The organism is Rhizobium sp. NXC24 (assembly GCF_002944315.1).
GTDB lineage: Bacteria > Pseudomonadota > Alphaproteobacteria > Rhizobiales > Rhizobiaceae > Rhizobium.
In genome coordinates this window covers 1,856,202-1,971,544 of record NZ_CP024311.1, presented here as the reverse complement: position 1 = coordinate 1,971,544, position 115,343 = coordinate 1,856,202, and the positions used below count along the sequence as shown (strand labels likewise).

At 59.8% G+C, this 115,343-nt stretch carries 103 protein-coding genes, 1 tRNA gene and 2 pseudogenes (2 of these 106 cut by a window edge); 43 read left to right on the top strand and 63 right to left on the bottom strand.

Annotation, left to right across the window (positions count from 1 at the left end; translation table 11 throughout):
* The 4 genes from NXC24_RS09690 to NXC24_RS09675 form a co-directional block, all read left to right on the top strand.
* A protein-coding gene (locus tag NXC24_RS09690; RefSeq protein ID WP_104823082.1) for a septal ring lytic transglycosylase RlpA family protein crosses the window boundary here: on the top strand, positions 1 to 648 show its 3' portion. It extends 531 nt beyond the left edge of the window; 648 of the gene's 1,179 nt are visible here — the last part of the coding sequence; the start codon falls outside the window, past its left edge; its stop codon occupies positions 646 to 648.
* Positions 649 to 719: 71 nt separating this feature from the next.
* On the top strand, positions 720 to 1,934 hold the full coding sequence (locus NXC24_RS09685; RefSeq protein WP_104823081.1) for a D-alanyl-D-alanine carboxypeptidase family protein: 1,215 nt from the start codon (positions 720 to 722) through the stop codon (positions 1,932 to 1,934).
* 153 nt (positions 1,935 to 2,087) lie between these two features.
* Complete coding sequence (gene tmk, locus NXC24_RS09680) at positions 2,088 to 2,771, top strand: dTMP kinase (protein WP_104823080.1); 684 nt, start codon at positions 2,088 to 2,090, stop codon at positions 2,769 to 2,771.
* A complete protein-coding gene (locus tag NXC24_RS09675; protein WP_104823079.1) occupies positions 2,768 to 3,805 on the top strand; it encodes a DNA polymerase III subunit delta' in 1,038 nt (345 codons plus the stop codon). Before tmk ends, NXC24_RS09675 begins: the two co-directional genes overlap by 4 nt.
* Here NXC24_RS09675 and NXC24_RS09670 read toward each other — a convergent pair.
* Positions 3,802 to 4,602 carry a sulfite exporter TauE/SafE family protein gene (locus NXC24_RS09670; RefSeq protein ID WP_104825094.1) on the bottom strand — a complete coding sequence of 267 codons (801 nt, stop codon included), beginning with the start codon at positions 4,600 to 4,602 and terminating at the stop codon, positions 3,802 to 3,804. The two genes, NXC24_RS09675 and NXC24_RS09670, sit on opposite strands and share 4 nt — an antisense overlap.
* 248 nt (positions 4,603 to 4,850) lie before the next feature.
* On the opposite strand from NXC24_RS09670, the gene metG reads away from it, so the two are divergent.
* From metG to NXC24_RS09640, 5 genes are all read left to right on the top strand, one after another.
* A complete protein-coding gene (gene metG, locus NXC24_RS09665) occupies positions 4,851 to 6,404 on the top strand; it encodes a methionine--tRNA ligase (RefSeq protein ID WP_104823078.1) in 1,554 nt (517 codons plus the stop codon).
* A gap of 15 nt (positions 6,405 to 6,419) precedes the next feature.
* The gene (locus NXC24_RS09660) at positions 6,420 to 7,202 is read left to right on the top strand and encodes a TatD family hydrolase (protein ID WP_104823077.1); all 783 of its coding nucleotides are present in this window, start codon (positions 6,420 to 6,422) and stop codon (positions 7,200 to 7,202) included.
* Between the two features lie 4 nt (positions 7,203 to 7,206).
* Positions 7,207 to 8,034, top strand: a complete 828-nt coding sequence (locus NXC24_RS09655) for an MBL fold metallo-hydrolase (protein WP_104823076.1) — start codon at positions 7,207 to 7,209, stop codon at positions 8,032 to 8,034.
* The gene (locus NXC24_RS09650) at positions 8,031 to 8,522 is read left to right on the top strand and encodes a YbaK/EbsC family protein (protein ID WP_104823075.1); all 492 of its coding nucleotides are present in this window, start codon (positions 8,031 to 8,033) and stop codon (positions 8,520 to 8,522) included. Before NXC24_RS09655 ends, NXC24_RS09650 begins: the two co-directional genes overlap by 4 nt.
* Before the next feature lie 208 nt (positions 8,523 to 8,730).
* Positions 8,731 to 10,152 carry an ISNCY family transposase gene (locus NXC24_RS09640; protein WP_104823073.1) on the top strand — a complete coding sequence of 474 codons (1,422 nt, stop codon included), beginning with the start codon at positions 8,731 to 8,733 and terminating at the stop codon, positions 10,150 to 10,152.
* 6 nt (positions 10,153 to 10,158) lie between these two features.
* Here NXC24_RS09640 and NXC24_RS09635 read toward each other — a convergent pair whose 3' ends face one another.
* The 3 genes from NXC24_RS09635 to NXC24_RS09625 all read right to left on the bottom strand — a co-directional run bounded on the left by NXC24_RS09635 (position 10,159) and on the right by NXC24_RS09625 (position 13,135).
* On the bottom strand, positions 10,159 to 10,896 hold the full coding sequence (locus NXC24_RS09635; protein WP_104823072.1) for a hypothetical protein: 738 nt from the start codon (positions 10,894 to 10,896) through the stop codon (positions 10,159 to 10,161).
* A gap of 330 nt (positions 10,897 to 11,226) precedes the next feature.
* The gene (locus tag NXC24_RS09630; protein ID WP_104823071.1) at positions 11,227 to 12,303 is read right to left on the bottom strand and encodes a D-alanine--D-alanine ligase family protein; all 1,077 of its coding nucleotides are present in this window, start codon (positions 12,301 to 12,303) and stop codon (positions 11,227 to 11,229) included.
* A 175-nt stretch (positions 12,304 to 12,478) separates the two neighbouring features.
* Positions 12,479 to 13,135 (bottom strand): dihydrofolate reductase family protein, encoded by a 657-nt coding sequence (locus NXC24_RS09625; protein ID WP_104823070.1) that lies wholly within the window; start codon positions 13,133 to 13,135, stop codon positions 12,479 to 12,481.
* A gap of 294 nt (positions 13,136 to 13,429) precedes the next feature.
* On the opposite strand from NXC24_RS09625, the gene NXC24_RS09620 reads away from it, so the two are divergent.
* The 6 genes and pseudogenes from NXC24_RS09620 (at position 13,430) to NXC24_RS09595 (ending at position 20,127) form a co-directional block, all read left to right on the top strand.
* Complete coding sequence (locus NXC24_RS09620; protein ID WP_104823069.1) at positions 13,430 to 15,304, top strand: ABC transporter ATP-binding protein; 1,875 nt, start codon at positions 13,430 to 13,432, stop codon at positions 15,302 to 15,304.
* Between the two features lie 2 nt (positions 15,305 to 15,306).
* Entirely contained in the window at positions 15,307 to 17,208 is a 1,902-nt protein-coding gene (locus NXC24_RS09615) for an ABC transporter ATP-binding protein (RefSeq protein ID WP_104823068.1), read from the top strand.
* A 39-nt stretch (positions 17,209 to 17,247) separates the two neighbouring features.
* Positions 17,248 to 17,712, top strand: a complete 465-nt coding sequence (locus tag NXC24_RS09610) for a hypothetical protein (protein ID WP_104823067.1) — start codon at positions 17,248 to 17,250, stop codon at positions 17,710 to 17,712.
* A 78-nt stretch (positions 17,713 to 17,790) separates the two neighbouring features.
* Positions 17,791 to 18,297 (top strand): helix-turn-helix domain-containing protein, encoded by a 507-nt coding sequence (locus NXC24_RS09605; RefSeq protein ID WP_104825093.1) that lies wholly within the window; start codon positions 17,791 to 17,793, stop codon positions 18,295 to 18,297.
* Between the two features lie 21 nt (positions 18,298 to 18,318).
* Positions 18,319 to 19,584 carry a beta-ketoacyl-ACP synthase II gene (fabF, locus tag NXC24_RS09600; RefSeq protein WP_104823066.1) on the top strand — a complete coding sequence of 422 codons (1,266 nt, stop codon included), beginning with the start codon at positions 18,319 to 18,321 and terminating at the stop codon, positions 19,582 to 19,584.
* A gap of 118 nt (positions 19,585 to 19,702) precedes the next feature.
* A pseudogene (locus tag NXC24_RS09595) lies at positions 19,703 to 20,127 on the top strand (DUF4864 domain-containing protein).
* A gap of 21 nt (positions 20,128 to 20,148) precedes the next feature.
* On the opposite strand, the gene NXC24_RS09590 reads toward NXC24_RS09595, so the two are convergent.
* From NXC24_RS09590 to coaD, 7 genes are all read right to left on the bottom strand, one after another.
* Complete coding sequence (locus NXC24_RS09590) at positions 20,149 to 20,919, bottom strand: cell wall hydrolase (protein ID WP_104823065.1); 771 nt, start codon at positions 20,917 to 20,919, stop codon at positions 20,149 to 20,151.
* A 231-nt stretch (positions 20,920 to 21,150) separates the two neighbouring features.
* Positions 21,151 to 21,591, bottom strand: a complete 441-nt coding sequence (locus NXC24_RS09585) for a VOC family protein (RefSeq protein WP_104823064.1) — start codon at positions 21,589 to 21,591, stop codon at positions 21,151 to 21,153.
* Positions 21,592 to 21,836: 245 nt separating this feature from the next.
* Positions 21,837 to 22,967 carry a tRNA guanosine(34) transglycosylase Tgt gene (gene tgt, locus NXC24_RS09580; protein ID WP_104823063.1) on the bottom strand — a complete coding sequence of 377 codons (1,131 nt, stop codon included), beginning with the start codon at positions 22,965 to 22,967 and terminating at the stop codon, positions 21,837 to 21,839.
* A 6-nt stretch (positions 22,968 to 22,973) separates the two neighbouring features.
* A complete protein-coding gene (queA, locus tag NXC24_RS09575; RefSeq protein ID WP_104823062.1) occupies positions 22,974 to 24,059 on the bottom strand; it encodes a tRNA preQ1(34) S-adenosylmethionine ribosyltransferase-isomerase QueA in 1,086 nt (361 codons plus the stop codon).
* 73 nt (positions 24,060 to 24,132) lie between these two features.
* The gene (locus tag NXC24_RS09570) at positions 24,133 to 24,642 is read right to left on the bottom strand and encodes a peptidylprolyl isomerase (protein WP_104823061.1); all 510 of its coding nucleotides are present in this window, start codon (positions 24,640 to 24,642) and stop codon (positions 24,133 to 24,135) included.
* A 27-nt stretch (positions 24,643 to 24,669) separates the two neighbouring features.
* Positions 24,670 to 25,242 (bottom strand): peptidylprolyl isomerase, encoded by a 573-nt coding sequence (locus tag NXC24_RS09565; RefSeq protein ID WP_104823060.1) that lies wholly within the window; start codon positions 25,240 to 25,242, stop codon positions 24,670 to 24,672.
* A gap of 35 nt (positions 25,243 to 25,277) precedes the next feature.
* Positions 25,278 to 25,781: a pantetheine-phosphate adenylyltransferase gene (gene coaD, locus NXC24_RS09560; protein ID WP_199773545.1), complete on the bottom strand. Its 504-nt coding sequence runs from the start codon at positions 25,779 to 25,781 to the stop codon at positions 25,278 to 25,280.
* Here coaD and NXC24_RS35675 point away from each other — a divergent pair.
* From NXC24_RS35675 to NXC24_RS09545, 3 genes and pseudogenes are all read left to right on the top strand, one after another.
* On the top strand, positions 25,731 to 26,198 hold the full coding sequence (locus NXC24_RS35675) for a hypothetical protein (protein ID WP_245464005.1): 468 nt from the start codon (positions 25,731 to 25,733) through the stop codon (positions 26,196 to 26,198). The two genes, coaD and NXC24_RS35675, sit on opposite strands and share 51 nt — an antisense overlap.
* The gene (locus NXC24_RS09550) at positions 26,185 to 26,451 is read left to right on the top strand and encodes a hypothetical protein (protein WP_104823059.1); all 267 of its coding nucleotides are present in this window, start codon (positions 26,185 to 26,187) and stop codon (positions 26,449 to 26,451) included. Before NXC24_RS35675 ends, NXC24_RS09550 begins: the two co-directional genes overlap by 14 nt.
* Positions 26,452 to 26,817: 366 nt before the next feature.
* Positions 26,818 to 27,003, top strand: a pseudogene (locus NXC24_RS09545) (hypothetical protein); the annotation flags it as partial.
* Positions 27,004 to 27,119: 116 nt separating this feature from the next.
* Here the strand turns inward: NXC24_RS09545 and gyrA are convergent.
* Positions 27,120 to 29,924 (bottom strand): DNA gyrase subunit A, encoded by a 2,805-nt coding sequence (gene gyrA, locus NXC24_RS09540; protein WP_104823058.1) that lies wholly within the window; start codon positions 29,922 to 29,924, stop codon positions 27,120 to 27,122.
* A gap of 225 nt (positions 29,925 to 30,149) precedes the next feature.
* On the opposite strand from gyrA, the gene NXC24_RS09535 reads away from it, so the two are divergent.
* Positions 30,150 to 30,782: a MarC family protein gene (locus NXC24_RS09535; protein ID WP_104823057.1), complete on the top strand. Its 633-nt coding sequence runs from the start codon at positions 30,150 to 30,152 to the stop codon at positions 30,780 to 30,782.
* Between the two features lie 75 nt (positions 30,783 to 30,857).
* Here the strand turns inward: NXC24_RS09535 and NXC24_RS09530 are convergent, their stop codons facing one another.
* Positions 30,858 to 31,418, bottom strand: a complete 561-nt coding sequence (locus tag NXC24_RS09530; protein ID WP_104823056.1) for a single-stranded DNA-binding protein — start codon at positions 31,416 to 31,418, stop codon at positions 30,858 to 30,860.
* Positions 31,419 to 31,720: 302 nt separating this feature from the next.
* On the opposite strand from NXC24_RS09530, the gene uvrA reads away from it, so the two are divergent.
* Positions 31,721 to 34,642: an excinuclease ABC subunit UvrA gene (gene uvrA / locus NXC24_RS09525; protein WP_104823055.1), complete on the top strand. Its 2,922-nt coding sequence runs from the start codon at positions 31,721 to 31,723 to the stop codon at positions 34,640 to 34,642.
* A 133-nt stretch (positions 34,643 to 34,775) separates the two neighbouring features.
* The gene (locus NXC24_RS09520) at positions 34,776 to 35,582 is read left to right on the top strand and encodes a DUF72 domain-containing protein (protein ID WP_104823054.1); all 807 of its coding nucleotides are present in this window, start codon (positions 34,776 to 34,778) and stop codon (positions 35,580 to 35,582) included.
* Between the two features lie 6 nt (positions 35,583 to 35,588).
* Here the strand turns inward: NXC24_RS09520 and NXC24_RS09515 are convergent, their stop codons facing one another.
* On the bottom strand, positions 35,589 to 37,064 hold the full coding sequence (locus NXC24_RS09515) for an NAD(P)H-hydrate dehydratase (protein ID WP_104825090.1): 1,476 nt from the start codon (positions 37,062 to 37,064) through the stop codon (positions 35,589 to 35,591).
* Between the two features lie 350 nt (positions 37,065 to 37,414).
* On the opposite strand from NXC24_RS09515, the gene NXC24_RS09510 reads away from it, so the two are divergent.
* The 3 genes from NXC24_RS09510 to hspQ all read left to right on the top strand — a co-directional run bounded on the left by NXC24_RS09510 (position 37,415) and on the right by hspQ (position 39,786).
* Positions 37,415 to 37,753 carry a P-II family nitrogen regulator gene (locus tag NXC24_RS09510; RefSeq protein WP_003539626.1) on the top strand — a complete coding sequence of 113 codons (339 nt, stop codon included), beginning with the start codon at positions 37,415 to 37,417 and terminating at the stop codon, positions 37,751 to 37,753.
* Positions 37,754 to 37,812: 59 nt separating this feature from the next.
* Positions 37,813 to 39,222, top strand: a complete 1,410-nt coding sequence (glnA, locus tag NXC24_RS09505; RefSeq protein WP_104823053.1) for a type I glutamate--ammonia ligase — start codon at positions 37,813 to 37,815, stop codon at positions 39,220 to 39,222.
* A gap of 234 nt (positions 39,223 to 39,456) precedes the next feature.
* Entirely contained in the window at positions 39,457 to 39,786 is a 330-nt protein-coding gene (hspQ, locus tag NXC24_RS09500) for a heat shock protein HspQ (protein ID WP_104823052.1), read from the top strand.
* A 135-nt stretch (positions 39,787 to 39,921) separates the two neighbouring features.
* On the opposite strand, the gene NXC24_RS09495 is transcribed toward hspQ, so the two are convergent.
* A complete protein-coding gene (locus NXC24_RS09495; RefSeq protein WP_104823051.1) occupies positions 39,922 to 40,581 on the bottom strand; it encodes an invasion associated locus B family protein in 660 nt (219 codons plus the stop codon).
* Between the two features lie 266 nt (positions 40,582 to 40,847).
* On the opposite strand from NXC24_RS09495, the gene NXC24_RS09490 reads away from it, so the two are divergent.
* From NXC24_RS09490 to NXC24_RS09475, 4 genes are all read left to right on the top strand, one after another.
* The gene (locus NXC24_RS09490) at positions 40,848 to 42,659 is read left to right on the top strand and encodes an extracellular solute-binding protein (RefSeq protein WP_104823050.1); all 1,812 of its coding nucleotides are present in this window, start codon (positions 40,848 to 40,850) and stop codon (positions 42,657 to 42,659) included.
* A 112-nt stretch (positions 42,660 to 42,771) separates the two neighbouring features.
* Positions 42,772 to 43,443 (top strand): DsbA family oxidoreductase, encoded by a 672-nt coding sequence (locus tag NXC24_RS09485; protein ID WP_104823049.1) that lies wholly within the window; start codon positions 42,772 to 42,774, stop codon positions 43,441 to 43,443.
* Positions 43,444 to 43,583: 140 nt separating this feature from the next.
* Complete coding sequence (gene ubiA / locus NXC24_RS09480; protein WP_104823048.1) at positions 43,584 to 44,498, top strand: 4-hydroxybenzoate octaprenyltransferase; 915 nt, start codon at positions 43,584 to 43,586, stop codon at positions 44,496 to 44,498.
* 150 nt (positions 44,499 to 44,648) lie between these two features.
* A complete protein-coding gene (locus NXC24_RS09475; protein WP_104823047.1) occupies positions 44,649 to 45,446 on the top strand; it encodes a class I SAM-dependent methyltransferase in 798 nt (265 codons plus the stop codon).
* Between the two features lie 12 nt (positions 45,447 to 45,458).
* Here NXC24_RS09475 and mfd read toward each other — a convergent pair whose 3' ends face one another.
* Positions 45,459 to 48,959 (bottom strand): transcription-repair coupling factor, encoded by a 3,501-nt coding sequence (gene mfd / locus NXC24_RS09470; protein WP_104823046.1) that lies wholly within the window; start codon positions 48,957 to 48,959, stop codon positions 45,459 to 45,461.
* Positions 48,956 to 49,270 (bottom strand): succinate dehydrogenase assembly factor 2, encoded by a 315-nt coding sequence (locus tag NXC24_RS09465; protein ID WP_104823045.1) that lies wholly within the window; start codon positions 49,268 to 49,270, stop codon positions 48,956 to 48,958. The genes mfd and NXC24_RS09465 overlap by 4 nt, the downstream gene beginning before the upstream one ends.
* Positions 49,271 to 49,442: 172 nt before the next feature.
* On the opposite strand from NXC24_RS09465, the gene recG reads away from it, so the two are divergent.
* Positions 49,443 to 51,548, top strand: coding sequence for an ATP-dependent DNA helicase RecG (gene recG, locus NXC24_RS09460; RefSeq protein WP_104823044.1), 2,106 nt, complete (start codon positions 49,443 to 49,445; stop codon positions 51,546 to 51,548).
* 43 nt (positions 51,549 to 51,591) lie between these two features.
* Here recG and NXC24_RS09455 read toward each other — a convergent pair whose 3' ends face one another.
* The 15 genes from NXC24_RS09455 to pcsA all read right to left on the bottom strand — a co-directional run bounded on the left by NXC24_RS09455 (position 51,592) and on the right by pcsA (position 69,746).
* Positions 51,592 to 53,070: an esterase-like activity of phytase family protein gene (locus NXC24_RS09455; protein WP_104825089.1), complete on the bottom strand. Its 1,479-nt coding sequence runs from the start codon at positions 53,068 to 53,070 to the stop codon at positions 51,592 to 51,594.
* Positions 53,071 to 53,317: 247 nt separating this feature from the next.
* Positions 53,318 to 54,022 carry a DUF502 domain-containing protein gene (locus NXC24_RS09450; RefSeq protein ID WP_104823043.1) on the bottom strand — a complete coding sequence of 235 codons (705 nt, stop codon included), beginning with the start codon at positions 54,020 to 54,022 and terminating at the stop codon, positions 53,318 to 53,320.
* A 176-nt stretch (positions 54,023 to 54,198) separates the two neighbouring features.
* Entirely contained in the window at positions 54,199 to 56,025 is a 1,827-nt protein-coding gene (gene glmS / locus NXC24_RS09445) for a glutamine--fructose-6-phosphate transaminase (isomerizing) (RefSeq protein ID WP_104823042.1), read from the bottom strand.
* Between the two features lie 219 nt (positions 56,026 to 56,244).
* Positions 56,245 to 57,606, bottom strand: coding sequence for a bifunctional UDP-N-acetylglucosamine diphosphorylase/glucosamine-1-phosphate N-acetyltransferase GlmU (gene glmU / locus NXC24_RS09440; protein WP_104823041.1), 1,362 nt, complete (start codon positions 57,604 to 57,606; stop codon positions 56,245 to 56,247).
* A 102-nt stretch (positions 57,607 to 57,708) separates the two neighbouring features.
* Complete coding sequence (locus tag NXC24_RS09435; protein ID WP_104823040.1) at positions 57,709 to 58,455, bottom strand: FadR/GntR family transcriptional regulator; 747 nt, start codon at positions 58,453 to 58,455, stop codon at positions 57,709 to 57,711.
* Between the two features lie 15 nt (positions 58,456 to 58,470).
* Positions 58,471 to 59,439 carry a galactofuranose ABC transporter, permease protein YjfF gene (gene yjfF, locus NXC24_RS09430; protein ID WP_104823039.1) on the bottom strand — a complete coding sequence of 323 codons (969 nt, stop codon included), beginning with the start codon at positions 59,437 to 59,439 and terminating at the stop codon, positions 58,471 to 58,473.
* Entirely contained in the window at positions 59,436 to 60,464 is a 1,029-nt protein-coding gene (locus NXC24_RS09425) for an ABC transporter permease (RefSeq protein WP_104823038.1), read from the bottom strand. Before NXC24_RS09425 ends, yjfF begins: the two co-directional genes overlap by 4 nt.
* On the bottom strand, positions 60,461 to 61,984 hold the full coding sequence (ytfR, locus tag NXC24_RS09420; protein ID WP_104823037.1) for a galactofuranose ABC transporter, ATP-binding protein YtfR: 1,524 nt from the start codon (positions 61,982 to 61,984) through the stop codon (positions 60,461 to 60,463). Before ytfR ends, NXC24_RS09425 begins: the two co-directional genes overlap by 4 nt.
* 189 nt (positions 61,985 to 62,173) lie before the next feature.
* A complete protein-coding gene (ytfQ, locus tag NXC24_RS09415; RefSeq protein WP_104823036.1) occupies positions 62,174 to 63,136 on the bottom strand; it encodes a galactofuranose ABC transporter, galactofuranose-binding protein YtfQ in 963 nt (320 codons plus the stop codon).
* 149 nt (positions 63,137 to 63,285) lie between these two features.
* Positions 63,286 to 64,362, bottom strand: coding sequence for a BMP family ABC transporter substrate-binding protein (locus NXC24_RS09410; RefSeq protein ID WP_104823035.1), 1,077 nt, complete (start codon positions 64,360 to 64,362; stop codon positions 63,286 to 63,288).
* A gap of 49 nt (positions 64,363 to 64,411) precedes the next feature.
* The gene (locus tag NXC24_RS09405; protein WP_104823034.1) at positions 64,412 to 65,332 is read right to left on the bottom strand and encodes an ABC transporter permease; all 921 of its coding nucleotides are present in this window, start codon (positions 65,330 to 65,332) and stop codon (positions 64,412 to 64,414) included.
* 2 nt (positions 65,333 to 65,334) lie between these two features.
* Positions 65,335 to 66,420: an ABC transporter permease gene (locus NXC24_RS09400; RefSeq protein WP_104823033.1), complete on the bottom strand. Its 1,086-nt coding sequence runs from the start codon at positions 66,418 to 66,420 to the stop codon at positions 65,335 to 65,337.
* Complete coding sequence (locus NXC24_RS09395) at positions 66,410 to 67,984, bottom strand: ABC transporter ATP-binding protein (RefSeq protein WP_104823032.1); 1,575 nt, start codon at positions 67,982 to 67,984, stop codon at positions 66,410 to 66,412. Before NXC24_RS09395 ends, NXC24_RS09400 begins: the two co-directional genes overlap by 11 nt.
* Positions 67,985 to 68,024: 40 nt before the next feature.
* Positions 68,025 to 69,008 (bottom strand): quinone oxidoreductase, encoded by a 984-nt coding sequence (locus NXC24_RS09390; RefSeq protein ID WP_104823031.1) that lies wholly within the window; start codon positions 69,006 to 69,008, stop codon positions 68,025 to 68,027.
* Between the two features lie 12 nt (positions 69,009 to 69,020).
* Positions 69,021 to 69,746 carry a phosphatidylcholine synthase gene (gene pcsA / locus NXC24_RS09385; RefSeq protein WP_104823030.1) on the bottom strand — a complete coding sequence of 242 codons (726 nt, stop codon included), beginning with the start codon at positions 69,744 to 69,746 and terminating at the stop codon, positions 69,021 to 69,023.
* Positions 69,747 to 69,959: 213 nt separating this feature from the next.
* Between pcsA and NXC24_RS09380 the strand changes: the two genes are divergently transcribed.
* Positions 69,960 to 71,162, top strand: a complete 1,203-nt coding sequence (locus tag NXC24_RS09380; protein ID WP_104823029.1) for a UbiH/UbiF family hydroxylase — start codon at positions 69,960 to 69,962, stop codon at positions 71,160 to 71,162.
* Here the strand turns inward: NXC24_RS09380 and NXC24_RS09375 are convergent.
* A complete protein-coding gene (locus NXC24_RS09375) occupies positions 71,139 to 72,101 on the bottom strand; it encodes an AEC family transporter (protein ID WP_104823028.1) in 963 nt (320 codons plus the stop codon). The two genes, NXC24_RS09380 and NXC24_RS09375, sit on opposite strands and share 24 nt — an antisense overlap.
* 46 nt (positions 72,102 to 72,147) lie before the next feature.
* Complete coding sequence (locus tag NXC24_RS09370; RefSeq protein ID WP_104823027.1) at positions 72,148 to 72,900, bottom strand: cytochrome c biogenesis CcdA family protein; 753 nt, start codon at positions 72,898 to 72,900, stop codon at positions 72,148 to 72,150.
* 285 nt (positions 72,901 to 73,185) lie between these two features.
* On the opposite strand from NXC24_RS09370, the gene NXC24_RS09365 reads away from it, so the two are divergent.
* On the top strand, positions 73,186 to 73,419 hold the full coding sequence (locus tag NXC24_RS09365; RefSeq protein WP_104823026.1) for a helix-turn-helix domain-containing protein: 234 nt from the start codon (positions 73,186 to 73,188) through the stop codon (positions 73,417 to 73,419).
* Positions 73,420 to 73,513: 94 nt separating this feature from the next.
* Here NXC24_RS09365 and NXC24_RS09360 read toward each other — a convergent pair.
* Positions 73,514 to 73,589, bottom strand: a tRNA-Lys gene (locus tag NXC24_RS09360).
* Positions 73,590 to 74,051: 462 nt separating this feature from the next.
* Between NXC24_RS09360 and NXC24_RS35065 the strand changes: the two genes are divergently transcribed.
* The 4 genes from NXC24_RS35065 (at position 74,052) to NXC24_RS09335 (ending at position 75,931) form a co-directional block, all read left to right on the top strand.
* Complete coding sequence (locus tag NXC24_RS35065; RefSeq protein ID WP_158704449.1) at positions 74,052 to 74,258, top strand: hypothetical protein; 207 nt, start codon at positions 74,052 to 74,054, stop codon at positions 74,256 to 74,258.
* A 136-nt stretch (positions 74,259 to 74,394) separates the two neighbouring features.
* Positions 74,395 to 74,652 (top strand): GlsB/YeaQ/YmgE family stress response membrane protein, encoded by a 258-nt coding sequence (locus NXC24_RS09345; RefSeq protein WP_104823023.1) that lies wholly within the window; start codon positions 74,395 to 74,397, stop codon positions 74,650 to 74,652.
* 172 nt (positions 74,653 to 74,824) lie between these two features.
* Entirely contained in the window at positions 74,825 to 75,031 is a 207-nt protein-coding gene (locus tag NXC24_RS09340; RefSeq protein WP_104823022.1) for a hypothetical protein, read from the top strand.
* A gap of 285 nt (positions 75,032 to 75,316) precedes the next feature.
* On the top strand, positions 75,317 to 75,931 hold the full coding sequence (locus tag NXC24_RS09335; RefSeq protein ID WP_104823021.1) for a GntR family transcriptional regulator: 615 nt from the start codon (positions 75,317 to 75,319) through the stop codon (positions 75,929 to 75,931).
* A gap of 127 nt (positions 75,932 to 76,058) precedes the next feature.
* On the opposite strand, the gene NXC24_RS09330 is transcribed toward NXC24_RS09335, so the two are convergent.
* From NXC24_RS09330 to cysG, 5 genes are all read right to left on the bottom strand, one after another.
* Complete coding sequence (locus NXC24_RS09330; protein WP_104823020.1) at positions 76,059 to 76,871, bottom strand: ferredoxin--NADP reductase; 813 nt, start codon at positions 76,869 to 76,871, stop codon at positions 76,059 to 76,061.
* A gap of 230 nt (positions 76,872 to 77,101) precedes the next feature.
* Positions 77,102 to 77,614, bottom strand: a complete 513-nt coding sequence (locus NXC24_RS09325; protein WP_104823019.1) for a DUF934 domain-containing protein — start codon at positions 77,612 to 77,614, stop codon at positions 77,102 to 77,104.
* 10 nt (positions 77,615 to 77,624) lie between these two features.
* A complete protein-coding gene (locus NXC24_RS09320; protein ID WP_104823018.1) occupies positions 77,625 to 79,298 on the bottom strand; it encodes a nitrite/sulfite reductase in 1,674 nt (557 codons plus the stop codon).
* A gap of 7 nt (positions 79,299 to 79,305) precedes the next feature.
* On the bottom strand, positions 79,306 to 79,620 hold the full coding sequence (locus NXC24_RS09315; RefSeq protein WP_104823017.1) for a DUF2849 domain-containing protein: 315 nt from the start codon (positions 79,618 to 79,620) through the stop codon (positions 79,306 to 79,308).
* Positions 79,621 to 79,623: 3 nt separating this feature from the next.
* Positions 79,624 to 81,060, bottom strand: coding sequence for a siroheme synthase CysG (gene cysG / locus NXC24_RS09310; RefSeq protein WP_104823016.1), 1,437 nt, complete (start codon positions 81,058 to 81,060; stop codon positions 79,624 to 79,626).
* A gap of 294 nt (positions 81,061 to 81,354) precedes the next feature.
* Between cysG and NXC24_RS09305 the strand changes: the two genes are divergently transcribed.
* Both NXC24_RS09305 and mazG read left to right on the top strand, forming a co-directional pair.
* Positions 81,355 to 81,942, top strand: a complete 588-nt coding sequence (locus tag NXC24_RS09305; RefSeq protein WP_104823015.1) for a nucleoside deaminase — start codon at positions 81,355 to 81,357, stop codon at positions 81,940 to 81,942.
* 25 nt (positions 81,943 to 81,967) lie between these two features.
* Positions 81,968 to 82,804 (top strand): nucleoside triphosphate pyrophosphohydrolase, encoded by an 837-nt coding sequence (gene mazG / locus NXC24_RS09300; protein ID WP_104823014.1) that lies wholly within the window; start codon positions 81,968 to 81,970, stop codon positions 82,802 to 82,804.
* Positions 82,805 to 82,910: 106 nt separating this feature from the next.
* On the opposite strand, the gene hflX is transcribed toward mazG, so the two are convergent.
* The 8 genes from hflX to dusB all read right to left on the bottom strand — a co-directional run bounded on the left by hflX (position 82,911) and on the right by dusB (position 93,155).
* Positions 82,911 to 84,275 carry a GTPase HflX gene (gene hflX / locus NXC24_RS09295; protein WP_199773572.1) on the bottom strand — a complete coding sequence of 455 codons (1,365 nt, stop codon included), beginning with the start codon at positions 84,273 to 84,275 and terminating at the stop codon, positions 82,911 to 82,913.
* Positions 84,276 to 84,323: 48 nt separating this feature from the next.
* The gene (gene hfq, locus NXC24_RS09290) at positions 84,324 to 84,566 is read right to left on the bottom strand and encodes an RNA chaperone Hfq (protein ID WP_007693481.1); all 243 of its coding nucleotides are present in this window, start codon (positions 84,564 to 84,566) and stop codon (positions 84,324 to 84,326) included.
* A gap of 108 nt (positions 84,567 to 84,674) precedes the next feature.
* Positions 84,675 to 85,538 (bottom strand): D-amino-acid transaminase, encoded by an 864-nt coding sequence (locus NXC24_RS09285; protein ID WP_104823012.1) that lies wholly within the window; start codon positions 85,536 to 85,538, stop codon positions 84,675 to 84,677.
* A 74-nt stretch (positions 85,539 to 85,612) separates the two neighbouring features.
* Positions 85,613 to 86,977: a sigma-54 dependent transcriptional regulator gene (locus NXC24_RS09280; RefSeq protein ID WP_104823011.1), complete on the bottom strand. Its 1,365-nt coding sequence runs from the start codon at positions 86,975 to 86,977 to the stop codon at positions 85,613 to 85,615.
* Positions 86,967 to 89,240, bottom strand: coding sequence for a PAS domain-containing sensor histidine kinase (locus NXC24_RS09275; protein WP_104823010.1), 2,274 nt, complete (start codon positions 89,238 to 89,240; stop codon positions 86,967 to 86,969). Before NXC24_RS09275 ends, NXC24_RS09280 begins: the two co-directional genes overlap by 11 nt.
* Before the next feature lie 287 nt (positions 89,241 to 89,527).
* Positions 89,528 to 90,979: a nitrogen regulation protein NR(I) gene (gene ntrC, locus NXC24_RS09270; RefSeq protein WP_104823009.1), complete on the bottom strand. Its 1,452-nt coding sequence runs from the start codon at positions 90,977 to 90,979 to the stop codon at positions 89,528 to 89,530.
* Positions 90,976 to 92,130: a nitrogen regulation protein NR(II) gene (locus NXC24_RS09265; RefSeq protein WP_104823008.1), complete on the bottom strand. Its 1,155-nt coding sequence runs from the start codon at positions 92,128 to 92,130 to the stop codon at positions 90,976 to 90,978. Before NXC24_RS09265 ends, ntrC begins: the two co-directional genes overlap by 4 nt.
* Entirely contained in the window at positions 92,127 to 93,155 is a 1,029-nt protein-coding gene (gene dusB / locus NXC24_RS09260) for a tRNA dihydrouridine synthase DusB (RefSeq protein WP_104823007.1), read from the bottom strand. The genes NXC24_RS09265 and dusB overlap by 4 nt, the downstream gene beginning before the upstream one ends.
* Positions 93,156 to 93,375: 220 nt before the next feature.
* Here dusB and NXC24_RS09255 point away from each other — a divergent pair, with 220 nt between their 5' ends.
* Both NXC24_RS09255 and NXC24_RS09250 read left to right on the top strand, forming a co-directional pair.
* Positions 93,376 to 94,596: a bifunctional 2-C-methyl-D-erythritol 4-phosphate cytidylyltransferase/2-C-methyl-D-erythritol 2,4-cyclodiphosphate synthase gene (locus NXC24_RS09255; RefSeq protein WP_104823006.1), complete on the top strand. Its 1,221-nt coding sequence runs from the start codon at positions 93,376 to 93,378 to the stop codon at positions 94,594 to 94,596.
* The gene (locus NXC24_RS09250; RefSeq protein WP_104823005.1) at positions 94,593 to 95,090 is read left to right on the top strand and encodes a CinA family protein; all 498 of its coding nucleotides are present in this window, start codon (positions 94,593 to 94,595) and stop codon (positions 95,088 to 95,090) included. Before NXC24_RS09255 ends, NXC24_RS09250 begins: the two co-directional genes overlap by 4 nt.
* Before the next feature lie 15 nt (positions 95,091 to 95,105).
* Here NXC24_RS09250 and NXC24_RS09245 read toward each other — a convergent pair whose 3' ends face one another.
* The 14 genes from NXC24_RS09245 to NXC24_RS09180 form a co-directional block, all read right to left on the bottom strand.
* Positions 95,106 to 95,552, bottom strand: a complete 447-nt coding sequence (locus NXC24_RS09245) for a type II toxin-antitoxin system RatA family toxin (protein WP_104825088.1) — start codon at positions 95,550 to 95,552, stop codon at positions 95,106 to 95,108.
* Positions 95,553 to 95,561: 9 nt separating this feature from the next.
* A complete protein-coding gene (locus tag NXC24_RS09240; protein WP_199773571.1) occupies positions 95,562 to 96,146 on the bottom strand; it encodes an AAA family ATPase in 585 nt (194 codons plus the stop codon).
* A gap of 161 nt (positions 96,147 to 96,307) precedes the next feature.
* Positions 96,308 to 97,279 (bottom strand): lipoyl synthase, encoded by a 972-nt coding sequence (gene lipA, locus NXC24_RS09235; RefSeq protein WP_104823004.1) that lies wholly within the window; start codon positions 97,277 to 97,279, stop codon positions 96,308 to 96,310.
* Positions 97,280 to 97,315: 36 nt separating this feature from the next.
* Positions 97,316 to 97,564 carry a GlsB/YeaQ/YmgE family stress response membrane protein gene (locus NXC24_RS09230; protein WP_104823003.1) on the bottom strand — a complete coding sequence of 83 codons (249 nt, stop codon included), beginning with the start codon at positions 97,562 to 97,564 and terminating at the stop codon, positions 97,316 to 97,318.
* Between the two features lie 13 nt (positions 97,565 to 97,577).
* Positions 97,578 to 97,832, bottom strand: coding sequence for a GlsB/YeaQ/YmgE family stress response membrane protein (locus NXC24_RS09225; RefSeq protein WP_104823002.1), 255 nt, complete (start codon positions 97,830 to 97,832; stop codon positions 97,578 to 97,580).
* A 55-nt stretch (positions 97,833 to 97,887) separates the two neighbouring features.
* A complete protein-coding gene (lpdA, locus tag NXC24_RS09220; RefSeq protein WP_104823001.1) occupies positions 97,888 to 99,333 on the bottom strand; it encodes a dihydrolipoyl dehydrogenase in 1,446 nt (481 codons plus the stop codon).
* Between the two features lie 108 nt (positions 99,334 to 99,441).
* Positions 99,442 to 100,083: an SGNH/GDSL hydrolase family protein gene (locus tag NXC24_RS09215; RefSeq protein WP_104823000.1), complete on the bottom strand. Its 642-nt coding sequence runs from the start codon at positions 100,081 to 100,083 to the stop codon at positions 99,442 to 99,444.
* Positions 100,084 to 100,108: 25 nt separating this feature from the next.
* Positions 100,109 to 101,455, bottom strand: a complete 1,347-nt coding sequence (locus NXC24_RS09210) for a pyruvate dehydrogenase complex dihydrolipoamide acetyltransferase (RefSeq protein ID WP_104822999.1) — start codon at positions 101,453 to 101,455, stop codon at positions 100,109 to 100,111.
* A gap of 15 nt (positions 101,456 to 101,470) precedes the next feature.
* Complete coding sequence (locus tag NXC24_RS09205) at positions 101,471 to 102,841, bottom strand: pyruvate dehydrogenase complex E1 component subunit beta (protein WP_104822998.1); 1,371 nt, start codon at positions 102,839 to 102,841, stop codon at positions 101,471 to 101,473.
* Positions 102,842 to 102,859: 18 nt separating this feature from the next.
* The gene (gene pdhA / locus NXC24_RS09200) at positions 102,860 to 103,903 is read right to left on the bottom strand and encodes a pyruvate dehydrogenase (acetyl-transferring) E1 component subunit alpha (RefSeq protein WP_104822997.1); all 1,044 of its coding nucleotides are present in this window, start codon (positions 103,901 to 103,903) and stop codon (positions 102,860 to 102,862) included.
* 157 nt (positions 103,904 to 104,060) lie between these two features.
* Positions 104,061 to 104,372 (bottom strand): septum formation initiator family protein, encoded by a 312-nt coding sequence (locus NXC24_RS09195; RefSeq protein ID WP_104822996.1) that lies wholly within the window; start codon positions 104,370 to 104,372, stop codon positions 104,061 to 104,063.
* A gap of 274 nt (positions 104,373 to 104,646) precedes the next feature.
* Positions 104,647 to 105,921: a phosphopyruvate hydratase gene (eno, locus tag NXC24_RS09190; protein ID WP_104822995.1), complete on the bottom strand. Its 1,275-nt coding sequence runs from the start codon at positions 105,919 to 105,921 to the stop codon at positions 104,647 to 104,649.
* Positions 105,922 to 106,070: 149 nt separating this feature from the next.
* A complete protein-coding gene (gene kdsA, locus NXC24_RS09185) occupies positions 106,071 to 106,910 on the bottom strand; it encodes a 3-deoxy-8-phosphooctulonate synthase (RefSeq protein ID WP_104822994.1) in 840 nt (279 codons plus the stop codon).
* Positions 106,907 to 107,794 (bottom strand): VOC family protein, encoded by an 888-nt coding sequence (locus NXC24_RS09180; protein WP_104822993.1) that lies wholly within the window; start codon positions 107,792 to 107,794, stop codon positions 106,907 to 106,909. The genes kdsA and NXC24_RS09180 overlap by 4 nt, the downstream gene beginning before the upstream one ends.
* A 538-nt stretch (positions 107,795 to 108,332) precedes the next feature.
* Between NXC24_RS09180 and NXC24_RS09175 the strand changes: the two genes are divergently transcribed.
* From NXC24_RS09175 to lexA, 3 genes are all read left to right on the top strand, one after another.
* On the top strand, positions 108,333 to 110,366 hold the full coding sequence (locus NXC24_RS09175) for a mechanosensitive ion channel family protein (RefSeq protein WP_104822992.1): 2,034 nt from the start codon (positions 108,333 to 108,335) through the stop codon (positions 110,364 to 110,366).
* A 105-nt stretch (positions 110,367 to 110,471) separates the two neighbouring features.
* Positions 110,472 to 110,963, top strand: a complete 492-nt coding sequence (locus tag NXC24_RS09170; RefSeq protein WP_104822991.1) for a DUF2721 domain-containing protein — start codon at positions 110,472 to 110,474, stop codon at positions 110,961 to 110,963.
* 393 nt (positions 110,964 to 111,356) lie between these two features.
* Positions 111,357 to 112,079 (top strand): transcriptional repressor LexA, encoded by a 723-nt coding sequence (gene lexA / locus NXC24_RS09165; protein WP_104825086.1) that lies wholly within the window; start codon positions 111,357 to 111,359, stop codon positions 112,077 to 112,079.
* Here lexA and NXC24_RS09160 read toward each other — a convergent pair.
* Positions 112,060 to 114,519 (bottom strand): ComEC/Rec2 family competence protein, encoded by a 2,460-nt coding sequence (locus tag NXC24_RS09160; RefSeq protein ID WP_104822990.1) that lies wholly within the window; start codon positions 114,517 to 114,519, stop codon positions 112,060 to 112,062. The genes lexA and NXC24_RS09160 overlap by 20 nt on opposite strands.
* 280 nt (positions 114,520 to 114,799) lie before the next feature.
* Between NXC24_RS09160 and gltA the strand changes: the two genes are divergently transcribed.
* Positions 114,800 to 115,343, top strand: partial view of a citrate synthase gene (gene gltA, locus NXC24_RS09155; protein WP_104822989.1) — the beginning only. 746 nt of this gene lie beyond the right edge of the window; 544 of the gene's 1,290 nt are visible here — the first part of the coding sequence; it begins with the start codon at positions 114,800 to 114,802; the stop codon falls past the right edge of the window.

The following is a 115,343-nucleotide window of genomic DNA, read 5'->3' as shown; positions in this document are numbered from 1 at the left end:
GGCACCGGCGACGTGCGCGTGCAATATGTCGGCCGCGCCCGCATGGACGGCCACGACGATCCCTATCTGATGGCCTCCTACATTCCGAAGGGCTCGCGCCTGCCGAGCATCAATCCCGGCGGCCAGATCGCAACGGGCGTAATGGTCGCTTCGAATGGCCGCATTACCGCCGACCAACTGCCGGATTCGGACAATATCCGCCAGCCCAGCCGCCAGCAGCGCAGCTTCAACACCGCGAGTGCTGCGCCGGCGCTTGCGCCGATCCCGCAGCAATCGCCTTATTCGGCAACCGCCTTTGCCGGCTCCACGCCGACAGCGTCCTATAGTGGCAACAAGCGCAACAATCCGCCGCCGATGACCTGGAACGGCGGCGCCATGCCGTCGGTCGATCCTGCCGAGCCAACGCTGGTCGTATTGCCTACTATTGGCCCCATTCCCTACGAGCGTCCGGATTTCGCACCGGGCATGGCGAGCCTTGATGCGCCGTCGCTCGCCTCCACGGTCGCTGCCTACCAGGAAGCACCGGTCAAGACAGTCTACGTCAATCTCGCTTTCGACGCTGTCATGGTGCGCAATGACGGGCTGACGCAGGAGTCGATCCTCTCCGCCTATCACCGTCAGCATCAAGCTCAAACGCAAGTCGAATAATCGGCGTCATTGCCTGAATCTTCACCCCTGGGCTAATATGATTTCGGGGTCGAACGGATTGGGGAGCCGGCATGTTGAGACGCCTGTTTTTCGCGTTTTCCTTCTTCCTTATCGGAATTGAGTGCCTGCCGGCCGTCGCCCAACAGGCGCCGGCGCCGGCTTTCGACACCAAGGCCGCGCAGGCCTTCATGATCGAAGCCTCCACCGGCACGATCCTGCTTGCCAAGGATGAGAATCAACCGATTTCCCCGGCCTCGCTTGCGAAGCTAATGACCATGGATGTCGTCTTCGATGCAGTCGGGCGAGGGGAGATTTCGCTTGATACGGAATATCCCGTTTCCGAAAACGCCTGGCGCAAGGGCGGTGCACCGTCGCGTGCATCGACCATGTTCGCCGCCCTGAAATCGCGCGTGCGCGTCGGCGATCTGATCCAGGGCGTCGCCGTGCAGCAGGCCAATGACGGCTGCATGATCCTTGCCGAAGGCATGTCCGTGAATGAAAAGGAATTCGCCCGGCGCATGACGGCGCATGCGCGCGAGATCGGCATGCCGAGAGCGGTCTTTACCAATTCGACCGGCCTTCCGGACCCTGACGACCCCAATGACGGCAGCAAGATTTCGGTGCACGAGCTGGTGACGCTGGCACAGGACCTGCAGGAGAAACACGCCGATCTCTACAAATATTTCGGCCAGGCGGATTTTACCTGGAACAAGATCTACCAGCGCAACCGCAATCCGCTGCTCCCCCTGAACATCGGCGTCGACGGCCTCGGCACCGGCTTTACCGAGGGCGAGGGCTATTCGATCGTCGCCTCCATCCAGCGCGGCGGCCGACGGCTGTTCCTGGCGCTCGGCGGCTTGAAAACGGACAAGGAACGCACCGAGGAAACCCGCCGCGTGCTGGAATGGGGCCTCAGCAACTTCAAGAGCCAGCGCATCTTTGCCGATGGCGAGGTGATCGGCGACGCCAGCGTCTATGGCGGCGCGGAGTCGACGGTCGGCCTCATCGCCAAGGTACCGGTCGATGTCTATGTGCCGCTCAACAATCCCGACCGCCTGTCGGCCCGCATCGTCTATCGGTGGCCGCTGACGGCACCGGTCGCCGTCGGCTACGAAGCGGGAACGCTCCGCGTCTTTTCCGGCGCACGGCTGTTGCGCGAATTGCCCCTCTATACAAAGGATGCCGTCGCCCAGGGAACGCTCAGCAGCCGCGCTTTCGATGCTTTCATGGAGCTGACGGAATCGCTGCTGTTCTCCTGGCTTTGGGACACCCCGACGTCGACTTGATTGTTTCCCGCCTCGTGAATTCCCTTGTTTACAGCCTATATAGAATGTCAGGCTCAGATGCTTTGCGTGGTTTCACGAGCGCGCATCTTGAGTTAAACAGGGCACACGTCACGCTACGGCAAAAATGCGGAAAACAAGTGCAGGACATGATCATTGGCTGATGCAACCGGATTGTTCGTGAGCTTTGAAGGCGGGGAAGGGGCCGGTAAATCGACCCAGATTCGCCGCCTGGCGGAACGGTTGCGCGGGCTCGGTCATGACGTCCTGGTGACGCGCGAACCGGGCGGCTCGCCGGGGGCGGAGGCCGTACGCCATGTGCTGCTTTCGGGCGCGGCGGAAATGTTCGGCACGCGCATGGAGGCGATCCTGTTCGCCGCGGCACGCAACGATCATGTCGAAGAGGTCATCCGCCCGGCGCTTGCGCGCGGCACGATCGTGCTTTGCGACCGCTTCATGGATTCCTCGCGCGTTTATCAGGGCATAACAGGAAATCTCGAACCTGATTTCATCGAGGCGCTGCAGCGTGTCGCGGTCAACGGCGTGGTGCCGGACTGTACGCTGATCCTTGATATTCCCGCCAAAATCGGCCTGGAGCGGGCCCGCAAGCGTGCTTCGGCCAGTGCCGCACCGGATCGCTTCGAAAAAGAAGAAATGCAGACGCATGAGAAGCGTCGGGAAGCCTTTCTCGATATTGCCGCGCGCGATCCGGGCCGTTGTCACGTCATCGATGCGCAGCGCTCCGAAGATGCCATTGCCAATGAAATTGCCAGCATAGTCGAAGAACGGCTGACATCGGCAGACGATATGCCGTCCATCAGACCGGAAGTGGCGCAATGAGCGAAGATCGGCCAGGGGTTCTCGATGGTGCGATTCCGCCCCAGGATAACACCCGTCTCTTCGGCCACGAGGAGGCGGAAGCCTTCCTGTCGCAATCCTATCGCTCGGGCAAAGGTCACCATGCCGTCCTGATCGAGGGGCCAGAAGGCATCGGCAAGGCAACGCTTGCCTTTCGTTTTGCCAATCATGTTCTGTCTCATCCCGACCCCGCCATGGCGCCGGAAATGATCGGCGACCCCGATCCGGCTTCCGCCATCAGTCGGCAGATTTCCGGCGGTGCCTCGCACAATCTCTTGCATCTTGCCCGTCCCGTCGACGACAAGACCGGAAAGGTAAAGTCTGCGATCACTGTCGATGAGGTGCGCCGCGCCGGCAAGTTCTTCTCACAGACCTCCGGCACGGGCAATTGGCGTATCGTCATCATCGATCCGGCCGATGATCTCAATCGAAGCGCTGCCAATGCCATATTGAAGATCCTCGAGGAGCCACCGAAGCGGGCACTGTTCCTCGTGCTGTCGCACGCGCCGGGCAAGCTGCTGCCGACCATCCGCTCGCGCTGCCTGCCACTGAGGCTGACGCCGCTGAGCGACGATGCTCTAGGGAACGCGCTTGCGCATCTTGGTATCAGCCTGTCGCCGGGGCAGGGTGCGGACCTGCTTGCCGCGGCCAAGGGGAGCGTCGGCGAGGCTCTGAAACTGCTGAACTATGGCGGTGGCGAAATCGTTGCGGCCTACGAGCAGGTCATCTCAACGGATGGGCCTGCGGCGCGCCGGGCAATGCATCGCCTCGCCGATGCCTTGTCGGCGAAGGAAAGCGACACGATCTTCGGATTCTTCGTGTCCCATATCGGCGACGACATCATGGCGCGGGCGAGGGCGGCGGCGCTGGAGGGACGCCTCACTGTGGCCGAAAGACTCGCTCGCCTCTATTCTGACGTCACCGAGCGGCTCACCGTATCGCAGGCCTACAATCTCGATCGCAAGCAGACGATCATCACGATTCTCGGCGAGCTCAAGCAGCAGCTTTCCATTTAGGGAAAGAGTAATTTCCAGGCGACGATCATCAAGGTGACGGCAAGCACCGTCCTGATTATCCGTTCGTGCAAACGCGGCGCCAGCAGGCTGCCGGCAACGATGCCGGGAACCGAGCCGAGCAGCAGTGCAAACAGCATCGTCCAGTTAATCTCGCCGATGAACCAGTAACCCATGCCGCCGATCAATGTCAGCGGTACGGCATGGACGATATCCGAGCCGACGATCTCGCGCACATCGAGATGCGGATAGAGCACCAGCAGCACGGTGACGCCGAGCGCGCCGGCGCCGACGGAGGTCATGGTGACGAGGGTGCCGAGCACAAAGCCAAGGACGAGCGTCAGCAGCGCGATGCTACGCGGCGAAAGCGTCCCGCGCTCGCCTCGCCATTTCCGGATGGCGCTCAGCACCTGGCCGCGAAAGATCAGCATCAACGACGTCAGAAACAGGAGACAGCCCAGGGACACCGTGATCGTATGGGCAACCGCCGGACTCTCGCGATTGACGCCCGCCATGATCCACAGCATCGCAAGCGCGGCGGGCACACTTCCGGAGGCGAGCAAGCCCACCACTTTCCAGTTCACCCGCCCGTGCATGCCATGAACCGCGGTGCCCGCGGTCTTGGTGATCGCGGCATAAAGGAGGTCCGTGCCAACGGCGGTGGCCGGATGCACACCGAACAACAGAACCAGCAATGGCGTCATCAACGACCCGCCACCGACGCCGGTGATACCCACCAGCATGCCGACGAAGAAACCGGAAAAGGAATAAAGGGGTTGAAACGCGGCCGGAAAAATCAAAGCCACGGCCCCTTCAAGCCGTTGGACAGGCTATTAAAAATGGAAATAGTATTCACGGCGGTCCCTGTCCTGCGCTTTTGTTTTCTGAAGGGGTAAAGCCGGGGCTGGATCGAGTCAAGCGAGGACGTCCACGGAACGTGGAATGCTGCGAGCGCGAAACTTGGTGTTTCACTCCCAGCAAACATGCGCTAAAGCGAGCGAGTGCAAGAATAACAATGACGAAACCGTAAACCGGACCATTGCCTGATATGACCGACAAGACCCCGTTCTACATCACCACTGCGATCGCTTACCCCAACGGCAAGCCGCATATCGGCCATGCCTATGAGCTGATTGCCACCGACGCCATGGCGCGCTTCCAGCGGCTGGACGGGCTCGATGTCTTTTTCCTGACCGGCACGGACGAACACGGCCAGAAGATGCAGCAGACGGCGCGCGCCGAAGGCCTGACGGCACAGCAGCTAGCCGACCGCAATTCGGACGAGTTCCAGGCCATGGGCAAGCTGCTCAATGCCTCGAATGACGACTTCATCCGCACGACGCAGGCCCGCCATCACGAGACCTCGCAGAACATCTGGAACCTGATGGCCGATGCCGGCGACATCTACAAGGATTCCTATGCCGGCTGGTATTCGGTGCGCGACGAGGCCTATTACCAGGAAAATGAGACCGAGCTTCGCGCCGATGGCGTCCGTTACGGGCCTCAGGGCACGCCGGTAGAATGGGTGCAGGAGGAGAGCTACTTCTTCAAGCTCTCGGAATACCAAGACCGACTGCTGAAGCACTACGAGGAGAACCCCGATTTCATCGGTCCGGCCGAGCGCCGCAACGAGGTGATCTCTTTCGTCAAATCAGGCCTCAAGGACCTGTCGATTTCACGCACGACGTTCGACTGGGGCATCAAGGTGCCGAACGATCCCGCCCATGTCATGTATGTCTGGGTCGATGCACTGACGAACTACATCACGGCGACCGGCTATATCGAGGACCGGAACAATCCGCGGGCGAAATACTGGCCGGCCGATGTGCACATCATCGGCAAGGACATCATCCGCTTTCACGCCGTCTACTGGCCGGCTTTCCTGATGTCGGCCAAGCTGCCGCTGCCGAAGCGCGTCTATGCCCATGGCTTCCTGCTCAACAAGGGCGAGAAGATGTCGAAGTCGCTCGGCAACGTCGTCGATCCGGTCAATCTGGTGAACCATTTCGGCCTCGACCAGGTGCGCTATTTCTTCCTGCGCGAAGTCTCCTTCGGCCAGGACGGCAGCTACAGCGAAGAGGCGATCGGCACCCGCATCAACTCCGATCTTGCCAACGGCATCGGCAATCTCGCCAGCCGGTCGCTCTCGATGATCGTCAAGAATTGCGACGGCAAGATCCCAGAATGCGGAGAGCTGACCGACGTGGACAAGGCGCTGCTGGCGCAGGCCGATGCGCTGCTGGCCTCCACGCGCGAGGACATGGGCAAGCAGCTCATCCACCGCGCGCTGGCTTCGATCATCGCCGTCGTCTCCGAAAGCGACCGCTATTTCGCCGGCCAAGAGCCTTGGGCACTGAAGAAGACCGATCCGGCTCGCATGGCGACCGTGCTCTACGTTACCGCCGATGTCGTCCGCCAGATCGGCATTCTCTTGCAGCCCTTCATGCCGGAGTCTTCTGCCAAGCTGCTGGATCTGATCGCTATTCCCGCCGACAAGCGCGATTTCGCGGCGCTCGGCGAGGCCGGCCGCCTTATCCCCGGAACGCCCTTGGAAGCGCCCAAGCCCGTCTTCCCGCGCTATGTGGCGCCGGAAGTCGAATAAGGTTTTTCTACTGCCATGTTGATCGATACGCATTGCCATCTGGATTTTGCCGACTTCGCGGAGGAACGCGACGCGATCGTCGCGCGCGCCCATGAGGTTGGCGTCAAGCAGATGGTCACCATCTCGACCAAGGTCAGAAAGCTCGATGGATTGCTTGCGATAACAGAGCGCTATCCCTCGGTTTTCTGCTCGGTCGGCACGCATCCGAACAGCGCCGACCAGGAACTGGATATCCAGACGGAAGACCTTGTGCGGCTGGCAAACCAGCACGAGAAGATCGTCGCGATCGGCGAGGCGGGTCTCGATTATTTCTACGATACCGTCAAGCCGGAAGATCAGAAGACCGGCTTCCTGCGCCACATCGCGGCCGCACGCGAAACGAAGCTGCCGCTGGTCATTCACAGCCGCAGCGCCGATGAGGACATGGCCGCGATCCTGACCGAGGAAACAGGGAAGGGGGCCTTCCCCTTCATCCTGCATTGCTTCTCCTCCGGCCCGGCCCTCGCCCGCACCGGCGTCGAGCTTGGCGGCTATATTTCCTTCTCCGGTATTCTGACCTTCCCGAAATCGGAAGAGCTGCGCGAGATCGCCAAAACGATCCCGCATGACCGGCTGCTGGTCGAGACGGATGCGCCATACCTTGCGCCGAAGCGCTGGCGCGGCAAACGCAATGAGCCATCCTACGTCGTCAACACAGCCGAGGTGCTGGCGGATACGATCGGCGTCAGCATGGACGAGATCGCAGAGATCACCACCCAGAATGCGTTCCGCTGCTTCTCCCGCATGACGAGGGTCTGACGGCGTGACACACCGGCGGCGCTTCACCATATTGGGCTGCTCGTCGTCGCCGGGGGTGCCGCGCATTACCGGCGATTGGGGCGCCTGCGACCCGAAGAATCCGAAAAACCGGCGCACGCGTGCTGCCTTCATGATCGAGCAGATCGCGCCGGATGGCGGCATCACCACCGTCGTCGTCGATACCGGCCCGGATTTTCGCGAGCAGATGATCCGCGCTGGCGTCGGCTCTGTCGATGCGGTGCTCTATACGCACGCCCATGCCGACCATATTCACGGCATCGACGACCTGCGTGGTTTCTTCCACAATTCGCATGAGCGCATTCCGATCTATGCCGATCAGCCGACCATGGACCGCATCCGCGAGGGCTTCGGCTATTGTCTGGAGACGCCGCCAGGCAGTAACTATCCGCCGATCGTCCGGCCGATCATCATCGAAAGCCTGGACAAGAGTTTCACGGTCGAAGGGCCGGGCGGTCCGATCAGCTTCTGGCCGCACAGGCAGCAGCACGGCGACATCCACTCGCTTGGCTTTCGCATCGGCAGCCTTGCTTATTGCAGCGATATCAGCGACTTCCCAGCGGAATCTGTCGAGAGAGTTCAAGATCTCGACGTCCTGATCATCGATGCGCTGCAATACCGGCCGCATCCAAGCCATCTCTCGCTGGAACAATCGCTCGCCTGGATCGAACGGCTGCAGCCACGCCGCGCGATCCTGACGCATATGCACACACCACTCGACTACGCGACCGTGCTTGCGGAAACACCTGAGAATGTCGAGCCGGCTTACGACCAGATGCGGATCGAACTCGATGTGGAGGATGATGATCTATGAGCGAGGACAGCAAAAAGCTTTCAAGTCTGGAACGCGTCGAACAGGCGGCCCGCGATCTCGGCCTCGACATCGTCATCAAGCGCATGGAGCAATCGACCCGCACAGCCGAAGAAGCGGCCAAGGCGGCCGGCTGCGCCGTCGGCCAGATCGTCAAATCGCTGGTCTTCGTCAATGCGGAGACCCACGGCCTGACGCTGCTCCTTGTTTCCGGCGCCCACAATGCCGATACGGCATATATCGCGACCACTTGCGGGCTGCGCCTCAAGCGCGCCGACATCGACCGCGTCCGCGACGAAACCGGCTTCGCCATCGGCGGCGTCGGCCCGATCGGCCATCGTGTGAAGCTGCCGGTTTTCATCGACGAAAGCCTGTTGGGCTACGACCAGGTTTGGTGCGCAGCAGGACGGCCAGACAGCATCTTTGCTTGCGATCCCAAAACCTTGGCCGAGAAGACCGGAGCCCAGATCATCCGCGTAAAGGCGGCTTGAGGCGAGTTCAGCTCACTCGCCTGATATCGATTTTTGTTCCATAATCTATCTTATCTGACTTTCGTTTGTAGCGGCTATTTAGTAATGCGACAGTTGGGCCAGTTAGAGATGCGACAGTCTCGCCTCTCGACGTTCTGGTCAATGCCAAGGTTGGGAGCAAGGATGACGACCTTCAGCCTGGTCGAGACCATGAGCGGTCGGAGTCGTCATGTCCTGTTTGATCACTATGTCGCAGAAAGAGTTGCATCGCCTCGAAGTCATCCAGAAGATCCGTGACGAACGCCTGAGCGTTGTCCAGGCTGCCGAACTGCTCGACCTCAGTCGAAGTCAGGTGCATCGGCTGCTGCAGGCTTATGACCTGGATGGTCCAGCCGGGCTCGTTTCGAAGAAGCGATCTCAACCGAGCAACCGGCGTCACAGCGAGGAATTTCGCAATGCGGCGCTGGATCTGATCCGCGAACGCTATCTGGATTTCGGCCCGACGCTGGCGCGTGAGAAGCTGATCGAGCTGCACCGGATCTCTGTCGCCAAGGAGACGCTGCGGCAATGGATGACCGAGGCTGGTATCTGGGTCTCACGCAGAGAACGCAAGAAACGGGTTTTCCAGCCACGCGGTCGACGTGATTGCTTTGGCGAACTGGTGCAGATCGATGGCTCGCATCACTGGTGGTTCGAGAACCGTGGGCCCAAATGTGCCCTGCTCGTCTATATCGATGACGCGACCGGCAAGCTGCTACATCTACGGTTTGCCGGATCGGAGAACACATTCGACTATCTGCACGCGACCAAGGCCTATCTGCAGCAATGGGGCAAACCGCTGGCCTTCTACAGCGACAAGCACGGCGTCTTTCGTTCGACCCATGCGTCGGAGAAGGACCGGACGAGCGGCCTGACACAATTCGGCCGGGCGCTCTATGAGCTGAACATCGACATCATCTGTGCCAACACCCCGCAGGCCAAGGGCCGGGTGGAACGTGCCAACCAGACATTGCAGGATCGGCTGGTCAAGGAGATGCGGCTTCGCGGCATTGACACGATCGAGGAAGCCAACGCCTATGCACCTGAGTTCATTACGGATTTCAACGCGCGTTTCGGCAAACAGCCGCGCAATCCGAAGGACATGCACCGGCCGTTGGCCGATCACGAGAACCTTGATGGCGCCATGTGCCGCAAGGAAGTTCGCACGCTGTCGCAGGCTTTGACGCTGCGCTACGACAAGGTGCTGTTCATTCTCGATCCGACCGACGTTTCCAGACCCTTGGCCGGCCAAAAGGTGATTGTCTGCGATTATCCGGACGGTCGTCTCGAGATCATGCACGAGAGTTTTGCCCTACCCTACAGAACCTTTGACAAGCTGCGGTCGGTCCATCGGCCGGAAGTCGTCGAGAACAAGCGTCTGGACGACATGCTGTCGATCGTCGCCGAGATGCAGGCTGGACGAGAACAGCAACGGAGCAAGAGCGGCCCTCGCCGCACCGGGCAGACGGATCATATGTTCGGCATTCGGGACGGCAGCACGGCGAACGGCTATCAGAAGCGTGGCCGCAAGCCGAGGACAGATTACATGAACGATCCCGCGGTGATTGCCCGGCGAGAGAAAGCGTTATTGAGGCAACCAGCGGCGGAATAAAGATCGTCAGTGCACGCCGATGTCGCTTTGCGTATCTGATTCCAGCTGCAGGCAGGCGGACCAAAGCGGCGTCTTATGGAAGGCTCCGTCTTGAAGAAGCGTGAGCCCTTCTCGTGCCTCATAAAGCAGGCCCAGCCAGCACAGGCGCCGCAGGACACCATATTGGAGATCGGATTTGAGCTCCCAGGCTTCCAGGGTCATTTCGGTGTCGGACAGAGGTGCCATGTCTGGATAGAGGATTTTTACAACGTCCAATGGCGTGCAGCCCTCTCTCGCCTTGATATTGAGAAGATTGAGGAACATGCGCCACCAACCTAACCGAGCTTGGACCTCTTCTTTGCGCTCGGTGGCGTGGACATAGGAATAGAGATAATCCGTGGCGACGAGATCGAAGAAGGCCTGCGGGTTCATCAGGAACTCGCGGCCACGTCTGGTTGGCAGCAGCACATCCTTTTTCCGGCGAAGAAGCTTCAGATGGCGGGTCATGTCCCGCACGACCCAGAGCGGCGGCATGTCGTTTTCGTTCAGCACTTTGTTCATGCTGTAGAGGTCTTCGGCCGTGAAGTCGGGCCAGAGGAAGTTCACAGCGGCCCAATGCACGAATTTGCGGTTCATGGCGCCGGTCGCCGTCAATCCTATGCCACCCTCACCGTCAGCATAGGCAACGGACAGAAGCATGCCGCGAAGAAGAGGTGACAGCGCGGCGACATCGACGTCACCTTGCAGGTTGATTTCCGGAAGCATCGTGCGGCTTCGATCCCTATCCGCCCCATGCGGTGTAGAGGAGTATCAGCCGACGACAGAACAATTGCTACTGAGAAAGCTAAAGTCGAAGGGGAGCGTTATCACCCGCCCCCGCTCCGCCCTTTCAACCCGGCCCAGCCGGTCGGATCGGGGGCTACCGGCAGAACCAGTGGCGCATTTCTAACTGGCTGAACACGTCGCTCCTCTAATCAGCTTTGACATCGTTTGTAGCTGGGAACGTTCCAGTTCGAACTGCAACAACGTTCTTCCCTCCTTAGCTTGCCGCCGCCGCAGAAATTCAGAAATTTCGCAGCGGCGCCGCACTATGACTTATCGCGCGGCGCGTGCCAGCCCGTGCGCCACAAGCCGGTCGATGGTCTCCGCATAGCTGATGCCGCTCGCCGCCATGGCTTTGGAATACATGCTGATATCGGTGAAACCGGGAATCGTGTTGATCTCGTTGACGAGAAACTGCATGTCCGCGGTCACGAAGAAATCGACGCGCGCCATGCCATCGCAGCCAACCGCCCGGAAGGCATTGCCTGCCGTCTCGCGGAGCCGGCGCTCGATCTCCTCCGGCAGCTCAGCCGGCACTTTCAAAGCCGCGCCGTTCTCGTCGATATATTTTGCGTCGTAGCTATAAAAACCATGACTTTCTGCCGGCACGATTTCGCCAGGACGCGAAACGAAGAGATTGCCTGCCGTATCCTCCAGCACGCTGCATTCGATCTCGCGGCCTCGGATGAACTCCTCCGCAAGCAGCTTGCGGTCATGCTTGAAGCCTTCCGCGAGCGCTGCTTCATATTCACTGGCCGTCATAACCTTGCTGACGCCGACCGACGATCCCTGACGCGCCGGCTTGATGAACACGGGCAGTCCGAGCATGCGTTCGAGATCGGCGAAGGAAGGCGCGCCGGTCTCGTGAATGGTGACTCCTCGCGCCGTAGCCAGACCTGCTTGGTTCAGCAGCCGCTTGGCGATGTCCTTGTCCAGCGCAACCGCCGAACCGAGGATACCGCATCCGACAAGCGGCACCCGGGCGACTTCGGCAAGCCCCTGGGACGAGCCATCCTCGCCATGCGGCCCATGCAGGACGGGAAACAGGATATCGATCTTCGGCAGGTCGCGGGGGCTATAGCCAGCCGGAATCGCGATCATCCGTCCGCGCCCACCGGGCACAAGACAGACTTCTGTCCCGCTCTCCGGCGTCGACAGTTTGCCGTCCTCGAAAGAGCTCAGGAGCCACTTTCCCTCGCGGGTGACGAAGATGGGCACGGCATCGTATTTGGCCGGCTGCAGGGCACGCATGACATTCGTCGCAGACAGCACCGAGACGTCGTGCTCGGCGGAACGCCCACCAAAAAGCACGGCGATGCGCAGTTTCGAGGATGCCGCGGCGTCTGTCATAAATGTTCTCCGGAATGGTTCGGGTTGCGAGGTCGGGAGCCAATCGCAACGCCACGATTGGCGAAAATGCGGTGGCGAGCTGCATCCTCATCTCCGATGTTTCCGGCTGAAGTACGGCAAAGTCCGCCATGCCCGACGGACGCGGGTATGGCGGGATGGTGCTATCATCTGCAGGCTATTCCAAGCTCTGACGGCGCCGGATCTCGGCCTCAGACGGGGCCTGCTGGGCAAAGGAACCGGTCTTGACGTCACCGGCTGGCTCGTAAGTCGCCATGATGACGCCGCTCGGGAAGGATTGCGAGCGGATGAGTTTCAGCGCGGCCGGAACCGTTCCCTCGGCGAACAGCTTTTTGCCCTTGCCAAGCAGCACAGGGAAGGTCAGCACCGTATATTCGTCGATCAATCCGTGACGAAGCAGGGTCTGAATAAGGTTGCCGCTCCCCTGGATCAGGAGATCCGGCCCCTCGCCTTTCTTAAGCTCGGTCAGCGCTGCCGTAACGTCAGTTCCGAGCGATTGGCTGTTGTTCCAATCAAGCCTGATATCGCCGCGGGTCGCAACATATTTGGTGACCTTGTTGAACAACACGCCGATAGAGTCATCTTCGCCGGCATAGGGCCAATAAGCAGCAAAGATATCGTAGGTCTTGCGGCCAAGCAGCAGGTCGAAGGGCTTGCCGAATATCTGGCCCAGGGCTGAACCCGTCGCTTCGTCGAAATAGGGAAACGTCCAGCCACCGAACCGAAATCCGCCGGTCGGATCCTCCTCCGGAGCGCCCGGCGCCTGCATGACCCCGTCGAGGCTGATGAATGTGGCTGCGATGATCCTGCGCATGATGTCCTCCTTGAGTTTGGGTTTGTCGATCCGAGGACGTTTCTCTCCAGGTGAAACCGACAGACGCTTGAAATTTTTGTCCGAAGCTTTTCAGGTCCGAGCTCGAATTGCGCCGCGCGACACAGTCGAATACCGCCCATCGCCGAACACGCAATCTAACGCCCAGGTGGCACTTGTGACCATTTGACTCTTGAATGACGGTCCGGAATCGGCGACATTCGTCCTACCAATATTCCCTTTGCGATCCGAACCCGATTTCGGGCCCGCCTCGTTCAAAAATGCCTGGATAAGAGCGTGAGCAGCGATTCATCAAGAAGCGCGGCGAAGCCATTGGCTTCGTTGGCGCATGTCAATGCGGCTGGTTGGGGTCGGGGTCTCTCCACCATCGTGCGGATCACGCATATGACGCTGCGCCATCCCTGGCAGACCGGCTTGGCGATCGGCGCAACATTCGTTGCGGCGACGCTGCAGCTCTCGATCCCGCGCCTGCTCGGCCGCGCGGTCGATCAAACACAAACGGTGGTTGCCGGCGGCGCGGCCGGCCAGCTCGCGGAAAATGCATTGTTGACGACCGCCCTACTCCTGCTGATCGTCAGCATCCTGCGCGGCCTTTTCACGATGGTGCAGAACTATTTCAGCGAAGCCGTCGGACACCACATGGGCTACGAGCTGCGGCTCGCCTGCTATGAAAAGATCCAGCAGCTCTCCTTCAGCTTCCACGACAATGTGCATTCCGGCGATCTGATTACCGTCGGCCTGCTCGATCTCGAAGGCGTGCGCATGTATTTTTCGACGGCGCTGGTGCGCATGGTGCTACTCACCATGCTGATCGGCGTCGGCGCCTACATGCTGCTGTCGACCGATGTCCTGCTCGGGCTCCTGGCGCTGAGCTTCGTGCCCTTCGTTGCCTGGCGTTCCTCCGTGACACAGCTCAGATTGCGTTCGACTTGGCTCGAACTGCAGGAACGGCTATCGGTGCTGACCCGCGTGATGGAGGAAAACCTCGGCGGCATTCGTGTCGTGCGCGCCTTCGCGGCGCAGGCCCACGAACTGATGAAGTTCGATAGGGCCTCGCACAATGCGCTCACCCTTGCTCACAAACGCGTCGGTATCCGCGTCGTCAATACCAGCGCCATGAACTTCTCCTTTTTCGCCGCCATGGGCCTCGTGCTCTGGGTTGGCGGCACCAAGGTGATTGCGGGCGAGATCAGTGTCGGCACCCTCGCCTCGTTCCTGACCTTCATGACCATTCTGCAGATGCCGGTGCGCCAGCTCGGCCTGATGGTCAACGCGTTTGCCCGCGCATCGACCTGCGGCTCGCGGCTGTTCGCCCTGCTCGACCTCGACATCGCCATCAAAGATGCGCCGGACGCCAAGCCGCTTGCCGTTACGGACGGCGTTCTGCGCTTCGAAAGTGTCGGCTTCACCTATCCCGGCTCGGAAAACCGCCCCATCCTCAGGAATGTCAGCTTCGAGGCGAAGCGCGGCGAAACGATCGGCATTGTCGGCCCGCCCGGCAGCGGCAAATCCACCATCGCGCATCTGATCCCGCGCTTCTATGACGTCACATCCGGACGGATCACGATCGACGGCCAGGATATCCGCAAGGCGACGTTGCAGTCGCTGCGCCAGTCGGTGGCCGTCGTGCAGCAGGATTCCTTCCTGTTCACGACCAGCATCGAAAATAATATCGCCTACGGCGATCCCTGGGCGAAGGAACAGCGCATCGAGCGCGCCGCCGAATCCGCCCAACTGCACAACTATATTCTCGGCCTGCCGGCCGGCTATACCACCGTCGTCGGCGAACGCGGCGTGTCGCTTTCCGGCGGCCAGCGCCAGCGTTTGACGATCGCCCGCACGTTGATGCTGAAGCTAGCGGTGATGGTGTTCGATGATTCGACCGCTGCCATTGACGCCGCAACCGAGCAACGCATCCGCAGCGCCATGAAGCGGTTTGCCCGCGATCGGGTGACCCTCGTTGTCGCCCATCGCCTGAGTTCGCTGATGCATGCCGACCAGATCCTGTTTGTCGAAGACGGTGAGATCGTCGAGCGTGGAACCCACGAGCAGCTCCTTGCTGCCGGTGGGCGGTACAAGGCGCTGTACGACCTGCAGGTCCGCCCGGACAGCGATGTCTCCAGGGTCGTAGCGGCGAAAAGGGAGGCCTGACGATGTCGGAAACCATTGAAACCGAACGCAACGACGTGCGCGAAGACGGGCGCCGCCCTCCCCGCGCTGTGGTCGGCTCCCATCGCGTCGAGGAAGAGATTTTCGGCAAGGTCTTCGACGGCAAGATCATCCGCCGCATCTGGGCGTTCGTCAGCCCCTACCGCCGCCAGATCTACATTTCCGTCGGAGCCGTGCTTCTCTTCACCGGGTCGCAGATCGTCATCCCGCTCGTCATCCGCTATGCGATCGATCACGCGATGGCGCCTGGCGCGACCAACTATTCGGCGCTCTGGCTGGCCCTGGCGATCTTCACGGCGGCGATTCTCGTCAATTATGCTGCCAGCTATGTGCAGGAGACCTTTGTCGGCCAGGTCGCGGAGGAAGTGCTCTTCGATATCCGCCGGGCGATGTTTGCGCATCTGCAGCGGGTATCACTCTCCTTCATGGACAAGACCGAAGTCGGCCGGTTGATGTCGCGCCTGCAGGGCGACGTCAACTCCATGCAGGAATTCCTTGAAACATCGGTGCTTTCCGTCGGCGATATTGCCCTGCTCTTCGGCATCGTCATCGTCATTCTCTCGCTCGATTTCCGGCTTGGCCTGCTGACGCTATCGGTCATGCCGATCCTTTTCGTTGTCCGCCTATTCTGGCTTCCGAAGGCACGCGTCGCCTTCATGAACGCGCATGAGACAAACTCCGTCACCAATGGCGCCTTGGCCGAGGCGATCCATGGAGTGCGCGCCGTTCAGGGCATGCACCGGCAGAGCGTCAATTTCGGTCTCTTCGACGATAAGGCATATACCAACCTCAAGGCACATCTGACCGCCGCGAGATACGCACAGATCATGGTGCCGATCGTCGATACGCTGACGGGCATGGCGATGGCCATCGTCATCATCGTGGGCGGTTCGATGGTGCTGAACCACAGGCTCGACGTTGGCGTCATGGTCGCCTTCCTGTTCTACATTCAGCGCTTCTTCGACCCTATCCGCTCGCTCACCATGCAATATTCCGTCATGCAGCGCGCCATGGCCTCCGGCCAGCGGCTGACGGACGTGCTCGACGTGCCCGTCGATATCAAGGATGCGCCGGACGCCAAGGTGCTGTCGGCGGATATGGACGGCTCGGTCGAATTCCGGGACGTCGTCTTCGGTTATGATCCGAAGCATCCGGTGTTGAAGAATGTCAGCTTCAAGGTCAATCCCGGCGAGACTGTAGCTCTGATCGGCCCGACCGGCTCCGGCAAATCGAGCTCCATGGCCTTGATCCATCGTTTCTACGAGGTGCAGCAGGGTCAGGTGCTCGTCGGCGGCCATGATGTGCGCTCCCTCACCCAGGATTCGCTCGGCCGACAGATCGCAATGGTGCTGCAGGAGCCATTCCTGTTCACCGGCACCGTGCTGGAGAACATACGCTACAACAAGGCTGAAGCGACGCGCGAAGAGATCGTCGAGGCCGCAAAGGCGGTGGGTGCGCATGAGTTCATCATGCGGCTTGCCGATGGCTACGATACCGTTCTCGGTGAACGTGGCAGCGGCTTGTCGCTCGGCCAGCGCCAGCTTGTCAGCTTTGCCCGCGCCCTTGTCGCCGACGCGAAGATACTCGTGCTCGACGAGGCAACCGCGAACATCGACAGCTATACCGAAATGCTGATCCAGAAGGCGCTGGTGAAGCTGCTCGAGGGACGCACCGGCCTTGTGATCGCTCACCGCCTCGCCACCATCCGCGAGGCCGATCGCATCATCGTCCTGCAGAACGGCCAATTGATCGAGAGCGGCAATCACCATCAGCTCATGGCCAATGGCAAGCTCTATTCGAAGCTTTATAACCTCAATTATGCGTCCTTCGACGATATTCCGGAGGAGGAAGTGAGTGCTTCGGTGCCAGTGGAATCGCGCACCTAGCAGTTCGCTTTTAAAACTGAAGACCTGGAGACTGAAGCGTTGATCACATTTTTCAGACGCTATGCAAAGGCCTCGTTGTCGATACTGTGGAGAGTTTGTCTGATCGTACTCATCGGAGGCGTGATATTTAACGGCGCTCCAGATCAGATCTTTCAACATTTCGTCGAACGCACGGAATTCAGCATAAAGCTCGAACCGGTCTTGCGAGCCACATATTTTGCGCTGATTTTCCTTGTTCTTGCCTTCTGGAGATCCCTTGCCAGAACAATATTGTTCGAGAAAAGCTCATTATTTACGGGCGAGGTGTGGCGTGAAATCTACTTGATGCTTTTTGCGTGGGCATTGGCTTTGGCAGCGCTAGACGCATTCTTAGCCCTGTATGCGTCAACCGACGTATGGGTCGCCATTGTCCGCTCAACACCGTTTCTCTTATTATTGATCTATATTTTTCTCATTTCCTTCAGATACCAAGGAAAACTCAAGCCCTTGGCCGAGCTTCCGTAACGCTGTTTAGCGAGACACCCCGCCATTCAAGCCTAGTGACTTGCATGATGATAGTAACTCATGCTATTCGCCTCGGCCATGCAGAGAACAAGCTTCAGCGCCTTCAAATGTCCTGCCGCCCGTGCGCTCGAAAGCGTCGGCGACTGGTGGAGCATTCTGATCTTGCGCGATGCGCTTCAGGGTCTGACGCGCTTTGATGAATTCCAGAAGAATCTTGGTGTTGCGCCGAATATCCTGACGCGGCGGCTGAAACATCTGACGGACGAGGGCCTGTTCGAACGCCGCCTCTACAATGAGCGGCCGCCACGCTACGAATACGTGCTGACGGAAAAGGGGCGCGACTTCTTTCCCGTTCTCATGGCGCTGTTTACCTGGGGCAACCGGCATTTGCCGCCCGAGGAGGTTGCCATGCGGCTGGTCGACCCGGCGACGGGTGAGGATCGCGATCCCCTTCTCATCGACCGCGTAACCGGCCGCGCTTTTCATCCCGAAGATACGATTCTGGTTCCCGGACCGGCGGCCGACGAGGCCGTGCATGAACGGATCGCGCAGATGAAGGCATGGTTCCTGGGCTTCGACGCCTGATAAAGATAGGAGTACTCCATTATGGATCGAATCGTCGTAACGGGCATGGGACTGGTTTCGCCGCTGGGCGTCGGCGTCAATGCCGCCTGGAAGCGGCTGGTCGAAGGGCGCTCGGGCCTCAGGCTTCTGCCGGAGACGATGGTCGGCGATCTGGCCGCCAAGGTCGGTGGTGTCGTGCCGAGCCTTGAGGAGGATAGCGAAGCCGGGTTCGATGCCGATCGCTACGTGCCGGTGAAGGACCAGAAGAAGATGGATCGCTTCATCCTCTTCGCCATGGCGGCCGCAGAAGAAGCAATCAGGCAAGCCGGCTGGCAGCCGACCGATCCCGCAGAACTCGAACGCACCGCCACGGTCATCGCCTCCGGTATCGGCGGCTTTCCGGCAATTGCCGACGCGGTGCGCACTGCCGAGGCGCGCGGCGTGCGGCGGCTGTCGCCCTTCACCGTCCCCTCATTCCTCGTCAATTTGGCAGCCGGCCAGGTCAGCATTCGCTATGGCTATAAGGGGCCGCTCGGCGCGCCGGTAACCGCTTGTGCGGCAAGTGTCCAGGCGATTGGCGATGCGGCGCGGCTCATCCGTGCCGGTGAAGCCGATGTCGCGATCTGCGGTGGCGCGGAGGCCTGCATCGACAAGGTCAGCCTCGGCGGCTTTGCCGCGGCACGGGCGCTCTCCACCGGCTTCAGCAACCGGCCGGAGGAAGCCTCTCGCCCCTTCGACGCCGGCCGCGACGGTTTTGTCATGGGCGAAGGCGCCGGCATGCTGGTAATCGAGACACTGGACCACGCTCTCGCCCGCGGCGCTACGCCGCTCGCCGAACTCGTCGGCTATGGTACCGCCGCCGATGCCTATCATATGACCGCCGGTCCGGAAGATGGCGACGGGGCGCGCCGGGCGATGCTGGCGGCACTGTCGCAGGCGCGGATTTCTCCCAGTGAGGTCAAGCACCTCAATGCCCACGCCACCTCAACGCCGGTCGGCGACCGTGGCGAAATGGAAGCGATCAAAACGGTATTCGGCCGCGACGGCGGCATCGCCGTCAGCGGCACGAAGGCAGCGACGGGCCATCTTCTTGGCGCTGCCGGCGGCCTGGAAGCGGTCTTCACCATCATGGCGTTGCGCGACCAGATTGCGCCTCCGACCCGCAATCTGCAGGAGGCGGACGCGGCGGCCGACGGTATCGATATTGTTGGCGCAACAGCTCGGCCGATGGCAATGGAATATGCCATCTCCAACGGTTTCGGTTTCGGCGGCGTGAATGCCAGTGCTCTGTTCCGCCGCTGGCAATGATCGGGTTCGGCTTCTCCGGGCTTCGGCGACTACATAGCTGATCCCTGCGATACTCTGCATCCCTTCTGCAAAGGCATAAAGCGCGCTATGCTCTCCTGGATATTGCCGGAGATCGTCCATGCGCGCTTTATCTCTTGCAGCCGCCCTCTGCATTACCCTCGCCCTCGCCCCGGCGCACGAGCGGAAGACCCCGTGCAATCGGCGCAGACGTTGATTCAGGAACAGATCGAAGCTTTCCTGCACAATGATGCGGATTCGGCCTATTCCTTCGCTGCCCCCGGCATCAAGGCGCTTTTTCCGGACAAGGACAGCTTCTTCGCCATGGTGAAGAAGAGCTATCAGCCGGTCTATCACCCAGGCAACTACGCCTTCGGCAAGAGCCGCGCCATCGACAACGGCGCGGTCGTCTATCAGGAAGTGCTGATCACCGGCACGGACGGCAAGGACTGGACGGCGATCTATCAGATCGCCCGTCAGCCCGATGGCAGTTATAAGATCAACGGCGTGCAGATCCTGCCGAACGCGACAAGCGAGGGAATCTGATCAGAATTCCCCTCGCCTCTTTTAGCCACCTGCCCTGCTGAAACTGACAGGCTGAACCGCCGCATCCAATGCTGGCCGCGGTAAGGGAACAGCTACAGTAGACGTTGGCGTTGCGCTGATGCTTGCAGTCGTCATTGGATCCGGCGCCGGGATCGGAATCTGGTCTGCAGGTGGCAACAAAACCGGAAATTGCGTTGTTGTGACCGTTTGCACAGGCACATAGTTCATCGCAACTTCGTAGGCCGGAAGTGGCGCTGGCGTTTCAAGGGCGCCATCCTGCCCACGCTTCTCATAGAAAGCGTTTCCGCCGGCCACGGCGACATAGTGCATGTTATTGTAAGGGAATTTCAGACCGTCCGTGTGGAAGAACATCGCATCCTTGACACCCGGATGTCGTTCTCCATTGAGAACCTCCGATGCCGCCTGGTTGAGATCAGGTTCGGCCAGGTCGCTGACCACCCTCGTCATCACGCCTGGCGCAAATTGCCTTTTTTGCGCGACGACGCCGCAGATCGACGAGGCGTAGGCACCGGAGGTCAATCTGTTCATCACGACCGATCCCACTGCCATGTATCCATCATGGTCCGAATGCTCGGACTCGAAATACATCGCTCGCTTCAAACAGTCGCGATCTTTTGCGGTGTAATTGTAGGTTACCTTCGTCGGTCGAATGGACTTGGAAGAGTTTTGGCTGGTCGAGGGTGCTTTCGCCACCGTCGTGCAGCCCGTCGCTGCCAATCCGACAAATATGAGTCCGGAAAGACAGGTCCCCAATGCGCGTTGCGCCCTCAACGGCAGGTGCCTCCTATATTATTAGTGAGCCCTTATCGATAAAGTGGAACGCTTTGTAGCCGAAGTTCAAAGGAATTTCAAACGCAAAGCACCAAAATAGTCAGTGGATCTTACCACCGGCTGAAGGATCATTTATTACGATTCGCTGTTTTTGCAAACGCTTTCTTATCGCGCCGTCGTCTCAGGCGGCCTTTCGGAAGAGCCCAGTTAGACCACCTGAAAACGCCTAATTCATGAGACAAAGACTGAGACATAAGCCATTGCGGATATTATATTTTCTAATTGATATTTAGGTTCCGGACGCCAGCCGACTTCGACCAGAATTCGTCCTGGTGCGAAGCAATAAAACAACCAACCGCCCCGCATAGCCGACGGCGGTTTCCAGATTTCGCAGCCGGCCAATTTGGCGCGCTCGAATTGTGCGTCCACAGCCTCGCGCGACGGCAGCATGAAGCCGATGTGATAGGTGTTGCGGCCGACCGATATTGAATCAGCTCCGCCGAACCTCTCGACCGGATGGCTGATGACCAGTTCGAGCCCGGCATCGTCGCGCAGGATGGCGAGGCCGTTCGCTCCACGGGTTTCGATTTCGGTGAAATCAAAGACGGAAACAAAAAAATCCCGCGTCGCGGCGACGTCGGGAACATGTAAATCCAGGTGATTCAGTCGCATGACAGCTCCAAGGGGTCTCCCCGCAGAGGCGTGTCGCTCGAAACGGCCCACACCAACGCGGGGTACTCGGCCACAATGGCCAAGTTCCGCGTCGCGGGCCCTCATGCCTATGGCATGGAGCAGAGCTTCCGGATGGAAGGGATTGGGCCTACCGAAACCAACCCTGCCTTTTTCGACAGGCTTCAATTAGCGCGGAATCGGGACATGTTCAAGAGCAGCGCATCGCCACTCTAGCCGTTCTTGAATCACGCCGGCTCGAGATCGCCCCTTGCCCAATTCTCCTGAGTCTCTGCCATGAAATCGGCAAAGCGGCCCTCGGCGATCGCCTGGCGAATGCCGTGCATCAGTTCCTGGTAGTAGGCAAGATTGTGCCAGGAAAGCAGCATGCCGCCGAGCGCTTCGTTGGCGCGGACGAGATGGTGCAGGTAGGCGCGGGAATAATCGCGCGAGGCCGGGCAGCTCGATTGATCATCGAGCGGGCGCATGTCCTCCGCGTGACGGGCATTGCGGATATTGACCTTGCCCCTACGCGTAAACGCGAGGCCATGACGGCCCGAGCGGGTCGGCATCACGCAATCGAACATATCGATGCCGCGGGCGACGGACTTCAGGATATCGTCCGGCGTGCCGACGCCCATGAGATAACGCGGCTTCTCCGTCGGCAGCTCGGGAAGAGTGATCTCAAGCATGCGTAGCATGACTTCCTGTGGCTCGCCGACGGCAAGACCTCCGACGGCATAGCCCTTGAGGTCCATGCCGCTCAGCGCCTGCGCGGAACGGACGCGAAGCTCCGGAACATCGCCGCCCTGCACGATACCGAACATCGCCTTGCCGGGCTGATTGCCGAAAGCCACCTTGCAGCGTTCGGCCCAGCGCAGCGACATTTCCATGGCGCGCTCGATTTCCTTCGGCGTCGCCGGCAACGCCACGCATTCATCGAGCTGCATCTGGATGTCGGAGCCGAGCAGGCCCTGGATCTCGATCGAGCGCTCCGGCGACATGTGATGCGTGCTGCCGTCGACATGCGACTTGAAGGTGACACCCTTCTCGTCGAGCTTGCGCAGGCCGGAGAGCGACATGACCTGGAAGCCGCCGGAGTCAGTAAGGATCGGATGCTGCCAGCGGATCAGCTCGTGCAGGCCGCCGAGGCGGGCGACACGCTCCGCGGTCGGGCGGAGCATCAGGTGATAGGTATTGCCGAGAATGATGTCGGCGCCGGTCTCGCGTACCTGATCGAGATACATCGCCTTGACGGTACCGACCGTGCCGACCGGCATGAAGGCCGGCGTGCGGATCGTGCCGCGCGGCATGGAAACTTCGCCGAGACGGGCACCGCCATCGGTCTTTTTCAACTGGAACTGAAAGCTCTCGCTCATCTCGTCTTAGTCTTTCCGGTAGAGCAGGCTGCCATCGCCATAGGAATAGAAGCGATAGCCTGTCTCAATAGCATGGGTGTAGGCCGCGCGCATGGTATCAAGGCCGGCAAAGGCCGATACCAGCATGAACAGCGTCGAACGCGGCAGATGGAAATTCGTCATCAAGAGATCGACCGCCTTGAAGCGATAGCCGGGCGTGATGAAGATGCCGGTCGCGCCGTGCCAGGGCTTGATCGTTCCGTCATCGCCGGCGGCACTTTCGATCAGCCGTAGCGAGGTCGTGCCGACGCAGACGATGCGCCCGCCCCTCGCCTTCACCGCATTCAGCTTCGCCGCCGTCGTCGCGTCGACATAGCCGATCTCGAAATGCATCTTGTGGTCTTCAGTGTCGTCGGCCTTGACGGGCAGAAACGTACCGGCGCCGACATGCAGCGTCACGAAATGCCGCTCGACGCCCATGATATCAAGCGCGGTAAACAGCGACGGGGTAAAATGCAGGCCCGCGGTCGGCGCAGCAACGGCGCCCTCCTCACGAGCGTAGATTGTCTGGTAGTCCGTGCGGTCGCGCTCGTCTTCCGGCCGTTTGGCGGCGATATAGGGCGGCAACGGAATATGGCCTACTGCGGCAATCGCCTCATCCAGCGCCGGACCGGAGAGATCGAAGCGCAACGTGATCTCGCCGCCCTCACCCTTCTCCTCGACCACGGCGTCAAGAGCGCCAAGGATGCAAACATTTTCGCCATGGCCGAACTGGATGCGATCGCCGATCTTGATGCGCTTGCCCGGCTTGGCGAAAGCTTTCCAGCGGTCGGGCGCGGCGCGCATATGCAGCGTCGCCGACACCTGCTGACCGGGCGCGCCTTCCCGATGACGAATGCCCTCCAACTGGGCCGGGATGACCTTAGTGTCATTGAAGACGACAGCATCGCCCGGTCGCAGGAAAGATGGCAGATCGCGGATGTGATGATCGCTCAGAGCCGCCTCGCCATTATTCGGATCGACGACGAGCAGGCGCGCGCTGTCACGCGGCTCGGCGGGTCTCAGCGCAATGCGCTCATCCGGCAGGTCGAAATCGAAAAGGTCAACGCGCATTCTGGTAATCTCAGCAAAGCGAAACCCGCCCCCACGCCAAAGCGCGAGAGGCGGGCTTCAGGAATAATCACGATCAGACGTCAGCGGCAACCCGAGCGGATACGATCGAGTCCGGATCCTTCACCGGCTCGCCGCGCTTGATCTGGTCGACAATTTCCATGCCGGAGATGACCTGGCCCCAGACCGAGTACTGCTTGTTCAGCCACGGAGCGTCGGCGAAGCAGATGAAGAACTGCGAGTTGGCCGAGTTCGGGTTCTGCGAACGAGCCATCGAGCAGGTGCCGCGAATGTGCGACGTTGCGGAAAATTCGGCCTTCAGGTCGGGCTTCGAGGAGCCGCCCATGCCGGCACGGCCGGGATTGAAGCTCTCGCTGCCCTGCTTGCCGTATTGCACGTCGCCGGTCTGGGCCATGAAGCCGTCGATGACGCGGTGGAAAACGACGCCATCATAAGCCTTCTCGCGGGCAAGTTCCTTGATGCGGGCGACATGCTCGGGCGCTACCTGCGGCAGCAACTGAATGACGACCTGACCCTTGGTGGTTTCCAGGACGAGGGTGTTTTCGGGATCCTTGATCTCAGCCATTTTTGTTTCCTCTTCTCTTCTCGAATTTTACTTCTTGCCGACCGTGACCTTGACCATGCGGTCGGGGTTGCTCACTTCGCCGTTCTGGCCTTCGCCGCGCTTGATCTTGTCGGCGAATTCCATGCCGGAGACGACCTTGCCGACGACCGTGTACTGGCCATTCAGGAAGTCGCCGTCGGCGAACATGATGAAGAACTGCGAGTTAGCGGAATTCGGATCCTGGGCACGCGCCATGCCGACCGTGCCACGCTTGAACGGAACCTTGGAGAATTCGGCCGGAAGATTGGGCATATCGGAGCCGCCGGTACCGGCCTTCTGAGGATTGTAACCTTTGGTCATGTTGCCGTACTGCACGTCGCCGGTCTGTGCCATGAAGCCGTCGATGACACGATGGAAGGCGACATTGTCATATGCACCCTTCTTCGCCAGCGCTTCGATCTGTGCGACATGCTTCGGAGCAACATCCGGCATCAACTGAATGACGACCGGGCCATCCTTGAGCTGGATCGTCAGAAAATCGTCGGCCGCGGCCGAGAAGGCGCTGCCTGCGAAGGCGGCAAGGCTGAGAAAACCTGCCAATGCGAGATGAAAGAGTTTCATGGGTGCTCCGTTCGGAAAATGATTTCGGCCAGTCTTTATTGGACCGTATCTTTTAGCTTGCCTGTCAGGGCTTCAAGAACCGCTGCGGGCACGAAAGCGCTGACATCGCCGCCCATGGATGCGATCTGCCGCACCAATGTGGCGGTTATAGGCCGCGATGCCGTGCCGGCCGGCAGAAACAGGGTCTGAATATCAGGCGCCATCTGGCGGTTCATGCCGGCCATCTGCATTTCATAGTCAAGATCGGTGCCATCACGCAGGCCGCGCACCAAAAGGCTCGCGCCATGCTTGCGCGCCGCGTCGACCACCAGATTGTCGAAGGCGACAACGGAGATATCCCCAACCTTCTGCGGCAGCGCTTCGGCAAGCGACCGGGTGATCAATTCCGCGCGTTCCTCGAAGGAGAAAAGCGGTTTCTTGCCAGGATGAATGCCGATCGCGACAATAACCTTGGAGGCGACATTCAGCGCCTGCACGAGGACATCCAGATGTCCATTGGTCATCGGATCGAAAGATCCAGGATAAAAGGCTGTCGTCATACCAGACCGGCTCGTTGTTTGCAGCCTTTTGTCACGGATGGGCCGGTATCGCAAGTCATTTACAACCACTTGGCTGCCTCTGAACAGCAGATGAATGCGGCGTTCAAGCCCGTTTCAGATCAACAATGCTCTATTCGCACCAACATCGAAACGGGCCGCTTTCATCGGCTCACCCGCCTCTGGCTCAAGGAAGATCAGGCCATGTTGGTCCTTATTGTTGCAGTCGCCGTTATCGGCTCTTTCGCTCTTGAATACGCCGTTCATCTTTTCGCGAACAACTACGAAATAGAATGGGCTTCCCCGGCTAACACCACCAATTCTGCTCAAGAAATCGCCAACGCCATGCGCAAAACGCATCGCGAATCTGAACGCCAGATGAACAAGGCATTCAAGGTCGCTTCAGATGGACGTTGGTAAACAGACGCTCAACATCAAGGCGGAACCATTCATCGGCCGCCGCGTTAAAGCCCGAACCTTAGATTTGCTCATTGCGGTAAGAAGGAAACAGAGTATGCCCGATAAGATCACCCTTATTAACGTCGTTTGGATGACCATGATTTCGGGAATGCTTGCAGCGACAATCGCTCTCTACGATCAAAAGCCTGACCAGTCGAAGATCTACGGTCCCTTTGCTTCGGCTCGTCCCTTCGTTACCACCAGCCAGTATTAAGGGATCTGAACGCTAGTTCCACGAGAGGAAGGGAGCGATCATGTTCACGATATTAACGGTGCTTACGCTCTTCATCAGCAGCATGTTCGTTGTATCCGTCGCGTCCACAATCTCAGCGCTCCACCGCGAAAGCGAGGAGAGCAAGAAGCTGAACAAACACCATAAGGCCCTCTGAACCAAAGGGTGTTGCGATATTTCCTGATCCCGAGTGCGGCCCTCCAATCGCTCGGGTTAATTCGAACCGGACGCTCCCCCAGCGTCCGGTTTTTTTATGCCGTTACGCCCGCGAGCCTTTCCCCGATCCCCGGCGCCACTACGGGGCGCTGCTCTTGCGACAAGTAGCGCGGCAATCGCTTCAATCGTGCTATGGCTATCCAGTCTCATAGAGGGATCGATATGCGCATTGCTCTTACAGGCAGTTCCGGGCGGCTTGGCCGTGCGATCTTTAACGCCTTGGCGACAAATCACGCGGTTGTCGGGATCGATCGTTCGCCGTTTTCGACGACGCATGTCGTCGGAGATTTTGCGGACGCCGTGCTGTTGCGCAAAGTGCTGACGGGTGCGGATGCGATCGTCCATTGCGCGGCTGCCCGAAAACCACGAGATCAACAAAAAACCGGGCAGCCAAGCCGCCCGGTCGTCATTCCATGTGCTGAGTTCACTGAACCTTATTCTTCGGTCGTACCCTCGGCATCGCCGTTCGAGACTTCCGCATCGCCGTTCGCAGCGTCGTCCTCGGCACCATTGTCGCTCGCATCGTCCTCGCCGTCCGGCTCGCTGATACGCTCGACCGAAACGACCTTCTCATCCTTGGCGGTCGAGAAGATGGTGACGCCCTTGGTAGCGCGGCTGGCAATGCGGATGCCGCCGACGGGAACACGGATCAATTGGCCCCCGTCCGACACCAGCATGAGCTGATCACCCTCCTCAACCGGGAAGGCGGCCACAAGCTCGCCGATCTCGCCGGTTTTCGACGTGTCGGTAGCGCGAATACCCTTGCCGCCGCGGCCGGAAATGCGGAAATCGTAGGAAGACGAGCGCTTGCCGAAGCCTTTTTCAGAGACAGTCAGGATGAACTGCTCGAGCGCCTTCAGCTCTTCATAGCGTTCGTCGTTGAGCTGTCCCTCTTCGGTGACTTCTTCGCCAACCAGCGCGATTTCCTCGTCCTCGCCCGTCGCCGAGCGACGCTCGCTGACGGAGCGCTTGAGATAAGCCGCGCGTTCCCAAGGTTCCGCGTCCACATGGCGGACGATGGTCATCGAGATGATGCGGTCGCCGGATGCAAGGCTGATGCCGCGAACGCCGATCGAGTTGCGGCCGGCAAAGACGCGTACGTCCGAAACCGAGAAACGGATACACTGGCCGAGCGCCGTGGTCAGCAGTACGTCGTCATGCTCGGTGCAGGTCTCGACGGAGAGGATTTCGTCGCCCTCTTCCTCCAGCTTCATGGCGATCTTGCCGTTGCGATTGACCTGAACGAAGTCCGACAGCTTGTTGCGGCGCACGGTGCCGCGCGTCGTCGAGAACATGACGTCGAGATTGTCCCAGGTGCTCTCGTCTTCCGGAAGTGGCATGATCGTGGTGATGCGCTCGCCGGGCTCCAGCGGCAGCATGTTGATCAGCGCCTTGCCGCGTGACTGCGGCGTGCCGATGGGCAGGCGCCAGACCTTCTCCTTGTAGACGATACCGTGCGACGAGAAGAAGAGAACCGGCGTATGCGTATTGAGAACAAATAGCCGGGTAACAAAATCCTCGTCACGCGTGGTCATTCCGGAGCGGCCCTTGCCGCCACGGCGCTGGGCGCGATAGGTGGTCAGCGGCACGCGCTTGATGTAGCCAAGGTGGGAAACGGTAACGACCATGTCCTCGCGGGCAATCAGGTCCTCGTCATCCATCTCCAGGCCGCCGTCGACGATTTCGGTGCGGCGCGGCGTGCCGAATTCGTCGCGAACGGCTGCAAGCTCTTCTTTTACAATGGCTTGGATACGAACACGCGACGACAGGATATCGAGATAGTCCTTGATCTCGGCGCCGATCTTATTGAGTTCGTCGCCGATTTCGTCACGGCCAAGTGCCGTCAAACGGGCAAGACGCAGCTCGAGAATGGCGCGCGCCTGCTCTTCCGACAGATTATAGGTGCCGTCTTCGTTGATGCGGTGGCGCGGATCATCGATTAGCCGGATAAGGGATTCGACGTCTGCCGCCGGCCAGCGGCGGGTCATCAGCTCTTCACGCGCCGATTGCGGGTCGGGCGCATGACGGATAACGCGGATCACCTCATCGATATTGGCGACCGCGATGGCGAGACCGACCAAGACGTGGGCGCGTTCGCGCGCCTTGCGCAGCAAATATTTGGTGCGGCGGCTGACCACGTCCTCGCGGAAGGACACAAAGGCCCTCAGCATGTCGAGAAGGGTCAGTTGCTCCGGCTTACCGCCATTCAGCGCCACCACGTTTGCACCGAAAGAGGTCTGCAGCGGCGTATAGCGATAAAGCTGATTGAGGATGACCTCGGCGTTGGCGTCGCGCTTCAGCTCGATCACCACGCGATAGCCCTGGCGGTCGGATTCGTCGCGCAGGTCGGAGATGCCTTCGATACGCTTTTCGCGCACGAGTTCGGCCATCTTCTCGATCATCGACGCCTTGTTCACCTGATAAGGAATCTCGGTGATGATGATCTGTTCGCGGTCGCCACGCATCGGCTCGATCGTCGCGACGCCGCGCATGACGATGGAGCCGCGTCCGGTCTCGTAGGCCGAGCGGATGCCGGCACGGCCGAGAATCTTCGCGCCGGTCGGAAAATCCGGACCCGGGATGATCTGCATGATCTCCGGCAGCTCGATCGCCGGATTGTCGATCAGCGCGATACAGCCGTCGATCACTTCGGAAAGATTGTGCGGCGGAATATTGGTCGCCATGCCGACGGCGATACCGCCGGAGCCGTTGACCAGCAGGTTCGGGAACTTTGCCGGGACGACGACGGGCTCGCTCAATGTGCCGTCATAGTTCTCGCGGAAATCGACCGTTTCCTTGTCGAGATCGTCGAGCAGCGAATGCGCGACCTTCTGCAGGCGGCATTCCGTATAACGTTCGGCCGCCGGCGGATCGCCGTCGACGGAGCCGAAATTGCCCTGACCGTCGATCAGCGGCAGGCGAAGCGACCAGGGCTGCGCCATGCGCGCGAGCGCGTCATAAATCGCCAGGTTGCCGTGCGGATGGTATTTACCCATCACGTCACCGGTGACGCGAGCGCATTTTACGTATTTCTTGTTCCAGTCGATCCCGAGTTCCGACATGCCGTACAGAATGCGCCGATGGACGGGCTTGAGACCATCGCGAACATCGGGAAGTGCGCGGCTGACGATCACGCTCATCGCGTAATCGAGATACGACCGCTGCATTTCCTCCATGATGGAAATCGGCTCGATGCCTGGCGGGAGCTTCCCGCCGCCGGGTGGTGTTTGTTCAGTCAAAACAGATCACGATCTCTTTTAGAATCACTGCGAAATTTATAGCCGAAAGGCCCTGCAAGCGCCAATTTTGACGGGTGCTTTTGAACAGGCTTTTGCCCTCTTAACCCGCTAAATCGAACATTTCCGTGGCAGAACGTTTTGGCGAGCCCGCATTGCGCTTTGCGAAACGTCATTCCTCGCATATCAATGGGCCAACAACAAATAGAAACAAATGCCGGGGATCATATGGCGAGCGCGGACACGCTGATCAATGCCTTCACAACGCTGCTCGTCACAGTCGATCCGCCAGGTCTTGCTCCGCTGTTCATCGGCCTTACGGCTGGCATGAACCGGGCTCAACGCCATCAGGTGGCATTGCGCGGCTCGCTGATCGCATTCTTCATCATGGCGGCCTTTGCCTTGTTCGGCGCCAGCGTGCTTGGCATTCTCGGCATCTCCATCGGTGCGTTCCGTATAGCGGGCGGCCTGCTGCTTTTCTGGATCGCTTTCGAGATGGTGTTCGAGAGACGGCAGGACAGAAAGGAAAAGACGACGGAAGTCGCAATCACCAAGGATCATATCCAGAATATCGCGGTGTTTCCCTTGGCTCTGCCGCTGATCGCGGGTCCTGGCGCCATTTCGGCAACCATCCTGCTGGCCGGTTCGCTTCAGACAATGCTCGACCGAGCTCAATTGATCCTCGTTATCGCGATCAATCTCGGGCTGGTCTATGCGGCATTAGCTATTTCCGAGAGGCTTGACCGTATGCTGGGGTCAACGGGCCGCGCCATCCTCACGCGCCTGCTCGGCGTCATCCTCGCCGCGCTCGCTGCCCAATTCGTCGTGGATGGCGCGAAAGCGGCGCTCAAGCTCACATAAACTTACAGAAAGGCCCGCCGGAAAGACGGGCCGTTCAACTCAACTCGATACGACTTGCCGATCAAAGCGACGGGATCAAAACGGAATATCGTCGTCCAGATCGCGCGAGAAGTTGCTGCCGCCGCCGCTTGCGGCGCCGCCACGGCCACCGCTGGCGCCACGGCCCGACGATTGCGACGAGGGCTGGCCGTAGTCGTCACCACCATAGTCGCCACCATAACCACCGCCAAAGTCACCGCCGCCGCGTCCACCCCGACCGCCTTCGACAGCGCCGCCGCCTTCGCCACGGCCATCCAGCATGGTCAGCGTCGAATTGAAGCCCTGCAACACGATTTCGGTCGAATAACGATCCTGGCCGTTCTGATCCTGCCATTTACGCGTCTGAAGTGCGCCCTCGATATAGACCTTGGCGCCCTTCTTCAAATATTGTTCGGCAACCTTGCAGAGACCTTCATTGAAGATCACGACGCGGTGCCATTCCGTCTTTTCCCGGCGCTCGCCGGAATTGCGGTCGCGCCAGGTTTCCGACGTCGCGATGTTGAGGTTGGCGATCGGACGGCCGTCCTGCGTACGGCGGATTTCCGGGTCCGCCCCGAGATTTCCAACCAGAATTACCTTGTTCACACTACCGGCCATGATTACCTACCCTGCTTGCCGCCCATCGACGGCTCTGAAATTCTATCCACGCACCTTAGACCATTGCCGCCATCAGGCGCTATTTACGTGGCCCCATCTGCTGCGCTCATCCACAGACATTATATGAAATGCGAAATGATACGCGGCCTTGACCCGAAGGCAAATTTGTTCTTTCTTTGTTCTAATTCACCTCTATGATCCTGTCAACCGAATCGAAAACCTGGCGTTGCCCTTCATTTCAGCCTCGACTCGCGGGCGGGCATCACTAAATAAGGGCAGACACCAAGGGACCGCAGACGACGATGAGTGAACTGAAGACTATTTCCATACGTGGCGCGCGCGAGCACAATCTCAAGGGGATCGATCTCGATCTTCCGCGCAACAAGCTGATCGTCATGACCGGCCTTTCTGGCTCGGGCAAATCCTCGCTCGCCTTCGACACGATCTATGCCGAAGGGCAGCGCCGTTATGTCGAGAGCCTGTCGGCCTATGCGCGGCAGTTCCTGGAGATGATGCAAAAGCCGGATGTCGACCAGATCGACGGCCTATCGCCGGCGATTTCGATCGAGCAGAAGACCACGTCGCGCAATCCGCGCTCGACGGTCGGCACCGTTACCGAAATATACGATTACATGCGCCTTCTGTTCGCCCGCGTCGGCGTGCCCTATTCGCCGGCCACAGGCCTGCCGATCGAGAGCCAGACGGTCAGCCAGATGGTCGACCGCGTGCTTGCCTTCGGTGAAGGCACCAGGCTTTATATCCTGGCGCCGCTCGTGCGCGGCCGTAAGGGCGAATACAAGAAGGAACTGGCGGAGCTCATGAAAAAGGGCTTCCAGCGCGTCAAGGTCGACGGGCAGTTCTATGAGATCGCCGATGTGCCGGCGCTCGACAAGAAATACAAGCACGATATCGACGCGGTGGTCGACCGTATCGTCGTCAGGCCCGACGTGTCGGCGCGCCTGGCGGACAGCTTCGAAACCTCGTTGCATCTTGCCGAGGGCCTTGCCATTGCGGAATTCGCCGACAAGCCGTTGCCGCCGGAAGAAACCGCGGCCGGCGGCTCGGCCAACAAATCGTTGAACGAGACGCATGAGCGCGTGCTCTTTTCGGAAAAGTTCGCCTGCCCGGTTTCCGGCTTCACCATTCCGGAAATCGAGCCGCGGCTGTTTTCGTTCAACAATCCCTTTGGCGCCTGCCCTTCCTGCGACGGGCTGGGTTCGCTGCAAAAGATTGATCCGGCGCTGATCGTGCCGGAACCTGAGCGCACGCTGCGCGACGGCGCCGTCGCGCCATGGGCCAAATCGACCTCGCCCTATTATAATCAGACGCTCGAAGCACTCGGCAAGCATTACGGCTTCAAGCTCGGCAGCCGCTGGAGCGACCTGTCCGACACGGCAAAAGATGTCATTTTGAATGGCACCGAGGACAAGATCGAGTTTCACTACGCCGACGGTGCCCGTTCCTATACGACGCATAAGAATTTCGAAGGCATCGTGCCGAACCTCGAGCGGCGCTGGAAGGAAACGGATTCCGCCTGGGCGCGCGAGGAGATCGAACGTTATATGTCGGCCGCGCCCTGCCCTGCCTGCAACGGCTATCGCCTGAAGCCGGAAGCGCTGGCGGTAAAAATCAATAAGCTGCACATCAGCCAGGTGGCTGAAATGTCGATCCGGATTGCCCGCGACTGGTTCAACGCGCTGCCGGAGACGTTCACCGACAAGCAGAACGAGATCGCCGTGCGTATCCTCAAGGAGATCCGTGATCGCCTGCGCTTCCTCAACGATGTCGGCCTTGAATATCTGAGCCTGTCGCGCAATTCCGGCACGCTGTCCGGCGGCGAAAGCCAGCGTATTCGCCTGGCCTCGCAGATAGGCTCAGGCCTGACGGGTGTGCTCTATGTTCTTGACGAACCGTCGATCGGCCTGCATCAACGCGACAATGCCCGCCTGCTGGAAACGCTGAAACATCTGCGCGACATCGGCAATACGGTCATCGTTGTCGAACACGACGAGGATGCCATTCTGACGGCGGATGACGTCGTCGATATCGGCCCGGCCGCCGGCGTGCATGGCGGCGAAGTGGTGGCGCATGGCACGCCGCAGGACATCATGGCCAACCCGAAATCGATGACCGGCAAATATCTCTCCGGCGAGCTCGGCGTGCCAGTCCCCGACGAGCGTCGCAAGGCCAAGAAGGGCAAGGAGATCAAGGTTATCGGCGCGAGAGGCAACAACCTCAAGAACGTGACGGCCTCGATCCCGCTCGGCGTCTTCACTGCAGTCACCGGCGTTTCCGGCGGCGGCAAGTCCACGTTCCTGGTCGAGACGCTGTACAAGTCGGCAGCCCGCCGCGTCATGGGCGCGCGCGAAATCCCGGCCGATCATGACCGCATCGATGGCTTCGAACATATCGACAAGGTGATTGACATTGATCAATCGCCTATCGGCCGCACGCCGCGATCGAACCCGGCAACCTATACCGGCGCCTTCACGCCGATCCGCGATTGGTTCGCCGGTCTGCCGGAAGCCAAGGCGCGCGGCTATCAGCCGGGCCGCTTCTCCTTCAACGTCAAGGGCGGCCGTTGCGAAGCCTGCCAGGGTGACGGCGTCATCAAGATCGAGATGCACTTCCTGCCGGACGTCTACGTTACCTGCGATGTCTGCCACGGCAAGCGCTACAACAGGGAGACCCTGGACGTCACCTTCAAGACCAAGTCGATCGCCGATGTGCTCGACATGACGGTCGAAGAGGGCGTCGATTTCTTCGCGGCCGTTCCTGCCGTGCGCGACAAGCTGCAGTCCCTGAAAGATGTCGGCCTCGGCTATATCAAGGTCGGTCAGCAGGCCAATACGCTTTCGGGCGGCGAAGCGCAGCGTGTCAAGCTGGCCAAGGAATTGTCGAAGCGATCGACTGGTCGCACGCTCTATATCCTAGACGAACCGACCACCGGCCTGCACTTCCACGACGTCGCCAAACTCTTGGAAATGCTGCACGAACTGGTCAACCAGGGCAATTCGGTTGTTGTGATCGAGCACAATCTCGAGGTCATCAAGACGGCCGACTGGATCCTCGACTTCGGTCCCGAAGGCGGAGATGGCGGCGGCGAGATCGTCGCGGCAGGCACGCCGGAGACTGTCGTCAAGGAGAAGCGTTCCTATACCGGTCAGTTCCTGAAGGAATTGCTGGAGCGGCGGCCGATGAAAAAGGTGGTAGCCGCGGAGTGAGCTAGCTTAAAGCGCGTCGCGATCTTTCAGACTCGCTTCTTGCGCTTTAAGTTTTTGGTTTTGTGCATGTCGTTATCGCAAAACCGCTGCACACTTTTGCGCGACATGCACTAGCCGATCAATGGAGGAGAGAATGACCACTGCAGGTACGATCCGAACCGGCATCGGCGGCTGGACCTTTGAGCCCTGGCGCGGGGCATTTTATCCCGACACGCTCAAGCAGAAGGACGAGCTCAATTTCGCCAGCCGCAGGCTGAAGGTGATCGAGGTCAACGGCACCTATTACAGCACGCAGAAGCCGGAGGTTTTTGCGAAATGGGCTGCCGATGTGCCGGATGGTTTCATCTTCTCTCTCAAGGCGACACGTTTCGTCACCAACCGGCGCGTGCTCTCCGAAGCGGGAGAGTCGATGCAGCGCTTCCTCGACTCCGGCATCAGCGAATTGGGCGATCATCTTGGGCCGCTGCTTTGGCAATTCGCACCGACGAAGAAATTCGATCCGGATGACTTCGAGGCATTCCTGAAGTTGCTGCCGGATAAGCAGGACGGCTTGGCGCTGAAACACGTGGTCGAGGTCAGGCATGACTCGTTCAAGGTGCCGGAATTCATCGCTCTGCTCGCCAAATACAATATCGCGCCGGTTTGCGCTGAGCATTTCGAATATCCGATGATCGCGGATGTGACCGCCGATTTCGTCTATGCCCGTCTGCAGAAGGGCTCCGACGATATCAAGACCTGCTATCCGCCGAAAGATTTGAAGGCTTGGGCGAAGCGGTTGCAAACATGGGCCGAAGGCAAGATACCCGATGACCTGCCGTTGATCGATGAGACCCGCAAGGTCAAGGCTGAGCCTCGCGACGTCTTTGCCTTCATGATCCATGAGGGCAAGGTCAATGCTCCGCATGGCGCGATCGCGCTGCAGGAGGAAGTGGCGAAATAGTTGTTTTCAAAAGGGAGCGACACGGGCAACGAGGTCTTCGGCCGTCAGCCCTTTTCCCGCGCGCTGTCCGGCCAGGCCATGCAGCCAAACGCCAGCCGCCGCCGCTTCGAACGCAGACGCGCCCTGTGCCAGAAGTCCGCCGATGATGCCTGCAAGCACGTCGCCGGAGCCGGCGGTGGCAAGCCAGGGCGGCGCATTGGCATTGATCAAGGCTCGGCCGTCGGGAGCGGCAATGACGCTGTCGGCGCCTTTGTAGATGATGGCGGCATGAGCGCGCGCCGCCGCTGCCCTCGCCTTCTCGACCTTGCTCAACGCCTCATCGGCGGCGATATCGGGAAATAAGCGCGCGAACTCCCCCTCATGCGGCGTCAACACCAGCCGCGTCGGGCCATTGGCGAAAGCATCGAACAAGCGTTGGGGTTCATCGCGAAACGACGTGATGCCATCGGCATCCAGGACCAGATGGCGGTCACTCACGGCCAATGCGAATTGCCTGGCTTTCTCGCCGGCGCCGAAGCCAGGGCCGAGGACGAACGTCGAGAGGCGCTGGTCGGTGAGCCAAGCGCGTAACGCAGCTTCATCGTCGACCCCGTGCAGCATGATTGCCGTCAACAGTCCCGCGTTGACCATCAGCGCCTGTTCCGGGGAGGCGATGGTGACGAGCCCTGCCCCCGCCTTAAGCCCCGCCATGGCCGACATGCGCGCTGCGCCCGTAGCGGTCGCTCCGCCGGAAAAGACCACCAGATGGCCACGCTTGTATTTGTGGATATCCGTGGCAGCCGCCGGCAGGTCGGCCTGCCATTGCGCCGGCGTGTTTTCCGCGATCAGGCCGTTCGCATGGGCACGGACAATGCGCGCGGGAATGCCGATGTCGAAAACTTCCAGCACGCCACAAAGATCGCGCCCCGGCATTAGCAGGTGACCAGGCTTACGGGTCATGAACGTGACTGTACGCACGGCGCGAAAAGCGGCACCCAGCACTTGGCCGCTGCGACCATCGAGACCGGAGGGCAAGTCGACGGCAATAACGGGAATATGAGCCTCAGCAATCTCCGCGATGATCGCCGCTACCTCATCGGGGACGGGACGGGAGAGGCCGGCGCCGAAAATGGCGTCGATGACGACGTCTCCCGGGCGCGGCGAATAGCGCCCGAGTGTCTCGCCACCAACCGGACACTCCGCAAAGGCCCGGGCGGCATCGCCTTTCAGCGTTTTGGGATCGCCGAGGTGAAAGAGTTGGACCTCCACGCCGGTTTGCCGCAGGGCACGCGCCGCGACGTAGCCGTCGCCGCCATTGTTGCCGGGGCCGCAGAGCACGATAAATCGCAATGTCTCGGGGAAATGCCGCAGGGCGCTCGCGGCGACCGCCTGGCCTGCTCTTTCCATAAGTCCGTAGGAGTCGATGCCAGACGCGGCGGCCGCTCGATCGACGGCGGCCATATCCTCGGGTGAAAGAAGCAGATCGGCGAGCGGTGACATCATGATGGCCATCATTGAATGCGAAACCTGCCTGAAAAACAACCATGATTTCGAGGCACCATTTGCTCAACCAGAATGCATTTGCATAATAATTACGCAAACGCACTCAAAATGCGCTTGAGGTACAATTGTGAGAAATACAGCACTTTTTTGCAAAATTTTGCTTCATCTCACGCGTTTCGGTGCGAAAACGCTTCCATTTTTCCGAAAAATCCTCATCAATCCGGGGTCTCGGCGCCAATTCGCCGAGATTTTTTACGGCAGGCCTCTGTGAACTGGCATGATACGTGCATCAGGTTGGGCAAGCGGGGAATGGTCCTGCTGTAACGGGAGAAGCGGAGAGACATTTTCTCATGAAAAAGATCGAAGCGATCATTAAGCCTTTCAAGCTGGACGAAGTGAAGGAAGCCCTTCAAGAAGTCGGTCTGCAAGGCATCACTGTCACGGAAGCGAAGGGCTTCGGTCGTCAGAAAGGCCACACGGAGCTTTACCGTGGCGCCGAATACGTCGTCGACTTCCTGCCTAAGGTGAAGGTCGAAGTCGTATTGGCGGACGAGAATGCGGAAGCGGTGATCGACGCCATCCGCAAGGCTGCGCAGACCGGCCGGATCGGCGACGGAAAGATTTTCGTCTCCAATGTGGAAGAGGTCATTCGAATCCGCACCGGAGAAACAGGTATAGACGCCATCTAACCGCCCGGCTGTTGCGGCCAGGCTCGTAATCGTCATCTAAGTCAAGGGAAGTAATTTTAATGACGACCGCAAGCGAAATTCTCAAACAAATTAAGGATAACGACGTCAAGTTCGTTGACCTGCGGTTCACGGATCCCAAGGGCAAGCTGCAGCATGTCACGATGGACGTCGTCTGCGTCGACGAGGACATGTTCGCCGACGGCGTGATGTTCGACGGCTCCTCGATTGGGGGTTGGAAGGCCATCAACGAATCCGACATGGTGCTGATGCCCGATACCGAAACGGTTCACATGGATCCGTTCTTCGCGCAATCCACCATGGTCATCCTCTGCGACATTCTCGATCCGGTCTCGGGCGAAGCCTACAACCGCGATCCGCGCGGCACCGCAAAGAAGGCCGAAGCCTATCTTAAGGCATCCGGCATCGGCGACACCGCCTTCTTCGGTCCGGAAGCCGAATTCTTCGTCTTCGACGACGTCAAGTACAAGGCCGATCCGTACAACACCGGCTTCAAGCTCGACTCCAGCGAATTGCCGTCCAACGACGACACCGATTATGAAACCGGCAACCTCGGCCACCGTCCGCGCGTCAAGGGCGGCTACTTCCCGGTTCCGCCGGTCGACAGTGCCCAGGACATGCGTTCGGAAATGCTGACGGTTCTCGCCGAGATGGGCGTCGTCGTCGAAAAGCATCACCACGAGGTCGCGGCTGCTCAGCACGAACTTGGCATCAAGTTCGACACGCTGGTGCGCAACGCCGACAAGATGCAGATCTACAAGTACGTGGTTCACCAGGTCGCCAATGCCTACGGCAAGACGGCAACCTTCATGCCGAAGCCGATCTTCGGCGACAACGGCTCGGGCATGCACGTTCACCAGTCGATCTGGAAGGGCGGCAAGCCGACCTTCGCGGGCGATGAATATGCAGGCCTCTCCGAGAGCTGCCTCTACTACATCGGCGGCATCATCAAGCATGCCAAGGCGATCAACGCCTTCACCAACCCGTCGACGAACTCTTACAAGCGTCTCGTGCCGGGCTATGAGGCTCCGGTTCTGCTCGCCTATTCGGCCCGCAACCGCTCCGCCTCCTGCCGCATCCCGTTCGGCTCCAACCCCAAGGCAAAGCGCGTCGAAGTCCGCTTCCCCGACCCGACCGCCAACCCCTATCTCGCCTTTGCCGCCATGCTGATGGCCGGCCTCGACGGCATCAAGAACAAGATCCATCCGGGCAAGGCCATGGACAAGGACCTGTACGACCTGCCGCCGAAGGAGCTGAAGAAGATCCCGACGGTCTGCGGCTCGCTGCGCGAAGCGCTCGAAAGCCTGGACAAGGACCGCAAGTTCCTGACCGCCGGCGGCGTCTTTGACGACGACCAGATCGATGCCTTCATCGAACTGAAGATGCAGGAAGTCATGCGCTTCGAAATGACCCCGCATCCGGTCGAATACGACATGTATTACTCGGCATAAGAACCGAGGCGAAAGCCTCGGTCAGCCGGGGCTTTTGCTTGCTGGCAAGCGTGAGGCAGACGTATTTTCGGTCACGGCTGCCTTGCTGGACATTACAATTCGTGTATCGCGCAATCGAACAATGTAGGGCGAACAGCGTTGTTCGAATGTGACAACTGAATGAAGGAATCGGGGCAGAATCCTTGATATCGGCGGTGGAATTCACCACATGATTGCTTGAAAGGAAGTCGCGCCATGAAAGAACGCTACGCAAAATTCAACATAGGCGACGTGGTTCGGCACCGGATGTTTCCCTTCCGCGGTGTCATCTTCGACGTCGACCCGGAATTCGCCAATACTGAAGAATGGTGGAATTCCATTCCGGCAGAAGTGCGGCCCAGCAAGGACCAACCCTTCTACCACCTTCTCGCCGAAAATGACGAGACGGAATATGTCGCATACGTGTCCGAGCAGAACCTGATCAGCGACGAGAGCGGTGTCCCGCTTCGTAACCCGCAGATTGCTCAGATCTTCGATAAAGCGCCTACAGGCGAGTTCAAGCCCAAGATGAGCTTCGCCCACTAAGCGTCAATTTCATGCAAGTTTTCGAAGGGAAGACGCTCCCAACGTCTTCCCTTTCGTGTTTTTGGACTTATGGCCATTACAAAAAAGCCCGGCGCAGAGCCGGGCTTTTTTGTAAAATCTTGAAAGCGCTGCGGCTTACTGCTGCTTTGCGGCCTTCTGAGCGTCTTCCAGCTTCTTGCGGGCTTCTTCGGCCTTCTTCTGCATGCTGTCCTGCAGGCTCTTCTGGCTTTCGGCCAGCTTCGAGTCGGAGATCGCTGCGCCGTCATAGGCAGCGCCGAAGCCGTCGAGCGAGATCTTGATCGGGTTCGGAGCGCGACGGAAGTTGATCGAGGTGAAGGTCACGTCGGTGCCCTTCTTCAGGGCCGCGATCATGGCGTCGGTCAGCGGGACTTCGGCCGTGCACTTGTCCGGAAGGCAGACAGCGTAGTCGATCTTCTGGCCCTTGCCGCCGTCGACCTGCATGGTGATGCCCGGAGCGATCAGACGTGCCGTCGGAACGGAGATCTGCAGGATCTTGCGGTTGACCTTGCCGTCGACCGAGATGAGGCCGACTGCGGTCACCAACTGGCCGTTGTTGGCCATGATCAGGTTCTGAACGATACAGATATCGGCGTCGTCCTGCTTGGTGCAGGTCTTGTACCAGCCGAGGCGCGGCTGGTTGGCGTTGGCGCCGCCGTCAGCGGGAGCTGCATCCGAGGCATCCTGAGCGAAAGCAGCAGCCGGAAGCGCTGCACCGATCATGAGAGCCAGAGCAGAGAGTCCTGCCCGCATTTTGTTGTCAGTCTTGAACGTCATAGCGAAACCGCCTCCTGAAATCCGATGCGGGACGACAGCCTGCCGCCCCATGCCAATCGGGTCAAACCGCCGTCCACCTGTCGAAAGATTAAGGCAAATGCATGACCCGGGAAACCCGGCACTCCTGTTACATCGCACGGGCGCGGATATCCAGCTTTTCTTTGGTCTTTTCTGTCAAGATCCAAGAATTCCGGTGGGCGCGTGTTGGATTCGGCACTCTCATGATAAGGTTCCGCAGAATCATGCCCCTTACCGGAAAGGATGCCATGCAAGCGCTCCGGATCGCTATTTTCCTGTTCTTCTCAGCATTCTGCAGTGCGGCGGCCGCCGAGCCGCTCTATGGCATCGCGATGCATGGAGATCCTGCCTTGCCGGCGGATTATACGCATTTTCCCTACGTCAATCCGAACGTCAAAAAGGGCGGCCATATCAACTATGGCGTCGTCGGCACCTTCGACAATCTCAATCCCTTTATTCTGAAGAGCATGCGCACGACTGCGCGGGGCATGTGGGATCCGGATTTCGGCAATCTCATCTACGAATCGCTGATGCAGCGCTCGCGCGACGAACCCTTCACGCTCTACGGTCTGTTGGCCCAAACGGCCGAATGGGACGACAGCCGAAGCTATATCCGGTTCAACCTCAATCCAAACGCCAAATGGTCGGACGGGCAGCCGGTGACGCCCGAGGATGTGATTTTCACGTTCCAACTGCTGCACGACAAGGGGCGGGTGCCGTTTTCCTCCTGGCTCGACACTGTCGGCAGCGTCGAGAAGGTCGGCGATCATAGCGTGCTGATCCGCTTCAACGACAAGGCCAATCGCGAAACGCCACTGATTATCGCATCATCGCTGCCGATCCTGCCGAAGCACGCGACAGACCCTGACAGTTTCGATCGGACGACGCTCAGCATCCCGATCGGCTCCGGCCCTTACAGGGTCAAGAGCATTGATCCCGGTCAACGCATCGTCTTTGAGCGCAATCCCGATTATTGGGGCAAGGGTATTCCGTCGAAGGTTGGCGTCGACAATTACGACGAGATCGCCGTCAATTATTTCCTGCAGGAGACCACGCTGTTCGAAGCCTTCAAGAAAGGCGATATCGACATCTATCCTGACGGCAGTCCGGGCCATTGGCAGGCGGCCTATGATTTCCCGGCCGTGACTTCAGGCGCTGTCATCAAGGACGTCTTCAGGCCGAAGCTGCCAAGCGGCATGTTCGGCTTTGTCTTCAATACGCGGCGGCCGATTTTTGCCAACAAGAAGATTCGGCAGGGACTGACGCTCGCCTTCGACTTCGAATGGGTGAATCGGAACCTTTCCTCGAGCGCCTATACGCGCAGCGAAAGCTACTGGCAAAACTCCGACCTCTCGTCGTTCGGTGTGCCCGCGGATGCGCATGAACTCGCCATGCTCGGCCCGATCAAGGATCGCATCGATCGCGATGTGCTTGATGGCACCTACAAGCTGCCCGTCAGCGACGGTTCCGGCCGCGACCGGGCTATCCTGCGCAAGGCCGTAAATCTGCTCAAGGAAGGCGGCTACACGATCCAGGGCGAAAAGATGGTCGACAGCGCCGGGCGCCAGCTCAGCTTCGAGATCATGACGCAGAACGCCGACCAGGAGCGCATCGCGATCGCCTACCGTCGGTCGCTGGCGCTGCTTGGCATCGCGGTCACGATCCGCACGGTCGATGATTCGCAGTATCAGCGTCGTACGATCAGCTACGACTATGACATGATCATCAAGTCCTATCCCTCGTCGCTGTCGCCAGGCACCGAACAGCTCGGGCGCTGGAGCTCGATCGCCGCCAAGACCGAAGGCAGCTTCAATTTCGCCGGGGTCGCCGACCCGGATGTCGATACGCTGATGTCGCATTTCCTGACGGCCCACTCGGCCGAGGATTTCCGCGATGCCGTGCGCTCGTTCGACCGCATCCTGATCTCGGGCTATTACCTCGTGCCGCTCTACCATATCGACCAGCAATGGGTGGCGCGGCGCAGCCGCATCGCCCATCCCGATGTCCTGCCGCTCTATGGCTATCAGTTGCCCGTCTGGTGGGATGCGTCGGTGCAATAAAACGCCTTTGCCGGCAGATGTTTACCCGGTTCCTTTTCGGTAACCGGTTGAAGCTGCCAGCCAACCGGCCTAGATGGGACCTTGAAGCCCCATAGAGTGGAAGGATTGAGCCATGGAACGCATCACGATCGATATCGTCTCGGACGTCGTTTGTCCGTGGTGCTATCTCGGCAAGGCCCGGCTGGAGCTGGCAATCGCCGAAGTGCAGGACGAAGTGGGCGTCGATATCAACTGGCGACCGTATCGCCTCAATCCCGACTATCCGCCCGAAGGCGTCGACCAGAAGAAGGCGCTTGAGCAGAAGCTTGGCGGCGCGGAGCGTGTCGCGCAGGGGCACAAGATGTTGACCGATCTCGGCCGCGAAGTGGGCATCAACTTCGATTTCGACGCGATCAAGATCGGCCCAAACACCCTTGACGCCCATCGCCTCATCCAATGGGCGGGAACGGAGGATCGCGAGAAGCAGGAAAAGGTGGTCAGCGCCCTGTTCAAGGCCAATTTCGAGGAAGGCCGCAATGTCGGCGACCATGCCGTGCTGCTGGATATCGCCGAAAAGGCCGGGCTCGACCGCTCCGTCATCGCCACCCTGCTCGCCTCGGATGCGGACCGCGCTCTCATCATCGGCGAAATCGACGCCGCCCAGAAGATCGGCGTCACCGGCGTCCCCTTCTTCATCTTCGACCAGCAATATGCCGTGAGCGGCGCGCAGACGCCGGATGTGCTGGTTGGGGCGCTGCGCGATATCGCCAAGATGAAGGCCGAGGCGCGGGCTGGGATGAACTGAGGGAAGATTGGGGTTTTGGCGCCGGGCGGTGGATGTCGTCGGCAATGTCCAGGCCAAATTGGCGCAGGCCGATTCCGGCTGTTGCAGCATGCGCAAAAGCCTCTATTTTGCGTCCTCGATTTAGCCGCCGGATTTGGATGATGAGCGCTTCTGCCCGCCCCGATTTAAGCGATATAAAGCTAGGCGACTGGGTGGATCGCCGTTTGCCTTCGGCATTGAGACCCTATACGCGGCTCGCACGGCTGGATCGCCCGGTCGGCATATGGCTCACTCTTTTCCCGTGCTGGGCCGCGCTTATCCAAGCCTCGCAAGGCTTTCCGGACCTTCGGCATCTGTTCATCTTCTCGCTCGGCGCATTGCTGATGAGGAGCGCAGGCTCCACGGTCAACGACATTGCGGATCGGAAGTTCGACGGCCATGTGGAACGGACCCGCTTTCGACCTTTGGCGAGCGAGCAGATCGGCGTGCCACAGGCGCTCATGTTTCTGGCGGCGGAACTCACGCTGGCCGCTTTGCTTCTGTTCTTCCTGACGCCCTATACACGCCTCGTCGCAATCTGCGTTTTGCCCCTCGTCTTTGTCTATCCGCTCTGCAAGCGGTTCACATATTGGCCTCAGGCCGTTCTTGGCGCGGCATTCAATTGGGGAATGCTGATGGCGTGGTCGGAGGTCATCGGCAAGATCCCGGCCGGTGCGCTTCTGATGTGGCTCGGAGCTATCGCCTGGCAGATCGGATACGATACCGTTTATGCCTATGTCGATGTTCGCGACGATAGGCGACTAGGTTTGAAATCGACCGCAATCCTGTTTGGTAAGCACGGCAAGGCGTGTATCGGCTTGTTCTACGCCATGACCGTTGCAGCATGGTCGGTTGGTGGATGGATGGTCGGCATGTCATTGCCCTACGTCATCGGGATGCTTGTCATCGCCGCACATCTCTGCTGGCAGACCTGGCGCCTCGATCTTTCGCGCCCCGAGGTGAATTACCGACTGTTTCTGGCGAACATTCTTACAGGCGTATTGCTGGCTGCAGCGGCCTTCGCCGGAACGCTATAATAAGCCAACCATAAAGAGAGTTAGCGTTCAACAGGCGTCTATTGTAGGCTGCGGATCGCAATTGGCGGACCGCTGAGACTTGCATGTTTCGGGGCTGCGCTAGAAGGAAAAACGCGGGATTTTCGGCACCAGATCGGGAGACAACCGGATATGTCGTCGATAACCTCTGTCAATGACAAGCAATATGCGGATAGCAGAAAGCTGGCTGCGCGCGGCCGGCTGAACAGCGAATATGCCGTTGCAGAAATCGGCTGGTTTCCATGGGTCGCCCAGCAGCTTCCGTTGAAATCCGGAGATCGCATTCTCGATATCGGCTGTGGCCCCGCTTGGTTCTGGGCGGCAACGGTCGCGTCACTACCGGCAAATCTGGACCTGACGCTTGCCGATCTTTCTCCCGGCATGATTCAAGAAGCCATGGAGCGATGCAGGGCATTGCCCTTTGCCGGCGTCACTGGTGAGCGGGCCGATGCTGCGGCCCTGCCCTTTGCGGATGGCTCCTTTGATGCCGTCATCGCGATGCATATGTTCTATCACCTGCCGGACCCTTTCAAAGCCATCGCGGAAATGCATCGCGTGCTGAAGCCGGGCGGCTTCCTCGCAGTGACGACCAACGGAGCCGGCAACATGCGCAAGATGTACGAGCTGACCACCGTATTCGGCAGCCCGCCCTATGACCCCGCCGGCGCGGCCTTCGGCTACGATGCCGCTGAACGGCTCATGCAGAGCCAATTCGGAAATGTCAGGATGACCGAGCATCCGGCTCGCCTTCGCGTGACGGAGCCGGAAGACGTGTACCGCGCCCTCACCTCCTATCCTCCCGGCGATGAGGCCGACGAGGCGCAGCTTGCCGAATTTCGCAAGGCAATTGCCGAGGCGTTCGAGGCTGGTAACGGCGTGCTTGAAACCGAGAAGGAAACGGGGCTCTTCATCAGCCGCAAAGGCGACTGATGAGCCTCCCGTCTACTTCGCCAATTCCGCCAACTGCGTCATAACCACAGCCGCGCCCTGCAGCCGCTTTTCCGGCGTCGGAAGATCTCGCGTCAGGAATACGCTCTGGTCGGGGCGGATTTTCGCCATTGTGCCCTGCTTGGCGATATAGCCGACGAGGTTGGCGGGGTTCGGGAATTCCTTATTGCGGAATTGCACGACGACGCCCTTCGGGCCGGCGTCGAGCTTTTCGACATTGGCGACGCGGCAGAGCGACTTGATGTAGACGATCTTGAGGAGATGCTGCACTTCGATGGGCATCGGGCCGAAGCGGTCAATCATTTCGGCACCGAAACTGTCTATCTCCTTGATCTCGGTGATCTCGCCGAGACGGCGATAGAGCGCCATGCGCAGGTGCAGGTCCGGCACGTAATCGTCGGGGATCATGACGGGCGTGCCGACGGAAATCTGTGGCGACCAGCCGGTGTCCTGGATCTCGTCAACGCCCTTGACCTCGGCAACAGCCTCTTCGAGCATCTGCTGATAAAGCTCGAAGCCCACTTCCTTGATATGACCGGACTGCTCCTCGCCCAGCAGATTGCCGGCGCCGCGAATATCGAGGTCGTGGCTGGCGAGCTGGAAGCCGGCGCCGAGCGTATCGAGCGACTGCAGCACCTTCAGGCGGCGCTCCGCCGTCGTCGTCAGCACCTTGTTGACCGGGAGGGTGAACAGGGCGAAGGCGCGCACTTTCGACCGGCCGACGCGGCCACGCAACTGATAGAGCTGCGCCAGGCCGAACATGTCGGCGCGGTGGACGATCAGCGTATTGGCCGTTGGCACGTCGAGGCCGGATTCGACGATGGTCGTCGAGAGCAGCACGTCATAGCGCCCTTCATAGAACGCGTTCATAATGTCTTCGAGCTCACCGGCAGGCATCTGGCCATGGGCGACGGCCACTTTCAGCTCCGGCACATCGGACTGCAGGAAGGCGTGGATGTCGGCGAGATCGGCCAGACGCGGGCAGACATAGAAGCTCTGGCCGCCGCGATAGTGCTCGCGCATCAGCGTTTCGCGGATGACTAGCGAATCGAAGGGCGAGATGAAGGTGCGCACCGCCATACGGTCGACCGGCGGCGTAGTGATCAGCGACAGTTCGCGCACGCCCGTCATGGCAAGCTGCAGCGTGCGCGGAATCGGCGTTGCCGACAGCGTCAGCACATGCACGTCGCTCTTCAGCTCCTTCAGGCGCTCCTTATGCTTGACGCCGAAGTGCTGTTCTTCGTCGATGACCAGCAGGCCTAGATTGGCGAATTGGATGCCGGCGCCGAGCAGCGCATGCGTGCCGACGACAATATCGGTCTTGCCGTCGGCCACTTCCTTCTTGGTCAGTGCCAGATCCTTGGCGCCAACGAGGCGCGAAGCCTGCTGCACACGGATCGGCAAACCGCGGAAACGCTCGGAGAAGGTCTTGAAATGCTGACGGGCAAGCAGCGTCGTCGGCACGACGACGGCGACCTGCACGCCGTTCATGGCGGCCACGAAGGCGGCGCGCAGGGCCACTTCCGTCTTGCCGAAACCAACGTCGCCGCAGACGAGGCGATCCATCGGGCGGCCGGCGCCGAGATCGTCGCGCACCGCATCGATGGCGTTCATCTGGTCTTCGGTCTCGTCGTAGGGGAAGCGCGCGGCGAACTCGTCATAGAGCCCTTCCGGCGAGGTCAGCACCGGCGCATGCCGCGTCAGCCGTTCTGCCGCGACGCGGATCAGGGCGCCCGCCATATCCAGCAGGCGCTTCTTGAGCTTGGCCTTGCGCATCTGCCAGGCGCCGCCGCCAAGCTTGTCGAGCTGCGCCTCGGTGCCCTCGCCGCCGTAGCGCGACAGGAGATCGATGTTTTCGACCGGCAGGAACAGCTTGGCCTCGTCCGCATACTGTAGCTCAAGACAGGCATGCGGCGCGCCGGCGGCCTCGATGGTGCGCAGACCGACGAAACGGCCGATGCCGTGCTCGGCGTGAACGACGATCGAACCCTCGTCGAGACCGGCCACTTCGGAGATGAAATCGGCGGCGCGCTTGCGGCGCTTGGAGCGGCGCACCATGCGGTCGCCGAGAATGTCCTGCTCGCCGATGACGATGAGATCGCCAGCCTCGAAGCCTGCTTCCAGGCTCAGCACGGCCGCAGCCGCCTCGCCTTTCGCCAGGGTGTTGAGGTCCTTGAAAGCCTCGATTGTCTTGACGCGAGCCAGCCCGTGTTCGGCCAACACCTGCAACAGGCGATCGAGCGAACCTTCCGTCCAGGCTGAAATCAGCACCCTGCCGCCCGCAGCCCGCTTGTCGGCAATATGTTTGACGACGGCATCGAAGACGTTGACGCGCTCGCTGTCGGCACTCTCGGTCGCGGACCGCGCCCAGCGCGGCCCCTGCCGGGCATCGACGCTGACAACGCGGCGGGCCTCGCCTTCGTGTTCATTGAAAGGCGAGATGCGCATGGCATCGAAGGCATCGAGCGCTTTGGCGAAGGTGCCGCCGTCAAGATAGAGCTGGCCGGGCGTTACCGGCTTATAGGGCGTGCCTTGCGCCATCTGCCCCTTGGCCGCCTGCCCGGAATTCAGACGAGCATCGTAATAGTCGAAAACGAGTTTGGAGCGCTCCTCGGCAGCTTCGCGCACCGTATGGTCGGTGACGAGCCGGAAGCCGCGGAGATAATCGAAAACAGTCTCCAGCTTCTCGTAGAACAGCGGTAGCCAGTGTTCCATGCCGGCATAGCGGCGGCCTTCCGAGACGGCGACATAGAGCGCGTCGTCGCGCGTCGCCGCGCCGAAAGCGGAAAGATAGTTCTTGCGGAAACGACTGATCGTATCCGGCGTCAGCGTTACCTCGCTCATCGGATTGAGATCGAGGGAGCGGATCTGGCCGGTGGTGCGCTGGCTGGCGGGATCGAAGCTGCGGATGCTTTCCAGCGTGTCGCCAAAAAAATCGAGGCGCACCGGCTCTTCCGTGCCCGGCACGAAGACATCGAGGATACCACCACGCACGGCATATTCGCCGACTTCGCGCACGGTCGCAACGCGATCGAAGCCATTGCGCTCCAGACGGCTAGCGATGTCGTCCATGCGCACCTGATTGCCCGGCCGGGCCGAGAAGGCCAGGCTTTCGATCACATCCTGCGGCGCGACCTTCTGCAGCATAGCATTGACCGTCACCAGGACGATCGCCGCATGCGGCTTGTGATGGTGGGCGATGAGGCCTGAGAGTGCCGCCAGACGGCGGGCTGAGGTATCGGAGCTTGGCGAAACGCGGTCATAGGGAAGGCAGTCCCAGGCGGGCAGCGTCAATACCGGAATTTCGGGCGCGATGAAGCCGAGCATCTGTTCGACATCGGCCATGTGCTGGCCGTCGGACATGACATAGGCAACCGGTTGGCCGGTTCTCGCCAGTTCAGCCAGCAGGAAAGGCTCCAGGCCGGCGGGAACGTGGCCGATCGTCAGCGGCTCGCTTGCCGCGATCAGTTTCTTCGCGTCGAAACCAGGGATCATCTGGTTATCCCAAGCTTTTCGGCGATCTGCTCGAAATCGGGCTTATAGGCGGCAAGGCGCATGAACAGCGGCGTCCGTAGATGCTCCGGTACCGGCTGCGTTCCGAGTATCCATTTGACGAGATCGTTATCTTCCTCGGCCATGATGCGCTCGAGTTCATCGAGATCGGCCTCGGCAAGCCCGGGCAATTCGTTGTCGGCGAACTGACCGAACACAAGATCCATCTCGCGGATACCGCGATGCCAACAGCGAAACAGAATGCGCCGGCGGCGGGGATCGAGATCGGCACTGCTGAGAGTCAGCCCAGTCATCAAAAACACCTTTATGTTGATGCGTCTCTATAAAACCAGCCTTGAAAGGTGGGAACCGGTTTTTCGGAAAAAAGCATGCGGCGTGCAATTTTCCGGGGAGTGTGCGCCTCGAAAAGGCCAGCATGACCGTCAGGCCTTGCCAAGCCACCCTCCCCGTCGCATTTTGCCGGCCATGCGTCCCGCCGTGCTCGATCCACTCTTTGCTTCCGTCTCTTCGCTGCCCGGCGTTGGGCCGAAGCTTGCCGAACTGCTGGTGAAGCTGCTCGATCGGGAGAGCATAGACGACTGCCGCGTCATCGATCTGCTCTTCCATGCACCGCATTCCATCATCGACCGGCGCGAGCAGCCGGGCATTGCTCGCGCGCCCCAGGGCACGATCGTCACCATCACGGGCCGCGTCGACCGCCATCAGCCGCCGCCGAATCCACGCAGCAATGTGCCCTATCGCGTCTTCCTGCATGACGAAACCGGCGAACTCGGTCTGGTGTTCTTCCGTGGCAAGGCGCAATGGCTGGAAAAGCAACTGCCGATCGATGAGGTGGTGACCGTCAGCGGCAAGGTCGACTGGTTCAACGGCCGCCCGTCGATGGTGCATCCGGACTATATCATGCGCGAAAGCGAGGCGGAGAACCTGCCGCTTGTCGAGCCGGTTTATCCCCTGACCGCCGGGCTCTCGCCGAAATTCCTGCGCAAGACCATTGAAGGGGCGATGACGCGCATGCCGCAACTGCCCGAATGGGACGATGCGGCGCTCACGCAGAAGCAGGGCTTCCCCTCCATCTCAGACAGCTTTCACATGCTGCACGCGCCGCGGGATGCCGCCGATATCGATCCCCAGGCGCCGGCCCGTCGTAGGCTTGCCTATGACGAATTCCTCGCCGGGCAGTTGTCGCTGTCGCTGGTGCGTCAGCGTCTGCGCAAGGTTGCCGGGCAGCCTGTGCATCCCACGGGAACAATCAGCCAGAACATATTGGAATCCCTTCCCTTCTCGATGACGAACAGTCAGAGGGAGGCCGTGGCCGATATTCTCAAGGATATGGCCGGAACGGAGCGCATGCTGCGGCTGCTGCAGGGCGATGTCGGCGCCGGCAAGACGCTGGTGGCGCTGATGGCGATTGCCGCGGTCATCGAAAGCGGCGGTCAGGCGGTGTTGATGGCGCCGACCGAAATTTTGGCGCGGCAACATCATGCGACGATCTCGAAATTCGCGGCCGGTGCCAATCTCTCCGTCGAAGTGCTGACCGGGCGCACCAAGGGCCGCGAGCGCGACGCCATCCTGGAACGTATCGCCTCCGGCGAAGCGCAGATTGTCATCGGCACGCATGCGCTGTTTCAGGACAGCGTGACCTACGCCAATCTCATGCTGGCCGTCGTCGACGAGCAGCACCGCTTCGGCGTACACCAGCGCTTGCGGCTGACGGCGAAGGGTATCTCGCCGCATATGCTGGTCATGACGGCAACGCCGATCCCGCGGACGCTTGTGCTCGCCGCCTTCGGCGACATGGATGTCTCCAAGCTCACGGAAAAGCCCGCCGGACGCAAGCCGATCCAGACGATCACCATTCCGACGGAACGAACCGGCGATATCGTTTCACGGCTGAAGAGCGCTTTATCCGAAGGCAAAAAGGCCTATTGGATATGCCCACTTGTGGAGGAAACCGAAGAATCCGATTTAATGTCGGTCGAGGAGCGGCACGCAAGTTTGACCAAGGCGCTCGGACCCGGCATCGGGCTCATTCACGGCCGCATGAGCGGACCGGAAAAAGATGCCGTGATGATGGCCTTCAAGAATGGCGAGATCCGCCTGCTGGTTGCTACGACTGTCGTCGAGGTCGGCGTCGATGTGCCGGATGCGACCATCATGGTGATCGAGCATGCCGAGCGTTTCGGCCTGGCGCAGTTGCACCAGTTGCGTGGGCGCGTCGGACGTGGCGACGAGGCATCCACCTGCATCCTGCTCTACAAGGGGCCACTCGGCGAAACCGGCCATGCGAGGCTCTCGATCATGCGCGACACGGAGGATGGGTTCCGAATTGCCGAGGAAGACCTGAAGCTGCGTGGCGAGGGTGAGTTGCTTGGCACGCGCCAGTCGGGCACGCCGGGCTTCCGCATCGCCAGCCTCGAAGCCCATGCCGATCTCTTGGAAATCGCTCGCAAGGACGCCGCCTATCTCATTGAGCGCGATCCGGAGCTGACGGGCGAGCGCGGCATGGCGGTGCGCACCCTGCTCTATCTTTTCCGCCGCGACGAGGCGATCCGGTTCCTTAGGGCGGGATAGGTGGATGGACGCGGCAATCGCGTCCATCCAGATCAAAAGGCCGTTACTTGGCCGACAGGCCGGGGATCGTCACCTGGAACACCTGGAACATGGTGTCGACATCGCCTCCGCCATCGCCCTTATAGGCCGCGCCAACCTGGAAACCGTCCTGGGTGAGGAAATCGTTGTCGTTGGCGACAAACAGGAAGTAGTCATCCGGCAGCTTCGGATCCTGCACGCTGACGAGCGACATGGCCTCCCACTTTTCGGAGAGGTTGTTCCGATCGTTCGGCGCGCCATTGTGGAGACCGAAACGAGCCAGATCGGCGCTATCGTTGATATCGATGAACTGGCTGACCGCAGCCGGCTTTACCGACGGATCGAGAACGCCCTTGGGAGCGAGCGCCGTGTCGGCATCGAATTTGCTGCCGGCAATATCCGTGGCCGCCGAGACATCGACGATGTTGATGCTGCGGTAAAGCGACTTATCGCCCTTCACACCGTAACCATTGCCGCTATCGCGAGCGAGCATCAGGAAGTTTGTCGGCGACAGGGCCACGATTTCGCTCTGGGCAGCGACGAGCGTCTTGCCCTTGTCGTCCTTAAAGACCGGCAGCGGCACGACATATTCATGCACGAGCTTCAGATGCGCCAGATCAGCGGCATCGTAGATCAGCGCGCGGGTGTTCTGTCGGGTCGAGCTGGAATCGCCGCCATCCTGGCGGGTTGCCGACTGCAGCACGGCAATCAGGAACTTACCGTCCGGGGTCATCGACATGCCCTCGAGGCCCTGGTTGTTCTGGCGGCCGCTCGTCGGATCCTTCGGATCGGGAGCCGTTTCGCCCGGCCCCGGATTGTTGGAAGCGAAGTTCACCGCGCCATTGCGCATCGGCAGCAGTGCAGCCGGCGGCTGGGTGGCAGACATCATTAGGCCCGTAGCGGAGAAGCGGTAGATATAGGGGCCATATTCATCGCTGATGAACATCGTGCCGTCGGACAGACGGGCGATGGCCTCGTTGTCGAGCGAGATCTTGCCGTTCGGCGCTTGAGGCAGCAGCGGCATGCTGCCTTCCGGATGGCGAGTGCCGTTAGCAGGGTCGAGACCGGTCGTATCGGCGCCCTTGTTGTCGGTGAGCAGTATGGTGTCGGCAAGCTTGGCGACGACGCCAGACTGTTCCTTGCCGGCCGGCGGTGTTGCGCCCGGAGCAACCGGCGTCAACTGGATATCGACGGTGTTGAGGCGCGGACGATAGTCGGTAGTGCCGACAGCATTATAGCCACGATCCGGCAGCAGCCACAGCGAACCCTTGTAGGAACCATCGGCATTGCGCACCCAGCTCTTGGTGTCGATGGACATGCCCGAACCGGAGCCGAAGGTCTCGCCGAACTTGTCGCGCTGATTGGCCGGGATGCGCCCGACGGCGACGCGGCCCTTGTTGACCAGCGTGACATTGCCGACGGTAACGGAATTATCGGCGAGGGCTGCGGCCGGCGCAGCAAAAACGAAAGTGGCGAGCGCTACGGAGAGCAGCGGCAAAGTCATTGAATGCACATTTTTCACGGCAATATCCTCCTGATGAAAAAGCCCTTTTGGCTGGAACGGCATTCACCTCCAGACCCGGCCTGAAGCCGCGTCGAACGATACGTCCGGCACTGAGCCCAGACATTCGACAATGAGATGCGCCCGATTGCCTTTCCGGCAGACGGTCTAAGACGGCAACATGATAAGGACATGACAACTCGCCCCAAACGCGTGGGCGATAGAGGGGGAGATCAGGAAATGGCTGGCTCTAAGACAAAGTCTTTGCGGGAACAGGCGCCGGCGGAGGCAGTTCCTTGCCGATCAGCTTTTCCCGATATTCCGGTGAGACCAATCCGCCGGAGATCAGCAGTTTGGCGCCGTCTTCCGGGCTCATGTCGAGAATGGTGATCTTTTCACGCGGAACGAAAACCAGAAAACCGGCTGTCGGCACCGGCGTCGGCGGTAGGAAAACGGCCACCATGTCATGCCCCATAGCGTTAAACTTGGAGGCGATTTCACCCTTGGCATCGGTCGAGATGAACACCATCGACCAGAGGCCGGGGCTCGGATATTCGATTAGGCCAACCTTCTTGAAAGACGTGCCCTGCTCTTTCAGCACGGTTTCGAAAATCTGCTTCACGCTCTTATAGATGGTTCGCACCAGCGGCACACGATGAACGATCGATTCGCCGAAACGGACGATGCTTTGGCCAATGAGGTTTTTGGCGAGGAAACCGACGATCGTGATGAAGATCATCGCGATCACCAAGCCGGTGCCAGGAACCGCGAAGTTCAGATAGCTTTCGGGATCATAGCGGGCCGGAATATAGGGCCTGACCCAGCTATCGGCCCAGTGGACCACAGACCAAGTGAGCCAGAGCGTAATGGCGATCGGCGCGCAGATAATCAGGCCCGCCAAGAAATTATTTCTGATCCGCGTTGCCACAGACACTTTGATGGGTTTTTCCGTCATTCGCCGTTCGAAAACTCCGTTCCGTCGCCACCGCTAACCGGCAAATTCCCCCACCATCTCCTCCGTAAAACGTGCCAGAAATCGGCGCGTCGCACAACCCGGCAGTCATGTCATCAATGGGAATCGGCGCCCCATTCACGACGACGTTATTTTAGGAAAAGAGCGGGGAATACGGCCTATTCTACCGTCACCGACTTGGCGAGATTGCGCGGCTGATCGACGTCCGTGCCCATAAAGACTGCCGTGTGATAGGCGAGCAGTTGGATCGGCAGCGAGAAGATGATCGGTGCGATGATTTCATCGACAACCGGCAGGGTGATCGTCGCCATTGTCGGCAAGGTGGAAGCCGCAGCCCCTGCCTCGTCGGTGATGAAGATGATGCGGCCGCCGCGGGCCGCCACCTCCTGCATGTTGGAGACGGTCTTGTCGAAGAAGCGGTCATAGGGCGCAATGACGATAACAGGCATGTTCTCGTCGATCAACGCGATCGGACCGTGCTTCAGCTCGCCGGCAGCATAGCCTTCGGCGTGGATGTAGGAGATTTCCTTGAGCTTCAGCGCGCCTTCCATGGCGAGCGGGAAGCTGGTGCCGCGTCCGAGATAAAGCACGTCGTTGAACTTTGAGATCTCACGGGCAAGGCTTTCCATCTGCGGCTGGATGATGTTCAGCACCCGGGCCATGATGCGCGGCATCTCAACGAGATGACCCACCATCGCCTGTTCGTCCTCAGCGCTGACCGTACCACGCGCCTTGCCGGCACCGATCGCCAAAGATGCGAGCACAGCAAGCTGGCAGGTGAAGGCCTTGGTAGAGGCAACCCCGATTTCGGGGCCGGCCATGATCGGGAACACCGCATCGGATTCGCGCGCGATGGTCGATTCCTTCACATTGACCACGGCACCGATCTTCAGGCCATGATCCTTGCAGTAGCGCAGCGATGCAAGCGTATCCGCCGTTTCGCCGGATTGCGAGATGAATAGCGCAGCCTGCGAGGGCAATAGCGGCATTTCGCGATAGCGGAATTCGGAAGCCACATCGATCTCGACCGGCAGGCGGGCATAACGCTCGAACCAATATTTGCCGATCAGGCCGGCAAGATACGCCGTGCCGCAGGCTGAAATCGCCAAGCTGGACACCGCGCTGAAATCGATCGCCGACGCATTCGGGCGCACTCGATGACTGGCGAAATCGACATATTGGCTGAGCGCATGGGAGATCACCTCCGGCTGCTCGTAAATTTCCTTTTCCATGAAGTGGCGATGATTGCCCTTGTCGACGACATAGGCAGTCGCCTGCGATATCTGCCGAACGCGGCTGACCTCCTGGCCGCTGAAATCGACAACCGTGGCGCCATCGCGGGTGATGATCGCGCAGTCGCCGTCGACGAGATAGGTAATCTCGTTGGTGAAGGGCGCCAGCGCAATCGCGTCGGAGCCGAGGAATGTCTCGCCATTGCCGAAACCGATGGCGAGCGGCGGGCCGGAGCGGGCCGCCATGAGCGTGTCGGGATCGTTCTGGAACATGACGACCAGTGCATAGGCACCGGTGACGCGGTTCAGCATCTTCAGCATGGCTGCGCGCGGATCGAGGCCCTGGCGGAGATATTTCGCCAGAAGATGCGCAACAACTTCCGTATCGGTCTGTGTGGCAAAGACCCGGCCTTCGGCCTTCAATTCCTCGCGCAGCTCGGAGAAATTCTCGATAATGCCATTGTGAACGACGGCGACGCCTTCGACAAAATGCGGATGGGCGTTGGTTTCGTTGGGAACGCCATGGGTCGCCCAGCGGGTGTGAGCAATGCCGGTGACGCCCGGTAGCGGCTCGACATCCAGTCGCTTTTCGAGATTGAAGAGTTTTCCTTCGGCGCGGCGGCGGTCCATGACGCCGTTATGGATGGTGGCAACGCCAGCCGAATCGTAGCCGCGATATTCGAGACGCCGCAAGGCATCCACCAATCGTGCCGCCACAGGCTTCGTTCCGACAATCCCGACAATGCCGCACATGCAATTCTCCGTCTGGCCCAAAATCTTGGCGCAAGTCCTAATGATTCTTATAGTTTTCTCAATTGCCGCGATGGTCACTTTCGGTTTCCGACCGTTACGCGACCCTACTGCAACGCGGATCCAAAGGACGCGTTGAGAACGCAGTAGGACTTTAGAGTAGCGCATATTCCTTTCCTTAAATCGATTCCGATTTAAGGGCTCATGCGCTGGACTTTAGGCTTAGTGGCTGCCCTTCTTCGCTGCCTTGATGGCCAAGGCTCTCTCGCGAATGACCTTGGCACGGCCAGGTTTTACCTCCTGGCGGGCGCGACCGAAGGCAAGCGCATCGGCAGGCACATCCTCGGTGATGACGCTGCCTGAGGCGACATAGGCGTTGTCGCCGATACGCACGGGCGCAACCAGCGACGAGTTCGAGCCGATGAAGCTGTTGGCGCCGATATGCGTCTCGTGCTTGTTGACGCCATCATAGTTGCAGGTGATCGTGCCCGCGCCGATATTGCTGCCGGCGCCGACCGTGGCATCGCCGATATAGGTCAGGTGATTGACCTTCGCGCCCTCGCTGATCTTGCCGTTCTTCACCTCGCAGAAATTACCAACCTTCGAGCCGCCGGCAAGGTCCGCACCCGGACGCAGCCGCGCGAAGGGGCCGACCGTGGCGCCGGCGCTGACATGGGCGCCTTCGATATGCGAAAAGGCATGGATGACCGCGCCGCCATCGATGACGGCGCCGGGGCCGAAGACGACGTTCGGCTCGATCAGCGCGTCCTGGCCAATTACCGTGTCATAGGCAAGAAACACCGTTTCTGGCGCAATCATCGTGACGCCTGAAAGCATCAGCTCATGACGGCGCCGCTCCTGCCAGAGCCGCTCGATAACGGCGAGTTCGGCGCGGTTGTTGCAGCCGGTCATCTCCACTTCGGGCGCATCGACGGCGACCGCGCGGCCGCCGAGAGAGCGGGCGATCTCGACGAGATCGGTCAGATAATATTCGCGCTTGGCATTGTCGTTGCCGATACGGTCGAGCAGATCGAGCGCCTTGCGGCCGTTGATCGCCATCAGGCCGCTATTGCACCAGGTAACCGCAAGCTCGGCGTCGGTCGCGTCCTTTGCCTCACGGATGGCGATCAGCTCGCCGTCCTTGACGAGCAGCCGGCCATAGGCGTTGGGGTTTTCCGTATGAAAGCCGATGACGACGATGTCATTGCCATCGGCTAGCCCCTGACGTGCCGCGCGAAGCGGCGCATCGGTGAGCAGCGGTACGTCGCCATAGGCCACGAGAATATCGTCATACCCTTTGGCGATCGCCTCGCGCGCCGCAAGCACTGCATGGCCGGTGCCGAGACGCTCTTTCTGCAGATAGGCTTCCACCTTGACGCCGCCGACGGCGGCCGCCGCAGTGACCTCCTCCGCGTTGCGGCCGACCACGAGCGCGGCAGCAGAAATATCGGTCTTGGCAATCGCGTCCATCACATGTGCAATCATCGGACGGCCGGCGATTGGGTGCAGCACCTTGGAGATCGACGACTTCATGCGGGTGCTGTCGCCGGCGGCGAGGATGATGGCGAGGCAGGTGCGTTCCATTGCAAGCTCCGAAAGATACGGTCCGATGAGGCCCGAGAGCAGGCCTCATCTCCTCATAGCAACTAGTTGAGCGGTGAACTACGGCGAAATTAGACGTAGACGTCAAGCGTCCGCGAGCGCCGCGAAGGCTTGCTGGACATGCCGGCGGCCGTCGAAAATAACGAATTCCATCGCCTTGTGCGCCGCCAATTCGTCGCCGGCGGCGATAGCGTCGACGATCGCCATATGCGTATCGGCAATATTGCCGAAGCCGTTGCTGGTCGGAGGTGCGCTCATCCGGAACATGCCGACGAGGGCCGCTTCGATCAGGCCGCCGAGCGAACGCATGAAGGGATTGTGGGAGGCTTCCGTGATCGCCAGGTGAAAGTGAAGATCGGCGACGGCGAGACTATCAGGCGTATGTTCCGGCGCGGCCATGGCCATCGCCAGCTTTCGCAACGACTCGATTTCTTCGGGGCTGGCCCGCTTCGCCACGAGGCTGGCGGCAAACGGCTCGAAGGCCAAACGAATGTCGTAGAGGTGGAGAAGGAACTCCTCGTTGACGCCGCTTTCAAAGTGCCAGGTCAGCACCGCGCTGTCGAACATGTTCCAATGGATCTTTTCGGTGACACGGGTTCCGACGCGGGCGCGCGGCACGACCAATCCTTTTGCCGCGAGCGTCTTCATGCTCTCGCGCAGCACGGTGCGCGACACCTTGAACCGCTGCAGAAGATCGCTGTCGCCAGGGAGAATGCTGCCGATGGGAAAGGCGCCGGACACAATCGCTTTTCCAAGATCATCCACGACCTGAGCATGGCTCGTTCGGGATTTTCCTTCGGTTTTCCTGGTTTCAAGCAATCGGCCGCGCAAACACTCTGTCCTTCCCTAAGCGTAACGTCGATTGAAGCGGGAAAGCAGCAGAAGTCCCTTCTGCATCAGAATAAACGCAAAGAGCAGCAGCCCGATTAATATCTTAGTCCACCAACTGGAGAGCGTTCCATCAAAGGTGATATAAGTCTGAATCAAGCCCTGTATGAGAATTCCGATGAGAGTTCCTCCAACGAACCCTGCTCCCCCCGTGAGCAATGTTCCACCTATGACCACGGCGGCAATGGCATCCAGCTCGACCCCAACCGTAGCCAGCGAATATCCTGCCGACGTATAGAGCGAAAAAACGATTCCGGATAGACCGGCGAGAAAGCCGGACAGCGCATAGATCTGGATCGTTGTGCGGCCGACCGGCACACCCATCAACTGAGCCGTCTGCACCCCGCCGCCCAACGCATAGACGTTGGCGCCAAAGCGGGTGCGATGCGCCAGCACAATGCCGCCTGCAAAGACGATCAGCATGATACCGCCGATCAGCGTCAGACGGCCGCCGCCTGGCAGCAATAGATAGAGATCGCTCAGTTGCGAATAGAAATCATGCTCGATCGGGATACTGTCGATCGAGAGGACGAAAGCGATGCCGCGCGCGAGAAACATGCCCGCCAAAGTGACGATGAAGGGCGGCATGCTGAGATAGTGGATGATGGCACCCATGCCCGCGCCGAAGATCGTCGTGATCGCCAGAACAAGCGCGAAGGCGAGCAACGGATGGATCGAGGTATCTCGCAGAATGATAGCCAGGAAGACGCCGGTAAAGGCGATGACCGAACCGATCGACAGATCGATGCCGCCGGAAAGGATGACAAACGTCATGCCGACGGCGGCAATTCCGAGAAAAGCGTTATCCGTCAGCAGATTGCCGACGACGCGCGTCGACAGCATGGTCGGAAACTCCATCACGCAGCCGGTGTAGGCCAGCAGGAAAATGACGATCGTCACGAGCAGAGGAAGATATTTCGAATTCACTTTGCCTGCTCCTCATGGATCATCTGCGCCGCGCCCCGCCGACGCCAGAAAAACGACGAGACGGATTGGAGAGCTGGAGACTGGATGACCAGAATGATGATGACGATGACGGCCTTGATCACCAGATTGAACTCCGGCGGGAAGCCGGACAGCAGAATGCCGGTATTGACCGACTGGATGATCATCGCGCCGATCAGTGAGCCGACGATGCTGAAACGGCCGCCAAGAAGGGAATTGCCACCGACGACGACGGCCAGGATCGCGTCAAGTTCGAGCCAAAGACCGGCATTGTTCGCATCGGCGCCCTTGATATCGGCGGAAACGATGATGCCGGCGATCGAAGCGCACAGGCCGCTCAGCGCATAGACGGCGATCAGCAGCACCGGCGTCTGAATGCCCGACAGCGTGCTGGCCCGCCGGTTGATGCCGATCGCCTCGACGAGCATGCCGAGAGCCGTGCGTCTCACCAGAAGAATAACCGCCAATGCCACCAACAGCCAGATGACGACAGGCATCGGCAGGGAGCCGAAGGACCCGCTTCCCAAGAAGATGAGCCCATCGTCATTGAAGGTCATGATGACGCCTTCGGTGATCAATTGGGCTATCCCGCGGCCGGCGACCATCAGCACCAGCGTGGCGATGATCGGCTGAATATCGAGAACCGCGACGAGGAACCCGTTCCAAAGCCCGCATGCAAGCCCGACGCCGATGGTCAGTATCAGCGTATAGGCGAGAGAATGTCCGGAGACGATGGCGGATGCGGCAACGGCGCCGCAAATTGCAATCACCGCGCCGACCGAGAGATCGATGCCCTTGGTGGCGATGACGAGCGTCATGCCGATGGACAGAAGCGCTACGGGCGCACCGCGATTGAGAACATCGATGATGCTGCCATACAATCTGCCATTTTGCAGTTCCAGATGAAAGAACTGTGGGAACATAATGAAATTCAATAGAAGAATCGCTGACAGCGCAATGAGCTGCGGGGCCAATCGAAGCAACAGGGCCTTGATCTGGGAACTCATGCTTCCTCCCGCTTGCTCTCGCCCGTCGCGATCGAGTCGACGATATGGCTGGCGGTAATCTTGTCGCCTGTCAGTTCGGCAATATGTTCGCGGTCACGCAGCACGATGACGCGGGAACTATAGGCCACGAGTTCCTCCAGCTCGGACGAGATCACGACTAGCGACATTCCCTGCTGGCAAAGATCTTCGATCAGTCGGATGATCTCCGCGTGCGCGCCGACATCGATGCCGCGCGTCGGCTCGTCCAGGATCAGGAAATTGGGATTGGTCGCCAGCCAGCGCGCCAGAATGGCCTTCTGCTGATTGCCGCCGGACAGCAGCCTTATCGGCTTTTCGCGGTCGGTGGTGCGGATATCCAGCGCCTTGATATAACGATCGGCGATCGCGTTCTGCTCGCTGCGCGGTAATGGGCGCGCCCAGCCGCGGCGGGCCTGGAGCGCCATGACTATGTTTTCGCGGATGGAAAGATCGCCGATGATGCCATCCGTCTTGCGGTCTTCGGGGCAAAAGCCGAAGCCGCTCTTGATGGCAGCGCGAGGGCCCGAAAGGGTCACATTCCTGTCCTCGATCTTTGCCTCGCCGCTGTCGGCGCGCTCGACGCCGAAGAGCACTTCCGCGGTTTCCGTGCGTCCTGAGCCCAGCAGACCGGCAATCCCAACCACTTCTCCGACCCGAACCTCCAGGTCGAAGGGCTTAATTTTGCCGCGTTTGCCGAAATTGGTGAAGCGGTATCTGACCGGCCCGCTTTCGCCGACCGCCTGCTTCGCGGTCGCTTCGACCTGCGCGAGTTCGCGGCCCAGCATCATGGCGATCAGGGTTTGCCGGGAAAGGCCCTCCGCATCGCGCGTGCCCACAAGGCGGCCGTTGCGCAGAACGGTTATGCGGTCGCAAATCTGATAGACCTGCTCAAGAAAATGCGTAATGAAAACAATTCCTAATCCGCGCTTCTTCAGATTCTGGATAATACCGAAAAGCATGGCAACTTCGTGCGTATCGAGGCTGGCCGTCGGCTCGTCGAGGATCAGAACCTTGCCAGAGAGATCCACGGCACGTGCGATCGCGATGACTTGCTGAATTGCGACGGAGAAACGGTCGAGCTGACGGCTGACATCGATGTCTATGCCGTATTGCGACAACAGGTCTTTCGCCATGCTGTTCATCGCACGGCTGCTGATCATGCCGAGCCGTCTTGGCTGCCGGCCGAGAAACAGATTTTCCGCTACACTCAAATTCGCAAGGAGGTTCACCTCCTGATAGACCGTTCCGATACCAAGCTTCTGCGCCGCCAGCGTATCGTGCGGGTCGATTTCGGCGCCATCGAGAACAAGGCTGCCTGCGTCGCGGCGATAGGCGCCGGTCATGCACTTGATCAGCGTCGATTTCCCAGCACCATTTTCGCCGAGAAGCGCATGAACCTCGCCCCGCCGCAACGTAAAATCGACATGATCCAGAGCGGTGGAGCCGGGAAAATATTTGCAGAAGCCGGTAGCCGTCAGAAGACGCTCGACATCGTGAGCCATGGAGCAAGAATTTCCTTGAATTGAGCCGGTATGCAAAGGTGCGAAATACGCCGCTCGCTAAAGCGCCGTGCGTACATCTTACTCGCATTCGGGTAGTTCACCTAAATGCGGAAGCTTCCCCGCCCGCAATGCCGCGTAGAAAAGCCCGCATCGGCCGTTTGCCAGCCGATGCGGTTCGCTTTTTTTACATCAATAGCCCTGGTTCTTCTTCTCCTCGTAGACCTTCTGCGGGTCGTCAGACTGTGTGTACAGCTTCGACTCGGTCTGGATCCACTTCGGCGGCTCCTTCTTGGTCTTGAGGTACGCGTCGAGGGCATCGAAGGCGGGGCCGGCCATGTTCGGCGTCAGTTCCACCGTCGCGTTTGCTTCGCCGGCCGCCATGGCCTTGAAGAGGTCCGGAACCGAATCGATGGATACGGTCAGGATATCCTTGCCCGGCTTCAGGCCGGCTTCCTTGATCGCCTGGATAGCGCCAACGGCCATGTCGTCGTTATGAGCGTAGAGCGCGCAGATGTCCTTGCCGCCATTTTCGGCCTTCAGGAAGCTTTCCATGACTTCCTTGCCCTTGGCGCGGGTGAAATCGCCGGTCTGGCTGCGGACGATCTTCAGGTTGTCATGGCCCTTGATGGCTTCTTCGAAGCCCTTCTTGCGGGCGATGGCCGGCGAGGAACCGGTGGTGCCCTGCAGCTCGACGATATTGCACTTCTTGTCGCCGACAGTCTTCACAAGCCAGTCACCGGCAACCTTGCCTTCGTGAATCTGGTCCGAGGTAACGGCGGTCAGATAGAGATCCTTCGGGGCGTTGATCGTGCGGTCAAGCAGGATGACGGGGATCTTGGCTTCCTTGGCTTCCTTCAGAACAGAGTCCCATCCCGTTTCCACGACGGGCGCCAGGAGAATCGCGTCGACACCCTGCGCGATGAAGGAGCGAATCGCCTTGATCTGGTTTTCCTGCTTCTGTTGGGCATCGGCGAATTTGAGGTCGATGCCGCGCTTTTCAGCCTGCTGTTTCGTAACCGTCGTTTCCGCCGCACGCCAGCCGGATTCCGAACCGATTTGCGAAAAGCCGACGACCAAATTCTTTGCCGATGCGGTCGTAAACATGCAAGCAGCAAGAATCGTGGCACTCACCAGTGCAGTCTTAAATTTCATGATGTCCTCCCAATTGGCCAACTCCTACGGCCGAAGGCAAAAAATCATATAGTAATACTTTTGTAAATCGGGATTCTATGACGCACTGCAACAAAAAAGGGCGTCCCTTGGACGCCCTTTTCAACTCAAGCGTTTTCCGCCTGATTTTCTTATTTTGAAGCCGGCAGCTTGTCGTCGACGCCTTCGATATAGAAGTTCATGCCGAGCAGAGTACCGTCATCGGCTTTCTCGCCGGCCTTCAGCCAGGGCGTACCGTCCTGCTTGTTGATCGGGCCGGTAAAGGGCGCGAGTTCGCCGGACTTGATCTTGGCTTCGGTCTCTTCAGCCATCTTCTTCACGTCGTCGGGCATGTTGGTGTACGGCGCCATCTTCAGAATGCCGTCCTTCAGGCCATCCCAGCTCTGTTCGGCCTTCCAGGTGCCGTCAAGCAGCGCATGGACGCGTTTGGAGTAGTAGTTGCCCCAGGTGTCGACGACGGCCGTCAACTGCGCCTTCGGGCCGGAGGCGATCATGTCGGACGCCTGACCGAAGGCATGGATGCCGCGCTCTTCAGCCACCTGCATCGGTGCCGTCGTATCGGTGTGCTGCGTCAAGATATCGACGCCTTGGTCAACCATGGCCTTGGCAGCGTCGGCTTCCTTGCCGGGATCGAACCAGGTGTTGACCCAGACGACCTTGAGCTTGAAGCTCGGATCGACCGAGCGCGCGCCCTGCTCGAAGGAGTTGATGCCCATCACCACTTCCGGGATCGGGAAGGAAGCGATGTAGGCGGCACCGTGATTCTCCGACGTCTTGGCAGCGATCTGACCCAGGATGTAGCGGCCTTCATAGAAGCGCGAGTTGTAGGTGGCGAGATTCGGGCCGCTCTTGAAGCCGGTCGCATGCTCGAACTTAACCTTCGGGAACTTCGCGGCGACCTTGACGGTCGCGTCCATGAAGCCGAACGATGTGGAGAAGATCAGCGAGCAGCCGGAGCGGGCGAGTCGCTCGATGGCGCGTTCGGCGTCCGGGCCTTCCGGTACGTTTTCGAGATAAGGCGTATCGATCTTGTTGCCAAACTCCTTCTGGACCTGCTGACGGCCGAGATCGTGCGCCTGCGAATAACCGCCGTCCGTATGCGAGCCGACATAGACAAAGCAGACCTTGGTCGGAGCCGCTTCGGCCGCAGCACCGAAGCCGACAATGGCAGCGGCCGTGGTGGCGAGTGCGAGTGCTAGTTTTTTCATGGTTACCCCTGCTGGTTTGATATTTACGAAATCCGTCCGGTTGTTGTTCTTAGCGCTCCGGAACGAAGGCCTTGCCAAGCGACGCTGGCGTGTTGATCAATGTCGCCCGACGATTTTGAGAGATGATGATGAGAACCACAATAGTCGATGCGTAGGGTAGCATCGACAGAAACTGTGAGGGAATGCCGACGCCGAAGCCCTGCGCATGAAACTGCAGGATCGTCACTGCGCCGAAGAGATAGCCGCCGGCCAGGACGCGCATCGGCCGCCACGACGCGAAGACAACAAGGGCCAGTGTCACCCAGCCGCGGCCGGCCGACATGTTCTCGACCCATTGCGGCGTGTAGACCAGGGACAACTGTGCACCAGCGAGCCCGGCGCAGGCGCCGCCGAACATGACGGCGAGATAGCGCGTGCGGATGACGTCGATGCCGAGGGCATGTGCCGAGCCATGACTGTCGCCGATGGCGCGCAGCTTCAGGCCACTGCGGCTGCGGAAGAGGGACCAGTTGACCCCGATGAGCAGCGCGATCGACAGATAGAAAGTCAGATCCTGCTTGAACAGCACCGGCCCGACGAGCGGAATATCGGACAAGACCGGGAAGACGATTTCCCGCAACTGCACTCCGGGCACACTGACATAACCTTCCCCGATCATGCCGGAGAGACCGAGGCCAAGGATGGTCAGCGCCAGACCCGTCGCCACCTGATTGGTCACCAGCGTCAGCGTCAGGAAGCCGAACAACAGCGAAAATAGCGCGCCGCCGGCAATGCCGGCGATGAGGCCCACATAGGGCGATCCGCTCACCTGTGCGCCGACGAAGGCGGCGACAGCACCGATGATCATCATGCCTTCGACGCCAAGATTGAGCACACCGGAGCGTTCCACCACAAGTTCGCCGAGGCCGGCGATAACAAGCGGCGTCGAGGCCGTGATGATGGTGAGGAGGATCGCTTCAAAGACACTCATACTCATGCCGCACCTCCCCGAACCCGCGACCAGACCAGCCGGATCTTATAGTTGATCAGCGTATCGCAGGAGAGCACGAAGAAAAGCAACAACCCCTGGAAGACGCTCGCCGCCTTGGCGGAGATGCCGGGCGATAATTGCGCCGCCTCGCCGCCAAGATAGGTCAGCGCCAGCACGAAGCCGGAAAGGATCGCGCCGAGCGGATTGAGACGCGCCAGGAAAGCAACGATGATGGCGGTAAAGCCGTAGCCCGGCGATATTGCCGGCTGCAGATGGCCGATCGAACCCGCAACCTCGGAAATGCCGGCAAGGCCTGCCAGCGCGCCGGAGAAGAGGAAGCCGAACCAGACCATTTTCTTGGAGGAAAAGCCGGCGAAGCGGCCTGCTCGTTCCGATTGGCCAAGAACGGTTATCTCAAAGCCCTTCAGCGTGTATTTCATCATGAACCAGGCAAGGATCGCCGCGACGATGGCAAAGACGATCCCCCAATGCGCCCGACCGGAGTCCGCCCAGATCGCCGGCAGCACCGCCTCCGGCGGAAAATCGATACTCTGCGGGAAATTATGGCCCTGCGGATCGCGCCAAGGGCCGCGTGAGAGCCAATCCAGGTAGAGCTGCCCGATATAAACGAGCATCAAGCTCGTCAGGATCTCATTGGTGTTGAAATGCGCCTTCAACAACGCCGGAATGGCGGCATAGAGCGCCCCGCCGACAGCGCCGGCGATCAGCATCAGTGGCAGGACCATCGGCGAATGCCAATCGGTGAAGACAATCGGAATGTAGGAGCCGGCGACCGCACCGATGGTAAATTGGCCTTCGGCGCCGATGTTCCAGTTGTTGGACCGATAGCAGACGCAAAGGCCGACCGCGATCAGGATCAGCGGCCCCGCCTTGATCGCCAGTTCGTGCAGCGACCAGACTTCCAGCAGAGGCTCGACGAAGAAAGCGTCCAGCGCTTCCACCGGGTCCTTGCCGAGGACGGCGAACATAATGGTACCGGCAATCAGCGCCAGCGCGAGGGCGAGCAGCGGCGACAGGAAGCCGAACAGTTTCGAAGCCTGCGGGCGCCTTTCAAGTTCAATGCGCATGCATGGGCTCCGGATGCGTCTTTGATTCATGCAGGCCGCCCATTAGGAGACCGATCTTTTCCCGTGTCAGCTCGCCCGCCGGATAAGCCGGCGACAGCCGTCCTTCCGAAATGACGGCAATATCGGTGGCCACCTCGAATATTTCGTCGAGATCCTGGCTGATGACCAGCACGGCCGAGCCGTTGCGGGCAAGATCGACCAGCGCCTGACGAATATGGCTTGCGGCACCCGCGTCGACACCCCAGGTCGGCTGATTGACCACCAGCACCGTCGGCTGCCGGTCCAGCTCACGACCGACGATGAACTTTTGCAGGTTACCGCCAGAGAGCGAGCCCGCAGTCGGGTCCTCGCCGCTTTTGCGCACGTCCATGGCTTCGGAAATGCGCTTGGTCGCCTGTTTGACCGCGCCCCGACGGATCACCTTCAGGAAACCACCGCCGAGGAAGGCCCGGCGGTCCGATTTGCTGCGGGCCAGCACGAGATTGTCTGAAAGCTTCAGCCCCGACACCGCCGCATGGCCATGCCGCTCTTCCGGCACGAAACCGGCACCCAGCAGGCGGCGCGTATTGATACCCTTGGTGCCGACCGCCTGGCCACGCACCAGGATCAAATCGTCTGAAGGCACGGTATGTTCGCCGGAAACGACATCGAACAACTCCCCCTGCCCGTTGCCGGCAACGCCGGCGATCGCCAGAATCTCGCCCGCGCGTACGCGGAGCGAAACATTCTTCAGCGACATGGCAAAGGGCGCGCGCGCGGGCACAGAGAGACCGGCGACCTCGAGCTGGATATCGCCCTTCTTGCCAAGGCCTTCATGCTGCACGCTGGCAACATCGCTGCCGACCATCATGCGGGCGAGCGAGCCGGGCGTTTCCTGCCGTGGGTCACAGGCACCGGTTACCTTGCCATGGCGCAGCACCGTAGCGCGGGAGCAGATGCGTTGCACCTCCTCCAGGCGGTGGCTGATATAGAGCACCGAACGGCCTTCGTCCCGGAGCCGGAAGAGCGTTTCGAACAGGCGGTCGGCTTCCTGCGGTGTCAGCACCGAGGTCGGCTCATCGAGGATGATCAGCTTCGGATTCTGCAGCAGCGCACGGACGATTTCGATACGCTGGCGCTCGCCGACGGAAAGGTCAGCGACATGAGCATGGGGATCCAGCGGCAGGCCATAGGCTTGCGACAGGCTGGCAGCCTCCTCAGCGATCTTGCCGATCGGAATGCTGTCATCAAGGGAAAGGGCGATATTCTCAGCGACCGTCAGCGCCTCAAACAAGGAGAAATGCTGAAACACCATGCCGATGCCAAGCTTGCGTGCTTCGCCCGGCGAGCCAATCGAGACGAGTTGGTTTTGCCAGGCGATTTCGCCCTCGGTCGGCTCCAAAACGCCGAACAGCATCTTCACCAGAGTGGATTTGCCTGCGCCGTTCTCACCGAGCAGAGCGTGAATCTCGCCGGGCTGAATTTCCAGATCAATTCCATTGCAGGCAGCAAAGCTACCGAACAGCTTAGTCAGTTTGCGAACCGACAATAACGCACCGGTTGCCGGCACATCGAATGACGACACGTTCCCCTCATTTCCTTCCCACTGTCCTGCCCTTTCGGATCTATGGGATCAGCAGCGTAGTTCCACTCGTTTTTCTTGTTTCCAGATCCGTGTGCGCGCGCCCCGCATCGCTCAACGGATAGGTCTGGTTCACATTGATACGCACTTTGCTGCTTTGCACAACAGCAAATAATGCTTTCGCGCTGGCTCTCAGCTCCTCAGGCGTTGCGACATAGGCGAAAAGGCTTGGCCGCGTGGCGAAAAGCGAACCCTTCTGATTGAGGATGGCGAGATTGAAGTTCTCGATCGGGCCGGACGATTGACCGAAGGTCACCCACATGCCGCGCGGCTTCAGGCAATCGAGCGAATGTGGGAACGTGTCCTTGCCGACCGAGTCGTAAACGACGTCGACGCCCTTGCCGCCGGTAATCTCGCGGACACGATCGGCAAAGCTCTCCTTACTGTAATCGATGACGTGGTCATAGCCGTGCGCCAATGCCAGTTCGACCTTTTCCGCAGAACCGGCAGTGCCGATGACGGTGCCGGCTCCGAGAGCCTTGGCCCATTGGCCGGCGATCAAGCCGACGCCACCTGCTGCGGCATGAAACAGCAGCGTCGTTCCGGGGCCGACCTTGAAGGTGCGGTTCAAGAGGTATTCGGCCGTCATCCCCTTCAGCATCATCGATGCCGCGGTTTCGAGTGGGATATCGTCAGGCACCTTGACCAGATGGCGGGTTTCTATGTTGCGCTCGATGCTATAGGCGCCGTCGCTGCCGACATAGGCGACACGATCGCCGACGGCGAAATCGGTCACGCCCGGCCCGACTTCCGTGATCGTGCCCGCGGCTTCCTTGCCGAGCGGCAGAGGAAAATAGGGTGCCTTGTAAAGGCCCGAACGGAAATAGACGTCTATGAAATTAAGGCCGATCGCAGCGTGACGGATCTGCACCTCGCCGGCGCCCGGAGACGGCAGATCGACCTCCTCGAACTTCATGACATCAGGACCGCCATTTTCGTGGATGCGAATGGCCTTAGTCTTCTTCATGATGCGCAATCCTCATTGACGCCCGAGGGACGGGAAAAACTGCAGCACGGCGCCGATGCAATAAAGATAGATGCCGCTGACGATAAACAAGACAACAGCCCATTGCGGCATGACGAAATGCATCAGCAATGAATAGATTCCGAGGGCGGACCAAAGCAGGAATATACCAAGATTGAGCGGCCGCAGCCGCCTGACGCGCACCGGATGCAAGAAATTGATCGGCAGGAAGGTCAGGACGACGGAGACGCCCACGAGGACCATGGCGGTTGTTGCGCTAGCGTCGATGACGAAGAGCGTGAAGACCACCATGTTCCAGACGACCGGGAAACCGGAGAAGAAATATTCCTCCGTCTTCATGCCCATATCGGCATAATAAATGGCGCTGGAGACGACGATCATCCCCGCAGCGACGAAGGACCAGGGCTCGCCGATCATGCCTTTTTCGTAAAGCGCGAAAGCGGGCAGAAGCACATAGGTCACGTAGTCGATGATGTTATCCAGCGTATCGCCGGACCAGTTCGGCAACACTTCCTTGACGCTGACCTTGCGGGCGATCGGTCCATCGATGCCATCGACAAGCAGAGCCAGACCGAGCCACCAGAACATATCGACAAAGCGATGTTCCGCCGCCGCGACAACGCCGAGAAAGGCAAGGAACGAGCCGGATGCCGTCAATATATGTACGGAAAAGGCACGGATTTCCGCGTAAGGCACCCGCTTATAATTGAAGATTTTCATCCGCCCCGTTACTCGCCTGCTTATCTACCTGCCCCGGCAGGCGATTTTTCTTGCTAATATGCACCCTTTACGCGGCGCTGCCAGCGCAAAAGCGTCCATGTACCACAGGCTAGCGCGAGTTCTTGTCATTTTCACCCGCTGCGATGTTTCATCCCATGGATTTCAACAGGCTAAGCGTCTATTTTCAGAAAGAAAGATAATTGAGGCATCGATATGAAGCAGGTTGAAGTGGCCGTCATCGGCGGCGGTCTGGCGGGCATGATCGCGGCGATAGCCTTGGCGCGCGGTGGGCGAGCCATTGCCCTCATAGCCCAGCCGCATAACAAGGCCGACCGGCGGACCACGGCGCTGATGGACCAATCGATTCGCTTCCTGGAGCGGCTGGCGCTGTGGGACAGGATTGCGCCTTCGACCGCCCCCCTGACCACCATGCAGATCATCGACGGCACGACGCGGCTGCTGCGTGCGCCGACCGTCGCCTTTCGCGCCTCTGAAATCGGCCTCGACGCCTTCGGCTATAATATACCGAACGCCGCACTGCTCAGCGCCCTCAGCGAAGCCGTAAAAGCGGAGGGCAATATCACGCTTATCGAAATGGCGGCCTCCGAGGTCACTGTCCGCGACGATGGCGTCACCGTCACCCTCGAAGACGGCGAAACGCTCGACACTGCCTTTGTCGTCGGTGCGGATGGGCGCAATTCGATGGTGCGGGAAACGGTCGGGATCAAGGTCAAGACCTGGTCCTACCCGCAATCGGCCATGGTGCTGAACTTTGCGCATTCGCTGCCGCATCAGAACATCTCGACGGAGTTCCACACAGAAAGCGGGCCGTTCACCCAGGTCCCCCTGCCCGGCAATCGCTCCAGCCTCGTCTGGGTACAAAAGCCGGCGGAAGCCGCTGCCAATGCCGAAAAATCGCTGGAAGATCTCGGCCGCCTGATCGAGGACCGCATGCAATCGATGCTCGGCAAGGTTACGGTCGAGGACAGCGTGCAGGTTTGGCCGCTCTCCGGCATGACGGCCTATCGCTTCGGCAAGGGCCGCACCGCGCTGATCGGTGAGGCCGCGCATGTTTTCCCACCGATCGGCGCCCAGGGGCTGAACCTCAGCCTGCGCGATATACTGACGCTCGTCGAAATTCTGGCAAGCCCCACCGGACAGCCGATTTCAGCATCCGCCGGCGGCAGTTTCGACCGCCGTCGCCGCGTCGATATCATTAGCCGCACAGCGAGCGTCGATCTCTTGAACCGCTCTCTGCTTTCGGATTTTCTCCCCGTTCAGATGCTGCGAGCCGCGGGGCTGCACGTCCTTTCGGCCATTCCGCCACTGCGCAACATCGTCATGCGTGAAGGCATCGAGCCGGGCGGCGGCTTACGCGGTTTTCCGTCGATGTTACGGGAAAAGCTGCGCCGGTAGGGCACCGGACTTGATCAAATAAAGCACCAGCGAGACCGTCGCGACTGAACAAGCGGTGGTGATGAGGATCGTCGCGGAGGCCCGCTCCTGCCAGACGCCATATTGTTGGCCGATGACGAATACATTCGTCGCCGTTGGCAGGGCGGCGAGCAATACCGCTGATTCGATCCAGATCGGATCGAAGCCGCCGACTGCCTGCAGCGCGACATAAACGACCAGCGGATGCAGAATGAGTTTGGCCGGAACGATATAGCCGATCTCGGTCGGGACACGCTTCAGCGGCCGCAGCGCCAACGTCACGCCCATGGCGAACAATGCGCAGGGTGCGGCGGCCTGCGCCAGATAGTCGACAAAGTGTTGGAAGGCGACCGGCTGGCCGACCGAAAAAGCAGCGGCGACGAAGCCGAGCGCGGTCGACACAATGAAGGGGTGCAGCAGCACTCTTCTGGCAATGTCGGCGACAAGCCGTCCGGACGATCGCTTGTCGCCGCCCTCGATCGCCATCAGCGCCGGCGCGACGATGAAATGCAGCGCATTTTCAAAGCAGACAATCAGGGCGACAGGAACGGCGGCCTTTTCGCCGAGCGCCAGCAGCGCCAGACCCGGCCCCATATAGCCGATGTTGCCGTAGGCGCCGGCGAAAGCCTGGATCGTGCTGTCGGCCAGCGAATTGCGGCGCAGAAAGCATCCGGCCAGGAACAGCAGCAGGAAGATCAGATAGGTCGCGGCCAGATCGGTGATGATGAAATCGGCGCGCGTCAATTGTTCGATCGGCGTTTGCGAGACGAGCTTGAAAAACAGGGCTGGCAGCGCCGCATAGATGATGAAGGTATTGAGCCAGCCAAGTGCTTCCGCCGGCTGTCTGGTGATGCGCGCGGCGATGTAACCGATTACGATCAGGCCGAAGAACGGCAGCAACAGACCGACAATGTCAGCCATCGGGCATATCCCATTTTGGGTGATTGGAAAGGGAGACTGGAGTTGCTTAGCCGATTTGCGTCAGGATTGGAAAGGTCTGCTGAAACCAGATCGCCATGTCGCTGACATAACCGAATATGAACGCCAGACCGGTGAGCACCAGAAGCCCGCCCATGACCTTCTCCACCGTGCCGAGATGGCGGCGGAAGCGAACAAGGAAGGTCATGAAGGCACCGGAAAAACCGGCAGCGATCCAGAAGGGGATAGCAAGGCCGAGCGAATAGATGGCGAGCAGCCCCGCGCCCGCGCCGATCGTCTCACGCGAAGCCGCAACGCCGAGAATCGCGCCCAGCACCGGACCGATGCAGGGCGTCCAGCCGAAGGCGAAGGCAAGACCCATGATATAGGCGCCTGTCAGCGTCGCCGGTTTGCCGCCGCCCTGGAAACGCGCCTCGCGGGCGAGAATGCCGAGCCGGAAAACGCCGAGGAAATTCAGGCCCATGACGACGATGATCAGGCCGCCTATTTTCGCTAGGATATCGAGATGCTGGCGCAGCAGAATGCCGATCGAGGACGCGCCAGCGCCAAGCGCAATGAACACGGTCGCAAAGCCAAGCGTGAAGAACAGCGCCGAAAACAGGACATTGCCGCGAACGCCTGGCCCGGCCGCGACGGCCGCTCCGCCACCGCGAAATTGCTCGACGGAAATGCCGGCCATATAGCAGAGATAAGGCGGCACCAGCGGCAGCACGCAGGGCGAAAGAAACGAAAGCGCTCCGGCGAGCAAGGCGCTCAGAAGCGAGATATCGGCAAGCGACACGATAGACTCCGGCTATGTCATTCAGCCGTCTTACTAGCGTTGCTGGAGCCGGAAGGCCAATCACCTTTTCGAGGGGCGCGCGAGCGATGCCATTTCATTGATCCTTGGATGAAAAATCGGCCAGGAGGATCCCGCCTGAACCATGGCACTGTGCAGCGGCATATACGGATGGCGGAAGCAGTTCACCAATTAGTGCCTTTTTCACATACTGCTAATATCCGAATTTACCTCGCTCGACATGGGCACCATTGTTCCTAATCGTCCCACGACTGCGAGGAGCGTGTTATGGCGTCTGTTGATATGCAGCATTTCGAAGCCTTAGGGATCGAAAATAGCGGTTCCCTTGGCATGATTCCGGTACACGATTCGTCTGCCGGTGCGATGAGGCATAAAGCCGAGTGCGTGTTGCGGCTAAAAGCCGAAGGAAAGTCGATGGATTGCATCGCCCGCGAGGCTGGCGTCAGTCGATCGACCGTAACCAGAATCATGCGTTATGTAGAGCGCGCATCCGCCGGATAATAAGCCGGCCACGGACCAAGTCGTGATTCTTCGGTGCAGCGAATCATATATCCCGCCGTGCCCACACCTTAAGCTGCTAATTTTACTGAGTTTTTGGTGAGAGCGATGGGATTCGAACCCATGACCTACTGATTAAAAGTCAGTTGCTCTACCGGCTGAGCTACGCTCTCCCCGTCCGCGGATGATTGCACCCCGGCTGGAAGTGCGCGGAACATATGCAGACGCCCTATTGCGGTCAACCCATAAAATCGCGGTTACGACGACGTACAACGCTTTTCCGCATGTCGAAGTGGTGAAAGCTGCCTGTGTCGATGCGCAAATCGGGAAGATCAGCATAGGAAGCCGCGTCTTTCTTCGCGAAAAAAGCAAGGATTGGTCGTTTTGATGATAGGAAACCGCAGAATTCCTCAATTTAAGGATTATCTTATAGGTTATACCTGCCTTTTCGGGAGATTTGCCGCACACCTTTAGAGTGGCAACTACGCTTTTCTCATTCAAATGACTGACTCGGCAATCACTGCCTCAGAATGTTACCACGGTATGATAGGATGATTTTTTGAATGCTTGACGCCTGAATTCTTGAGACATCAGTTCAGAATCAGGTTGAGGCCGGCACTGGGTCGGGGACGCCAATGAAGCAGAAATCCGAACTCGATAAATGGTGCAAGGCACAGGAGCAATTTTTGCGTTTCCATCTGCATTGTCTGAAGCAGGGCCGCATTCGTGTACACGCCGTCGAAAACAACCGGTTCATCGACACGACCGATGAAGTCGCCGAGGAGCTGAGAAAACAGCTTGCCGATCTCAGAGCTTGCTTCGCCACGCCGGAACAACGGTAACATTCTTCCTTAATAATCGGGATCTGCACGCCAGCGGCTCTGATCGCAACCCAGACGCAATTGTTTGCGGCCCGAATCGCTTTTGGTGTATATCGAAATTTATTGGCAACCCGCCGATTCCCTCAGGAGGATTTCTATGGAAGACGCACACGTCGGTTGGATCGCAGCAATCATCATTGGCGGCTTCGCAGGCTGGCTCGCCGAAAAGCTCATGGAAAGCAACATGGGTCTTATCATGAACATCATCCTCGGCATTGTCGGGGCGATTGTTGCTAGCTGGCTCCTGGGGATTCTGCACATCGCATTGCCGTTCAACGCATGGATCAACTATCTGATCACCGGCTTCATCGGCGCCTGCATCCTGATTTTCGTCGGTCGGTTGATCAGACGATAGGCGCCCGCTCAGCGAGCAAAATCCGTCAGGACAGAGATAGTCAAGGGGAAGACGGGGATATCTCGCCTTCCCTTTTTTATTGTATTTATGTGACATTTTGGCTTTCACAACCCTTTTCAACCTCGCCCGCAGCCCTAGCTTTTGTTGGTAGACGGAAGAGGAGGTTGGAAGCATGACCCAAAGCGCCAATCAGACGCCGGGCCGGAAGGTAATACGCGGTCGCCCCTACAGCATCGCCGAATTCGCACGAAAGTATCGCCTCGATGACAAGGAAGCCAAGCGGCTCTTCGACAAGTTCGGACCATCTGCTACGGAACTGGATTTGCTGATGGCTGCCAAGCGGAAGCCGCCCAGCCTTTCTTCCGCAATCGGCTATTGATCCCCTATCACGGCTAGAGAATGCCGGGCTCTCTCGCCCGGCCCTTTGACCGGTTGACTCCACCAAATCAGAACTTCGACAGGTCCGCTCGCCAGCACCTTCCCGATACGGGAAAGACTTTGCTGCGAGTTCGCCCGACTGCAGCAGGCATTCCACGTGAGCACGATCGTTCGACCGGAGTGCAAATAGGCTACGCCTGCATCGCCCTTGCCTGATATATCACAGTCGCTTGCCATCGCGGCAACGACATGCCAACTTTTGATGTATCAATGGAATCATCCGGGAATGCAGAATTCGCAAAGCCACCGCGCCTATCTCGCCCTCGAGCATCGGATCGTTACGCTGGCGCTGAAACCGGGTGCACTGGTCACGGAAAAGCAACTGATCGAATTGGCCGGCCATGGGCGCACGCCGGTGCGCGAGGCAATCCAGAAGCTGGCATGGCAAGGGCTGATCCATGTACGGCCGCGCGTGGGATTGCAGATCGCGGAGATTCGGCTGGCAGACCATATGCATGTCATGCAGGTCAGGCGCGAACTCGAACCGATCGCCGCGTCGCTGGTCGCCAGCCATGCCACTGAGGAACAGCGGGAACAACTGCTCGAATGCGCCCGGCTGATGACCGAGTGCGCCGCAACGCGCGATCTGCCGGGCTTCTTTGCCGCCGACAAGACGTTTGATGAAATTCTCGAGGATGCCTGTCCGAACGGCTTCATCACGGCCGCACTTGGGCCAGTGCAGACCCATTCACGTCGGCTCTGGTATTCGACCGCGACGCCTGACGGCATGGACCGCTCGATCGCATTGCATGTCAGCGTCATCAGGGCGATCCATGGGGGCAACAGCGAAGATGCCCGCAAGACGATGGCGGCTCTGATCGATTATCTCAGCGACAGATGAAAAAGGCGGCCTCGCTGTCGAGACCGCCTTGCCTATTCCGATATCCGAAGGTTCAGAGAGTGGTTCAGCCTTTCATGGGAACGCAGAACCGCTTTATCTTTTTTGCAATCCCGGATGGAAAACGGCCTTAGCCGACGAAGGCGCGTTCGATGACGAATTCGGCCGGCTTGCTGTTGGCGCCCTCGCTAAGACCTGCCTTCTCAAGCAGATCCTTGGTATCCTTCAGCATCGCCGAGGAGCCGCAGATCATGCCGCGGTCGATGGCAGGATCCAATGCGGGGACGCCGAGATCGGTGAAGAGCTTGCCGTTTTCGATGAGATCGGTAATGCGGCCCTTGAAGGGAAACTCTTCGCGGGTGACGGTCGCATAATGGCGCAGCTTGTCGCCGACGACTTCACTCAGGATTTCATCGTTGCGAATTTCCTCGACGAGGTCGAAGCCGTATTTCAGCTCGGCGACATCACGGGTCGTATGGGTGAGGATCACTTCCTCGAACTTCTCGTAGGTCTCAGGGTCGCGGATCAGGCTGGCGAAGGGCGCGATGCCGGTGCCGGTCGAGAACATATAGAGCCTTCTGCCAGGCGTCAGCGCGTCGAGCACCAGCGTACCCGTCGGCTTCTTGCGCATCAGCACCTCGTCGCCCGGCTTGATGTTCTGCAGATGCGAGGTCAGCGGACCGTCCGGAACCTTGATCGAGAAGAATTCAAGCTCGTCGGCCCAGGCGGGGCTCGCGATCGAATAGGCGCGATAAAGCGGCTTGCCGTCGACCATGAGGCCAATCATCGCAAATTCGCCCGAGCGGAAGCGGAAGCCCTGCGGCCGGGTCATCGTAAAGCGAAAGAGCCGGTCGGTATAATGTGTCACGCTCAGTACCTTCTCGGCAAAGACGCCGGCGGGCACTGCGGAAACAAACTCTTCGGTCTTGGCAGGGGCGTTCATTCGGTATCGGATCCCGTATTCGTCGTACACGTCATTCTTGGCAGGCTGCGTTTTGCGAGGCTGATATTATAATATAGCCCCGATTTAAAGGCATTCTATTCCATCCCACGGCGCCGGCATAAAATATGCGTGTTCCGGTCAGGATTCACGCATCATGTGAGCCGTATATACCAAGAATGCGGCAATCCGATGTATTTCGCATTGCCGGCATCCCTGGGCTAGAAGCCGAATTAGGCCGTTTTAGCCGCCTTACGGCGCCAACTAAAGGCTTGGCCATCTTCGGCTTGCCGGGCGGTCGGCTGATAGTGATGCGGAATGCCCGGAAGGCGCTGCTCCGAAAGCCTCTTCAGCGCCGTCTCGTTGGTAACCGCAAAACTGTCGATACCGACACGCAGCATCAACGGAATCTGGTCGATCAGCACATCGCCGACCGCACGCAGCTCATTGGCATAACCAAGGCGCTGACGCAGCAGCGAAGCATGGCTGAAGGCGCGGCCATCGTTGAAAGCCGGAAACGCTACGGCGACGATCTCCAGGCGGGAGAGATAGGGCTCCAGCCGCGTCACATCGTCAGCCGGCTTGATCAATACGCCAAGGCCGACATCGTTGCTTTCCTCGGCCTTGGCAATCAAGGCATCGAGGCCAAGCAGAGGCTTCTGCTCTTCGGTCGCCTTCGGCTCATCGGTCTCGATGATCCAGAGATCGTTTGCGACAAAACCGGTTTCCCGCCAAATCTTCGTCATGGCCATCTCCTTACGCCGCTTCAGCCGCAGCCGAGCCGTAGAGCGCGTCCTTGAAAGGCTGCGGTCCGACGCGGCGGTAGGCGGCGAGGAAGGTTTCGGAGGGTTCCAAGCGCAGGCCGAGATAAGTATCGACGATTGTCTCGATCGCGTCGGTCACCTTGTCCGGCTCAAAGCCGCGGCCGATGATCTCACCGATCGAGGTATGTTCGTCGCCGGAACCGCCAAGCGTGATCTGATAGAGTTCCGCACCCTTCTTCTCGACGCCGAGCAGGCCGATATGGCCGACATGGTGGTGACCGCAGGCGTTGATGCAGCCAGAAATCTTGATCTTCAGCTCACCGATTTCGGCCTGACGCTCGGCCGAACCGAAGCGCTTGGAAATTTCCTGCGCAACCGGGATCGAACGGGCATTGGCGAGAGCGCAATAGTCCAGCCCCGGACAGGCGATAATATCCGTGATCAGGCCGGCATTAGCCGTTTCGAGACCGGCGGCGACCAGACCGCGATAGACGGCCTCGAGATCGGCCAGCGCCACATGCGGCAGGATCAGATTCTGCTCATGGCTGACGCGGATTTCGTCGAAAGCATATTCTTCGGCGATATCGGCGACCACGTCCATCTGCGCATCCGAAGCATCGCCCGGAATACCGCCGATCGGCTTCAGCGAGATCGTCACCATGCCATAATCGGGGTTCTTGTGCGGCTGCACATTCTGCTGCACCCAGCGGGCAAAATCCGGATCGGCTTTTTTCCAGCGGGCAAGGTTTTCCCAGCCTTCGGCACGCTCGGGCAGAGCCGGCGGCGCGAAATAGGTAGCGATCGCCTGAACGTCCGCTTCGGGAAGCTTCAGTTCGGTGTCCTTCAGCTTCACAAACTCGGCCTCGACCTGGCGGGTCAATTCCTCAGCCCCGGTTTCGTGCACGAGGATCTTGATGCGGGCCTTGTATTTGTTGTCGCGGCGGCCGTGCAGATTGTACACGCGCACGATGGCGGTCGTGTAGGACAGCAGGTCTTCTTCCGGCAGGAAGTCGCGGATCAGCTTGGCGACCATCGGCGTACGGCCCTGCCCGCCACCGACGTAGACGGCAAAGCCGATTTCGCCCTTGTCGTTCTTCTTCAGATGCAGGCCGATGTCGTGCACCTGGATGGCGGCGCGGTCGCGCTCGGCGCCGGTGACGGCGATCTTGAACTTGCGCGGCAAGAAGGAGAACTCCGGGTGGACCGAGGACCACTGCCGCAGGATTTCCGCATAGGGACGCGGGTCGGCGACTTCGTCAGCGGCAGCACCGGCAAAATGGTCGGCTGTGACATTGCGAATGCAATTGCCCGACGTCTGGATGGCGTGCATCTCGACGGAAGCGAGGTCGGCAAGCACATCGGGTATATCGGACAGCTTCGGCCAGTTGAACTGCAGATTCTGGCGGGTGGTGAAATGGCCATAACCGCGGTCATAGGTGCGCCCGATATGGGCGAGCATACGCATCTGGCGTGAGCTCAACGTGCCATAAGGAACGGCGATGCGCAGCATGTAAGCATGGAGCTGCAGATAGACGCCATTCATCAGCCGCAGCGGCTTGAACGCATCTTCCGAGAGTTCACCCGAAAGGCGCCGCTGCACCTGATCGCGGAACTGTGCAACCCGTTCCGCAACAAAGGCGTGGTCAAATTCGTCGTAACGATACATGATTTCCTCAGACTGCAATGAATTCCGGATCGGCCGCGGCATAGCCCGGCGCGTATTCCATAGTGGGACCTTCGGCGCGAATGCGCTCGCGCAGGCGCAGCGGCCAGAGCTTGCCGCCGGTTTCCTGGATCTCGATCAGAGCAACATCGACAACCTTGTTGTCGGCATAGGCCTGCTTGCCGATCGCCTCGAGCGCGGCTTCCGCCTCGGCATGACGAGCGACCAGCGCCCCTTGCAGCGAGGTTGCCCACTCACCATTGGCATTCCACCAGACGGCAATGCCGTCGGTCAGCCGGTTTGCGGTCAGAACCTTGTCGACCATGGATCAGCTCCTTGCAAATTCTTGAGCAGCGGTCTCCTGACGGACCAGCGGCTCGGACTGTTCGAAATTGGCGCCGGCGACGGCATCGCCTATGATAACCATGACCGGACCGCTCAGCTCATCGCGATGCTCCAGGTCCGGCAAATCTTTCAATGTGCCGTGCATCAGGCGCCGGTCGCGGCGGCTGGCGTTCTCGATGACGGCAACAGTCGTCTCAGGCGGAAGCCCGGCGTCCATCAGGCGGCCAGCAACGGATGCGGCCACCGTACGGCCCATATAGACGGCGATGGTCGCGCCGGATACGGCAAGGCTTGCCCAATCCGGCAGAACGTCGCCGGTCAGGTCGTGACCAGTGGTGAAGACCAGCGATGAAGCAACGCCGCGCAATGTCAACGGCAGCTCGAAATCGGCAGCCGCAGCAAAGGCCGAGGTGATGCCCGGAACGATCTCATAGGTAACGCCAGCGGCACGCAGGGCAGCCATCTCTTCGCCCGCCCGGCCATAGACCAGCGGATCGCCGGATTTCAGCCGCACAACGCGCTTGCCGTCGCGGCCAAGCTGCACCAGCAGATCGTTGATCTCTTCCTGGGATTTGGTATGGCAGCCCTTGCGCTTGCCGACGGAAAGACGCTCAGCGTCCCGGCGGCCCATATCAACAATGGCCTGCGGGACGAGCGCGTCATAGACGATGACATCAGCTTCCATCATCACGCGCTGGGCGCGCAGGGTCAGCAGATCTTCCGCGCCAGGACCGGCACCGACCAGCCACACATGGCCCTCGACCTTATGCATCGAGCACAGCAAGCTGTCCGCAGCGCGTTCCGCCTGCAGCAAATGGCCCGCACTGACGGCGTCAGCAACCGGACCGGAAAAAAAGCGGCGCCAGAAGACGCGGCGAGCGACGCCGCGCGGCACGAGACGATCGACGGATTTGCGATAGCTCGTCGCCAGTTCAGCGAGCTTGCCGAGCGAGGGCGAGAGTATCTGATCGATCTGCGCGCGGATCATCTGCGCCAGCACGGGGCCGGCGCCTTCGGTACCGATCGCAACGGCCACAGGGGCACGATTGACCAGCGCCGGGGTGTAAAAATCGCAATAGTCCGGCTGATCGACGGCGTTCGCCGGAATTCTTTCGGCGCGGGCGGCATCAACAATAGCGCGATCGGCTTCGGCATCGCCAGTGGCGGCGAACACGAGGGCAGCGCCCTGGACCTGATCCGGCGAAAAGGCTGCACGCACCGTCTCGATGCGGTTGGCAATCAGGAAGGAGTGATAATCGGCCTCCGGCGTCTGCGTATAGGCGACGATCTTCGCCTGCGTGTTCATCAGCAACCGCGTCTTGGCAAAGGCTTCATCACCATTGCCGAAGACAGCCGCGATCCTTCCTTCCACGCGAAAGAAGGCGGGAAACACCGAAAGCTGTTGAGTCCTGGGAGGCATTATCATTCCACTTCGAGATTGCCCGAATATCACCTTACCGGCCAGGAGATTGAAGAAACAGAAATTCTAATGCTCCGCCGAGTCCGTATTCTTTTGCTCGACATCTGTCCGATTTGAGCAAAACTCACCAGTCAGTCAGAATAGCATAAATACAGGAAATCCATAGACTTTTAGGACTTCTTGCTATCACGGATATTCCTATTGCCTGTGGCAAATGGAGTCCATACGTCATTTGCGCATTCCGCAGGGCCGACGATGCCGTTAAGATAGGGAAAAAGTTTCGGAGTGTGCCGCTTGTCCGCCAACACCATCGCCCCTCGCCTCCTCGATGTGATGGAACACGATATCCTGCCATTGACGCAAAGGGGCGTTGCCGCCGGAAACAAGGTGTTTGGCGCCGCGATCCTGCGCAAATCCGACCTGTCGCTGGTCATTGCCGAAACGAACAACGAACTCGAAAATCCGCTTTGGCATGGCGAAGTGCATGCGTTGAAGCGCTTCTACGAACTCGGCGAGAAGCCTGCGACCAAGGAGCTGATCTTCCTCTCTACGCACGAACCTTGCAGCATGTGCATGTCGGCAATCACCTGGGCCGGTTTCGATAATTTCTATTACTTCTTCAGCCATGAGGATTCCCGCGACGCCTTCGCGATCCCGCATGACCTGAAGATCCTGAAAGAAGTCTTCGGACTGGAACCGGGCGACTATCGCCGGCAGAACGCCTTCTGGAACAGCTTTGCCGTCGCCGATCTCGTCGAAACCGAGGCGGACCCGCTGAAGGCGGCACTCAAGGAACAGACGGCGCGCATCAAGGCCGCCTATAACGCGCTCTCTGATAGCTATCAGGCGACCAAGAGCGACAATGACATTCCACTGAACTGAGATAGACAAGACTATAGAGGCCCCGATGCAAGCATCGAGAGACATATCCCGCCTGATCGAAATCATGGCGGCGCTGCGCAATCCCGAGACCGGTTGCCCCTGGGACATTGTCCAGACCTTCGAGACCATCAAGCCCTATACGATCGAGGAAGCCTACGAGGTTTCCGATGCGATCGAACGCAGGGATATGGACGATCTTTGCGAGGAGCTCGGCGATCTCCTGCTGCAGGTCGTTTTCCACGCTCGCATGGCCGAGGAAGCGGGCGAGTTCTCCTTTGGCGATGTGGTGGAAGCCATTACCCGCAAGATGATCCGCCGGCATCCGCATGTCTTTGCCGTCTCCGGCGCCGACACGCCCGACGCTGTGAAGCTGCAATGGGAGGAGATCAAGGCGGAAGAGAAGCGCGAGCGCGCCGGGCGGCGGGCGCGGCGGGGTATTGCCGAAGATTTCAAAACCGGTTTCCTCGGCTCGGTGCAGCGCACATTCCCCGCTTTGACCGAGGCCCTGAAATTGCAGGAACGCGCCGCCAAAGTCGGATTCGACTGGTCAGCACCCGAGCCGATCCTCGACAAGATCGAGGAGGAGATCGATGAATTGCGGGTGGCGCTTGCGAGCGGCGACAAGGCCAAGGTCGGCGACGAACTGGGCGACCTGATCTTCGCCGTCGTCAACATCGGGCGGCATGTGAAGGCAGACCCGGAGCAGTCATTGCGCGGCACCAACACGAAGTTCCGCCGCCGTTTCAATCACATCGAAACGACACTTGCCGCCGAAGGGGAAACCCTGGACGGCGCTTCTCTGGAACGGATGGAAGATATCTGGCAGGCGGCGAAGGCGATCGAGCGTCAGCTCGCCGAGTAGAGCAATCCAGGAAAAGTGCGAAGCGGTTTTCCGTCCGGAATTGCGAAAAAACAAAAGGATAGAGCGGTTCTGCCATTCCGTGAAAAGCTGAACCGCTCGAGGACGCCTATTCCCAATCCTCACGCTGCGGCTTCGGGCCGTTGCCCATGCGCCGTTCCAGCTCCGCGGCTTCCGTCTCAGTCAAGCGCAGATCCAACGTGATCGTGCCGTCCTCGTTGTCTTCCCGGTTATCGACGATGGCGTGATTGTAAAGCCAGGGCAACAATGCCAGCTTGTCGACGGGCAGCGTGATCGTCGTCTCGGTCAGGACACCGGAAAGCCGGCGGCTGATTTCGTTCATCAGGCGATCGACGCCCTCACCGCTCCTTGCCGAGACCGCGATCACGTTTTCGGCGGTTGATGCCTTCTGGACGATGGCATCGTGCGCCTCCGGCTCCAGTCGATCAATCTTGTTCCAGACCTCGAGGATGCGCTCCGCCCCTTCCGCCTCGCCAATGCCGAGATCGCCGAGGATGCGCATGACATCGGCGCTCTGCGCTGGGTTGTCGTCATCCGAAAGATCGCGCACATGCAGGATCAAGTCGGCTTCCAGGACTTCTTCCAGCGTAGCGCGAAAAGCGGCCACCAGATGGGTCGGCAGGTCGGAAATGAAGCCGACGGTATCGGAGAGGATCACGGTGCGGCCATGCGGCAGCTTCATGCGCCGAAGCGTCGGATCGAGCGTCGCAAACAGCATGTCCTCGGCCAGGACGCCGGCGCCGGTAATTCGGTTGAACAGCGTCGATTTGCCGGCATTGGTATAGCCCACCAATGCCACGATCGGGTGCGGCACCTTCTTGCGCTTGGCACGGTGAAGCTGACGGGTGCGCACCACTTGTTCCAGTTCGCGCTCGAGCCGGATGATCCGCTCCTGCAGCATGCGCCGGTCGGCCTCGATCTGGGTTTCACCGGGGCCGCCCATGAAGCCCGCACCGCCGCGCTGGCGCTCAAGGTGGGTCCAGCTTCGAACCAGCCGGCCTTTTTGGTAATTCAAATGTGCGAGATCGACCTGCAGCGTGCCTTCCTTGGTGGAGGCGCGGCGGCCGAAGATTTCGAGAATGAGACCCGTGCGGTCGATGACCTTGGCGTTCCATTCCTTCTCGAGGTTGCGCTGCTGTACCGGCGTCAGCGGATGATCGACGATCACCAGGCCGGCGTTAAATTCATCGAGCAGCGCGCGGATTTCCTCGATCTTGCCTGTGCCGAGAAGCGTCGCTGGACGCGGATCGCTGATCGGCACGATCGAGCCATTGACGACGTCCAGGTCGATGGCAAGCGCCAGACCCTTGGCTTCTTCGAGCCGGCTTTCGGGGGAACGTGTAGTCGTCGTCGCACCATCTGCCTGCGCGGTGCGCGATGCGCGCGCCTGCTTCAGGACAGGCACAATGACGACAGCATGCGTATCATCCCGATGCTTTGCTGTTTCCGGGATGATGGAATCGTTTTTCGTATCGCGTGTCGTGATAACGGCAAATCCTAGTTAGGATGCGACTTCTTCGCTCTCGAACATCTGCATCGGTTGGCCAGGCATGATCGTCGAGATCGCATGCTTGTAGACGAGCTGAGAATGGCCGTCTCGGCGCAGCAGGACGCAGAAATTGTCAAAAGACGTAACAACGCCCGTGAGCTTTACGCCATTGATCAAAAAGATTGTGAGTGAAATCTTTTGCTTGCGAACAGTATTGAGAAATAGGTCCTGCAAGTTCTGAGAACGTTCCGCCATCGCGCCGCTTCTTTCTTTTTTGCCGGCCTAAGCCGGTGAAATATCAAGATATACTGAGACCCCGGACAGGAGATACCCTCATTCTCCCCTCTCCAGCGAATGTTGGTATCAAATCGCAGTCTTTTCCGCAACGTCGAAAAAGGCTTCGCGGATTTTCTGCGAAACGGTTCCCGGATGACCGTTGGCGATCGTCTCGCCATCGATGGCGACCACCGGAAAACAAATGCTTGTGGCCGCCGTGATGAACACTTCGCGCGCCGCCATCATCTCCTCGACGGAGAAAAACCGCTCGACGATGGGAAGCTCCAATTTCGCGGCAACGTCGATCAGCGTCGTGCGCGTGATGCCGCGCAGAATGCCGTGCTCGGCCGGACGCGTGACCAGGTTGCCATCGGAATCGACGATCCAGACGTTGGTCGCTGCCCCCTCCTTCACCATGCCGTTGTGGTCGATATAGATGGCTTCCTGCGCGCCGGCTTCCTTGGCCTGCTGGCGAGCCAGCGCGTTCGACAGAAGCCCGACCGACTTGATGTCGACCCGATCCCAACGGTTGTCGCGCACGGTAATCGCCTTGATGCCATTGGCATTTTTCTTGGCGATGATGGACGGATCGGTGCTCTTGGCGGTGACGACGATCGAGGACGGCGTCCCTGGGGCCGGGAAAACATGATCCCGCCGGGCAACACCGCGCGTAACCTGCAGATAGAAAAGGCCGTTGCGGACATGATTGCGGCGCAGAGTCTCGCGAATCACATGGATCAGCACCGCGCGGCTCATCGGCCAGGCGATGCGCAGCTCGCCGAGGGAGCGGTTGAGACGGTCGAGATGCCGGGTCAGATCGACGATCAGGCTGTGACGGACCTCGCAAACCTCGTAGACGCCGTCGGCGAATTGATAACCGCGATCCTCCACATGGACCATCGCGTCGCTGTGCTTGACGTAACGGCCGTTCACATAAGCTATTCTCGGCATGGCGGACCCTGAGCAGAGTTTTATAAGGACATGAAGGAGTTGCGCGGCAGGTCGTCACCGCCGCGCAAATGATTTCAGACGCCGAGCGACTTCAGCTTGCGATGCAGCGCGGAGCGCTCCATGCCGACGAACTCGGCCGTGCGCGAAATATTGCCGCCGAAGCGGTTGATCTGGGCAATCAGATAGTCGCGCTCGAACATTTCACGCGCTTCACGCAGCGGCAACGTCATGATGTGATAGTCGTTCTTGGCGGAGACCTTCGGCAGCATGTCGCCAAGATCGGTCGGCAACATCTCCGCCGTAATCGGCGTATCCGGGCCATCGGTGCGCGCCAGGATCATCAGGCGTTCGATATTGTTGCGAAGCTGGCGAATATTGCCCGGCCAATCATGCGCCTGCAGCACCGCCATGGCGTCGTCGCCGATCCGGCGCGAGCGGATGCCGGCCTGCTCGGAAATCTGCCGCATCAACTGATCGACGAGGAATGGAATATCCTCGCGCCGCTCGGCGAGAGCAGGCACCCGCACCGGCACCACGGCCAGGCGATGGTAGAGATCTTCGCGGAACAGGCTTTCGGCAATCCGGCTTTCCAGATTGTAGGCCGTCGACGATATGATGCGCACATCGACCTTCACCCGCTTCGAGCCGCCGACGCGCTCGAATTGCTGATCGACCAGCACGCGCAGGATCTTGTTCTGCGTCTCGCGCGGCATCTCGCCGACTTCGTCGAGATAGAGGATGCCCCGATGCGCCTCTTCCAGCGCGCCGATCTTGCGTGGCTGGCCGGGCGAACCCTCGGTCCCGAACAGGGCGATCTCCATGCGTTCGGGCGTGATCGTTGCGGCATTCAAGGCGACGAAAGGACCATTGGCGCGCGACGACTTCTTGTGAATCATACGGGCCACCAGCTCCTTGCCGGAACCGGAGGGGCCGAAGATCATCACGCGGCTATTGGTGGGAGAGACCTTGTCGATGGTCTGGCGAAGCTGCGAAACGGCAACCGACGTGCCGATCAGCTCGACGGCATCACCGGTGCGGCGCTTGAGCTCCGAGACCTCGCGCTTCAGCTTGGAATTTTCCAGCGCCCGTTCGGCGATCAGGATCAGCCGGTCTGCCTTGAACGGCTTCTCGATGAAATCGAAGGCGCCGCGCTTGATGGCGGAGACGGCGGTTTCGATGTTGCCGTGGCCGGAGATCATCACGACAGGCAGCTCCGGATGCCGTGTCTTGATCTCATCCAGCAGCGACAGTCCGTCGAGCTTGCTGCCCTGCATCCAGATATCGAGGAAGATCAGCCGCGGCGCGCGGTCGGAGATCGCCGCCAAAGCGCTGTCACTATCAAACGCAGTGCGAGTCTCATGCCCCTCATCTGAAAGAATTCCCGAAACGATTTCGCGGATATCTTCCTCATCATCCACCACGAGAATATCAGATGCCATATACGCTTTCCTTGTCACTTGCTGTCTGGGCGACGGCGGCCTGCTCACGACGCGGCAAATGCACGCGGATCATGGCACCCCTGCCCTGGTCGAAATCGGCGGGAGCATCATGCAATTCGAGCTGCCCGCCATGGTCTTCAATGATCTTCTTGACGATCGCGAGACCGAGGCCCGTCCCCTTCTCGCGCATCGTCATGTAAGGTTCGAGAATGCTGTGCCGATTCTCGACCGGCAGGCCGCGGCCATTGTCGATGACGTCGACCGTAAAGCGATCGCGCTCAGCATCCAGGGATGAACGTACAAGGACCTTAGGCTCCTCGCGGGTCTCGCCGCTCGGCACGCCCTCGATCGCCTCGACGGCGTTCTTTATGAGATTGCCGAAAGCCTGACCCAGCATGCGCGTGTCAAACATGCCTTCCAGTCGCTCGTCCCCGAGTTCGCGCTCGAACTTGACGTGATTGTTTCCCATTTCGCGCAGGAACACCGCGTCGCGCAGGATGTCGCGCAGATCGCTCGGTTCCATCGTCGGTTTCGGCATGCGGGCAAATGACGAGAATTCATCGACCATGCGACCGATATCGCCCACCTGGCGGATGATCGTGTCGGTACATTGATCAAAGACCGGGCGATCGGCCTCGGCGATATTCTTGCCGAAGCGGCGGCGGATGCGCTCGGCGGAAAGCTGGATCGGCGTCAGCGGGTTCTTGATCTCATGCGCGATACGGCGGGCGACATCGGCCCAAGCGGTCGAGCGCTGGGCGATGACCAGATCGGTGATGTCGTCGAGCGTGATGACGTAGGATTCATTCGCGTCGCGCGACTCCTCGCGCGTCACCTGGACGCTCAGCGTCCGCACCGTACCGCCGCGCACCAGGCTGATCTGCTTGCGGAAATCATTGCGATGCCGGGTCGTCGCTTCCGTCACCACCTGCTCGACCTCAGGGGCTATCTCCGCCAGGTTCTTGCCGACAAGCTCATCGCTCTTCAGGGTCAGCAGCTCTTCGGCAGATGTGTTGGCAATGGTGATGCGCCGGTCGTGTTCGACGCCGATCACGGCCGCAGTGACGCCGGAGAGCACCGCTTCGATGAAGCGGCGGCGGTCATCCACCTCGTCCTTGGCTTCAAGAATCTCGTCGCGTTGGGTGCGTATCTCCGCGATCATCTTGTTGAAGGTGCGCGACAGGCTGCCGACGTCGCCATCGGCCGCGCGCACCGGCACCAGCACATTCATGTTGCCGGAGGCGACATTGTCGGCTGCACTGATCAAAAGCCGGATCGGCCGAACGATGCGGTCGGCAACCGCGATCGCGGTCCAGATCGCCGCCAGAAGCACGATCAGCGCAAAGCCGATATAGAGCACGGCAAAGGCGATCTGCAGGGACATGCGTCCTGCTTCCATCGCCTTGTATTCGGCCGTGTTGTCTTCGACCATGCGCATCGCGTTCATGACGCGCGGATCGACGGCCCGGACGGTATAGAGGAAGGAGCCGGGAATCTCGTCCAGTTTGAGGATGGCGCCGACGAGGTTGGTCACTCCGGGCGGTATGAGCGTCGGCTGGCCGTCCGCGGAGGCGTCGAGCGCATCCTTCGGAATGGCCGGCAGCGGACGCTCAGTCTTGATGTCGGCCTGAACGATCGCGCTGCCGTCACGGCGCACCAGAAACGCGCCCAGCAAACCGCGGCCCTTGGCCTGGCGGGTCATCAGATCGGCAAAACCGGTGCGGTCGAGGCTGTAGAGCGTGCGATTGCGCTCCAGATCGTTCGCCATGGAAACGGTCTGGCCCTGCAGGTAGCTGGCGTTCTCCATCAGGTAGGCTTGGGCGACATTCTGCGAGGAACTGATGATCTGCTGCGTGCGCAGCGCAAACCAGCGGTCTAGGCCGACATTCAGCGTCAAGCTGGCGACAATGGCCACGAGGATCGCCGGGGTGATCGCAACGATGGAAAAGAGAACGACGATGCGGATATGCAGACGCGCCGCCGCGCGGCCGCGACTGCGCGCTTTCACAAGGCGCGCAACTTCGCGTGCGATCAGGGCGATCAGCCCCAGAACGAACAGGCCGTTGATCACAACGGAGGTGAAGACGACAGAGGATGTAGGGGCAATCGGTGTCAGCCCCAGAAGCATCAGAAGCGTCGCAATCGCGCACAAAAGCGCGCCGCCGGCCAAGATCAGGCCAGGGAGGGCGAAGGATGCTCGACGGTCCGTCACTTTGACGACCGCCTCGTCGCTCGCTTGCGGCGACACCGCGTCCTGCTTCATTCCCATCGTCTCCGGGCCCAGGCGGCGGTCGGCGCCTTGGCCAAAATTGCATCAGCACCGTTTTGGCAGCAGCAGGAGTGACAGGCAAAGGTGGGAACCGTCATCCGGCCTCGCGCTCGACGCAAAACCTCCGCTTCAAATCATTGGAACAATGAACTGAAACTGCTGAACAATTTCCCCTTGCGTGGGAACACACCCGACGAATCATTACCATAAAAACAGTGAACCGGCTGCGTGACCTTTAAGCAACGCATTGTGGCGAAAATGCAACGCATCCGATCACATTGTCAAGCCGTCCGGGAGCTTCGATAGACGGAAACACCCAGTTCTCTGATCTTTTTGCGCAGTGTATTGCGGTTGAGACCGAGCAGATCGGCGGCTTTGATCTGATTGCCGCGGGTTGCGGTCAATGCCGCAAGGATCAGCGGATATTCCATTTCGGTGAGGATGCGATCATAGAGCCCGGGCGGCGGCAGATTGTCGCCGAAGCTCGCGAAATAGGTGCGCATATTCTCCTCGACCGCCTGGGCGATGGTCATATTCCCCGTGCGGACCGGGCCTTTTTCGATCGGACTGTCGGGCACATCAGCCCGCAGTTCGGCATCGATGATCTCCTTGGTGATGACATCCTGCGGATAGAGCGCCATCAGCCGACGGATAAGATTTTCCAGCTCACGCACGTTGCCAGGCCAAGGATAGGCCTTCATTAGTTCCAGAGCTTCCTGGTCGAAACGCTTGGAGCCCAGCCCCTCTTTCTCAGCCTGCTGCACGAAATGGCGGACGAGATCGGGAATATCCTCGGCACGATCGCGCAGCGGCGGCAGGCGCAGCGGCACGACGTTGAGGCGGTAATAGAGGTCCTCGCGGAAGAGGCCTTGATTGATCGCCTGCTTCAAATCCTTGTTGGTGGCGGCAACGATACGGACGTCGGTGCGTATCGGCGTACGGCCGCCAACGGTCGTATATTCGCCCTGCTGCAGGACGCGCAGCAGACGCGTCTGGGCGTCCATCGGCATGTCGCCGATTTCGTCGAGAAACAGCGTGCCGCCCTCGGCCTGCTCGAAGCGGCCGGTCGAGCGCGTCTGCGCGCCGGTGAAGGCGCCCTTCTCATGACCGAACAATTCGGATTCGATCAGGTCGCGCGGGATTGCCGCCATGTTGATGGCGACGAAGGGACCATTGCGGCGCTTGCCGTAATCATGTAGCGCGCGGGCGACGAGCTCCTTGCCGGTGCCGGATTCACCGGTGATCATCAGCGTCAGATCGGTCTGCATCAGACGCGCCAGCACACGGTAGATTTCCTGCATGGCGGCAGAGCGGCCGACCAGCGGCATTCCGTCCTGTATGTCGTCATCAAGCTTGGCGGGCTTGCGCTTCGGTTCGGACAAAGCGCGGCCGATAATGGCGATCAGCTCCGTCAGGTCGAAGGGCTTCGGCAGATAATCATAGGCGCCCTTTTCAGAGGCCTTGATCGCCGTCATGAAGGTATTCTGCGCACTCATGACCAGAACAGGCAGCTCCGGCCTCGCCTTCTTGATACGCGGCAGCAGGTCGAAGGCGTTTTCGTCAGGCATCACGACATCGGTTACAACGAGGTCGCCTTCGCCGGCGGAAACCCAACGCCAGAGCGTGGCGGCATTGGATGTGATGCGCACATCATAACCCGCGCGGCTCAAGGCTTGATTGAGCACGGTACGGATGGCCGCATCGTCATCAGCGACAAGGATCGTAGCTGTCATCGAGTAGTCCCTGTGGAGTTCGGAAGAGGAGCGTCTTCAAGCGTAATGCCTTTGGAGGCCGGCATCAGGACGCGGAAAGTGGTGCGGTGATTCTGGCTATCGCATTCGACGATGCCGCCATGATCGCCGATGATCTTGGCGACCAGCGCGAGGCCGAGGCCGGTCCCGTTCGTCTTCGTCGTGATGAACGGATCGAAGAGATGCGGCAGAAGATCGGAGGGCACGCCCGGGCCGTTGTCGATCACGCAGAATTCCAGCGGCAGCGAAATCTTTTCGCGCGTGCCGGCCACGGAAAGGCGGATGCCCGGGCGATAGGCCGTCGTCAGCATGATCTCGCCATCCGGCCGATCGCCGATGGCTTCGGCAGCATTCTTCACCAGATTGAGAAAGACCTGCACGAGCTGGTCTCTATTGGCATAAACAGCCGGCAATGACGGGTCATAATTCTCGGTGACCTTGATATTGCGCGCAAAACCGGCCTTGGCGACCGCCTTCACGTGATCTAGGACGGAATGGATGTTGACCGGCACACGGTCGATCGGACGCTCATCGGAAAAGACCTCCATGCGGTCGACCAGCGAGACGATGCGATCGGTCTCGTCGCAGATGAGGCGCGTCAACCCGCGATCATCATCCTCCACCGATTGTTCTAGCAATTGAGCCGCACCACGGATGCCGGAGAGCGGGTTCTTGATCTCGTGCGCCAGCATCGACGCAAGGCCGGTCACCGAACGGGCGGCAGCCCGGTGGGTCAATTGCCGGTCGATCTTGTCGGCCATCGACCGTTCCTGAAAGACGATCACCACAGAGCCGGGTTCGCTTGAAACCGGCGCGACATAAATGTCCACAAGCTTGTCCTGGCCGAGACGCGGCGAGCTGAGATCGACGCGGTATTCGTTGACCGGGCCACGGCGTTCGCGCACCTGATCGATCAGCGCCAGCAGCGGACTGCCGAAGGGAATGAAGGTGGAAATCTCATAGCGGGACAGATGCGAGGCGCTGGCGCCGAAAAAGGCTTCGGCCTCCCAGTTGGCAAAAGCGATCAGGCCGGCCTCGTTGACCATCACGACCGGGTTCTGGATCGCGTTGAGAACGGCCATGGCCACGCTGCCCATATGATCCGCGGCTCCGGAATCGGATTTGGAACTCATGCGGCCTCCTGGACGCCTTGGGCGAGATCGGACGCGGTCCGCAGAGCCGCATGGAACAATGCCGCCACTTCCCGGCTGTCTTTCGAAGTCATGACCCCTGCCTTTTCAGCGCCTGTTATGGTGGGAGCGTAACGGTCCAGATACCAGCCGAGATGTTTACGGGCATGACGAATACCAACGGCTTCGCCATAGAACGCGAGCATCATCTGATAATGTTCTAAGGCGATATCGGCGATCTCGCTGCGGTCCGGGTGACGATGGCCGGCAAGCACGCCCGCGTGCCACGGCCGCCCCTGACAGCCGCGACCGACCATGACCGCATCAGCGCCGGAGCGGCGAAGTATCTCAAGCGCATCCTCAGGCGTGTCGACATCGCCATTGGCCACCAGCGGAATGGAGACGACATCGCGAACGGCGCGGATCGCATCCCAATCCGCCCTGCCCTCGTAGAACTGCATGCGCGTGCGACCGTGGATGGTCACGAGCTGGATTCCAGCTTCCTCGGCTCGGCGGGCGATAAGCGGCGCGTTGATGGTATTTTCGTCCCAGCCGAGCCGCATCTTCAGCGTCACAGGAATATCGACCGCCTTAACCGTCGCCTCGACCAGGCTCAGCGCGTGATCCGGATCGCGCATCAGCGCCGAGCCGGAATAGCCGCCGATGACCTTCTTGGCCGGGCATCCCATATTGATGTCGATGATGTCAGCGCCATTGTCGGCGGCAATTTTCGCCGCCTCGGCCATCCAATGCGCCTCGCGGCCGGCCAGTTGCACCATATGCGGCTTCAGGCCGGCACTTCTCAGGCGCGCCCAGGATTCCGCCGTGTCCTGCACCAATTCACGGCTGGCGACCATTTCCGTCACGACCAGGCCGGCCCCATAGCGCAAGGCGAGCTGCCGGAAAGGCAAATCGGTGACCCCCGACATCGGCGCGAGGATCACGCGATTGCGGATGGGCACCGGGCCGATGGAAAATGGGGCTGCAAGCTCGGACGGAAACAAATGATTATCTTTCAGGCACACCATATATTTGCACTATTTTTAGACAGTCTTGCGGAGCTTGCCAAGAGGTTTCGGAGAACGCCGATATTTTTTGGGCAAATGCTGGAAAATACCTATTCGAGGCGATAGACCCTGCTAGAGCGAGATCCCGCTTTGGCGATCTGCTTATCATGATCCCATCCAAGAACCGCTTCACACTTTTGGGGATCATGCTGGAGCGAAAGCCTTTCATCCCTGGGGGTTTATGACGCAAATGCACTCATTGCAACCGATGTCGATCGGAATCGTGATCGTTGCAGCCGGACGTGGCGAGCGGGCGGGATCGCCCGAAGAAGGTCCGAAGCAATATCGCCCGATCGGCGGCCGGTCGGTTATTGCGCATACGCTTGAAAAATTCGTGACATGGCCGCAGGCGGCAAAGATCGTGGTTGTCATTCATCGCGACGACGAGACATTGCTCCAAGCCGCGCTGCAACAGGCTGCCGATTCGTCCGAGGTCGAGATTGCTTTTGGCGGCGTGTCCCGTCAGCAATCGGTGCTTGCGGGGTTGCGGAAACTGGAAAATGCCGGCGTCACGCATGTCATGATCCATGATGCCGTACGCCCCTTCTTCGACCATGATCTGCTCGATCGCGTCGCCGCCGCGCTGGCTGCCGGTGCACCTGCCGTGCTGCCTGCCATGCCCGTGACGGATACGCTGAAACGGGCCGATGCGGCTGGACTAGTAACCGAAACCGTACCCCGCTCGGGCCTTTACGCCGCGCAGACACCGCAGTCTTTCCGATACGCCGATATTCTAGCGGCGCATGAAAAAGCCGCCGCCGAGAATAAGACGGATTTCACCGACGATGCCGCGATCGCCGAATGGAACGGCCTGCCGGTGACGCTCGTTGCCGGCAGTTCGGACAATGTGAAATTGACGATCAAAAGGGATATCGCCATGGCCGATGAAAAGCTTTCCGCAGGCCTGCTGCCGGATGTGCGCACTGGCAACGGCTACGATGTCCACCAGCTCGAGCCGGGCGACGGCGTAACACTTTGCGGCGTCTTCATTTCGCATGACCAAAAGCTGAAGGGCCATTCCGACGCCGATGTCGCCCTGCACGCGCTGACGGACGCCTTGCTCGCCACCTGTGGCGCCGGCGATATAGGCGACCATTTTCCGCCCTCCGATCCGCAATGGAAGGGCGCCCCCTCCCGCATCTTCATCGAACATGCGGCAAAGATCGTGCGCGATCACGGCGGCACCATCATGAATGCCGATATCTCGTTGATTGCCGAAGCGCCGAAGGTCGGACCGCACCGTGAGGCGATGCGCGCGAAACTCGCCGAGTTCCTGGGAATCAGCCTGGAGCGCTGCTCGGTGAAGGCGACCACAAACGAAAAGATCGGCTTCGTTGGCCGCCGCGAGGGCATCGCAGCTATCGCGACGGCAACGGTGGTTTATCGCGGAGGCAAGGCATGACGCATTTTCCCGACGATATTCTCGCGCTCGCCCAGGGCATCATCACCGATTTCGCCGCCAAAGGCTGGATGGTCGCCACGGCGGAATCCTGCACCGGCGGGCTGATCGCGGGCGCTTTGACGGAAATTCCCGGTTCCTCAGCCGTCGTCGACCGCGGCTTCGTGACCTATACGAATACGGCGAAGATGGACATGCTCGGCGTGCAGGAGCAGACGCTCGTGCAGTTCGGTGCTGTTTCCAGGGAGACGGCGCTGCAGATGGTGCATGGCGCCCTTTTCCGCTCCCGGGCTGACTTTGCCGTCGCAGTCACCGGTGTTGCCGGACCCGCTGGCGGCTCTGCGGAAAAGCCCGTGGGGCTGGTCCACCTCGCCGCCAAGGCGCGTAACGGCGCACTCATCCATCATGAAATGCGCTATGGCGATATCGGCCGCGACAAGGTTCGGCTCGCCACCTTGAAGACCGCATTGGAAATGCTGATCACTCTCGGCAAGTAATGCCTAACTCCCGCCTCAGGCGTAGATCTTCTTCGCGCGTGTCTCGAAGGCATCCGTGAACATACGGAAAGCGCGATCGAACATCGACCCCATCAGGGCGCCGAGGATGCGGCTCTTGAACTCATAGTCGATGAAGAAATCAATGCTGCAGCCGCCGTTTTCCGATGGCGTGAAGCGCCAGCGATTGTCGAGATATTTGAACGGCCCGTCGATATATTTCACGTCGATCGCCCGTTCCGGCTTGTTGAGCAGCACCTGCGTCGTAAAGGTCTCGCGGATCGCCTTGTAGCCGACAGTCATATCGGCAATCAGCAGGATCTTGCCGTCGCGCTCCTTGCGATTGCGGACAATCAGCGCCTCGCAAAGCGGCAGGAATTCCGGATAGCGCTCGACATCGGCGACGAGGTCGAACATCTGTTCAGGCGAGTGTGGGACGGGGCGGTGCGTTTCGAACTGAGGCATGAGCGGCAATTAAGCAGGACGGTTCAGAAGATCAAGAAGCTGACGCATTTCGCCGCGGGATTTTAGCTGCAGAACAGGCACATCGGGGCCGTGTTCGATGAGGCCCGCGAGCACTTTCGGCGCAAATTTCCGCTCCCAATCCCATATGTAACGCAGGAACTCCCAATCGATGCGCTCTGGACAACCCGGCGCCATATCGGGGCGCGACCGTCCCAGCCATCGCAACGCTCTCGATAGAGCCCCCCACATACATAGCCAGCGCGGCATACGCACCCAAAGAACAAGTTCGGTCCGCGGTAATCTCAGATCGAAGCTTGACGGCCCTGTCCCATCAATCAGCCAGCGATCCTCTGCGACTTTCCCCGCAATTAGATTGCGCTCTTCCGCTTTGTCTCTCTTCATCCAGCCAGGCAGCCAGAAAAACTCCCGATCCATTGAGACGTAAGGCAAGTCCAGGCAAACAACGATCTTCTGCGCCAGCGTCGACTTGCCTCCACCGGAACAGCCGATGACGAGAATCCGGTTGGCACTTCTGAGAATAGACACTGCCGTCTCTATATCGACGGCATAAGGGAGCGCCTGCGGCGCGACGATCTGCTCCACGGTCCAGCTCCATAGTCGATTCTAAAGCGCCGAAACCGGTAACAAACGGCGGCGTGTCCCTTAGGCCGCTCCAATGACGAACAGGTGACGGCGCGAACGAAAAACCGCGGCACAATCGCCGCGGTTCGTTCAAAAGGCAAGAGACTTGTATTTTACTCTGCGGCCAGCAGAACCTTCTTCTCGCGGGCAGCCCGCAGCCGGGCGAAATCGTCGCCGGCGTGATGGGAAGAGCGGGTGAGCGGGCTGGAGGCGACCATGAGGAAGCCCTTGGTATAGGCAACCGTCTCGTAGGACTTGAATTCATCCGGCGTGACGAAGCTCATGACCTGATGATGCTTGCGTGTCGGCTGCAGATACTGGCCGATGGTCAGGAAGTCGACATCGGCCGTCCTGAGATCATCCATCAACTGCAGCACTTCATTGCGCTCTTCACCGAGACCGACCATGATGCCGGACTTGGTAAACATGGTCGGATCGAGTTCCTTGACCCGCTGCAGCAGGCGGATCGAGTGGAAATAGCGGGCGCCGGGACGTACGGTCAGATAGTTGCCGGCGACGGTTTCCATATTGTGATTGAAGACGTCCGGCTTGGCGGCGACGACGCGCTCCAATGCGCCCGGCTTCTTCAGGAAGTCCGGCGTCAAGATTTCGATTGTCGTTGTCGGCGAAGCGGCGCGGATCGCCCAGATCACCTTTTCGAAGTGCTCGGCGCCGCCGTCTTCCAGATCGTCGCGATCGACGGAGGTGATGACGACGTGGCTGAGGCCCATTTCCTTGACGGCCTTGGCGACGTTTTCAGGCTCGGCCATATCGAGCGCGTTCGGCTTGCCGGTAGAGACGTTGCAGAAGGCACAAGCGCGGGTACAGATCTCGCCCATGATCATGAAGGTGGCGTGCTTCTTGTCCCAACATTCGCCGATGTTCGGGCAGCCGGCCTCTTCGCAAACCGTGACGAGCTTGTGTTCCTTCACGATCGAGCGGGTCTCGGCATAGCCCTTCGATGTCGGCGCCTTGACACGGATCCAATCCGGCTTGCGCAGGACTTCCGTATCCGGCCGATGCGCCTTTTCCGGATGCCTGACCCGCTTTGCGTCTGGATTGATCGTGTCGAGAATCGTGACCATGAAATGTCTACTTTCCGCCGCTCAGTCGCGGCCCATTCATCGCCGGACGAGTTTGGCGAGAAATATCAGAATGCACGCACCAATGAAACCGGTGACGAAATAGCCGATCCGGCCGCCGGGCACGCCGACATGCAATTGCACCAAAATGGCAGCGGCAACGACCGAGCCGGCAATGCCAAGCACGATGTTGAGGATGATGCCGTAGCGCACCTCCATCAGCTTTCCCGCAAGCCAGCCCGCGAGACCGCCGATGATGACCAGACCCAGCCAGCCGACACTTTCCATCACATCCCCGATCTCAGGCGATTAATCTCGCCAATAGCACCACGATGATCGCACCGACGGTGGCATGGATGATTTCCACCACCAGTGCATTTTCAATGCCGAGCGAAATCCCAAAATAATGGAACAGGAAACCGCCCACGAAAGCACCAATCACGCCGCTCACCAGGCAACTGATGAGCCCGCCTCCACCGACGACCAGGCTCGCGAGAAAGCCCGCGACCAGACCGATAAGAAGAAAGACGACCCAACCTTCCGTAGTGATAGACATATTGATTTCCTTTCCTGTTTTCCACCCTCTGGATAAAGGGCGAGCCAGGAGATTATCAAGCGTTGAGCACGCGTCCGTAAGCGTCCAGCACGGCTTCCTTCATCGTTTCCGAAACGGTCGGATGCGGGAAGATCGTGTGCATCAGTTCCTCTTCCGTCGTCTCCAGGTTCATGGCGACGACGAAGCCCTGGATCAGTTCGGTGACTTCGGCGCCGACCATATGCGCGCCGAGCAGTTCGCCGGTCTTCTTGTCGAAGATGACCTTGCAGAGGCCCTGGTCCTCGCCAAGCGCGATCGCCTTGCCGTTGGCGGTGAACGGGAAGCGGCCGACGCGAATGTCGCGGCCGAGTTCTTTTGCCTTGGCTTCCGTCAGGCCGACAGAGGCGACCTGCGGCTGGCAATAGGTGCAGCCCGACACCTTGCTCTTGTCGGTCGGATGCACGTTCGGCAGGCCGGCGATCTTCTCGATGCAGACCACGCCCTCATGCTCGGCCTTGTGCGCCAGCATCGGCGGACCGGCGACGTCGCCGATCGCATAGATGCCCGGCACATTGGTCTTGCCGTAGCCGTCGATGACGACGCAACCGCGATCGGTCTTCACGCCGAGCGCTTCCAGGCCAAGATTTTCGATGTTGCCCTGCACGCCGACGGCGGAGATCATGCGGTCAGCCGTGATCTGCTGTACCTTGCCGTCCTCGGTCTCGATGTGCGCGGTGATGCTGTTCGCAGCCTTGTCGACCTTGGTGACTTTCGTCTTGGTGAAGATCTTCAGGCCGCGCTTTTCCAACTGCTTGCGGGCGATGCCGGAGACTTCGGCGTCTTCGACTGGCATGATGGTCGGCATGATTTCGACGACGGTGACATCGACACCCATCGAGCGATAGAAGCTCGCAAATTCGATGCCGATCGCGCCGGAACCCATGACCACCAGCGACTTCGGCAGGAAATCCGGCTTCAGTGCCTCAAAATAGGTCCAGATCAGCTTGCCATCCGGCTCGATGCCGGGCAGCGCGCGCGGGCGGGCGCCCGTGGCGACGATGATGTGCTTGGCGGTATAGGTGCCCTCGCCCTTGACGTTCTTCGGCAGCGGATGCTGCGGCTCGACAACCGGCTTGGTCGACTTGCCGACGACGATTTCGCCGGGCTTGGTGATTTTGGCTTCGCCCCAGATCACATCGACCTTGTTCTTCTTCATCAGGAAGCCAACACCCGTGTTGAGGCGGGCGGAAACACCGCGCGAACGGGCGACGACCGCCTTGACATCCGGCGTTACCTTGCCTTCGAGGACAAGACCGTAGTCCTTCAGATGATTGGAATGATCGAGGATTTCGGCCGAACGCAGCAGCGCCTTGGTCGGAATGCAGCCCCAGTTCAGGCAGATGCCGCCCAGGTGCTCGCGTTCGACGATCGCCGTCTTCAGGCCAAGCTGGCCGGCGCGCACGGCGGCGACATAGCCGCCAGGGCCAGAGCCGATGATGATGACGTCGTAATTCTCAGCCATATGTTTCCTGCCTTTGGTTGGCGGCCGATCGAAGCGCAGCCTGCCTTAATTTTCCCGAAGCACGATGCCGAACCGAAGCGGCGAGCAAGATCGTGCTCAATCAAATAGTTAAAGTCCAAGCATCATTCGCACGATCGGCTCGAGGCCACGACCGAGCGCCCGGGTGTTTTCCGCATCGAGATGCACCCCGTCGAGCGGCGTCGTCACGGCAACCGTGCCTGCATCGAAAAAACCGCAGCCAAGCTCGTCGGCCAGATCGCGGTAGAGCGTCGCAAGCTTCGCCGACTCCTTGATCGCGCCGAGGTAATGAGCGGCGAAAGCCGGATTGGCGGTCTCGGTGATGACGGGAGGCGCGACGATCAGAATGTCGGGGACATCATATTCGAACGCCCATGTATGATTGCGTATGAGCTGAATCAACCGGCTGATGCCCTGCAAGGCAGCAAAGGCCGAACCGGCGATCACCGGCTTCATGTCGTTGGTGCCCAGCATGATGATGACGAGATCGAGCGGCGCATGCGTCTGCAGGATCGTCGGCAATACCTTCGCGCCGTTACGGTCGCAATCGGCGAGATGGTCATCGAAAGCCGTGGTGCGGCCGTTCAGCCCTTCCGGAATCATCCGGACCTGATCGCCGAGCGCCTTTTGCAGCACGCTCGGCCACCGATCTTCGAAAGCATGACGACCGATCGTTTCGGCGCTATAGCCCCATGTCAGCGAGTCGCCATAACACAGAACGGTCTTGGTCATGCATGCCTCCGTTTGACGACAAGGCTCAGACGAGCATCCCCATCGGATTTTCGATGTAGCCCTTGAAGGCCGCCAGCAGTTCCGCACCAAGCGCACCGTCGACGGCGCGATGGTCGGTCGACAGCGTGACGGTCATCATGGTGGCGATGGCCATCTCGCCCTTCTTGACGATCACACGCTGCTCGCCCGCGCCAACGGCCAAGATGGTCGCATGCGGCGGGTTGACGACGGCGGCGAAGTTCTTGACGCCCATCATGCCCATGTTGGACACGGCCGTCGTACCGCCCTGATACTCCTCGGGCTTCAGCTTGCGTTCCTTGGCGCGCTTGCCGTAGTCCTTCATCTCGTTGGAGATGGCCGAGAGGGTCTTCAGTTCGGCGCTGCGGATGATCGGCGTGATCAGGCCGCCCGGAATGGAAACGGCAACGCCGACATCGGCATGCTTGTGCTTGACCATGCTGCTGTCGGTCCACGACACATTGGCATCCGGAACGTCGCGCAGCGCCAGCGCCAGGGCCTTGATGACCATGTCGTTGACCGAGAGCTTGTAGGCCGGCGCACCGTCCTTCGACTTCGGTGCCGAATCGTTGAGCTGCGTGCGCAGCGCCAGCAGCGCGTCGAGTTCGCAATCGACCGAGACGTAGAAGTGCGGGATCGTCTGCTTGGATTCCTGCAGGCGCTTGGCGATCGTCTTGCGCATGCCGTCATGCGGCACGAGCTCGTAGGAACCGGGCTCGAACAGCTTGAGGACGGCATCGTCCGACATGCCCTTCGGCGCGGCTGCGGCCGGAGCCTGTGCAGCAGCGGCCGGCTGGGCGGCGGGAGCAGCCGCCGGAGCGGCTTTGCCAACACCGCCGGAGACGGCGGCTTCGATGTCCTTCTTGACCACACGGCCATGCGGGCCGGAGCCGACGAGCGCAGTCAGATCGATGCCGGATTCCTTAGCAAGACGCCGAGCGAGCGGCGATGCGAAGGTGCGATGACCATCCGTCGAGAGAGCCGCAGGCGCGGCCGGCGCCGGCTGAGCGGCCGGTGCGGACTGGGCTGGAGCCGTGTCTGCCTTCGGCGCAGGTGCAGGTGCCGCAGCAGCCGGAGCAGCGGCGCCCGAGGCAGCGGCAGAGACATCCTCGCCTTCGCCAGCCAGAACCGCGATCAGCGCATTGACCTTGACGCCTTCGGTGCCGGCGGGAACGACGATCTTGGCAACGGTGCCTTCATCGACGGCCTCGACTTCCATCGTCGCCTTATCGGTCTCGATCTCGGCGATGACGTCACCGGACTTGATCTTATCGCCTTCCTTGACCAGCCATTTGGCGAGGTTGCCCTCTTCCATGGTCGGCGAGAGGGCAGGCATGGTGATGTTGATAGGCATCGAAGAGCCCTCCCCTTATTTGTAGCAAACGGCTTTCACCGCATCGACCACTTCACCGACATTCGGAAGCGCCAGCTTCTCGAGATTGGCGGCGTAGGGCATGGGCACATCCTTGCCAGCGATCGTCAGGATCGGCGCATCGAGATAGTCGAAGGCCTGCTGCATGACGCGGGTTGCGATTTCCGTGCCGACGGAGGACTGCGGATAGCCTTCCTCGACGGTCACCAGGCGACCGGTCTTCTTGACCGATTCGATGACGGTCGGCAGGTCCATCGGGCGGATGGTACGAAGGTCGATTAGCTCGACATCGATGCCCTGGGCTTCGAGCTCGGCAACCGCCTTGGTGGCATAGGTCATGCCGATGCCGAAGGAGACGACCGTTGCGTCCTTGCCGGAGCGATGGATGCGGGCCTTGCCGATCGGCACAACGAAATTGTCGAGCTTCGGCACATCGAAGTGCTGACCGTAGAGAATTTCGTTTTCAAGGAAGATGACCGGGTTCGGATCGCGGATCGCGGCCTTCAGCAGGCCCTTGGCGTCGGCTGCCGTATAGGGCATGACGACCTTGAGGCCCGGAATTTGGCTGTACCAGGCCGCATAGTCCTGGCTGTGCTGAGCGGCGACGCGGGCTGCCGCGCCGTTCGGGCCGCGGAAGACGATCGGAGCGCCCATCTGGCCGCCGGACATGTAGAGCGTCTTGGCAGCGGAATTGATGATGTGGTCAATCGCCTGCATGGCGAAGTTGAAGGTCATGAACTCGACGATCGGGCGAAGGCCGGCCATGGCAGCACCGACGCCGACACCGGCAAAGCCGTGCTCGGTGATCGGGGTATCGACAACGCGGCGGGGGCCGAATTCCTGCAGCAGGCCCTGGGTAACCTTGTAGGCGCCCTGGTATTCGGCAACTTCTTCGCCCATGACGAAGACGTCCGGATCGGCGCGCATTTCTTCGGCCATGGCATCGCGCAGCGCTTCACGCACTGTCATCGACACCATTTCCGTGCCGGCCGGAATTTCCGGATCGGCAGGGGCGGCTTTCGGCTGTGCCGGAACGGGCGCCGGGGCAGCGGCGGCGGGCGCTTCGGTCTTGACCGGTTCGGCGGCCGGAGCGGCCTTCGCCGTCGAGATGTCCGAAGCGGATTCGCCGTCCTGCAACAGGATCGCGATCTTGGTGTTGACCTTGACGCCTTCGGTGCCGGCTTCGATCAGCAGCTTGCCGATCGTGCCTTCGTCGACGGCTTCCACTTCCATCGTGGCCTTGTCGGTCTCGATTTCGGCAATGACGTCGCCGGAGGTGACCTTGTCACCTTCCTGCTTGAGCCACTTGGAAAGGGTGCCCTCTTCCATCGTCGGAGAGAGGGCAGGCATGAGAATATCGATGGGCATGGATCGTCCCTCCCCGATTTAGAGCAGAATGTCGGTGTAGAGCTCGGAAGCATCCGGCTCCGGATCGTTCTGGGCGAAATCGGCACTGTCGGCGACGATATCGCGGACATCCTTGTCGATCGCCTTCAGATCGTCTTCCGACGCCCAGCCCTTTTCCAGAAGGCGGGCGCGAACCTGCTCGATCGGGTCATGCTCGGAGCGCATCTTCTGCACTTCGTCCTTGGACCGATACTTGGCCGGGTCCGACATGGAATGGCCGCGGTAGCGATAGGTCAGCATTTCCAGAATGATCGGGCCCTTGCCGGACCGGCAATATTCGACAGCTTCGTCGGCAGCGGCCTTGACGGCGCGGACATCCATGCCGTCGACCTGAATGCCGGGAATGCCGAAGGAGGAGCCGCGCTTGGAGAAGTCCGCCTGCGCGGTGGCGCGCGCCGTCGACGTGCCCATGGCGTAACGGTTGTTCTCGATCACGTAGATCACCGGCAGCTTCCAGAGCTGCGCCATGTTGAAGCTTTCGGAGACCTGGCCCTGGTTGGCGGCGCCATCGCCGAAATAGGCGACGCTGACATTGTCATTGCCGCGGTACCAGTTGGCGAAGCCGAGGCCCGTGCCGAGCGCGACCTGCGCGCCGACGATGCCGTGGCCGCCGTAGAAGTTCTTTTCCTTGGAGAACATGTGCATGGAGCCACCCTTCCCTCGGGAATAGCCGCCCCGGCGTCCGGTAAGCTCGGCCATAACGCCGCGGGCGCTCATGCCGGTTGCCAGCATGTGACCGTGGTCGCGGTAGCCGGTGATGACCTGATCGCCTTCCTTCAGCGCCAGTTGCATGCCGACGACGACAGCTTCCTGGCCAATGTAAAGGTGACAGAAACCGCCGATGAAGCCCATGCCGTAGAGCTGGCCGGCCTTCTCTTCGAAGCGGCGGATCAGGAGCATCTCACGATAGGCCTTGAGCTCCTCATCGCGGTCGAAATCCGCGATCGCACCACCATTGGTGTCTTTGACAGGCTTGGATGTTGTCTTACGGCTGGAAACGGACGCGGTTTTTCGCGGCGCCATTCAACCCTCCCTATGTGAGTAGCCTCGTTTTGTAGTGCCGCGTAACATAGGGAAGATTGCTCGCCACAGCAATGCTATAATTGCATGGCTCATATTCTTTGCAAGCGATTGATATGCTTACAAAAAAGGCAATTAACCGAAATTCGGTTAATTGCGGCTATTTGTTGAAAATAACGATCTCGTCGGCTTTGGAATAGGTCAGTTGATAGCGCGCATATTGGTCGAGCATATCCTTGTCCAGCGAGCCATCGCTGAGCAAAGCTACTTCCTTTTCAAGGTGTTCGCGCCTGGCGACGAGATCGGCAAGCTCTTTGCCGCGGTCGATGCGCTGCTTCTCGAAAACCTCGGTTGCCTTCAGACCGTAGTCGCCGTGAACGCAGTGGTAGCCGAAATAGCTCACGAAGGCGACCGTGATAGCGGGGAGAACGAAACGGCCGAACTTTCTCTTCTTATGATATTTTGTCCACATACTCGCTTGCTCAAAAGGCTCTACCGAGAATGATCCCGACCTCAGGTCCGCACAACGGGTTTCCGGATAAGATCATGCTAAATCAAACATCTATGACAACACTAGCCGCCAGAGATTAACCATCCGTTGACTCTGCCATTTTTCCAACAAAAAACCGCGCCCGAAGGCGCGGTTCAAGAGCTGGAAATTATTGGCTTATAAGGCGACTCGGATTGTTACCCGACGCAGAATAGGCCTTTGCGAAAATCCCTTGGATTTTCAGGGGTATGCATTATCAGCCGCGAAGGATGGAACGGCCGGCATATTGAGCCTGCGGGCCGAGCGCTTCTTCGATGCGGATGAGCTGGTTGTACTTGGCAAGACGATCCGAGCGCGACAGCGAGCCGGTCTTGATCTGACCGCAGTTGGTGGCAACAGCGAGATCGGCAATGGTCGAATCTTCGGTTTCGCCGGAACGGTGCGACATGACGGCCGTGTAGTTGGCCTTGTGCGCGGTTTCGACGGCGTCAAGCGTTTCCGTCAGCGAGCCAATCTGGTTGACCTTGACGAGGATCGAGTTGGCCACACCCATGCGGATACCATCGCGCAGACGAGCCGAGTTGGTGACGAACAGGTCGTCGCCGACGAGCTGCGTCTTCTTGCCGGTCAGTTCGGTCAGGATCTTCCAGCCTTCCCAATCGTCTTCGGCCATGCCGTCTTCGATCGAGATGATCGGATATTTGGCGGCGAGTTCGGCGAGGTACTCGGCCATGGCACCGGATTCCAGCGTGCGGCCTTCACCTTCCAGAACGTACTTGCCGTCCTTGAAGAATTCCGTCGAAGCGCAGTCGAGGCCGAGAGCGATTTCTTCGCCGGGCTTGTAGCCGGCCTTTTCGATGGACTTCATGATGAAGTCGAGCGCAGCCGGCGCGCTGGAAAGGCCGGGCGCGAAACCGCCTTCGTCGCCGACATTGGTGTTGTGGCCCTGCGATGCCAGTTCCTTCTTGAGGACGTGGAAGATTTCCGAGCCCATGCGGACGGCGTCGCGAAGGGTATCTGCGCCGACCGGCAGGATCATGAATTCCTGGAAGTCGATCGGGTTATCGGCATGAGCGCCGCCGTTGATGATGTTCATCATCGGAACCGGCAGCAGGCGGGCGTGAGCGCCGCCGACGTAACGGTAGAGCGGCAGGTTGGCGCTCTGGGCGGCAGCCTTGGCAGTTGCGAGCGATACGCCGAGGATGGCGTTGGCACCGAGGCGCGACTTATTCGGCGTGCCGTCGAGCTCGATCATGATGTTGTCGATCTGGATCTGGTTTTCCGCGTCAATGCCGCCGATCGCATCGAAGATCTCGGTGTTGACGGCTTCGACGGCCTTCTCGACACCCTTGCCATGATAACGCTTGCCGCCGTCGCGAACTTCGACGGCTTCATGCGCGCCGGTCGAAGCGCCCGACGGAACGGCAGCGCGGCCCATGCTGCCGTCTTCCAGGTACACATCGACTTCGACGGTGGGATTGCCACGGCTGTCGAGAATCTCGCGGGCGATAATGTCGGTGATTGCGGTCATGATAGCTTCCTGCTCGCTGGGTTATAATCGATTGAAATCTGTCTAAGTCGAAGGTGCGGAAATTACAATGCCGCCCCGCATCCTCGATTGAAGCGCCTACAGGCCGCGTAGCGCAAATTCATGTCAGCCTGTTGAACGCCTCCCATTTCTCAGGCCTTGGCGATCGCGTCGAAGGCAAGCAGCTTTTCCAGAAGCCGCGGCATGTCCTTCAGATAAACCATGTTCGGACCGTCCGAAGGGGCATTGTCCGGATCCTCATGCGTCTCGACGAAGAGGCCGGCGACGCCGACAGCGACCGCTGCGCGCGCCAGGGTTTCGACGAATCGGCGGTCGCCGCCCGTCGAACCACCCTGTCCGCCCGGCTGCTGTACGGAATGCGTCGCATCGAAAATCACCGGCGCACCCATCGCCGCCATGATCGGCAGCGAGCGCATGTCGGAAACGAGCGTATTGTAACCGAAGGACGCGCCGCGCTCGCACAGAAGCACATTGGGATTGCCGCTCTCATTCAGCTTGGCGAGCACGTTCTTCATGTCCCAGGGCGCGAGGAACTGACCCTTCTTGATGTTGACGACGCGGCCGGTCTTGGCGGCTGCGACAAGAAGATCGGTCTGGCGCGACAGAAAGGCCGGGATTTGCAGAATATCGACCGTCTTGGCGACAATGGCGCACTGTTCTTCCGTATGGATGTCGGTCAAGACGGGAAAGCCATATTCCTTCTTGAGATCGGCAAAGACCTCCAATGCCTTTTCCAGCCCGATGCCGCGCTTGCCGGAGAGCGACGTGCGGTTCGCCTTGTCGAAGGACGACTTGTAGACAAGACCGATACCGAGCTTGTCGCAGAGTTCCTTCAACACGCCGGCGATCATGAAGGCATGATCGCGGCTTTCCATCTGGCAGGGGCCGGCGATCAGCGACAGCTTGGCGCTATTGGAAAACAGAACCTTGGATGCGCCCTCGCCGACGATCACTTCGGAATTGGTGCTCATGCTATCTCCTCGAAGGCGAACAACGCGCCCTGTCCGGGGGCGGGCTTTGCCAAAATACGATTGTTCTTACGCGTGTATGTGACGCCGTTAGCAGCCAAATGCGACGATGTCACGGAAAGATCGCGCGTCTTGAAAAGGATTGCCCGTGCGCGAAGGCCGGGATCGTCCCCCGACAAGGATAGATCGTAGAAGGCTTCCATGCCCTCCGGGGTCAGAACCTCGATCCCGGTATTGGCCGCGTGGATCGTCAAGCCGAAGGAATGATCCGATATCTTTGGTCCATCGACGACCTGCTCGAAAAAGCCACGGAACGCAGCCGGATTCGGCGCCGAGACGGCAACCCTTGCTATGCCGGTCACGCCATTGGCATGCCGCTCCAGGGCGCCGCGATCGGCCGGCAATGGATTGATGCGCTGGCAGCAGAAGGTGAAGAAATCCGGCGAACGCAAATCGGCTGCGAAAGCAAGACGGAAACCTGCCGTCACCTCCGAGCCATCCGGCATACGCATCGGCCGGGCAAAATCCAGCATGTTTCCGGCTGATATGGTGTTGACCCGGAATCGTTCGTCATCGGCGACCGCGTCGTCCGTGCCGAAAACGACGGCCGAAAATCCCTCATCGCCGATGCGAAAACGGTAGGCTTGGTCGCGGGCGACGAAAACATTGCCCTCCCCCACGCTCGCCTCGCACTGCTCCTGCGATGCAACACCCAAGGGTTCCAGATAGGTCCTGTCAGCAAAGAAAACGCAGGCATTCTCCGTGCCGAAGGGATGTCGGGCATCGGACGCTACGGTGAAACCAAGCTTGCCCAGCCGCTCCCGCGCCAAGGCGATATTGACCGTCGGCAGAACGAGATGATCCAGCGGATGCGGCGATGAGGTCATGGTCTCCCCCTTCATTCGTCGGCAGGTTTGCGCCCATCTGCCGCTCAATTCAAGATCAAAGCGTCGGAGCAGACGACAGAAGAGCGCTCCCGCAAAAATCCGCACGCGAACTAGCCGAATTATATATGTGCTGGCACCAAACTCTCCCTTGTGAGAGGGCAATAATTCGAGCAATATCCGCATCATACTGCAATAAATGACCTGTAGTGCGGCAACAGGTAAGTGATACGGGTGAGGATAGCGCCGAAAAGTCCGTTTCCCGGCAGCAAGACAAAGACGCGCATTCTTCAGTTCGGATTGTCCAACGGCAACGCAATTCACCATCCGATCTCGGAAAGGCAGAAAAGCGGCCCGTCGTTACTTCTATCTTTGCAGCAGTACTCAATCTGATTGTCGGGTGCTTGGGGGAGACATGCGCTTGATGCTCGTCGAGGGGGCGCCCATACGCCCGGTCTTACATTTGACGGCTTCTCTTTGTCTGGCCCTGGTGGGCCACGTCCGAAGGTTCACGGATTCTGTCGCTCGCTTGATTTCCCTTATGCCCAGCGGCTTGGTCGCCGTTGCACTTATCCTTGTTTTCACGGCTATTGCGCCGCAACTGTGCCACGCGCAGACCCCCGAAACGGCCCCCACAGCACCGCCTGCAAAGCTATCGGAATTGCTGCGTCTGATGAATGATCCGGAGCTGCGCCAATGGCTGGAAAAGCGGCAAGCAGCCGAGCAACAGCCGGCACCTTCGGCGACGGCGACGCTGGTCGAAACCGGAGAGGCCCGCGCTCGCGCCCGATATAAGGCGCTACGGTCGGCGATTCCCAATGTACCGGGGCAGCTCGCCGCTGCAGCGAGCAGGGTGCGTGAGCAGGCAAGGAACAACGGCTTTGCGCCTGCCGTCGTCATGTTCGCCGCATTGGTCTGCGTCGGTCTCGCTGCGGAATGGTTTTTCAAGAAAACCGTCCTGAAAGCCCAGTTTCCAAATCCTCTTGTCGCACATACGATCGGAGAATTAGGACCGTGGATTACTTTCACCCTCGTCAGCTCCGCCATTTTCCTAGCCATTGACTGGCCGCCGCTACTGCATGTGGTGATCCTGTTTTATCTGACGGCATTCATTGCCGCTCGCCTCGCATTTGCCGTCTGCAGACTATCGATGGACGCGGGCTCTCTGTCGGCCTTCGGCTATCGTAGGGCTTGTCTCTTCATTGCCGTTTTGGCGATAGCCGGCGCCACGACGTCGCTGACCAGACCGCTCTCCATCGACGGAGATGTCGGCACCGTCGTCTCCCACGGGTTCTCCATTCTCCTATTGCTGATTACGCTCGAAGCCGTATGGCGGCGACCGGGCAAGGAAACCGCTGCCCGACAGCTGACGCTTATGAACATCCTTTATTCACTCTACGTTGCCTGCCTCTGGCTTCTTTGGGTGGCCAACTTCGTCGGCCTTTTCTGGCTTGGCATCTATGTCGTTGTTCTTCCGGGGCTATTGACTGCCGTCGGACGGACGGCCGAAGCATTCGCAAAGGGACGCTGGCCTGGTGACAACAAGAACAGTGCGCGCATGGTGCTGGCCATCCGCGGTGCGCGGGCGCTCGTCATCGTAGCCGCGGTCGCCTGGATTACCGTCGTCTGGCACTATGATCCCAACATCCTCGCACGAGAAAATCCGGCGATCGACGCCGCTGTTCGCGGTGCGCTGAAGAGCGTCGTCGTTCTGATTTTGGCCGATCTCTGCTGGCAATTGTCGAGGGCATTCATTGACGAGAAATTGAGCGCCGCCGATAGCAGTGCCTCCTCGCCATCGGCGGAAGCCGCGCGCGCGGGCCGCCTTCGCACCCTGTTGCCGATCTTCCGCAACGCACTGGCAGCCATCGTTATCGCAGCCGCCGTCCTCACCGTGCTGTCCGAAATGGGCGTGCAGATCGGGCCGTTGATTGCGGGGGCCGGCATATTCGGCGTGGCGATCGGCTTCGGCTCGCAAACGCTCGTCAAGGATATCGTCAGCGGCATTTTCTACCTGATGGACGATGCCTTCCGCGTCGGCGAATACGTTCAAAGCGGCAGCTACAAGGGAACCGTGGAATCGTTCAGCCTGCGTTCCGTCAGGCTTCGACATCATCATGGTCCGGTGTTCACAGTTCCCTTCGGCGAACTCGGCGCCGTTCAGAACATGAGCCGCGACTGGGCGATCGATAAATTCCTGCTACGGGTTCCGTTCAATACCGACGTCGCCAAGGCGAAAAGGATCGTCAAGCAAATCGGAGAGCAGTTGAAAGAAGATCCGGAAATCGGACCGCAGATTCTTGAGACCCTGAAAATGAAGGGGGTGGAGCAAATTGGCGACTTCGGTATCGAACTGAGCTTTGCTTTTACCGCCCTCCCCGGTCGGCAAACCTACATACGGCGCCAGGCCTATACCATGATCCGCGACGCCTTCATGGAAAACGGCATCGACTTCGCTCAGCCGACAGTGCAGGTGGGTGGCGAGGAAAAATCCGATGCCGCGATCGCAGCCATGACACTGCAGAGAAAGAAGATCGCTGAGCAAATGACGCAATCGGCAGCGCCGCCGACCTGAACGTTCGCGCGAGATCAGTCACCAGCCTCATCTCCGCGCCCTCTTTGGCAAGGCGACAACCCTGGAGCCGATACCGGATGACGTTGGACAGAAAGGAGATCCAATGTGCTGAATGACCATCTGACGTCTATTGCCGCGCACGTTATTCAAATAGCGCTGACACCGGTCTTTCTGCTGGCGGGCACCGCCGGGTGCCTCAATGTCTTCTCGGCCAGGCTCGCCCGCGTCTCCGACCGGGTCAACAGCCTTTTCGAACGGGTGACCTCTGAGGACCCGGATGAAACGCGGTTGCTGCAGCTCTATTATCTGCGACGGCGAACATTGGCGCTGGAGATCGCAGTTCTGCTCGGCACGGCATCGGGCGTGTTCACATGCCTTGCGACGCTCGGCCTCATGGGCGGTGCAATTCGACAGCAATTTCGCGAGCAATTGCTGCTCTGGCTCTTTGGCCTTGCCGTCTTCGCACTCATGGGCGCCTTTGTGGCCTTTCTCGTCGAGATGATTCTGGCCGGGCGCAGCATGCTAAGGCAGATCGCCAACGACCGTACCTTGCTCGAGCACCGGCACGGGAGTTCGAGGAAAAGTTCAACCTATTGATATCCCATCGAATATTACTACGGATGGCACCAATCCCGGCCCCTCAGAAATCCGGATTCCCAGTCAGATCCATAGCTTGCTCTCCATGGTTCGGAGAGTGTCGTCCTCCAAAGAGCTTATAGAACGAAGAACATGGCTTTTCGCCGCCTTGGAGATAATCCGTTTTGGGATCGTCCGAAATTTTGCTTCGCCCGATTCCGCATATATTTCTGCTATTTAGTTTGAAGGTGCCGGGAAAAAAGTCATCTGCCCGGGACCTGTTATGTTCCCATTTATTTGATGCACCTACAAAATGTTCACCGAAATTTAAGGGCTTGCGGAACACATATGGAACATATAGTGTCCGTTCTGGATTTGTTTCACGACACCTTCTCAGTCCCGAGGTTCAAAACGATGTTGACGCGCAAGCAGCAGGAACTGCTTCTCTTCATTCACGAACGAATGAAGGAGTCCGGTGTTCCGCCATCTTTCGACGAGATGAAAGATGCGCTGGACCTTGCGTCCAAATCCGGTATTCACCGTCTCATCACGGCTTTGGAAGAACGCGGCTTCATCCGTCGCCTGCCGAACCGGGCCCGGGCGCTGGAGGTCATCAAGCTACCGGAGGCCTATAGCCCGAGCCTGCAGCCTCGCCGCGGCTTTTCGCCAAGCGTCATCGAGGGTAGCCTTGGCAAGCCGCAACTTGTGCCGCCGCCCGCACCCACCAAGCCGGTGAGTGAGGACAACAACAGTTCGGTTTCGGTACCCGTCATGGGCCGCATTGCCGCCGGCGTTCCGATCTCGGCCATCCAGAACAATACTCACGACATCACCGTTCCCGCCGACATGCTCGGCTCCGGCGAGCATTATGCGCTGGAGGTCAAGGGCGACTCCATGATCGATGCCGGCATCTTTGACGGCGATACCGTCATCATCCGCAACGCCACGACCGCCAATCCCGGCGACATCGTCGTCGCTCTCGTCGATGATGAAGAGGCGACATTGAAGCGCTTCCGCCGCAAGGGAGCCTCGATCGCGCTTGAAGCGGCAAACCCTGCTTACGAAACCCGCATCTTTGGGCCGGATCGAGTGAAGGTACAAGGCAAGCTCGTCGGTCTCATTCGCCGCTATCACTGACCGGTGACGCCGGCTTGAGCGGCGCGCCAAAAGTGTCTGTTCGCCAGTCGTAGGAGCGATGCAGGCTCCATGGCCGCGAAAGGTTTTCAAACGCTGCCGTCATTATCGGTTTATCGGTGCTAAGGCTCATTTCGATGGACCCTGTGCGGCGCAATGTTGCACCTGTGAAGAGCGTGGCGCCAGAGCGGCAGCGATCAAGACGCAGCCGTACGGAGGTGATGACGATATTGGCCGTGTCGCAGGCCGGAGCGAGATAGGCGGCATCTTCAATGGTGACAAGCATGTCGCCATTATCCAGCATTGCCACGCACCATGCACCTTTTTGGCAGGCGAAACCGCCCGGCCCGGCCGCGTCTAATGCCGCATCCATCGCCTTTCGAACGGCGCTCTGTTCTTCGGAATTCAGGCGACGATGCTTGTCTGATTTGCTGATTTTGGGGAGCTGACTATCCGGCGGAAGCATCGTTGGCGGTTGCTGCTCGGTGATCGCCAATGCTCTTTGCCATTGCTCGAAGATGAAATCCGGCGGTTTTTCGCGGTTTGTCGTCAACGCACCGTTGCGCAACAAGGCGACCAGCGTGCCGTCCTCGGAGATCATGAGATCAGGCTTCAGGACACCGGGGCCGAGCGCCACGACTGCGACCGAACCGGTGATCAAGAGCGCACCTGCATGTCGCAGCCATGTTCTCAGCAAGGTCATCAGCAAGAAGCCGGCTATGACCGTCGGGAACAGCCAGACCGGCAGCCGGCCGAAGGGAATATTACCGCCCCAGGCGGCAACCGTTTTGGCAATGACGATGACGACATCAAGTCCCCAGCCGGTTATCTGCCAGAAAGGGGCATCAACGCCAAATGGCATCAGTAGCGTCGCCGCCATGCCAAACGGCATGACGACAAAGGAGACGACCGGCATAGCCGCCAGATTGGCAACGAGGCCATATGTCGCCAACCGGTGAAAATGTTCTATCGAGAAGATTGCCGTCGATGCGCCGCCTATAAAAGAGGTCGACAATATGCTTCCGAAGAAACGGGAAACGAAGAGCAGCGGACGCATGACCCGGAACCGGGAGAGAACGCTCTCCCGATGCGGCCTCCTCGCCCAGAGCGAATAGCCGGACACCAACGCCAGGGTCGCGGCGTAAGACATCTGAAAACTTGGTCCGAGCGCCTGCGAAGGCGACAGTATGAGAATGACTATCGCCGATAGCGCCACGTTGCGCAGGCTAATGGATGGTCGGTCGAAGAGCACGGCGATCAGCATGATAGCCATCATGATGAAGGCACGCTCCGCGGATACCCCGAAGCCGGAAATGAGATAATAAGCCGTCACTGTAACTAGCGCGCCGAAGGCCGCAATCTTCTTTGTTGGCCAAGCCTGTGCCACGCCGAAAAACAGACTGAGGGCGTAGCGTAAACCGACATAAAAGATGCCCGCGGAGAGCGCCATGTTCAGGCCGGAGATGGCGATGATATGCGCAAGACCCGAGGTCCGCAGCGCTTCCGTCGTATCGTCTGAGATCGCTCGTCTCTCATCGGTGACAAGCGAAGCCGCAAAGGCGCCGGTGTCTCCGGGCAAAAGCGTCCTGATTCTATCGCCGATATGGCTGCGCAAACCGGCAAGCCAGATATCCGCCTTGTCGAGGACCGATCCCTGAACTACATCACCAGTCGGTGACAATAGTGTCGGCGTTCCATAGGCAAAGCCATTCGCGCCGGTGCCATCGAAATAGGCGCTGAAGGCGAAATCGTTGAGGCCGGGCAAGGCAGGTCCGGCCGGCGGCGTCAACCGCGCTCTACCCTGAATGCGGTCGCCGAGTTCGAAGGGCTGGAGCTGTTTGCGCACGAAAATGGTGATCTGCGCCGGCGGCCTGCGAATGGTCGGTTTTTCCGTTGCCTCCAGGGCGACGACATAGCGCCAACGGCCCTTGTCGTCGGCTTCACGCCGTTCGATCCGCCCGGTGATGGTGGTCGTCACCGCAGAGTCGAGCATCACCGTCGATGCGCGCCAGGTTTCGCATTGCGCCAGAGCCATGCCGGAGCACACCAGCATGCCGGCAAACAATATGTGCTGTAGCACTCGCCCCGCCTGCTGCTGGCGGAAGAATGCGACAGCGAAGATAAGGAGGGCCGTAAAAACAGCCTGCGGCGGCGGATCGGCTCCGACTGAGAACCAGACGATCGCGCCGGCGCCGATGTAGACCGGCGCAAATAGCATCGCGCGACCGTGCGCCGCCTCTTCTTCGGCTAAATGGTAAATGCCGAGTCGGATGCTGCCCGCCGCGAGGCGAAGACGGGCAATAAGCGCGGCGTGGTCCTGTGTCCGCTCCGGCCGCGACGCTTTGGCACGAGAAATAACGGCGCCCACGCCCTGCTCGCGCACGGCAACCGCAGCCAATTCCCGACTATCTACCTGCGGATCCGGTGCCTCTAAATTAGGCATATATTCCAGCGCCCACGCAAAACTACAGCTATAGCGGGAGTTTTGCCGTCACCGGCCAGTGATTTCAACTGAAATCGGCATCATCGCCGACAAAAGACGCTAATTCACGCTTGCGCAAAACGGTCCCTTCTACCGCAGTGCCCAAAAGTTGATACTGCAATGCACAAATAGGCGTAAGGATAACTTGGCATTAGGCTCTGGATCATATAGCTAATCGTTAGTCGCTTAACCCTTTGGCGCTTTTTAAGGCGCCAATCCCGCCAAATCTTGGAGGATCAGCATGACGGAACAAAGCGCGAAACTAACTTGGGGTGAAAAGACGGTGGATTTGCCGGTTAAGTCCGGAACCATCGGCCCAAGTGTCATTGATATTGGTGCCCTTTATAAGAACACCTCCACTTTCACCTACGATCCTGGCTTCACTTCGACTGCGTCGTGCGAATCCAGCATCACCTTTATTGATGGCGACGAAGGCGTTCTGCTGCATCGCGGTTATCCGATCGAACAGCTTGCCGAACACGGCGACTTCCTCGAAGTCTGTTACCTGCTGCTCTACGGCGAATTGCCGACCGCAGCCCAGAAGAAGGACTTCGATTACCGGGTCGTGCACCACACCATGGTGCATGAACAGATGTCTCGCTTCTTCACCGGCTTCCGTCGCGATGCGCATCCGATGGCCGTCATGTGCGGCTGCGTCGGCGCTCTGTCGGCCTTCTATCACGACTCCACCGACATCACCGATCCGCACCAGCGCATGGTCGCAAGCCTGCGCATGATCGCCAAGATGCCGACGCTTGCCGCCATGGCTTACAAGTACCATATCG

Coding starts and splice junctions, on each gene's coding strand:
- NXC24_RS09685 (WP_104823081.1), top strand. CDS start 720: ATGTTGAGACGCCTGTTTTTCGCGTTTTCCTTCTTCCTTATCGGAATT.
- NXC24_RS09675 (WP_104823079.1), top strand. CDS start 2,768: ATGAGCGAAGATCGGCCAGGGGTTCTCGATGGTGCGATTCCGCCCCAG.
- metG (WP_104823078.1), top strand. CDS start 4,851: ATGACCGACAAGACCCCGTTCTACATCACCACTGCGATCGCTTACCCC.
- NXC24_RS09660 (WP_104823077.1), top strand. CDS start 6,420: ATGTTGATCGATACGCATTGCCATCTGGATTTTGCCGACTTCGCGGAG.
- NXC24_RS09650 (WP_104823075.1), top strand. CDS start 8,031: ATGAGCGAGGACAGCAAAAAGCTTTCAAGTCTGGAACGCGTCGAACAG.
- NXC24_RS09640 (WP_104823073.1), top strand. CDS start 8,731: ATGTCCTGTTTGATCACTATGTCGCAGAAAGAGTTGCATCGCCTCGAA.
- NXC24_RS09635 (WP_104823072.1), bottom strand. CDS start 10,896: ATGCTTCCGGAAATCAACCTGCAAGGTGACGTCGATGTCGCCGCGCTG.
- NXC24_RS09630 (WP_104823071.1), bottom strand. CDS start 12,303: ATGACAGACGCCGCGGCATCCTCGAAACTGCGCATCGCCGTGCTTTTT.
- NXC24_RS09625 (WP_104823070.1), bottom strand. CDS start 13,135: ATGCGCAGGATCATCGCAGCCACATTCATCAGCCTCGACGGGGTCATG.
- NXC24_RS09615 (WP_104823068.1), top strand. CDS start 15,307: ATGTCGGAAACCATTGAAACCGAACGCAACGACGTGCGCGAAGACGGG.
- NXC24_RS09605 (WP_104825093.1), top strand. CDS start 17,791: ATGCAGAGAACAAGCTTCAGCGCCTTCAAATGTCCTGCCGCCCGTGCG.
- fabF (WP_104823066.1), top strand. CDS start 18,319: ATGGATCGAATCGTCGTAACGGGCATGGGACTGGTTTCGCCGCTGGGC.
- NXC24_RS09585 (WP_104823064.1), bottom strand. CDS start 21,591: ATGCGACTGAATCACCTGGATTTACATGTTCCCGACGTCGCCGCGACG.
- tgt (WP_104823063.1), bottom strand. CDS start 22,967: ATGAGCGAGAGCTTTCAGTTCCAGTTGAAAAAGACCGATGGCGGTGCC.
- queA (WP_104823062.1), bottom strand. CDS start 24,059: ATGCGCGTTGACCTTTTCGATTTCGACCTGCCGGATGAGCGCATTGCG.
- NXC24_RS09570 (WP_104823061.1), bottom strand. CDS start 24,642: ATGGCTGAGATCAAGGATCCCGAAAACACCCTCGTCCTGGAAACCACC.
- NXC24_RS09565 (WP_104823060.1), bottom strand. CDS start 25,242: ATGAAACTCTTTCATCTCGCATTGGCAGGTTTTCTCAGCCTTGCCGCC.
- NXC24_RS35675 (WP_245464005.1), top strand. CDS start 25,731: ATGTCCATTGGTCATCGGATCGAAAGATCCAGGATAAAAGGCTGTCGT.
- coaD (WP_199773545.1), bottom strand. CDS start 25,781: ATGACGACAGCCTTTTATCCTGGATCTTTCGATCCGATGACCAATGGA.
- NXC24_RS09550 (WP_104823059.1), top strand. CDS start 26,185: ATGGACGTTGGTAAACAGACGCTCAACATCAAGGCGGAACCATTCATC.
- NXC24_RS09535 (WP_104823057.1), top strand. CDS start 30,150: ATGGCGAGCGCGGACACGCTGATCAATGCCTTCACAACGCTGCTCGTC.
- NXC24_RS09530 (WP_104823056.1), bottom strand. CDS start 31,418: ATGGCCGGTAGTGTGAACAAGGTAATTCTGGTTGGAAATCTCGGGGCG.
- uvrA (WP_104823055.1), top strand. CDS start 31,721: ATGAGTGAACTGAAGACTATTTCCATACGTGGCGCGCGCGAGCACAAT.
- NXC24_RS09520 (WP_104823054.1), top strand. CDS start 34,776: ATGACCACTGCAGGTACGATCCGAACCGGCATCGGCGGCTGGACCTTT.
- NXC24_RS09515 (WP_104825090.1), bottom strand. CDS start 37,064: ATGATGTCACCGCTCGCCGATCTGCTTCTTTCACCCGAGGATATGGCC.
- NXC24_RS09510 (WP_003539626.1), top strand. CDS start 37,415: ATGAAAAAGATCGAAGCGATCATTAAGCCTTTCAAGCTGGACGAAGTG.
- glnA (WP_104823053.1), top strand. CDS start 37,813: ATGACGACCGCAAGCGAAATTCTCAAACAAATTAAGGATAACGACGTC.
- hspQ (WP_104823052.1), top strand. CDS start 39,457: ATGAAAGAACGCTACGCAAAATTCAACATAGGCGACGTGGTTCGGCAC.
- NXC24_RS09495 (WP_104823051.1), bottom strand. CDS start 40,581: ATGACGTTCAAGACTGACAACAAAATGCGGGCAGGACTCTCTGCTCTG.
- NXC24_RS09490 (WP_104823050.1), top strand. CDS start 40,848: ATGCAAGCGCTCCGGATCGCTATTTTCCTGTTCTTCTCAGCATTCTGC.
- NXC24_RS09485 (WP_104823049.1), top strand. CDS start 42,772: ATGGAACGCATCACGATCGATATCGTCTCGGACGTCGTTTGTCCGTGG.
- ubiA (WP_104823048.1), top strand. CDS start 43,584: ATGAGCGCTTCTGCCCGCCCCGATTTAAGCGATATAAAGCTAGGCGAC.
- NXC24_RS09475 (WP_104823047.1), top strand. CDS start 44,649: ATGTCGTCGATAACCTCTGTCAATGACAAGCAATATGCGGATAGCAGA.
- mfd (WP_104823046.1), bottom strand. CDS start 48,959: ATGATCCCTGGTTTCGACGCGAAGAAACTGATCGCGGCAAGCGAGCCG.
- NXC24_RS09465 (WP_104823045.1), bottom strand. CDS start 49,270: ATGACTGGGCTGACTCTCAGCAGTGCCGATCTCGATCCCCGCCGCCGG.
- recG (WP_104823044.1), top strand. CDS start 49,443: ATGCGTCCCGCCGTGCTCGATCCACTCTTTGCTTCCGTCTCTTCGCTG.
- NXC24_RS09455 (WP_104825089.1), bottom strand. CDS start 53,070: ATGACTTTGCCGCTGCTCTCCGTAGCGCTCGCCACTTTCGTTTTTGCT.
- NXC24_RS09450 (WP_104823043.1), bottom strand. CDS start 54,022: ATGACGGAAAAACCCATCAAAGTGTCTGTGGCAACGCGGATCAGAAAT.
- glmS (WP_104823042.1), bottom strand. CDS start 56,025: ATGTGCGGCATTGTCGGGATTGTCGGAACGAAGCCTGTGGCGGCACGA.
- glmU (WP_104823041.1), bottom strand. CDS start 57,606: ATGGAACGCACCTGCCTCGCCATCATCCTCGCCGCCGGCGACAGCACC.
- NXC24_RS09425 (WP_104823038.1), bottom strand. CDS start 60,464: ATGAGTTCCCAGATCAAGGCCCTGTTGCTTCGATTGGCCCCGCAGCTC.
- ytfR (WP_104823037.1), bottom strand. CDS start 61,984: ATGGCTCACGATGTCGAGCGTCTTCTGACGGCTACCGGCTTCTGCAAA.
- ytfQ (WP_104823036.1), bottom strand. CDS start 63,136: ATGAAATTTAAGACTGCACTGGTGAGTGCCACGATTCTTGCTGCTTGC.
- NXC24_RS09410 (WP_104823035.1), bottom strand. CDS start 64,362: ATGAAAAAACTAGCACTCGCACTCGCCACCACGGCCGCTGCCATTGTC.
- NXC24_RS09405 (WP_104823034.1), bottom strand. CDS start 65,332: ATGAGTGTCTTTGAAGCGATCCTCCTCACCATCATCACGGCCTCGACG.
- NXC24_RS09400 (WP_104823033.1), bottom strand. CDS start 66,420: ATGCGCATTGAACTTGAAAGGCGCCCGCAGGCTTCGAAACTGTTCGGC.
- NXC24_RS09390 (WP_104823031.1), bottom strand. CDS start 69,008: ATGAAGAAGACTAAGGCCATTCGCATCCACGAAAATGGCGGTCCTGAT.
- pcsA (WP_104823030.1), bottom strand. CDS start 69,746: ATGAAAATCTTCAATTATAAGCGGGTGCCTTACGCGGAAATCCGTGCC.
- NXC24_RS09380 (WP_104823029.1), top strand. CDS start 69,960: ATGAAGCAGGTTGAAGTGGCCGTCATCGGCGGCGGTCTGGCGGGCATG.
- NXC24_RS09375 (WP_104823028.1), bottom strand. CDS start 72,101: ATGGCTGACATTGTCGGTCTGTTGCTGCCGTTCTTCGGCCTGATCGTA.
- NXC24_RS09365 (WP_104823026.1), top strand. CDS start 73,186: ATGGCGTCTGTTGATATGCAGCATTTCGAAGCCTTAGGGATCGAAAAT.
- NXC24_RS35065 (WP_158704449.1), top strand. CDS start 74,052: ATGAAGCAGAAATCCGAACTCGATAAATGGTGCAAGGCACAGGAGCAA.
- NXC24_RS09345 (WP_104823023.1), top strand. CDS start 74,395: ATGGAAGACGCACACGTCGGTTGGATCGCAGCAATCATCATTGGCGGC.
- NXC24_RS09340 (WP_104823022.1), top strand. CDS start 74,825: ATGACCCAAAGCGCCAATCAGACGCCGGGCCGGAAGGTAATACGCGGT.
- NXC24_RS09335 (WP_104823021.1), top strand. CDS start 75,317: ATGCAGAATTCGCAAAGCCACCGCGCCTATCTCGCCCTCGAGCATCGG.
- NXC24_RS09330 (WP_104823020.1), bottom strand. CDS start 76,871: ATGAACGCCCCTGCCAAGACCGAAGAGTTTGTTTCCGCAGTGCCCGCC.
- NXC24_RS09325 (WP_104823019.1), bottom strand. CDS start 77,614: ATGACGAAGATTTGGCGGGAAACCGGTTTTGTCGCAAACGATCTCTGG.
- NXC24_RS09320 (WP_104823018.1), bottom strand. CDS start 79,298: ATGTATCGTTACGACGAATTTGACCACGCCTTTGTTGCGGAACGGGTT.
- NXC24_RS09315 (WP_104823017.1), bottom strand. CDS start 79,620: ATGGTCGACAAGGTTCTGACCGCAAACCGGCTGACCGACGGCATTGCC.
- cysG (WP_104823016.1), bottom strand. CDS start 81,060: ATGCCTCCCAGGACTCAACAGCTTTCGGTGTTTCCCGCCTTCTTTCGC.
- mazG (WP_104823014.1), top strand. CDS start 81,968: ATGCAAGCATCGAGAGACATATCCCGCCTGATCGAAATCATGGCGGCG.
- hfq (WP_007693481.1), bottom strand. CDS start 84,566: ATGGCGGAACGTTCTCAGAACTTGCAGGACCTATTTCTCAATACTGTT.
- NXC24_RS09285 (WP_104823012.1), bottom strand. CDS start 85,538: ATGCCGAGAATAGCTTATGTGAACGGCCGTTACGTCAAGCACAGCGAC.
- NXC24_RS09280 (WP_104823011.1), bottom strand. CDS start 86,977: ATGGCATCTGATATTCTCGTGGTGGATGATGAGGAAGATATCCGCGAA.
- NXC24_RS09275 (WP_104823010.1), bottom strand. CDS start 89,240: ATGAAGCAGGACGCGGTGTCGCCGCAAGCGAGCGACGAGGCGGTCGTC.
- ntrC (WP_104823009.1), bottom strand. CDS start 90,979: ATGACAGCTACGATCCTTGTCGCTGATGACGATGCGGCCATCCGTACC.
- NXC24_RS09265 (WP_104823008.1), bottom strand. CDS start 92,130: ATGAGTTCCAAATCCGATTCCGGAGCCGCGGATCATATGGGCAGCGTG.
- dusB (WP_104823007.1), bottom strand. CDS start 93,155: ATGGTGTGCCTGAAAGATAATCATTTGTTTCCGTCCGAGCTTGCAGCC.
- NXC24_RS09255 (WP_104823006.1), top strand. CDS start 93,376: ATGACGCAAATGCACTCATTGCAACCGATGTCGATCGGAATCGTGATC.
- NXC24_RS09250 (WP_104823005.1), top strand. CDS start 94,593: ATGACGCATTTTCCCGACGATATTCTCGCGCTCGCCCAGGGCATCATC.
- NXC24_RS09245 (WP_104825088.1), bottom strand. CDS start 95,552: ATGCCTCAGTTCGAAACGCACCGCCCCGTCCCACACTCGCCTGAACAG.
- lipA (WP_104823004.1), bottom strand. CDS start 97,279: ATGGTCACGATTCTCGACACGATCAATCCAGACGCAAAGCGGGTCAGG.
- NXC24_RS09230 (WP_104823003.1), bottom strand. CDS start 97,564: ATGGAAAGTGTCGGCTGGCTGGGTCTGGTCATCATCGGCGGTCTCGCG.
- NXC24_RS09225 (WP_104823002.1), bottom strand. CDS start 97,832: ATGTCTATCACTACGGAAGGTTGGGTCGTCTTTCTTCTTATCGGTCTG.
- lpdA (WP_104823001.1), bottom strand. CDS start 99,333: ATGGCTGAGAATTACGACGTCATCATCATCGGCTCTGGCCCTGGCGGC.
- NXC24_RS09215 (WP_104823000.1), bottom strand. CDS start 100,083: ATGACCAAGACCGTTCTGTGTTATGGCGACTCGCTGACATGGGGCTAT.
- NXC24_RS09210 (WP_104822999.1), bottom strand. CDS start 101,455: ATGCCTATCAACATCACCATGCCTGCCCTCTCGCCGACCATGGAAGAG.
- NXC24_RS09205 (WP_104822998.1), bottom strand. CDS start 102,841: ATGCCCATCGATATTCTCATGCCTGCCCTCTCTCCGACGATGGAAGAG.
- pdhA (WP_104822997.1), bottom strand. CDS start 103,903: ATGGCGCCGCGAAAAACCGCGTCCGTTTCCAGCCGTAAGACAACATCC.
- NXC24_RS09195 (WP_104822996.1), bottom strand. CDS start 104,372: ATGTGGACAAAATATCATAAGAAGAGAAAGTTCGGCCGTTTCGTTCTC.
- eno (WP_104822995.1), bottom strand. CDS start 105,921: ATGACCGCAATCACCGACATTATCGCCCGCGAGATTCTCGACAGCCGT.
- kdsA (WP_104822994.1), bottom strand. CDS start 106,910: ATGAGCACCAATTCCGAAGTGATCGTCGGCGAGGGCGCATCCAAGGTT.
- NXC24_RS09180 (WP_104822993.1), bottom strand. CDS start 107,794: ATGACCTCATCGCCGCATCCGCTGGATCATCTCGTTCTGCCGACGGTC.
- NXC24_RS09175 (WP_104822992.1), top strand. CDS start 108,333: ATGCCCAGCGGCTTGGTCGCCGTTGCACTTATCCTTGTTTTCACGGCT.
- lexA (WP_104825086.1), top strand. CDS start 111,357: ATGTTGACGCGCAAGCAGCAGGAACTGCTTCTCTTCATTCACGAACGA.
- NXC24_RS09160 (WP_104822990.1), bottom strand. CDS start 114,519: ATGCCTAATTTAGAGGCACCGGATCCGCAGGTAGATAGTCGGGAATTG.